We start from the raw sequence: 115,343 nt of genomic DNA on the forward strand, positions 1-115,343 counted from the left end.
GGGTTACGGCGATCCCATTCCGGTCTTTGGCCCCCCGGATGATGCGGGCTGCGACGATCTCTTTAAGCACCCAGGGATTCTGCATTTTCAACCGCCTCTGACACCTTTCCAGCCCTTCGAGCTGGACGGCATAATCATCACGCCAGTGCCCTTAATCCATTCCAAATTAACCTACGGTTACCTCATCCAGGCGCCGACGCATGCGCTGGCCTACCTGACCGACACCATGGGCCTGCCGCATGAAACCTCTCAATTTCTCTCATCCCACACGCTGGACTATGCGATTGTCGATTGCAGCCACCCTCCCCAAACGACGCCACCACGCAACCACAATGACGTCACCCGCGCGCTGGAAATCTTCACTCAGCTACACCCCAAACAACTGTACCTGACCCACATCGGCCACGAACTGGATCGCTGGCTCCAAACGCAGACGCTGCTGCCTGAGAACGTCCATGCGGCGTATGACGGGCTGGTGTTGGGGCTGTAGGGATGGGGATCGTCGACGAGCGGTTTTAGGCGAACAGATAACATAGAGGTGCCATCAATAATGATGGCAGTGTTTTGTGTTAGAGCATGACTTAGCCTGATAGTCGGTGAGGCGCTGTGAGCGGAATCGCAAGCCTTACTGTGAGAGAACGAAATGGCGTATTGAATGGCTCAGTGACCATGAACAGTCAATCCTACCAGCCGGGTCACAATAGGGCGGACAATCAGTATGCAAACAAAAGCGGCTGGCATGGCAACCTGATAGGCATTCATCACATTTTCCATGTAATGTGGCCCCATGCCAAATTCGGCCAGAATGATGACCAGACACATCAGAAATGCCATGATGGTCGCCATATAAAGAGCAAATACGTAGGGTAAAGATCGCTTAGGGAAGCGGAATCGCGGGGTATTTTTGGCAATAGCATTAGTCATCAAGTTATCCTGGTTAACAACGGTGAGTGAAACGGTTGCTAACCTACCAAGCTAACCAGGATGGTAGTAGAGCAGCTATGCTTTAATCATTATTAAATAAAAGTAACGAATCAAGCATTGGGGATAATATGGATGTGTTAGGGCTGATTAGCAATTTTATCCGCGTGGTGGAGAACGGCAGTATCGCGGCGGCGGCACGAGCTAAAGGTATGAGTCCGGCGGCGGTAAGCCAGAGTCTTTCTCGGCTTGAGACACATTTGGGCGTGCGCCTGATATCGCGTACCACTCGTAGCATGACATTAACCGAAAACGGTAAACGCTATTTCGAGAAAGTACGTCATATTCCACATGATATCGAGCTCGCCTCGCAGGCTGCTGCGAGTGAGACCAAACTGCAAGGTCCGCTTTGCATCGCGACGACTGCCGCGTTTGGTCGGTACGTTATCGCTCCACTGATGCCGGCTTTCAAAGCGTCTTTCCCCGATATTGATATCGAACTGATTAGTACCGATCGCAACGTCAACCATCGGTTGGAAGGCGTTGACGTCAGCATCCGCATCGAGGCACAGCTGAACGATCAACTGATTGCCAGAAAAATCGCATCGCTGCCATTTGTCTTCTGCGCGGCCCAGGCTTATCTGGATCGCGCGGGCACCCCTCAGACTCCCGAAGAACTTAGCCAGCACGCCTGCCTGGTTTTCCGCTATCCCACCGATGGACGTTTTCTTCCCTGGACATTTATGGTCAACGGGCAACCTGTTAACGTGAAGCTTAACCCTAAATTCATCAGTGATGATATTGATATCATTGCAAAAATAGCCGCAAACGGAGGCGGCGTGACCCGTCTGGCAAGCTTTGTTGCCCAGCCGTTGATAGACAGTGGCAAACTCACGCCTTTGTTCTGCTCAGACCGCAGTAACGGTAACCACGTAGAGTCTCTACCGATGAATATTTACGCCTGTGTCAATGAACGTTCTGCACTGAATTCAAAGGTAAGAGCATTTATCGCGTTTTTAGAAGCTGAGATTTAAGACGAGGACGTGGTGATTTTCTGGGTGAATACAGTTAAATGCAGGCTCAGTGCTGGGCTGGTTTCTTTGAGTTAGTGGCCTGTAGTGTCGTTATGTGTGGAGTAGTTCCACACATAACAGGGCTAAAAATCCACATTTTGGAATAGGTTTTTCGAGATAATGCATCGAAATGATTGTGATAAATTTATTGATTCAACTGATGTTTTTTATTGTTTTTAGAGATGTTTCCAGACGTCAGTTGAGATGATTAAACATGACGGCTAAATCTAGTTCCTCTGAGTCCGAACTAAAATCGCTGTTCCAGAACCTTCTCAAGCTTGCTTACCGCCGCACTAAATTTGGCCGGATTTTTAGCATGTAAGGCCGCTAAATTATGCTGTTTCCAACGAATAGCGGGAAGATGTTGAATATCAGGATAGCGATATAGCGACCAGTCAGGGGTGTTTTGCTTATAGCTCAGTAAAAACTGTTTATCCTGAGCAGTAAAGTGAGATCTCAATGCTTGCGGCAGTAAAATCGTCACTGACAAAAGCGATTCCAGCGACGTTGCCTGTTGCGTCATACCCGAAAATTCTTGTTGGTACAGTGTGGTGATACGTGCAATGTCCCAGTTTGGTGCCAGTAGTTCGGTGATGGGACGGGGATGACCAGCCAGATAGCAAAGAAAGCCATCAAAGAGTTCACGTGTGAGGCCCGGTTTCTCCAGCATATTTAGCACGTCAAACAGATCGCGTGGATGCTGGCGATCGAGCGCAGCGCAGATTTTACCGCCGTAAAGATCTGCCAGTGAAACGACATTCATAGTGGTAAAGCCGAATTCCATTTCCACCTGCTCGCATACTGGCATTTCTGCTGGAGGCAACAGCAATCCACGCCAAACCGGGCTGACTTCAATCTTTATCTGCGCATCAGCGGTGTTAACGATGATGCGCTTTTCATCTGCTTTATTATCCTGTCGAATTGCGGTGATCCCCGGCCTGCCGTTCAGCGATTCGGTAATGTGCATCAAGGCATCGTCAATAGCGACTAGATCGGTATCACGATCTATGAAGGTTTGATAAACCAGATCGATATCTACTGATAGGCGAGGGAAATCCTGCACAAACAGATTGATAGCTGTGCCGCCTTTCAGCGCGAAGCAGGGCTCTTTCGCTACATGCGGCAGGGCAGTCATTAATAGCCTGACCTGTTGGGCATAAATATCACGCTGATCCATCTTCGATTCCTTTCGATTTAAATTCCCTGGGAACGGTGATTTGGTAATCCGGTTCCAGCCAGCCGCCGGGGACAATTTGCCTCTTTCCAGCGCCTATTTCTATACCACTTTTATCGAGATACTGAAAATAAGGATGCCCATTACGCTGGGCAAGGTAGAGCATCACCCGGTTGGTTTTTACCGAACGACTGGTGGAAAGCAGCGCCTGTAATCTACGCGGGCTTAGAAGGTGTAGACCCTGAAATAATGCATCGGCATGCTCAAATGATATTTGTGTGGGAACGCCACTGGCGATTTCATACGCGGCAAGCTCTGGAACGCTGCCAGTCAATCGCCGGTCGCCGATTTTTAGCTCTGTCGTGAATGGCATCACATCAACCGACAGGCCTGATGTGTAGATAACGACAAAGGTGGCGGATTTTTCAAAGGCGGCGAACCACACCGGTAGCGTAATGTACGCCGGGAGCGTGAGCCAGATTTGAGGTTTACCCAGTTCGGTATAGTGGGAATAACCTTGTAGCGCAATGCTCGTCAGTCCTGCTACCCGTATTGGTTTTTCCCATTGGGTTTGCAGGCAGTAAACCGCATCTACCCAATCCGGTTCTCGGCCCGTCCGGCAGTAAACGCCGTGCGCGATCCGCCTGAGCCAGCCGTTTTGGACATAGACGTAAGAGAGCTTACGATCTATGCCGTTGCGGGTAAGCCATGATTGGAGCAACACCTGACCGGGCAGCGTGTTTTGCATTAGCCAGTTTAGATAATTAGTCAAATGTCGCCTTTTAATAGACAATTGTGAAAATTATTAAACCATCTTAGGTTTGTCCGTTCTGCATAACAAGACTGAGTTTGATTATTTTGATATATGTCGCTTTTAAATCGACATCTTGTTGAAAATATAAACCATGGGTTGAGCCGAGAAAGTAAGGCCAAAGGTATTCGGTCGGTTTAAACCCCTTGCGGCGCATCGCCGATGGCGCTATCGTTTACCCGCACCTGCAAAATCAGGTGCCGGGATTGGTCTCCTGAAATATACCTTACTGGCGGCATAGGACGCGCTCGCGTCTTTTTTTATGTCGTACGCACGGCTACATCTCAATGGTGGGCCGGGCGGAGGCACCGCAAGGTGCGCCGGTGTCCAGTAAGGCCGGTAAGACCAACTCCGTCCGGTTCCACCACCAGAAGATTGGTCTCTTCGGTGGTGGTTCAAATAATCACTTACTGGAGGCTGCCTTATGGCTACGATCACTACCCACACTCACCCATTACTGACCGTTTCTTTTAGCGCCAAAACGGATTTCATCACGCTGGCCGATCACTGCGAACGCCTCGCCGAAACCTTGACGGAAACCCACGACCCAGCGTTAAAGCTGGCGCTATGTGACAGGCTGGCGGCTTGTCTTGCACTGCTGAGGCCGACGCTGAATGAACCCATTCCACCACATCTGACCGAACGCCTCACCGTGAATACGTTGCCTGCGGATTCTCCTTGTGCTGAACACGATTCCGAACTGCTCTGTGATTACAGCTTTGCACTGGCTCAACTGATGGTGGGTTACGTGCTGCCGCAGGGGATTTCACACCCGTTAACGGTGTTGCTGGGGGAACTGGTTCGCTCTTTTGCTGCTGGGCTGAAAGCACCGCGCTGGGTGCGCACCGCAGACGGCGTGACGTTTATTGATGAGGTGGCCGAATGAATGAGCAAGACTGGCATCCCGCCGATATTATTGCGGCTCTGAAAAAGCGGGGAACATCACTGTCGGCGGTTTCACGTAACGCCGGGCTGGCTTCTTCCACGTTGGCAAATGCGCTGAAAAGGCACTGGCCTAAAGGCGAACGGCTGATTGCGGAAGCGTTGGGTTCATCACCTGAACACGTCTGGCCGTCACGTTATCGTGAATAACCGAATACCGTTCACTGGGGAATTTGATTCCCCAAAAGCAAAAACCCGCCTTTTGGGCGGGTTCTCTGAATTAGTGGTGCCCGGACTCGGACAAACGCCGGAGGCGTTGAACAGCGCGCTTGTCGCGCTGGCCCTGAAAGGGTGAGTCGCTTACGGCGAATAATCGAACGGTGTTCGATGGAGAGTCCATACGCCAGAAACGAAAAACCCCCGCCAAAGGCGAGGGTTAAGAATAAGTGGTGCCCGGACTCGGACAAACGCCGGAGGCGTTGAACAGCGTGCTTGTCGCGCTGGCCCTGAAAGGGTGAGCCGCTTGCGGCGAATAATCGAACGACGTTCGATGGAGAGTCCGAATCTCCCAAAAGCAAAAACCCGCCTTTTGGGCGGGTTCTCTGAATAGTGGTGCCCGGACTCGGAATCGAACCAAGGACACGAGGATTTTCAATCCTCTGCTCTACCGACTGAGCTATCCGGGCAACGGGGCGCATTAAACCGTATTGGCCGCACGGCGTCAACGGGTTTATCAACGAAAGCGCGCAAAACCCTGCTGACTGCCGACTTTTCAGCCAAAATGCGGGCTTTACCGCATTTTGTGCCTGAAATCAGGTGAGTGCGCCGTTTTTGCGGCACAGCGCAAAGCGTAACACATCTTCTGCCAGCCGCTGGGCAGTGGCGATGCTGGCGGCCTGATGCTTGACCAGCAGGTTGCTCAGGCAGCCTTCCAGAATCAATTCCATCTGCTGCGCGACCATTTCGGGATCGTCGGTTTCCAGCTCTTCCAGCAAGTCGCGGGTGTACTGATAAGACGCCAGCTTCTGCTGTTCCGCAATCTGGTGGATAGGGTGATTGATATCAGGGAAGAAGCTGCACGCCGCAATAAACAAGCAGCCCGGATAACGCTGTTTGTTCACCGACTCATGCAGCACCTGATAGCGTGCCAGCAGCTTCTGCTCGATGCTTTTCTCGTCGTCCAAGAGAAGCTGACGCCGCCAGGTATCAACCTGTTGGCTATGGTGGCGCAGGCCGTCGTACAGCAGCGCCTCCCGATCCGGCCAGAATGGCGTCAGTTCCTCTACCGGAATCCCCAGTTTTTCCGCCAGCATATCCAGCGTCGTCATGGCAAATCCGTGCTGCTCCAGCAGAGTAAGCGCATGTTCAAGAACGTCTTCCCGTTGCATTAGGTCTCCTCCAGAAGCACATATAGGTATACCCGTCATACTTCAAGTTGCATGTGCGTTGGCTTCGCTCAGTCACCCGAATCACTTACCGATGTAAGCTCATCGGGATGCCTTCTATTGCCGCCTGCCTGAAACTCGAATTATTTAGGGTATATATCGTCGTTTATGGGCTGAACTTCTGCAAATGTGCCTGAAATTGTTCAGCGTTCATAAAACCGGTGACGCGCGAGCCGGGGATTTCTTTCCCCTGAGCGTCAAAAAAGACGATGGTCGGCAGCCCTAAAACCTGTAGCTTTTTCAGCAGCGCGTTTTGTTCTTCGCGGTTAGCGGTGACGTCCGCCTGTAGCAGCGTGATGCGCGACAGATGGTTTTGCACCGCCGGGTCGCTGAACGTGTATTTCTCGAACTCTTTGCAGGCTACGCACCAGTCAGCGTAAAGATCGAGCATAACAGGCTGAGCGCTCTTTGCCAGCGCGCTGTTGAGATCGGCAATATTGGCGACAGGGGCGAAGTTCAATGCTGAGGTATGAGCTTGCGCCACGCCAGCCGGAGGAAATACCCAGTCCTGCAGCGGTTTGGCGCTGATCACCACACCTGCCAGCAGCAGCAGCTGTACGCCTCGCATCCAGCCTTTGCTGCTGCGCAGCGTCAGCATAAGCGCCCAGCCGAAGAAGGCGATACCCAGTGCGCTCCACAGCCGCATTCCCCACGTTTCGCCCAGAATGCGTTCCAGCAGGAAGACGGGCAGTGCCAGAATAATGAAGCCAAATGCTTCCTTAACATACTGCATCCACGGGCCGCTGCGGGGCAGTAGTTTGTTGCCGAACAGTGTGACCAGAATGAGCGGTAAGCCCATCCCGAGCGCGTAGAGATAAAGCGTGCCGCCGCCTGCCAGCATGTTGCCGCTCTGGGCAATGTAAAGCAGGATAGCGCTGAGCGGGGCGGTGGTGCAGGGGGAACAAATTAGCCCCGCCAGCGCGCCCATGCAGAATACGCCGGTGACGGAGCCGCCTTGCTGACGGTTGCTCCACTCTGTCAGTCGGGTTTGCACCGATGACGGGAGCTGGAGCGTATACAGGCCAAACATGGACAGCGCCAGAACGGCAAACATCACCGACAGGCTAATCAGAATGTACGGATGTTGGAGCGCCGCCTGAAAGCGTAATCCGGCGGCGGCAACAACCAGCCCGAGCAGCGTGTAGGTCAGCGCCATGCCCTGAACGTAGGTCATCGATAGCAGCAGCGTGCGGCGCGGCGTCAGCTGTTCTTTTCTGCCCAGCACCAGGCTGGCAATTAGCGGGTACATCGGCAGGACGCAAGGGGTAAATGCAACGCCGATACCAATCAACAGCGCCCACCACGGCGAGAACGGCATCGGCGTGGCCTGGGGCGGTGCCGTCTGGGCTGATGTGGTATTCGAGGTATCCGTGCCTGCGTTAGCCAGCACTTGGCTGAGAGGAACGACGCGCGTTTCCGGCGGATAGCAGAAACCGGCATCGGCGCAGCCCTGATAGGTGACTTTAACCGTCGCGCCGTTGTCGGCCTGTTGAATCGGAACCGTTAGCGCCAGCCGATCCCGCAGGATAAATACCTGACCGAAGAACTCGTCGTTATGGCTTTCGCCCTGCGGCAGCTCCACATTGCCAAGCGTGGCACCGTTTCCTTCGATCTTGATTTGTGCGCGGTACAGGTAGTAATCGGGATGGATATCCCAGCGCAGGTTGAGCTGGTTATCCTGCTGCTGAAACTCAAAGGCGAAAGCGCCATCGACCGGCAGAAAGCGTGATGTCGTGCTGTTGCCAAACAGTTTCTGACCGAAAGAAGAAGCGGCCACACTGGAGGTGCCGAAAGCCGTCCATAACAGGAAAATCAGCGTAAAGATGCGTTGAGCCATGTCAGATAATCGCTATCGCCCCCGGATACCGGCAGGACTAACAGCTCCGGCGTATCGTAAGGGTGTTGTTGTTTCAGGTGAGTCAGCAGCGCTTGCTGATGTGAGATATCGCTTTTTATCAGCATTTGTACTTCTGATTGCTGTTCGAGCTTGCCTTCCCAGTAGTAGAGCGAACGTGCGCCGGGCAGCAGGGTGACGCAGGCGGCAAGCCGCGCTTCCAGCAGCGAGTCGGCAAGCCGTTGCGCGCAGGCGTCGTCAGGTGCGGTACACAATATGACGACAGCATCGCAAAGCGGGCGGTCAGACATCACATCCTCCGTGTCAGATGAACAAATTCCAGACAACCAGAGCCACACTATACCTTGCTTTATTGTTTGAAGGGAATGAACTGCGCGGGGGGAATGAGGCGGATCGACGAGTTAAGCCGATCCGCAGGGGACTGCCTAAAAGGCAATCGTTAGATCAGGATGCTGCCGAGGATGAAGCCAAATATCACCGACAGCGTAATCGCCAGCACGCCGGGAATCAGGAAGGAGTGGTTAAACACAAACTTGCCGATGCGCGTTGAGCCGGTGTCGTCCATCTCTACGGCGGCCAACAGAGTCGGGTAGGTCGGCAGAACGAACAGGGCGGAAACGGCCGCGAAAGACGCCACTGCCGTGACCGGAGACACGCCCAGCAGCAGTGCCGCAGGCATCAGTGCTTTCGCCGTTGCCGCCTGAGAGTAAAGCAGCGTGGCGGCGAAGAACAGCACAACGGCCAGCATCCACGGGTAGCTTTGCAGCAGCGCGCCTGCGGTATCCTGAATATCGGAAATGTGCGCTTTAACAAAGGTATCGCCCAGCCAGGCCACGCCCATCACGCAGATACAGGCGCTCATGCCGGACTTAAACGTGCTGGCAGAGAGGATGCGCGCGGTGTCGATTTTGCAGGTGATGCAAATCAGCGTGGCGATGGTCAGCATAAAGACCACAATCGCTTCGTTACGCGGCAGAACCGGATTCTGAATCAGCCCAACCGTACCGCTGATCGCCGTGGCATACAGTACGACAGCGACGATGCCGATCAGAAATAGCATCACGGAAAGTTTGGCGCCCGGTTTGATCTCATGCTGGCTATTACCGCGCAGCGTGGTTTCGCCTTTTCTCAGACGTTCCTGATAAATCGGATCGTCTTTCAGCTCTTTGCCTAAGAAGTTGGTCACAATTGCCGTCAGCAGGATTGCCGCCAGCGTGGTAGGAATGCAGATGCCTAACAGCAGCAGATAGCTGACGCCGTGCGGCTCAAGAATACCCGCGACAAACACCACCGCTGCCGAGATTGGCGACGCGGTAATGGCGATTTGCGAGGCGACAACGGCGATAGAGAGCGGACGAGAAGGGCGAATACCCTGCTCTTTGGCGACTTCGGCGATAACCGGCAGAGTGGAAAACGCGGTGTGTCCAGTCCCGGCCAGAATCGTCATGAAGTAGGTGACCAGCGGGGCGAGAAAGGTGACGTATTTCGGGTGTTTACGCAGCAGTTTCTCCGCCAGACTGACCAGATAATCCATTCCGCCCGCCACCTGCATCGCAGCGATGGCGGCGATAACGGCCATGATAATTTCAATGACATCAAAAGGGATGACGCCGGGCTTTATCTGAAACCCCAGCGTAAGAACAAGCACTCCCAGGCCACCGGCGAAACCAATGCCGATGCCTCCCAGTCGTGCCCCCAAATAGATGGCGAGCAGAACGATAAACAACTCAAGACCAAGCATGACTATGCTCCTTAATTACATAATAAAAAATTCATAACTTATTCTTATGGCCGTAGACGGCAAAAAATAAAGGCACGCTGTTCTTCGTGAACGGACGTGCCTGTTGGAATTAGATGTCGGTGTTAGGGAAGCTCGTTTTCATCGGTGTAGCGTTTGGCTTTGTACGCCGGATGCATCAGGTTCTGGATGGAGAAAATGTCATCCAGCTCGGCTTCGGTCAGCAGGCCGCGCTCCAGTACGACTTCACGCACGCTTTTTCCCGTTTCCGCGCAGATTCTGCCGACGATATCGCCGTTGTGGTGGCCGATGAACGGGTTCAGGTACGTCACAATTCCGATGGAGTTGAAGACGTAGGCTTCGCAGACGCTCTTGTTGGCGGAGATGCCGTTGACGCATTTCTCCAGCAGGTTGTAGCAGGCGTTGGTCAGAATGTGGGTCGATTCAAACATCGCCTGACCGATAACTGGCTCCATCACGTTTAACTGTAATTGCCCGGCTTCTGACGCCATCGTGACGCAGGTGTCGTTACCGATGACCTTGAAGCACACCTGATTGACGACTTCCGGCACGACCGGGTTAACCTTGGCGGGCATGATTGAGGAACCTGCCTGTAGCTCTGGCAGGTTGATTTCATTCAGACCAGCACGGGGGCCGGAAGAGAGCAAACGCAGGTCATTACAGATTTTCGACAGCTTCACGGCCAGCCGCTTCAGCGAGCTGTGCACCATGACATAGGCGCCACAGTCTGACGTGGCTTCGATCAAATCTTCCGCTGGCACACACGGCAGGCCGCTGACTTCTGCCAGACGCTGCACTGCCAGTTGCTGATAGCCGTCCGGCGTGTTCAGACGCGTACCGATGGCGGTCGCGCCCAGATTGACTTCAAGCAGCAGTTCCGACGTGCGCAGCAGGTTTTTGATTTCTTCCTGCAACAGCACGTTAAACGCATGAAATTCCTGGCCGAGCGTCATCGGCACTGCGTCCTGCAACTGGGTACGACCCATCTTCAGCACGTCTTCAAATTCTTTGGCTTTACGCTCGAAGCCATCGCTCAACTTCGCTATCGCCTCGGTTAGCTTCAGGACGGACGCATAGACCGCGATACGAAATCCGGTGGGGTAGGCATCATTAGTAGACTGACATTTGTTCAGATGATCGTTGGGATTCAGGTACTGGTATTCGCCTTTCTGGTGGCCCATCAGTTCCAGACCAATATTGGCTAATACTTCGTTGGTATTCATATTGACCGACGTGCCAGCGCCCCCCTGATAGACATCTACCGGAAACTGATCCATGCATTTTCCGTTATTCAGCACTTCGTCACAGGCGCGGATGATGATGTCGGCGATTTTTTTCGGGATAGTTTGCAGTTCTCTGTTCGCCAACGCCGCCGCTTTCTTCACCATGACCATGCCGCGTACGAACTCGGGAATGTCACTGATTTTATTGTTGCTGATATAGAAATTTTCGACGGCGCGCAGCGTATGAACGCCATAATACGCGTCTGCGGGAACTTCTCGGGTGCCTAACAGGTCTTCTTCAATACGGATGTTTTCTGACATGAGAGTGCCTATCCTGTTGTGCGGCTAGTGATGCAACTAGACGCTGTGGGCTGGTGTGTCGGGCGGCGTTATCGTGGGAAACTGTTATCTCAGAAAACGTGCTCTCTCAGGCAAACAGTGTGACCCTGGATAAACCGTCTTATCTCGGCAATAGTCTCGGGATGTTTGACCAACCAAGTATCCATTGCCGTGAGGATATGTCGTTATGAAAGCGAAAAACAGGTGTTTAGATCACTATACTGGCGTTCTCTACCACTACAGTAAATGAACTGTGACTGTAGTCACGAGTCACTATTTTAGAACAATATTCGTGGGGCGGCGGCATTGAAAATGTGCAAGGCCGTCCCCATTTAAGTCACTCATGATGTGCCAGATCGCAGAGCAGGGCGCGCATTTTACCTAATCCATTGGTAGTAAAGTCGATGGGCAGTAACGCGTACTGGGTTTTCAATCGCGATGGGCTTAACACGTTCTTATTCACACACGTTTTTATTAAAACAGTACGCGTAAAACACACAGGAGAACCGGGTGCGCTGGTTACCGTTATTACTTATTTTTCTTTTGGCTTACATCGAGATATCGCTGTTTATTCAGGTGGCTGAGGTGCTGGGCGTCGCTATGACCCTGCTGCTGGTGGTCTTCACGTCCTGCGTGGGGGTCTCACTGGTGCGAAATCAGGGGATGAAGACGCTGGTGCAGATGCAGCAGAAAATGGCAGCAGGTGAAAGCCCGGCGGCTGAAATGGTAAAAAGCGTGTCACTGGTGCTGGCAGGCTTTCTGCTCCTGATTCCGGGTTTCCTGACTGACTTTCTGGGGCTACTGCTTCTGTTGCCACCGGTGCAAAAAAGCCTGACGCTCAAACTGATGCCTCACCTACATATCTGGCGTTCCGGCTCCGGCGCGTCGTCGTCCTCTGGTGGTAACACCTTTGAGGGTGAATACCAGCGCAAGGATGGCGGGAGCGCAAATATTGAACATCGGGACGATCGTGACGACCGTTAACGTCACGATGAACTGAAAAACAGATAAGGATTATCATATTGATAATCCTTATTTTTTATCTGCTGTTTGCGACAAGTGGCCGCCTAACGCAAAAAAAATGAATTTTCTCCCTTGAAGGGCGGTGAAACGTCCCCACTTAGAACACCACAAGGCCAATGATGAAAAGCATAAGCAAAACATCGTCGGCGTTTATCCTAAACCGATATGGACTTTCTCAAAGGAGAGCTATCAATGAATATTCGTCCATTGCATGACCGCGTGATCGTCAAGCGCAAAGAAGTCGAGTCAAAATCTGCTGGCGGTATCGTACTGACTGGTTCCGCTGCTGGTAAATCTACCCGCGGTGAAGTTCTGGCCGTAGGTCACGGACGTATCCTAGAAAATGGCGAAGTGAAGCCGCTGGATGTGAAAGTTGGCGACATCGTTATTTTCAATGATGGCTATGGCGTGAAGGCAGAGAAGATCGATAACGAAGAAGTGTTGATCATGTCTGAAAGCGACATTCTGGCAATTGTTGAAGCGTAATTGCGCGTAATCATCTGAACTGAACGAATTTAAGGGAAATACACCATGGCAGCTAAAGACGTAAAATTCGGTAATGACGCTCGCGTAAAAATGCTGCGCGGCGTAAATGTACTGGCTGATGCAGTGAAGGTTACCCTGGGCCCGAAAGGCCGTAACGTAGTTTTGGATAAATCCTTCGGTGCACCGACCATTACTAAAGACGGCGTATCTGTTGCGCGTGAAATCGAGCTGGAAGACAAGTTCGAGAACATGGGCGCGCAGATGGTGAAAGAAGTTGCCTCTAAAGCGAATGACGCAGCAGGCGACGGCACCACGACCGCAACCGTATTGGCGCAGGCTATCATCACTGAAGGCCTGAAAGCTGTTGCAGCGGGCATGAACCCGATGGATCTGAAGCGCGGTATCGATAAAGCCGTTATCGCCGCTGTTGAAGAGCTGAAAGCACTGTCTGTACCGTGCTCTGACTCTAAAGCTATTGCTCAGGTTGGTACCATCTCTGCTAACTCCGACGAAACCGTAGGCAAAATGATTGCCGAAGCCATGGACAAAGTCGGTAAAGAAGGTGTTATCACCGTTGAAGAAGGTACCGGTCTGCAAGATGAGCTGGACGTGGTTGAAGGTATGCAGTTCGACCGTGGCTACCTGTCTCCTTACTTCATCAACAAGCCGGAAACGGGTGCTGTAGAACTGGAAAGCCCATTCATCCTGCTGGCTGATAAAAAAATCTCCAACATCCGCGAAATGCTGCCAGTACTGGAAGCTGTAGCGAAAGCCGGCAAACCGCTGGTTATCGTTGCTGAAGATGTTGAAGGCGAAGCACTGGCAACGCTGGTGGTTAACACCATGCGTGGTATCGTGAAAGTCGCTGCGGTGAAAGCACCGGGCTTCGGCGACCGTCGTAAAGCGATGCTGCAAGATATCGCGACGCTGACTGGCGGTACCGTTATCTCTGAAGAGATCGGTCTGGAGCTGGAAAAAGCGACGCTGGAAGATCTGGGTCAGGCAAAACGCGTTGTGATCAACAAAGACACCACCACCATCATCGATGGTACGGGTGAAGAAGCTGCGATTCAGGGCCGTGTTGCTCAGATCCGTCAACAGGTTGAAGAAGCAACGTCTGATTACGATCGTGAAAAACTGCAAGAGCGTGTGGCTAAACTGGCTGGCGGCGTAGCCGTTATCAAAGTTGGCGCAGCAACTGAAGTTGAAATGAAAGAGAAGAAAGCACGCGTTGAAGATGCCCTGGCTGCGACTCGCGCTGCGGTAGAAGAAGGCGTGGTTGCTGGTGGTGGTGTGGCGCTGGTTCGCGTTGCAGCGAAACTGGCTTCTCTGACTGCTCAGAACGAAGATCAGAACGTGGGTATCAAAGTGGCGCTGCGCGCGATGGAAGCGCCACTGCGTCAGATCGTTTCCAACGCTGGTGAAGAGCCATCTGTGGTTGCCAACACCGTTAAAGCGGGCGAAGGTAACTACGGTTACAACGCGGCAACGGAAGAATACGGCAACATGATCGACTTCGGTATCCTGGATCCAACCAAGGTAACCCGTTCTGCGCTGCAATACGCGGCTTCTGTTGCAGGTCTGATGATCACCACCGAATGTATGGTAACCGACCTGCCGAAAAGCGATGCGCCTGATTTAGGTGCTGCTGGCGGTATGGGCGGCATGGGTGGTATGGGCGGCATGATGTAATGTGACGCCATTGTCACCGGAAGCCATTTTCTGGTGACAGGAGTCAGGTTACAGAAGTTCGTCTTTCTGTCCTTCCAAGAGCACTATCCGGTCACGATACCGGGTGGTGCTTTTTTTATGCGCCTCATTTCTGTTTAATCAATTCAATGAATTATTGAGGTAAGCGTTGTGCGTTTGCTGATTTCCCGCTGGATCGCCTGATGAGTGAGTAAAGCGGCATCGTTATGGATGTTACGCATCCGCCGCATTGCTGAAATGTTGCCGTATCGTTGATGAATGCGTTTATAGCGTGTTATCGGGGAAGCATTCTGCGCTACAATAGGGGCGTTACTTTATTTACGAATGCGTTATTTGCGAATACTTTTATCTACGAAGTAACCCTGTTTGGAGTAGGGATAATGTCTGACGATGCGTCTACGCTTCTGCGCTCTATTTCCTGGTTTACTGAGCCCCCTTCGGTATTACCTGAGCACATTGGTGACTGGCTGATGGAAACCGGCTCCATGACGCGGCGACTTGAAAAATATTGTGCCCAATTGAAGACCACGCTGTGCAGTGAGAGGTTCATTACGCCACAGGCGCTGGGCGAAGAACGCGAACAGCTGCCGTATAGTGAGCGCTACTGGCTGCGTGAAGTGGTGCTGTATGGTGACGAACGTCCTTGGCTGTTTGGCCGCACCATTGTTCCACAACAGACGCTCGACGGAACGGATTCAGCCCTGACGAAAATCGGTAATCAGCCGTTGGGGCGTTATCTATTTGAGCAAAAATCGCTGACGCGTGACTATATCCATACCGGATGCTGTGAAGGCTTATGGGCGCGGCGTTCCCGCCTGTGTGTCTCCGGTTTTCCGTTACTGTTGACTGAGCTTTTCTTACCGGAATCACCGATTTATTTCAGCCGGTGATGAAGGTTGGCAGGTAATTTGAGGAGATAAATCCTTGGAAAGAAGTGTTACAGCAGGGAAATGGCTGGCTTATTGTCGCTTGATGCGAATTGATAAACCGATAGGTTCTCTGCTGCTGCTGTGGCCAACGCTATGGGCGCTGTGGCTGGCGGGAGGGGGAGTGCCTGCGCCGTGGACGCTCTTTGTGTTTGTCGCTGGCGTTTTCTTGATGCGTGCGGCGGGCTGCGTCATCAATGACTATGCCGATCGACATTTTGACGGCCATGTAAAACGTACCGCTTCTCGCCCGTTGCCCAGCGGTGAGGTGAGCGAGCAAGCTGCCAAAGTGCTGTTTGTCGTGCTGGTCTTGCTGGCGTTCGGCCTGGTGCTGACGCTGAATAAGATGACGATCTGGCTGTCCGTTGCGGGGCTGGGGCTGGCATGGGTCTATCCGTTTATGAAACGGGTCAGCCATCTTCCTCAGTTTGTGCTGGGTGCGGCATTTGGCTGGTCAATCCCGATGGCGTATGCCGCGGTGAGTGAAAGCCTGCCGGTGACCTGCTGGATGATGTTTTTGGCGTATATCTGCTGGACGGTCGCCTACGATACCCAATATGCGATGGTAGACCGCGATGATGACCTGAAGATCGGTGTGAAATCCACCGCGATATTATTTGGCCGCTTTGACAATATTATCATCGGGTTATTGCAGTTTAGCATGCTGGCGCTGCTGCTGATTTTAGGAAAGATCAGCGGATTGGGAACCTCCTATTACATTTCGCTGCTGGTGGCGGCTGGGATGTTTGTCTATCAGCAAATACTCACTGCCGGTCGCGAGCGCGATGCCTGTTTTAAGGCGTTCCACAATAATAAATACGCAGGAATGGCGATATTTATCGGTGTGCTGTTTGGCCTGTAAGCTTGAGCATCAGAGATAAAAAAAGCAGCGATTTCTCGCTGCTTTTTTTATGGCGGAACATTCAGATGTGTTTGTCATGCTAAACGCGCCTGCGGTTTGATGGCGGCGTGTCGTCCGCCATTTCCCGCTGGCTACTCCTGCATCGTCTCTTCCACTGCCTGACTATCGGCTTCCATTTCAGTAGATGAGCTGGCGCTTTCAATGGTCAACCGAACTTCCGGGGTGATCAGATCGCCGAGAATGTTGTAGATCGCCACGATATCGCCTTGCGCAGCTTCCGCGCTGTCGGTGATATACCCTTCTGTCCGTAAGGTAGCGACCAGCGTTGAGAACACAGCTTTATCAAAGAACTCTGGAGCGTTGATACCGTGCAGGACGGACAGGCGTTGTGCCATGTTCCGGCTTTCCTTCTCCAGCGTTCCGCGGTTGATTTCCGGATTCGCACACAGCAACGACAGCGTAATCGCATAGCGTTGCAGCGTTTCACGCACGCCAGCTGACAGCAATTGCAGCGTACGGATACGTGGCGGGTTGATAGCCAGTTCACCGTCACGGCTGCACAGCAGTTGCTGTTGAATCAGTTCGTTAGCCAACGTTTCCAGCACGCCCGGTAACTGCTCTTTGGAATAATGCAGGAACAGCTCGGATTGCAGCAGCGGATAAATCAGCGCGATCTGTCGCACGACTTCGGCAAGCGTAATCCGGCGGTGGTGGATGACGATGCTGGCGATCAGCGACGGTAAGACCAACAGATGCTGGATGTTATTGCGATAGTACGTCATCAGAACGGCCTGCTCGCGCGGCAGAATGATGATATCGCCAATGCTGTCCTTCTCGACTTCGAACTTGTTCATGCTCAGCGCATGTTCCAACAGTTCATCCGCTGTCTTTTTCGGAACCGTAATATCTTTGTGGTAAGGAACCTGGCGCAGCAGTTGCAGATAGCAATCCAGCTGTTCTTGCATTTGCTCGCGTGTCAGTGAGCGCTGGCGCGATGCCAGCAAGGCTGTAGAACACAGGTTCATTGCGTTTGCTGCCGCAGAATTATTGATGCGCACCATGATATCCATAGAGATATCCTGCACCGTCGGCGTTAGCCAGCTTGGGCGCTGTGCTTCAATAGGATCAATCGCGTCACGCCATTGCGGAACATGCTGGTTCAGGTAGGTTGTCAGCGGGAGCGGTTCGCCAAAGTTCACATACCCCTGGCCGAGATTACGCAGTTTGCGCAAACCGCGCACCATCTGCATAAAGCCTTCTTTTTCCTTCACCGCACCGCGCAGCTCTTTCGCATAGGTGCCGACTTCCATCACATGCTCGTAGCCGACATAAATCGGCACCAGCGTGATAGGACGCGTACCGCCTCTGAGCATGGCCTGAATGGTCATGGCCAGTGTACCGGTTTTGGGTTCCAACAGACGACCCGTGCGCGAACGCCCGCCTTCCATGAAGTATTCCACCGAATAGCCGCGGGCAAACAGTTCACCCAGATATTCACGGAAAATCGTGGAATACAGCTTGTTGCCTTTGAAGGTACGGCGAATAAAGAAAGCGCCAAGACGGCGGAAGATCGGGCCTGCCGGCCAGAAATTCAGGTTGATACCGGCGGCGATGTGCGGCGGCACTAAGCCCTGATGGTACAGGACATAGGACAGCAGCAAATAGTCCATATGGCTGCGGTGGCAGGGCACATAGACAATGCCGTGACCATCCTGCGCCAACTGACGAACGCGTTCGGCGTTATGGACGTTGATCCCTTGATAAAGGCGGTTCCACGTCCAGCTTAAGACGCGATCCGACAGACGCACGGCTTCGTAGGAGAAGTCGGCGGCGATTTCTTCCATCAGCGCAATCGCGTTCTGCTGCGCTTTCTCAGTAGAAATCTTCTTACTGCGCGCCTCATCGTCTACGGCTTTCTTGATTGCTTTGGAATCCAGCAGCTTATTAAACAGCTCCTGACGTACCGGCAAACGCGGGCCAACCGCCGCCAAACGCTGGCGGGAGAAGTGCATACGCGCGACGCGCGCCAGTTTGTGGGCTATGGTTTTGTCAGTACCATGTTCGGTCGCCATATAGCGCAGCGACACCGGGCTGGAGAAGCGGACAAAGCTGTCTCGGCCTAGCCACAGGACGGCGAAGAATTTCTCAATGCCGTTGAGCAAGCGCAGGTGTGGTGCGGCCTGAGCGTGGCTTTCCCGACCCGGAGAACGCCCAAACATTACAGAAACCGGCACCATCTGTACGTCTAAATCTGGATTAGCGCGATGCAAATCCAGATAGTCGTGGAACAGCTTGACGGATTTCTGCTTGGGAACGTAATAGCGAAAGACGCGCGGCCCGTCATTAATAAAGACGTGGCTGGGGAGTTCGACGCCGTTGAATTCGAACGACTGCGAGGGATCGGGTAACCCCAATGCCAGGCACTTCGCACGTAGCGTCAAGAGATCTGCCTGAGAGTTATAAGGCAGAACATAGAGTATAGGACGTGAGGGATCTAACCCTAGCTCGACCACGGGATCTGCGGGAATAACTTTGCTTTTAACCAGCAGTTTTAGTGGGAGATTCAATAGTTTATAGTAAATTTTACGCCAACCTGACATAACAACTTGGAGCCTCTTGTTAGCAATGCGCCGCAAGGATACCAGAAACTGCGCCGGAGATCTGTGGTGATGAGACAACGTAGGTGCGTTAAAATGCGAACTATTTTGCGTAAATAATGGAGGATAAATGAATAAAGCAACGGGGATGACCCGGATTATTAAGGCGACCGGTTATTCCCTTAAGGGGCTAAAGCAGGCGTGGCAGCATGAGGCGGCGTTTCGTCAGGAAACAATACTGACGATTGTCGGCGTGATTATTGCGTGTTTGCTGCCAGTTACGCTGGTCGAAAAACTGCTGCTGATCGGGTCTGTCGTATTGATTATGCTTTTTGAGTTGGCTAATAGCGCGATTGAAGCAGTTGTCGATCGTATTGGCCCTGAGCATCACGAATTATCCGGAAGGGCGAAAGATATCGGCTCGGCGGCTGTTTTTGTTGCCATCGTGTTAGCCGCTGTCGTGTGGGGCAGCATCCTCTGGCAACATTTTGCCTGACGGTACGCATAAATGAATAAAAGTCAGAGGCTTTGCCGATATCTCCATTCCCAATTGTGGCTTACCTGTATATACTCACAGCAAGACTGTATAAACAACCAGGGGGCGGAATGAAAGTATTAACAGCAAGGCAGCAGCAGGTTTATGACCTGATCCGCGATCATATTGCGCAGACCGGAATGCCGCCAACGCGCGCGGAAATTGCTCAACAGCTGGGGTTTCGCTCTCCCAATGCGGCTGAAGAACATCTGAAAGCGCTGGCGCGTAAAGGTGTGATTGAAATTGTATCGGGTGCTTCTCGCGGTATTCGTCTGCTGATGGAAGAAGAGACGGGTATTCCTCTGGTTGGTCGCGTGGCTGCAGGTGAGCCTCTGCTGGCGCAGGAACATATCGAATGTCACTATCAGGTTGACCCAGCCATGTTCAAACCCAGCGCTGACTTTTTGCTGCGGGTGAGCGGTATGTCGATGAAAGATATTGGTATTATGGATGGCGATTTACTGGCCGTGCATAAAACAGAAGATGTACGCAACGGTCAGATTGTCGTCGCACGTATTGATGATGAAGTGACGGTGAAGCGCCTGAAAAAGCAGGGCAATACAGTGCATCTTCTCGCGGAAAACGAAGAGTTTGCCCCCATTGTTGTCGACCTGCGTCAACAAAGCTTTTCGATAGAAGGCTTAGCGGTTGGCGTCATTCGTAACAGTGACTGGAGCTAACGATTCACCGAGATGCACTGCTCGTCTGTTTGAGTCAGTGCATCATCCTCTTTGTGTTAATTGCTTCATGTGCTAGTCACTTTATGTGTGGGTTGCCCCCGTGTGTTAATCTGCTGGCTGTATATATTTCGTTACATTTAGCGTGCGTTTTCTGCGATTCCTCTTACCACCTGTTTTTCCTCTGCTTTTGCGGTGATTTTCTCTTTCTTAACGTCTTGCCCAGTTACTGATTCCTGGTTTTTCATTTTAAGTGAAATATTCGGCTATAATTTTTATCAAGGTAAGCATTTTAATCTTGATTTGGTCGTTTGGTGATTGATTACCAGCCATCACATTTAGGTTAGCCCGGCAGTCAAGGGAGACAGTGGCGAAGAACACCGTGATGGTTCACACCATGATGACGCTGCTTACTGAATAGACCGATTTATCTGACACTGACGCCTACGTCGGTAGTCATGATTCATTTATGCGCAATACACCTAAGGTATGGAGATTCTTATGAATAAAGACCAAGCCAGCGGTAACTGGAAACAGTTTAAAGGTAAAGCGAAAGAGCAATGGGGTAAATTAACGGATGACGATCTGACGGTCATCGAAGGTAAGCGTGACCAACTGGTAGGGAGAATCCAGGAGCGTTACGGGTACGCAAAAGAAGCGGCAGAGAAAGAAGTGAAGCACTGGGAAGAGCACCACAAATATCACTGGTAGTGAACGCGATAGCTCTTCGCTGAAAGGACGATAGCCCTCGGGGCTATCGTTTTTTAATAGAGATTAACGCTTTTTAATCGGAACCGTATGGTCGTGATCGCAATGATCCGGCTGATTGCACGATGCCACTTCCTGACAGCCACCACACAGCCCGTGAGCTTCCACAACGCTGTGGCGTAGCGTAAATCCTGACTGCTGTGCCAGACTACGCAGCGTTTCTTCTACACCTTCGGTTTGACGTTCTGTAACCTGTCCGCAGCGATCGCAGATGAACAGAGCTGACGTATGGCTGTGGTCTTCGATATGGTGACACAGCACGTAGCTGTTGTTTGACTCGACGCGATGAATGAAGCCTTGTTCCAGCAGAAAATCCAGTGCGCGATAGACGGTCGGCGGTTTCGCCTGAGGTTCGGAAACGCGCAGCAGATCCAGCAGGTCATAAGCGCTGATAGCACCGGACTGCTGTGCCATTAGGCGTAAAACCTCTAACCGCTGCGGCGTGAGACGCACAGCGCGCTGCTGACAAATCTGTTCAGCCTGGGCAAGAAGTTTGTCCTGTTTGGTTGAATCCATTGTCATATCACCCTGACGCATTGAGGAACAAGACGGATATCTTACCACGACTGAATAAAAACGCCGAACTGGCGGCGTTTTCCTGCAAAAACCACTTCCTGTAAAAACAACGGACAGAACGCTACACGACCAGGTCGATGAGCAGCGCTCGCAAAGGTGCTTCTGCCTGTAGCGTCAACGCTGCTTCTTCTTTAATAAAGGCACCGTCGCCGCAGTGTAGGGCTTCACTGTGCTGACCGCCTTTTACCACCATTGAACCGTGGATCAACTGGAGGTATGCCTGATTGCCCTGTAGTGCGATCGTGCTTTGCTCATTCTGCTGGAGATCGACATGATGGATCCAAACCTGCTGGCGTAGTTGCAGGCTGGTCTGTTCACCTTCCGGCGAGGCAAGCAGAGTATGGCTTGATGGATCTAATTCCATGCGCTGTAACGGGCTGTTCTCTCGGGTCTGGCAGGCGTTCAGCCATAGTTGCAGCCTCGTCAGTGGCTTACTGGCGTTGGTATTATGTTCGCTATAGCTGACGTTTGGCTGAGTGGCGAGCAACAGCACATCTCCGGCTTTGGCCTGAATGTGGCAACCGTTGCTGTCGCGGTATTCTGCCTCACCCTGAAGAATAATATTCAGGATATCAACCCGTGGGTAGGTTCGCGGCTGGAATGATGCCCCCGGCGCCAATACTTCCTGATTGAGCACGCGCAGAGAGGCGTAGCCCAGCAGCTGTGGGTCAAAATAGTGACCAAAAGAGAATGTATAGCGTGCCTGCAACCAGCCATAGTCGGCCTGGCCGCATTGCCCCGCTGCTCTTCGTGTGATCATAATCTTTATCCCCCCAGATAATTATTTCTTAAACCGATAGTAATTGTGTGGACGTTGGATTGTTAGCTAGTTAATCTGGTGGGTATATTCAAAATTCCTGAATGAGTACGAAGATGGCGAAAGAACGAGCATTGACGCTGGAAGCCTTGAGGGTTATGGATGCGATCGATCGTCGTGGCAGCTTTGCCGCTGCGGCAGACGAACTGGGTAGAGTGCCTTCGGCGCTGAGCTATACCATGCAGAAACTGGAAGAAGAGTTGGATGTGGTGTTGTTCGATCGTTCCGGACATCGTACTAAATTCACGAATGTCGGGCGCATGCTACTGGAACGTGGGCGTATCCTGCTGGAAGCCGCGGATAAGCTCACTACGGATGCGGAAGCACTGGCACGCGGCTGGGAAACGCACCTGACGATTGTGACGGAAGCGCTTATTCCGACTCAGCGACTTTTTCCCTTAATCGATAAGCTGGCGCTCAAAGCGAATACGCAGGTGTCGATTCTGACGGAAGTGCTGGCGGGTGCGTGGGAGCGTCTTGAGCAAGGGCGTGCCGATATCGTGATTGCGCCGGACATGCATTTTCGCGCCTCTTCAGAAATGAATACCCGCAAGCTGTACACGATGAATAACGTCTATGTCGCCAGCCCAGAGCACCCGATTCATCAGGAACCTGAACCGCTGTCGGATGCGACCCGGGTGAAATACCGTGGAATTGCGGTGGCGGACACGGCGCGTGAGCGCCCGGTTCTGACCGTGCAACTGTTGGATAAACAGCAGCGTCTGACGGTGAGCTCGCTGGATGATAAGCGGCGTGCGCTGCTGGCGGGATTAGGTGTTGCGACCATGCCTTATCCAATGGTTGCACAAGATATTGCCGAAGGGCGTTTACTGGTGATTGGTCCGGAGCATCAGATGGAAAGCCAGATTATTATGGCATGGCGGCGAGACAGCATGGGCGAGGCGAAATCCTGGTTCCTGCGTGAAATTCCGAAGTTGCTGAACCAGCCCTAAATCCCGCGCTTTTTGCGGCAAGGTGTGGGCCACACCTTGCCGTGCACTTCATTACTAATCGACAAACGCCTCAGTATAAACTGACAAACGTCTTATCACGCTGATGAGGCTGGTTCAGATCCTGCTCTGGACCCAGCGAAATCACGCCATGCGGATTAATGGTGCCGTGGCTACGATAGTAGTGGTGACGAATGTGTGCCATATCGACGGTATCGGCGATGCCGGGCATCTGATAAATATCACGCAGAAAACCGAACAGGTTTGGATAATCACTCAGACGATATTTATCGCATTTAAAATGCGTGTGATAGACCGGATCGAAACGGATCAGCGTCGTCCACAGCCGCAGATCGGCTTCGGTTAACTGCTCACCGGTGAGATAGCGCTGTTTTGCCAGTATGGCTTCCAGATCGGATAACGCGGCGAAAACGGTCGTCGCGGATTCATCATAGGCTGACTGACTCGTTGCAAAACCGGCTTTGTAAACGCCGTTGTTGACCTTGTCGTAAATCCAGCCGTTCAATTCATCAATCTGAGTGCGTAGCGCTTCTGGATAGTAATCTCCCGCCGTGGCTCCTACGCCGTCAAAAGCGCTGTTCAGCATACGGATGATATCGGCGGATTCGTTACTGACGATGGTGTGCTGCTCGGTGTCCCACAGGACGGGCACGGTCACCCGACCGCTGTAGTCCGGTTTGGCGTGCAGGTAGAGTTGGTAGAGGAATTCGTGCTGATAGAGCGAATCACCCGTCGCGCCCTCAAAATCGGTACCGAACGTCCAGCCGTGATCGAGCATGAGCGGATGAACCACCGAAACCGCGATATGATCTTCTAATCCCTTCAACTGCCGCATGAGCAGCGTGCGGTGTGCCCACGGACAGGCGAGCGAAACATAGAGATGATAACGACCGGATTGGGCGGGAAAGCCGCCTTTGCCGGTGAGGCCGGGTGCGCCATCGGGCGTTACCCAGTTGCGGAATGCGGATTCTGAACGCTTAAAGTGACCGCCGGTAGATTTGGTTTCATACCAGGTATCGTGCCATACGCCGTCAACCAGTTGTCCCATAAATCCTCCCGTTAGTGAGTGATGATAAGACGACGGCAAGCCTGGTATGCTTGCCGTCTAATTCGTTATTCGACTATTAAGTGTAGTACAGGCCGGACAAGGCTTGTCTTACCACTTTTTGCCCAGCAGGCGGTCGATGCTGAATGCGCCAGGACCTGTTACAGCCAGCAGGAGGTAGCCACCAGCGATGGTCAGGTTTTTCATGAACATCAGTTGGTTCATGCCTTCCGCAAAGTTAGAGTGGAAAATCAGTGCGGTCAGCAGCGTAAAGCCCGCGGTGAACAGTGCAACGGTACGCGTCAGCAGACCGAACAGCACCGCCAGACCACCACCCAGTTCCAGCAGAATCGTCAGCGGCAGCAGGAAGGTCGGTACGCCCATCGCCTGCATATATTGTTGTGTGCCTGCGTAGGCATCACCCAGCTTACCGTAACCTGCAACGATAAACAGAATCGGCATTAAGATACGTGCAACCAGCAGTGCAGTGCTTTCTAAATTTTTCATCATCTCTCCAATTGATTTTGTTGTGGGCTATATCGCCCTGTTGTGTTTGTTGTAGCAGGTGTTGTCTGAAAACTTGGCCCGCCATCAGGTTATGGGCAGATAGTATAGAGAGATGATTTACGCTGCCAGCGAGTATAATTGTTGTTTTATTTCAGAAAAATTGATGTTTGGTTAAGTTACAAGAACGCGCCGCCATGACGTGAGCGCGTTGGGCAAAAGTGAGATGAAAAATGCCGTACAGGAAAGGCAGAGCGCCGATGCGATAGGAAGGATTACGGACGTGGATCAAACGTTTTGCGAACGAGCCTGAATGTTCCCCACAGCCCAACGAGGCGGCGTCCCCAGCGAATCATACGACTGGGGTGGCGCACGCCATAGAGCGCCACGAGGCTGGAGCCAACGATCCAGTATTTACGCCACTGCATAAGACTTTGCCAGCCGCGATCGTAACGGGCGGTGGTGTCCAGCCAGTGTTTCTTACCTGCCGATAAATCCAGCCGCTGCTGCTGTATCTGGCGCAGTAGCTGGGCTTTTTCTCTGTCTCGCTGTTGACGCTGGCTCATTTGGGATCTTCCTCCAACAGCGATCTGTCAGTCGCCAGCTCCTTACGTGTGGCTTTGAGCAGGGTGGAACGACGTACCTTCAGCAGCGTCCAGACGCCGCCTATCAGCGCTAGCCCAAGCAATGTGGCGGTGATACACCCCAGCGCAAAGAGACGATATTGCGGGTCGATGCCCCAGATGATGAGCGCAATCAGGCTCATAATGCCAAAAGTGGCGAAAATCAGCGTCAGACCGACCATCATCAGCAACTGAATCAGATTGGTTTTTTCTTCCTCTAATTCAATTACGGCGAGTCGGACACGGCTTTCCACCATGCTGACAATAATGGAGATGATGCGCTGAGCAGAAGCCATGACCCCGCTTGCGGGGCCTTGTTGTGATTTATCCGTCATAACGATCCGCTAATTAGCGACGAGACAACAGGACGCCAAGCACGACGCCGACAGCAGCACCAATACCGACACCGGTCCACGGGTTCTGACGTACATAGTCGTCCGCAGATTCAACCGCTTCTTTGGTTTGGGAGGCGATGCGCTCACCGGTATCGCTCAGACGGCTACGGGTTTCTTTCAGCGCGCTCTCTGCTTTATTGCGCAGTTTGTCGAGTTCCGCTTTAGATTTATCGCTGGAGGTGCTTAATACTTCTTCCAGCGTATCCGCCAGTGATTTCAATTCGGCGCGTAGGTATTCAGAATTTTGATCTTTAGCCATATTAATAACCCTTCGTGTTATAAACCTGAACGTTAACTATAGCTGAAGCTGAAATTTATGCCGCCCCAAACGGGTACGGACAATTCTGATAACTCGCTGTAAATTTTAGTGATTTGGTTTTTGAATATAAAATGAACAATTGCTGTGTGTTTTATAGGGACAATATATTGATGGGTTATTGCGATGCGGCACGTTCCGCTGCGCGTAATTCCTGCTCGGCTTCAGCCAGCTTTCTTTCGCGCTTGAGGATCTTTTCGGCGTCATCCCCTTTCTGCCGGCTTTCGTTCAGTTCCTGCTGGCGTTCAGCGACGTCTTTACGCTTTTCCGCAATCGCTTCCTGACGCTTCTCAGCCAGACCAGCATCCGTACAGTGGGTTTTCACGCCGTCCAGCGCCTTCTCCAGCCCATTGATGCGGTTCTGATTGCCGTGCTTACGCGCTTCATCGATTTGGCGCTGAATATCCTGCGCTTTCTGCTGACAGGTTTCCACTTGATTGGCGGTATTCGCCAGCGCGTGGCCGGAAAGCAGGACAGATAATGCAATGATGGATGGAAATTGTTTCATCTTCGTCACCCCAGTTTGGATTGTTTCTGTGTCAGTTTCTGCTGCCAGAACGGTGTCGGGGTTGTCGCCTGCTGCGCGGTAATGGTGACTTTGGGCAGAGACAATCGCAGGACATCTCTGGCAGCGATACTCTGTTCTGGCGAGGCAAGACGGACGATCAGGCTATCTTGCTCTGGTGTAATGCTTTTGATCGCAATGCCTTTTTCATTAAGACGCTGATACACGTAAAAGCCATCTGGCAGCGCGGCGCCATCGTCAGGCTTGATGTGCAGCATCGCATCATCCTGGGAATGGCGAGGCGACTGGGACTGCGTCAAGGCGATAATGGGCAGGGCAAGCAATATCAGTATGCGGCCTACTTTTCTGGGGGTAAGTTTAGGGAATAACCAGCGGATTGACACGGTTAGCTTCCTTTTTCTGCGTTATCTGCTTTCGCATCACGCTTTTTACGCCACAGGACAAAGAGCGATCCAAACAGACCGATAAACAGCAGCGCCAGCGGCAGCATCATCAGGCAGAGCATCAGCTCGTCTTCATATTTCAGGAAGATCGTTGTTTTCCCTAAGGCGAAGCCCAGCGTAACCAAAATAAACACCCACAGGAACCCGCTCATCCAGTTGAAGAACTGAAAGCGCGCGTTATTCAGGCCTGACAAGCCTGCGATGGTCGGTAATAACGTTCTTACAAAAGCCAGAAAGCGGCCAACTAATAGTGCGGACAAGCCATGACGGTGGAAGAGTTGGTGGGCGCGCTGATGATAGTGCGCGGGCAAATGTGAGAGCCAGCCCTGCACCACTCCCGTATTGCCAAGCCATCTTCCCTGGATGTAGCTGGCCCAGCAGCCGAGGCTGGCGGCCGTCGTCAGGAGAAATATGGTAAAAGGGTAATTCATTGTGCCTTTGGCAACGAGGACGCCGACCAAAATGAGCAGGCTATCGCCGGGCAGGAAAGCGGCGGGGAGCAGGCCATTTTCCAGAAAGATAATCAGAAACAGCAAGATGTAGATGGTCCATACCAGCTTGGGGTCGGCTAAAATATCGAAATCCTGATGCCAGAGTGCGTTTAACAGTTCTTTGATTAATTCCATCCGGTATTCCTAATACTGCTGTTGCATTTAGCCTTGGCGACAATCACGCTTCTGGACATGATAAGAGCGAATACAGTGTTATGCCCGTGATACTTCAAGTTGCATGTGCGTTGGCAGCGGTACTCGGCACTCTGGTGTGTGCCTCGCTTTGGCGGGCCAACGCTTTGCGTTGTTCAAACGTTAACGTCTGTCCTGAAACTCGAATTATTTAGGGTATATCAGGGCGCAGGATTATGATTTTTTTTATGATCTCTGTGTTGTTTCGCCCAATAGTGACGCAGGTGTCTGACTTGATGCTCGCTTTTCGCTGCGAACCCGATAAACAGGCGGGTAGGGATTGTTTGGTCTTGGCTGACTTTACATCCAAAGCGACGGATTAAGCGTAAGAAAGACGCGTTAACTGTAACAAAATAGGTGTTGCTGAGACAGAAAAATATTACGACAACTGAGGCGGTTTAGGGGGATTTTTCGAGGAAGAGTTGGGATTTCTGCGATATTTTACACTCGCTGACAGAAATCAACGTTTTCTGACCTTTTCCAGTGTGTCCAAAATGTTACCCCTCGTTTAAAACAAGGGGCAAAACCGCTTTAAGACTTACCGGCGTGTATCTGATCGAGATGAACGACCGGGTTCTCGGCGAACATATAGCGATCGACGTTAAACTCGAAATCGTCCGTCGTGGCGCGAAACAGCATCTGTTTTGTGTTTTCCAGATGTTGCCACATGGCCAGCTTGGCGGCGTAAGGATCTTTGCGAATCAGCGCTTTAAGAATGCGGTCGTGCTCTTCGCACCAGCTTTCTATCGACTTGTCGTCAATGTGCTCATGCAGTTTGCGCCAGTAAGGATTATGGATCCGTTGGCTCCACATTTTTTCGACGATAGTCGCCATCGCAGAGTTTTGTGTTGCCAGCGCGACCTGAACGTGGAATTTGAGATCCCACTGAGAATCACGGAAGCGATCTTCCTGACGTGCATACTCCTGAATTTCCATCAGTTGAATGATGTCCTGACGGGTTACCTGCGTGGCCGCAAATTCAGCAATATTGCTTTCAATGAGTTGACGTGCCTGAAGCAGCTCAAACGGACCGGCCGCGACGAATTCAATATCGCCGCTATTAATGAACGGGGTCTTCTGCTGGTTGGAAATAACGTGAATGCCTGAACCTTTGCGTACTTCAACGTACCCTTCGACTTCCAGCATTATGATGGCTTCGCGCACCACGGTGCGGCTGACGTTCATTTCTTCAGAAATATAGCGTTCTGCCGGTAATTTTTCGCCGACCTGGTACATACCACTTTCGATGCGCTGTTTTAATTCTGCGGCTAACTGCTGGTATAGCCGTCGGGGTTCAGTGAGTGCCATGATGATGTCTACTCTCGATAGATGACGGTCCGTGTGCCACGTCAGGGCCTGAGTGTCTATCTCGTTAATCTTTGAGGAATGATTTGTTATACCACTTAATCATAGCAGCAACCAATGTTGCGGTCACAGTTATCACAGTGTGTTATTGCGGGAGAGGTGACTCACCCGGTATCCGATCATACCGGATGAGTCAGGATAATGCAGGGATTATCAGTGCTGGTTGGCTTCTTTCAAGGTTTCAGCCGCGGCAGCGACTTCTGAAGCGGGTTGGTTTTTCAACACCGTCCAGATGACGACGGCGCCTAACAGGTCAAACACCGCCAGTGCAGCAAACAGCGGGCTAAAGCCCAGCGTATCGGCCAGTGCGCCTACAACCAGTGCGAACATGGTGCTTGCCATCCAGGCCGCCATACCGGTTAAACCGTTTGCCGTGGCGACTTCATTACGGCCAAATACGTCAGATGACAGAGTAATCAGCGCGCCGGACAGCGACTGGTGCGCGAAACCGCCGACGCACAGCAGCGCGATGGCGACGTAAGGGCTAGAAAACAGCCCGATCATCCCCGGTGCAATCATCAATATCGCTCCCATCGTCACCACCAGCTTGCGGGAAACGATCAGGTTCACTTTGAAATATTTCTGGAACAGCATCGGCAGGTAGCCGCCCAGAATACAGCCGATATCGGCGAACAGCATCGGCATCCACGCGAACATGGCGATTTCTTTTAGGTTAAAGCCGTAGGCTTTAAACATGAATAGCGGGATCCACGCGTTGAACGTTCCCCAGGCCGGTTCAGCCAGAAAACGCGGCAGCGCGATACCCCAGAATTGACGGTTACGCAGGATCTGCCAGGCAGACATTTTCTTCGCGTTATTGGTTTGGTGCTGCGCTTCCTGCCCGCTAAGAATATAGTCGCGCTCTTCGTCACTGAGTTTTTTCTGATCTTTAGGGTGTTTATAAAAAACGAGCCAGCAGATGGCCCAGACCAGGCTCAGCGCACCGGTAATGATAAAGGCCATTTCCCAGCTGTGTGCCACAATCGCCCACACCACCAGCGGCGGCGCGATCATCGCACCGATGGATGACCCCACGTTGAAGTAACCCACCGCGACAGAGCGCTCTTTTGCCGGAAACCATTCGCTGCTGGCTTTCAGGCCCGCAGGGATCATCGCGGCTTCCGCCATACCGACCGCGCCGCGGGCGATCGCTAACCCCCCCCAGCTGTTTGCCAGCGCGGTTCCCATACAGAAAATAGCCCACAGAATGGCAAACATGGCATAGCCGATTTTGGTGCCCAGCAGATCCAGCACATAACCAGCGATGGGTTGCATAATGGTATAACAGGCTGAGTAGGCAGCAACGATGTAAGAATATTGCTGTGTGGTGATATGCAATTGATCCTGTAACGTCGGTGCGGCGACAGAAATTGCATTACGCGTCAGGTATCCCAGCACGGTGCCAATGGTCACCAGGCCGATCATATACCAGCGTAATCCTTTGATTTTACGCATTTAACTTTCTCTCCGAGTCAATAAAAAACACAGTGGTGGCTCTTGAGTAGCGTCACGGTGTGAGGTGTCTTGTAATGTGGTACGACACGTTTTGTTGTTGTGCTGAACAGGAAACCCCTTCTCTTTGTGAGATAGCGATTGAATCCCTGCTTAAGGCAGCGCTACAATAATTTGTCATACAACTTTAAAAGTTGAGTGATATCATAAAACCATTATTTTTATGCGGAATAACGAATTGCTCGCTGAAATCGAGAGAGACAAGCGGTTTAAGGCGATAAATGCTGAGTTATTGTACTGCTTGTTACATTTTTGCGATCATGACCTCACAAATACTGTGAGATATCGCGCATAATTGGTGTGATATCTTTTAACGGTCAACTAATTTGGTGCACAAGAAGCACGGTAAGGAAGAAAACATGCCCCAGTTTCTGAGTGAAGATTTTCTGTTAGACAGTGAATTTGCCCGTCGTCTTTATCATGAGTATGCCGTCGACCAGCCGATATTTGACTACCACTGCCATCTGCCGCCTGAGCAGATCGCGGAAAACTATCGCTTCAAAAATTTGTATGACATCTGGTTGAAAGGCGATCACTACAAGTGGCGTGCGATGCGCACCAACGGTGTGCCTGAGCGTTTGTGTACGGGCGATGCCAGCGACTGGGAAAAATTTGAAGCCTGGGCTGCTACCGTGCCGCACACCATCGGCAACCCGCTTTATCACTGGACACACCTGGAGCTGCGCCGTCCGTTTGGCGTAACTGGCACGCTGCTGTCACCAAGCACGGCAAAAGACATTTGGGATCGCTGTAATGCCATGCTGGAACGCGATGATTTTACCGCGCGCGGCATCATGCAGCAGATGAACGTGAAAATGGTCGGTACGACGGACGATCCGATTGACGATCTGCGCCACCATAAAACCGTAGCTCAGGATTCAAGCTTCTCTATCAAAGTGCTGCCGAGCTGGCGTCCGGATAAAGCGTTCAACATTGAACTGGCAACCTTCAACGACTATATGGCAAAACTGGGTGAAGTGTCCGACACCGACATTCGTCGTTTTAGCGATCTGCAAGCCGCACTGACCAAACGTCTGGATCACTTCGCGGCGCACGGCTGTAAAGTGTCTGACCACGCGCTGGATGTCGTGATGTTTGCTGAAGCCGATGAGGCAACGCTGGACAGTATTCTGGCGCGTCGTCTTTCTGGCGAAGCGCTGAGCGAACATGAAGTGGCGCAGTTCAAGACTGGCGTTCTGGTCTGGCTGGGGGCGGAATATGCGCGTCGCGGCTGGGTTCAGCAGTATCACATTGGCGCACTGCGCAACAATAACCTGCGTCAGTTCAAGCTTCTGGGGCCGGACGTGGGTTTCGACTCCATCAACGACCGTCCGCTGGCTCAGGAACTGTCTCGCCTGCTCAGCAAGCAGAATGAAGAAAACCTGTTGCCTAAAACCATCCTTTACTGCCTGAACCCGCGCGATAACGAAGTGCTCGGCACCATGATCGGCAACTTCCAGGGTGAAGGGATGCCGGGCAAGATGCAGTTCGGTTCCGGCTGGTGGTTCAACGATCAGAAAGACGGCATGCAGCGCCAGATGACCCAGCTCGCACAGCTTGGCTTACTGAGCCGCTTCGTCGGCATGCTGACCGATAGCCGTAGCTTCCTGTCTTACACCCGCCATGAATATTTCCGCCGCATTCTGTGCCAGATGATTGGCCGCTGGGTGGAAGATGGCGAAGCGCCAGCCGATCTGCCGTTGCTGGGCGAAATGGTGAAAAACATCAGTTTCGATAACGCTAAAAACTATTTTGCCATCGAGCTGTAATTCCGCCGCGTCGTAAGGTGTGAATTGCGCGAGAGGCGCGGCAGTAAGATTCCCAAAGGGGCTTACGCCGCGGCTCTCGGCGTCTCGGTCTTTTGTCATCGGCACTGGTAGTGATTCGGTGCGGGTGAATGTATACCCCAAATAATTCGAGTTGCAGGAAGGCGGCAAGAGAGAGAATCCCGATGAGCTTACTTGAGTAAGTGATTCGGGTGAGTGAACGCAGCCAACGCACATGCAGCTTGAAGTATGACGGGAATGAATATAGCAGGGCAAGGATGACGGTGGTTCGGTCGTGCCCTGAATGTGAGATTCGTCCTGAGGTAGCCTGTTAATGCAAACGTTAAATCGTCGTAACTTCCCCGGTCGTCAACACCCGGATCGTGTTATCCAGTTTGGTGAAGGTAACTTCCTGCGCGCCTTCGTCGACTGGCAGTTGGATTTGCTGAATGAACATACCGATCTGGATGCGGGCATTGTCGTTGTTCGTCCGATCGATTCCGATTTCCCGCCCGCGCTGGACACTCAGGATGGGTTGTACACCACCATTATCCGCGGTCTGAACGAGCAGGGTGAAGCCGTGCGCGAACCCCGTCTGATCCGTTCGGTAAACCGTGAAATCAACGTGTACCGTCAGTTCGATGAGTATCTGGCACTGGCGCACGATCCAAACATTCGTTTTGTTTTCTCCAATACCACCGAAGCGGGTATCAGCTATCACGCGGAAGACCGCCTGAACGACGCGCCGCCAGTCAGCTTCCCGGCGAAATTAACCCGTCTGCTGTATGAGCGTTTCTGCCATTTTGACGGCGCAGCGGATAAAGGCTGGGTGCTGTTACCGTGCGAACTGATTGATTATAACGGCGTGGCGCTGAAAGAGCTGGTGCTGCGCTATGCCGCACAGTGGAAGCTGACGCCAACGTTTACCGCCTGGCTGAACGATCACAACACCTTCTGCTCGACGCTGGTAGACCGCATTGTGACGGGTTACCCACGTGCCGAAGTTGAAGCGCTAGAGCAGGAAATGGGCTACAAGGATACCTTCTGGGACACGGCGGAACATTTCTATCTGTTTGTGATTCAGGGGCCACAGTGGCTGGCGGAAGAGCTGCGTCTGAACAAGTTGGATCTGAACGTTCGTATCGTTGATGACATCAAGCCGTATAAAGAACGTAAAGTGGCGATTCTCAACGGTGCCCATACCGCGCTGGTGCCGGTGGCATTCCTGGCGGGTCTGGATACCGTTGGCGAGTCGATGGATGATGCCCTGATTGGCAAATTCGTGGAAAAAACCATTGCCGAAGAGATTGTGCCGGTACTGGATTTGCCGCATGACGAACTGACCTCGTTTGCTCAGGCTGTGCTAAGCCGCTTCCGTAACCCTTTCATTCAGCATCAGCTGTTATCTATCTCGCTGAATGGTATGACCAAATTCCGCACCCGTATCCTGCCGCAACTGCTGACTTACCGCGAGCGCCACGGTGAACTGCCTGCACGCTTGACGTTTGCGCTGGCGGCCTTGATTGCGTTCTATCGCGGCGAGCGCAGCGGTGAAGGCGATGCGTTGCAAACCTACCCGTTGCAGGACGATGCACACTGGCTGGAGCGTTATTCCACGCTGTGGGCGGGCGTAAAAGAAAACACCGTCAGCCTGGCTGAGCTGGTGAATGTAGTACTGCGCGATGCCGATCACTGGGAACAGGATTTAACACAGGTTCCTGGCCTGGCTGCGCAGGTGACTGAACAGTTGCAAACCATCGTTGAGCGCGGCATGCGCGCAGCCGTGGAAGGTTATTGCTAATCAGCAAGAAGGGTTATCCATGCAAAGTATTATAAAAATTCATTCTCTGGACAATGTGGCTGTCGCCCTGCGTGATGTTGAGCAAGGCGAAACGGTGTCGGTGGATAGCCATACGGTGACACTTCAGCAACCTGTCGTGCGCGGACATAAGTTCGCGCTGGAAACCATCGCACCGGGAGAAATGATTACCAAGTATGGCCTGCCGATCGGCCATGCGTTGGTGTCTATTGCTCCCGGAGAACACATCCATTCCCAGAATGCGAAAACCAATCTGAGCGATCTGGATGAATATCAGTATCAGCCTGAGTTCCTCGAACTGCCGCCACAGATGGGCGATCGGGACGTACAGCTCTATCGTCGCAAAAATGGCGATGTGGGTATCCGCAATGAGCTGTGGATCCTGCCAACCGTCGGTTGCGTGAACGGGATTGCTCGCCAGATCCAGCAGCGTTTCCTGAAAGAAACCAATGACGCGGAAGGGATCGACGGCGTTTATCTGTTTAGTCATACCTTCGGTTGTTCACAGCTCGGTCAGGATCACGAAAACACCCGTACGATGCTGCAAAACATGGTGCGTCACCCGAATGCGGGGGCGGTGCTGGTGATCGGTCTGGGGTGTGAGAACAATCAGGTTGATGCATTCCGCACGACGCTGGGCGATTTTGATTCCGATCGTGTAACGTTCATGGTGTGTCAGCAGCAGGACGATGAAGTGGAAGCCGGCCTGGAACGTCTGCATACGCTGTATGAGGCGATGCGTCATGACAAACGCGAGCCGGGTAAGCTGAGCGAACTGAAGTTTGGTCTGGAATGCGGTGGCTCTGATGGGCTATCCGGTATTACGGCCAACCCGCTGTTAGGCCGTTTCTCCGACTACCTGATCGCCAACGGCGGCACCACCGTGCTGACCGAAGTACCGGAAATGTTCGGTGCGGAACGTATCCTGATGAGCCGCTGCCGTGATGAAGCCACGTTTGAGAAAACCGTGCACATGGTGAACGATTTCAAACAGTACTTCATCGCGCACGACCAGCCGATTTACGAAAACCCATCGCCGGGTAATAAGGCGGGGGGAATCACCACGCTGGAAGAGAAATCACTGGGCTGTACGCAAAAAGCCGGACAGAGCAAAGTGGTGGATGTACTGAAATATGGTGAGCGCTTACATACTCCGGGGCTCAACCTGCTCAGTGCGCCGGGGAATGATGCCGTCGCAACCAGCGCGCTGGCGGGGGCTGGCTGCCATATGGTGCTGTTCAGTACCGGACGCGGCACGCCTTACGGCGGATTCGTACCTACCGTAAAACTGGCGACCAACAGTGAACTGGCGAAGAAGAAACCGCACTGGATTGATTTCGATGCGGGGCGTCTGATCCATGACATGCCGATGGATGAGCTGCTGAGCCAGTTCGTAGAGCTGATTGTCGAGATTGCTGACGGCAAGCGGACGAAGAATGAAGTGAACGACTTCCGCGAATTAGCCATATTTAAGAGCGGCGTGACGTTGTAAATTCTATCCATTCCAATTAAAATAAAACGGCGTTTCATTTTTATAATGGCGCCGTTTTTTTTCGCCACAACTTTTTAGAGGCAGGGATCATGACACATTATTGGATTGCCCAGTCTGTTGGTGTACTGGCGTTTCTGGTCGGTATCACCATGTTTTTCAACCGTAACGATAAAAAATTCAAAATACAGCTCTCAGCATACAGCGCCGTCATTGGTCTGCATTTCTTCCTGATGGGGGCAAATGCGGCAGGTGCCAGCGCATTGTTGAACTCGGCACGTACGCTAATCTCACTGAAAACACACAACATCCTCGTGATGTTTGTCTTTATCTCACTGACGCTGCTCTTTGGTTTGTCAGGTATGCACCATGCGATGGAGCTGTTGCCGATAGCGGGCACGGTTGCCAGTACCTGGGCGCTGTTTCGTACGTCTGGGCTGACGACGCGCTGCGTGATGTGGTGCTCAACCGCCTGCTGGGTGGTACATAATATCTGGCTGGGATCGATTGGTGGATCGCTGATCGAAGGCAGTTTCCTGCTGATGAACGGCTTTAACATCATCCGCTTCTGGCGTATGCAGCAGCGCGGCATCGATCCTTTCAGCGTAGAGAATAAAGCGTAATTTCAAGTATCGCGCTTGCTGTATGTGGGAATGTGGACGTTATCCGGCGTAAGAAATTATGCTGAGGAGATAGCAGGCTTAGGATGAGTCGCATGGATGCGGCGAAAGCTTGCGCCACGTCTGACAAAAACGTCGAGACGTTTTTGAACAGTACTTGTGCTGGCCCGAAGGGAGAGTCCCATTTATGGGGCGAGTAAACGTGTCGCAAGCGGTCCGTTAAGCCTGATACCGACGAAGGCATCGCGCAGCGACATAATTTAGCCAAAAGCCAGGGTTCACAGGGCGACGGCGCTGAGCCGCCCTGTGTCGGGCGCGTGCTACGAGGTAGCATGAAAATGACGGTATTGTGGCACACGAAACTGTCTCCGCATCAGAATAAAACATGACTAAGAGACAGCTCTGGAAGGGTTAGCCCCTAATCAATTACAGCAAATTCAAACGCTCTTTTTCCGCTAGCTTGGCATCTTCCGCGTGACACACGGCGGCGATGAACATTACGTCCGTTGAGGAGTTCACCGCGGTTTCTGCGGAGTCCTGCAAGACGCCGATGATGAAGCCAACCGCGACCACCTGCATAGCGATATCGTTGGAGATACCGAACATGCTGCATGCCAGCGGGATCAGCAGCAGTGAACCACCCGCCACGCCCGATGCGCCACAGGCACACAGCGACGCCACGACGCTGAGCAGCAGCGCGGTCGGCACGTCAATCTGAATACCCAGCGTATGCGCAGCGGCCAGCGTCAGCACCGTAATGGTAATCGCAGCGCCTGCCATATTGATGGTTGCACCTAGCGGGATGGCGACAGAGTAGGTGTCTTCATCCAGATTCAGCTTGCGGCACAGTTCCATATTCACCGGAATGTTGGCAGCGGAACTGCGGGTAAAGAAGGCCGTCACGCCGCTCTCGCGCAGGCAGCGCAGCACCAGCGGATAAGGGTTGCTGCGAATCTTCCAGTAGACGATCAGCGGGTTGATCACCAGCGCCACCAGCAGCATACCACCAATCAACACCATCAGCAGGTGGGCGTAGCCCCACAGCGCGCCGAAGCCGGTTTCCGCCAGCGTTGATGCGACCAGACCGAAAATCCCCAGCGGTGCGAAACGAATCACGACGCGCACAATCATGGTGACCGCGTTGGAAGCATCGTTAATCATGCTCTTGGTGCTGTCCGAACCGTGGCGGAACGCAATACCCAGACCAACGGCCCAAACCAGAATACCGATGTAATTGGCATTCAGCAGGGCGTGAATCGGGTTGGCGATGACGCTCATCAACAGCCCTTCCAGTACTTCGACAATACCTGATGGCGGTGTGATGTCGGTAGCCTGCGCGTTGAGCGCCAGCGTAGAAGGGAAGAGAACGCTGAGCACAACGGCAATCAGCGCCGCAGAGAAGGTTCCGATGAGGTAAAGAAACAGGATCGGGCGGATATTGGTTTTCTGCCCTTGCTGGTGGTTAGCGATAGACGCCATGACCAGCACCAATACCAGAACGGGGGCGACGGCTTTCAATGCGCCGACGAACAGCGTTCCCAATAAACCGGCAGCCAGCGCGGCCTGCGTAGACAGCGAGGCCAGAATAATCCCGGCTGCGAGCCCCAGAAGAATCTGTTTAACCAGGCTGCCGCGAGTAATGTACTGCAAAAAACGAGACTGTTGAGTTTCCATAATTTTGACGGGATAACCGTTCCGCTAAGTGGTTGTCTGTACGGATTTGGCACCTCTGACATGCGTCGGGTGATTTTTTCTTTCCGTAACGAAATGTGTTTGCACGTGTCAGTATATGAAAATTTATTTTTGAGAAAAGCAATGATGTGGTTTTTTATGACGGACATCCTTGTCCGTCACCCTACGGGCCGTTGCTGCGCAACGTTGAAAAACGTTCCTGACGTTTTTTTATCACGGACATCCTTGTCCGTCGCCCTAAGATGGAGTGAGGAAAGGGTCTCCGCACAGTGAAATCCGTGCGGAGAAGAGGGGGAGAGGATTAACGCTCGGCGCGCTTGTTCACCCAGACGTTGATCAGCATGGTGATGATCAAAATGCTGGCAACGACACCCAGAGAAATCGCCACCGGAATATGGAAAATGTCGATGAGCATCATCTTGGTACCAATGAAGATCAGGATGACGGCCAGGCCATATTTCAACAGCGAGAAGCGCTCAGCCACACCAGCCAGCAGGAAGTACATCGCACGCAGGCCCAGAATAGCGAACAGGTTCGACGTCAGCACGATAAAGGGATCGGTCGTGACGGCGAAAATAGCCGGGATACTGTCGACGGCGAAAATGACGTCGCTGATTTCAACCATGATCAGCACCAGAAACAGCGGGGTGGCATACAGGATGCCGTTACGGCGGACGAAGAACTTTTCGTTCTCGATGGTATCCGTCATGCGCAAACGGCTACGCAGCCAGCGTACCAGCGGCTTGTCGCCGATCGCCCCGTCATCTTCTTTCGCCAGCGCCATTTTGAGGCCGGTGAACAGCAGGAACGCACCGAACACGTAGAGCAGCCACTGGAACTGTGTGACCAGCCAACTGCCGCCAAACACCATCAGCGTTCTGAGAACGATGGCGCCTAACACGCCGTAAATCAGCACGCGGCGTTGGTATTGTGGGGGAACGGCGAAGTAACCGAACAGCATCAGCCAGACGAAGACGTTATCAACGGCAAGCGCTTTCTCGATCAAATAACCGGTCAGGAAGGCCAGCGACTGGGCATTGGCAACCTCGCGACCCATTGTGCCGTCCAGATACCACCAGAAACCGGCGTTGAACAGCAGCGAGAGCGTAACCCAGATGATAGACCAGACGGCAGCCTGCTTGAACGTCATTACCGTCGACCCTTTGCGCCCTTGATAGAGCAGGTCGATGGCCAGCATCACTATAACAATGGCAGCGAAGCTGCCCCATAACCATGGCGTGCCGATGGTGTGCATAGCAAGATCCTTAAATAGAAACAAAAACGGCCAACGTCGGAAGGACGCTGGCCGCTTGTTATTAAAGCTGCAAATGCACCTCGCCTTCCGGCAAGGTCTCACTTACAACATTAATGAAGCTGTCTCATCAAGAATTGAGCTTTTCATCAAAGTTGCCCAGTAACCGGATGCGGAACGCATCGTAATGACGATTAGCTGGCGGAAAAGTTACTCCCCTTTGCCTGACAGAAGATAGGTGAAAAGATGATCTTGGTCAAATAATTATCGCTGCTTTACTCCGCGTTTCCCGGTGCGGCGGCGTCGGCAGGAAACACGACGCCGGTTTGGCGGCGAATTTCCGTCAGCAGCCTGGAGACGGTGCGCGATCGCGCCAGTTCCGCATGGTTGATGTCGTTATCGCTTACCAGCGTGGCAAAGACTTCCGCTTCGTACAGCATGCTGTTGATATGCTGCGGCTGGCTGAGATCCAACTGTTTCCCTTCACGCGGAATGAATTTCACGTTATGGCATTCGGAGACTTTTTCAATCACCAGCGAACCGTCTTCCCCCTGAATTTCACTGGGTATCGCGGAGTGGCTGACTTTGGAATGGATGATGGTGACATCGAAATCGCCGTAATTCAGGATGACGCTGCCATGTGCGTCGACCCCGCTTTCCAATAGCGTCGCGCTGGCCTGCGTGGTGCACGGTTCGCCCCACAGCGCCACGGCGAAGGCTAAGCAGTAGTAGCCGATATCCATGATGGAACCGTTGGAGAATGCAGGATTAAACGTATTCGGGTTCTCGCCCGCCAGATAGCGTGGGTAGCGTGAAGAATACTGGCAGTAATTCAGCACCACTTTACGCAATCTGCCAACTTTCGGCAGCGCCTGCTGTATCACGCTAAAATTGGGCAGGCTGGCAGTTTTGAACGCTTCAAAGAGCACGACCTGATTTTCTCTGGCGCAAGCGATCATCTGTTCAACTTCATAGCGGTTGGAAGCCAGCGGCTTTTCACAAATGACGTGCTTACCGTGGCTCAGGAAGAGCAGTGCCTGTTCGCAGTGCAGCGCGTTAGGGCTGGCCAGATACACGGCGTCGATAAGGTCGGATTTCGCCATGGCTTCCAGTGAATCAAAGAGCGTATCCACCATGTAGTCGGCCTGAAACGGCTGCGCTTTTTCTGCCGTGCGCGAATAGATGGCGGTGAGCTTCAGCTTGCCGGTTTCGTGGGCGGCATCAACAAACTGACGGGTGATCCAACTGGTTCCTACAATAGCGAAGCGAATCATAAGCGTTTGGTATCCTGAAGGCATGGGTAATGACTATGGAGATTATCACGGTGAAATGACAAGGCAACGTCAATCATTTCCCGTTCCGGCAGAGAAAAGCATTTACTGACGGGCTATTTTAAGGGATAAACAGCGCAAATTTTATGATGCAGGAGAGGCCAATGAGCCAACTCGAATTGGAAACGTGCAACCTGACGTTGGTGCGTTACCCTCAGGTCGCTGAAAATTCGGCGCTACAGGCGTGGGATGCCGCAGATGAATACCTGCTGCGTGAGCTGGCCACGATGGAAATCGCGCCGGGCCCGCGTCTGATTTTCAATGATACGTTTGGTGCGCTGGCCTGCGGCTTGCAGGCGCAGTCGCCGGTCAGTATCAGCGACTCTTACCTGAGCCAACTGGCAACGCGGCACAATCTGGAACTGAACGGTTATGATGCCGATGCGGTAACGCTGTTGGATAGCATGGCGGATCTACCCGATGCGCCCGCGCTGGTGGTGATAAGGATCCCCAAAACGATCGCGCTGCTGGAGCACCAGTTGAGAATGTTGCGTAAGGTCGTCACGCCGCAAACACGCATCATTGCCGGAGCGAAGGCTCGGGATATTCACACCTCTACATTGCAACTGTTTGAACGCGTGATGGGGCCGACGAAAACCTCGCTGGCCTGGAAAAAGGCGCGTCTGGTTCACTGTGAGTGGGCGGAGTTAAAAGTCAGTGAGCAGTCACTCACTACCGAATGGGAACTGGATGGTTACGGCTATCGTATTCAAAACCAGGCTAACGTGTATTCGCGTAATGGGCTGGATATCGGCGCACGTTTCTTTATGCAGCATTTGCCGGAACAGATCGACGGTAAGATCATCGATCTCGGTTGTGGCAACGGCGTCATTGGGCTGGCAGCGCTGAAAGCTAACCCGGAGGCCACCGTCGGCTTCTTTGATGAATCCTACATGGCGGTAGCCTCAAGCCAGATGAACGTTGAGGTTAACTGCCCGCAGGATGTTGAGCGCTGTAGCTTTGTGGTGAACCACGGATTGGCTCGCGTTAAGCGTGATACGTTGCAGGCGGTCTTGTGTAATCCGCCATTCCACCAGCAACAGGCCGTGACGGATGAAATCGCCTGGCAGATGTTTATGGATGCCCGTCGCTGCCTTCAGGTTGGCGGAGAACTGCGCATTGTGGGGAATCGCCATCTGGATTATTTCCACAAGCTGAAGCGTCTGTTCGGCAACTGTGAAACCGTCGCCAGCAACACGAAGTTCGTCATACTGCGTGCGGTGAAAACGGGGTCGTCCCGCTAACCCCCTCGCCTAAATTATAGCGTTAACGCCAGCCGGGTAGCCTGATCAATCGCCCGGCGTGCGTCTAATTCTTGTGCCACATCGGCACCGCCAATCAGGTGAACGTGACATCCGGCCGCCAATAAGGGGTCGTACAGTTTGCGGTTGGGTTCCTGACCGGCGCAGATAATGATGTTATCCACTGGCAGACAGCGCATTTGCTGGTCGTGGATAATGTGCAGCCCCTCATCATCAATATGGTGATATTCCACGCCGCCCAGCAGCGTGACGCCGTGGCGCAGCAGTGTGGTGCGGTGTATCCAACCCGTCGTTTTCCCTAAATTTTCACCGGGCTTGCCGGTCTTCCGCTGTAATAACGTAATGTCTCGCTGGTGGGGAAGCCCACCCGGCTGATGAGGCAGCAGGCCACCTCGGTGCTGCAACTGCGTATCAATGCCCCATTCCGCATAAAAGTTAGCGTTTCCCGCTTGAGAAGGCTGGGGATTAAGACGATGGTTCTTGCTAAGAAGACTATTATCGTTAAGAAGATAGTGCGCGGTATCAAAACCGATGCCGCCAGCGCCGATAATGGCGACCCGCTTGCCGACGGGTTTTTTGTCGCGTAGCACGTCCAGATAGCTCAGCACGCTAGGGTGATCGATACCTGCAATCGCGGGAATACGCGGCACGATGCCACAGGCCAGAATCACGTCATCAAAACTGAGTAAATCGGTGGGGGTCGCCTGCGTGCTCAGGCGAAGCGTGACGCCGAGCAGTTCGAGCTGTCGACGGTAGTAGCGTAACGTTTCATAAAATTCGGCTTTGCCGGGGATCTGTTTGGCAATATTGAACTGTCCGCCTATATAGGAAGAAGATTCAAACAGCGTAACCTGATGGCCACGTGCGGCAGCGTTGACGGCAAAGGCCATGCCAGCAGGCCCAGCGCCGACCACCGCAAAGCGTTTACCGACCCTGGCGGGCTGGATAGGCAGCTCGGTTTCGTGACAGGCACGTGGGTTGACCAGACAGGATGTGACCTTTCCGGCAAAAATCTGATCGAGGCAGGCCTGATTGCAGCCGATGCAGGTATTGATTTCATCGCTGCGCCCCGACTGCGCTTTTGCCACCAGATCGGCATCGGCGAGAAAAGGGCGGGCCATCGACACCATGTCGGCACAGCCTTCGGCCAGCAGTTGTTCTGCCACGCCGGGATCGTTGATGCGGTTGGTGGTAATCAGTGGGATGCGGACTTTCCCCATCAGCTTCTGCGTGACCCAGCCGAATGCGCCGCGCGGCACCAGCGTGGCGATAGTTGGAATACGTGCTTCATGCCAGCCGATGCCGGTATTTATGAGGGTAGCGCCAGCCTGCTCAACTGCCTGCGCCAACTGCACAATTTCTTGCCAGCTTGAGCCTTCTTCTATCAGGTCAAGCATGGATAAACGGTAAATCAGGATGAAGTCCGGCCCCGTTCGTTCCCGCACGGCGCGAACAATCTCAAGCGCAAAGCGGCTGCGGCGTTGAAAATCACCGCCCCATTCGTCATCGCGATGGTTGGTGTGTGTGACCAGGAACTGATTAATCAGGTAGCCTTCCGACCCCATAATTTCCACACCATCGTAGCCCGCCTGCTTCGCCAGCGCCGCGCAACGGGCAAAATCATCGATGGTTTGCACAATATCCTGCGTACTCATTTCCCGTGGTGCAAAGCGGTTAATCGGTGCCTGAATCGCCGATGGCGCGACCAGATCGGGCTGATAGCTGTAGCGTCCGGCGTGGAGAATTTGCAGCGCAATTTTCCCGCCCGCTTCATGTACGGCCTGCGTCAACACCTGATGATGTGCGAGCTGCGCCTCGTCATGCAGGGTCGCACCGCCTTTGGCAACAGCACCTTTGGCGTTTGGCGCGATACCGCCTGTAACAATCAGGCCAACGCCGCCCTGCGCCCGTTCGCGGTAAAATGCCGCCAGCCTTTCGGTGCCGTCCGGGTGTTCTTCCAGACCGGTATGCATGGATCCCATCACCACGCGGTTCTTTAACGTCGTGAAACCAAGATCGAGCGGGGAAAGCAGCGTGGGGTAGGCAGTCATTGCACTCTCCGGTGAAGTTAACTGGTCTGATGAGTCATGGTGTTCAATCTAGCTGTAATTGAGAGAGTTGTGAAATTTATGTTTATTTATTGTGATTGATGTCATTGCGAATCGTAGGGGGAAGCGCGTGCAGGCAAGGGATCGTGTGCCGGAGTGTTTGTTGTCGGGGGCGTGTGACATTATAATCCGCGGGTTTATCGGGCAAAGGTACTGTTATGCGGGTGGAAGAGTTGGAATATCGTCTGGATAGCGCACTCCGTGCGTTAGAGCAAAGCGTTCAGCGTCAGCAGCAGACGTGGCGGCAGGAACATCAGTCCCTCCAGCAGCAGTTGCTTCAGGCGAAAGAGCGTGATGCTTACCTTTGTACGCAGATTGAACGGCTCTCTGCGCAGTTGAGTGCGATGGACAGTTCGCCGGAGCGAAATCCGCTGCTTCAGAAAATGAAGGTCATTCATGCCCACCTTGATGCACTGGCACAAGAAGCCAGCGCGTTTAGACGTTCACTGCGGTAACCGCTCCGCTGGTATTTTTTAGCCATATCGTGCCGCCGTGTTAATACGATATGTCGTACACCCTATTTCGTTAACGTAATACTTCCGCTTCCTTACACAATTCCTCCTCATTCTCCATAATTGCCGCAAATGTGGAGCCGACGCTTGCAGATATTTACCCTTGCTCTAATTAACTGAAGGTGTCGAGCCTATACTTTCTCTCGTAGCGCGGCAGCCGCCGTCGATAAGTCAATTCAGAGAGAGGAATGAAATATGCGTAAACTCACTGCAATGCTGGTTGCTTCTTCTTTGGCATTGGGCGCGGCAGGTATCGCGCATGCTAATGAAGCGCCGAAAGGTCCTGGCCCGGAACACAAGATGATGATGAAAGAGGGTCGGGAGCATCGTGGCATGATGGGGCCGGATGCGATGTTTAAGGAGCTGAATTTGACGGAAGCGCAGAAGCAGCAAATTAAAGACATCATGAAAGAGTCCCGCGAGAAAATGCACAAAGCGATGCAAGACGATCGTCGTGACATGCATAACCTGGTTGCATCAGATACCTTTGATGCTGCAAAAGCACAGGCACAGCTGGATAAAGCCGACGCGGCACACAAGGCCAGAATGCTTAACGGACTGGAAACCAAGAACAAGATTTACAACGTTCTGACGCCAGAACAGAAGAAACAGTACAACGACAGCTTTGAAAAACGCCTGACTCAACCGCCAAAAGCTGACGGCAAGCCTGTTCCTGCGGAATAACGTGTTATTTCATGAATCCGTGCGATATCTGAAATAGCTAAGCAGTAAGACCATCGGATTGACGTATTACCTCATCGGTAATGCTTCGATCCGGTGGTTTTTTTATTTATTTTTCCCTTTACCATCGTGCCGTGAGTCGGGAAATGATTAATGCTATCCTCTCGCGGAGAAAACAGGCGGGGCCATCGGACATTGGACAGCGGGCGGTAAAGGACAGATGAATAACGATTTGACGTTAAAAACCATAAAATTCATGCCGTTTCTGTTCTTGACCACCCTCATCGTGAGCTGTCTGGGATTTCGGTTCCGGGTGTTGGATGAGCTGTCGCTGTTTTGGCCCGCCAATATTCTGGTTTTTTGCCTCATGATTAGTTTCAGAGCCAGAAAAGGGACGATCAACGGTAAAACTCTGTCTATCTGTACCGGTTTTTTGGTGAGTTATGCGGCGATGCTGTCGGCAGCGCTACTGATGGACAATAACTCTCCGTTAAAAACCAAGGTGTTGCTATGTTTGTGCAATATGGTCTTTGTGGTGACGGCCTGGTGCGCCTTTTGCCTGATGTGTCGGCTTAGCGGGAAATGGTCGACATTTGAAAAATTCAGCAAATATTACGTTTATATTATTTTCGCAGCGACGTTTGTCGGCGCGTTCTCATCCGGCGTGGCGTATGGGTTTTATGCGTATGTTTACGATACAGGGAACCGCTATGACGAGTTTATGGACTGGTTCAGTGAGCAATTGGGAACCGGTATTATCCTCGCGTTTTTTTTCCTGAAAAGTAAGGATATCCTGCGAGCGCTGCGGAATATTCCGCTCTGCCCGAAGCGCATCGGAGAGAATATCTTCCCCTTTCTGGTCTTTATTATTTTCTTATTGGTGAGCTTATTTTTTCTGGATGCCAGCCTGATTACGCTGTCTGTTATTCCGCTCACGCTGTGTGCATTCAATTACTCTTTCCCGATCATGTCGCTGCTCTGTGCGATTACGGGCGTAATACTGAATTATCTCTATATTAATCAGGTCGGTATACTCATCAATTCAAATTCTGAAGCGTACATTAACTCGTTTCTGACCACGGCGCGGCTGAATATTGCGATGCTCATTATGGCGATGTTAAGCGTCTCTCATTTTGTCTCGATGAACCGACGGCTGATTAAAATTATCGAAAGTAACAGCCTGAAAGATGCGCTCACGAATACTTTCAACCGTCGGGCGTTTCTCAGTATGTTGAACGGGAGGCAGAGCGCGCTGGCGTATAAGAAAAAGCGCCCGTTAACGCTGCTATTTCTGGATATCGATTATTTTAAACAGGTTAACGATACCTACGGCCATGCCTGCGGCGATGAATTAATTGCCAGCTTTGCCCGTATGCTGAGCACCGCCATTCGGCCGAGCGACATTCTTTGCCGCTGGGGTGGGGAAGAGTTCGTTATTGTGGCGTATGACCTGACGGCTGAGCAATCCGAAGCGATGGCCGAAGCGCTGCGGCATCTTACGGAATCCACGGCGTTGATGTTGTCCGATGGGCGGGAAATCCATTTTACGACCAGCATTGGTGTTGCCATGTTTGCCCAGTATGGGGGGGGCAATATTTACGATGCTATCGGGCTGGCGGACGAGCAGTTGTACAAAGCGAAAGCGCAGGGGCGTAATCGTGTTTGTCTGCGTCTGGTCGAGGAAGCCTGAATCTTCCCTTGACCTTCCCCTTACTGGAACGTCTACCCTCAAAAAGTCCTGTGACTGATTGAGAGGTTGTGATGAAGAAAGTCCATTTGTTATTAGCGGCGACCTTGCTGGTTCCGGTTCTCTCGTTTGCCGCCGACAGCGCGCATAGCGGCCATGGTTCAGCGAAAGAGGCGTCGTCCTCCCAACAGGCGTATATGCAAGGGATGGATGCGATGCATACCGAGATGATGGAAGGGTTGCAATCCAGCGACCCTGATATTGCCTTTGCCAAAGGGATGATTGCGCATCACCGCGGTGCGATTGATATGGCGAAGACGGAATTGCAATACGGTAAAGACCCGGAATTGCGGAAGCTGGCGGAAGAGATTATTAAAGCTCAGCAGCCGGAGATCGACCAGATGGAAGCCTGGCTGAAGAAGCAGGGCAAGCAGTAAATGTGCCGATGGCGCCTCTCTTGAGAAGCGCCATCCCGTTTTTACGCTGCCGTAGGTAGGGCGACTTCGCCAGATTGGTAAAAATTTAGTGACTGTTTTCACAGAATAAAACGTAGAGATAGCTTTCTCCGCGTGAACTTGTTAGAAAACAGGAAAGGACGTCACCAGAAGTTTCTGGGCGAGACCTGGATAAAGCAGCGTATACAGCACGCTGTTTTATCCAGGTTTTTTTTTGCTTATTTTCCAGCTGGCCAGCGGACAACAAGCGGGATGACGTGTATTAGGCAGTTGCAGCCATTGACGAAACGGGAAGTCATTATGAATAGCAAAGTGCTCGCTGAAAATATTCTGAGGTTGGTCGGAGGGGAGACAAACGTTTCTACTCTGGTGCATTGTGCAACACGCTTGCGCTTTAAGATTGTTGATCACGGTAAGGTGGATGTGGCTGCGCTTGAGGCGCTGGAAGGCGTCATTACGGTTATCAACGCATCAGGGCAATTGCAGGTGGTGATCGGGAACCGGGTGCCGGAGGTTTATCGCGCTTTTGGTTCGATCTCCAAACTGCTGGAAGACGGCGACGGAAAACGCCAGACGACTGAAAGCGAGCAATCGACCTCTGCCATGGGACGATTGATCGATCTGGTCGCCGGGATCTTTACCCCATTGCTGGGGGCGATGGCGGCGGCGGGGGTGCTGAAAGGGGCGCTGGCTATCGTCCTGGCGCTCGGGTGGCTGAATACCAAAGAAAGTACTTATGTCATCTTGCATGCGGCATCCGACAGCCTGTTCTATTTTTTGCCGATGCTGTTGGCGATTACCGCTGCGCGTAAATTCGAAACCAATATTTTTGTGGCGGTGTCGATTGCCGGTGCGCTGGTTTACCCGACGATTCAGGGGTTATTTGATGCCGGTCAGCCCGTGACGTTCTTCGGCCTGCCTGTGGTGATGATGAAATACACCGCCTCGGTGATTCCGATTATCTTCAGCGTGTGGCTGATGTCGTATATCGAGCGTTTCCTGAATCGCCATATTCACGAAAGTGTGCGCAATATCCTGACGCCGTTCTTCCTGCTGGTGCTGATGGTGCCGCTAACGCTGATGACCATCGGGCCGATTGGTATCTCAGCCAGTAAGCTCATTGCGTCGGTATTCGTCAGTATCTATGAATTCAACCCGATTATTGCGGGCGCGCTGATGGCGGCGTCATGGCAGGTCTTAGTGATATTTGGCGTCCACTGGGGCTTTGTGACCGTGTTCATCAACGATCTCTCCGTCATGGGGCACAGCTACCTTAAAGCTGCCTCCAGCCCGTCGGTCTTTGCCCAGTCTGGCGCGCTGCTAGGCGTGATGGTGCGCACCAAAGATAAAAAGCTCAAAGCGTTGGCAGGCAGTACCTTTATCGCGTCGCTGTTTGGTATCACGGAACCCGGTGTTTATGGGGTTACGCTGAAGCTGAAGAAACCGTTTATTTGCGCGGTGATCGCTGCTGCCATCGGGGGCGCTATCGTCGGCTATGCGAAAAGCTCGGCGGTTTCTATGGGGATGCCTGGGTTACTGACGTTGCCGATTTTCTACGGCGAAGGCTTTGTCGGGTTCCTCATCGGCTGTGCGATTGCTTTCGTGGCAAGTTTTGTTCTGACGGTTATCGTTGGCTTTGATGAGCCGACGCAGCCTGTTGAGAACGCGCCAGCGCCCACGCGCTCACCTTCTACCTCGACACCTGCTGCACCAGTATCACACCAGAACGCTAATGCTGTGCCACCTGCCCAGCCGCTAAAAGACGCGCCGGCGACGGCTGAACAGCTGGGAGCGCCGGTAAAAGGCGAACTGATCTTGCTGGAAGACGTGGACGATAAGGTGTTCTCATCCGGCGTTGTGGGGCAAGGCGTTGCCATTCTGCCGGAGGAAGGTCGCATCTATTCACCGGTGGACGGCGTTATTGCCAGCACGTTCACCAGCGGCCATGCCGTCGGTATTCTTTCGCAGAACGGTGCGGAGATTCTGATTCATGTCGGTATCAATACGGTGCAGCTGGAAGGTCAGCACTATCAGATGCACGTTGCAGAAGGTGACAAGGTGAAAAAAGGCCAACTGCTGTTGGAGTTCGATCTGGAAGCGATCAAGAGTGCCGGCTACGACACGGTGACGCCGGTGGTGGTAACGAATGCGGATGAATACCACATCTTTAGTCCGGGCACCACACGTCAGTTGATGGTAGGGGATACGATTATCGCGCTGGCGTAATACACGTAATCAGACGGCGCTGTGTGAACACGCCGTCTGATTTTCTCTATCATCTTATGTTCTATAGCGTTACAGCGATTTTCCGTTGCTGTTAATCACATCCTGATACCAGTAGAAGCTGTCTTTGCGCCGACGCTCCAGTGTGCCTTTACCGTCATCATCGCGATCCACATGAATAAAGCCGTAGCGTTTTGACATCTGTGCCGTTCCCGCGCTGACCAGATCGATCGGCCCCCAACTGGTGTAGCCCAGCAGCTCGACGCCATCGTCGATAGCTTCACGCACCTGAATGAGATGGCGACGCAGGTAATCAATACGGTAGCTGTCGTGAATGCTGCCATCTTCTTCCACCACATCGCGTGCGCCTAACCCGTTTTCCACGATGAACAGCGGTTTCTGATAGCGGTCATACAGTTCGTTCAGCAGGAAGCGCAGGCCTTCGGGGTCAATCTGCCAGCCCCATTCGGAGGCCTCAAGGTGCGGGTTAGGAATCAGGCGGATGATATTGCCGCGTGAGGACTGATATTTCTCTGGCTCGAAGGTCGCGCAGCCGCTCATGTAATAGCTGAAGGAGACAAAGTCTACGGTGTGGCTCAGATCGTCTTTGTCCTGCGCGGTAATGGTGAGTTCGACGCCATTTTCCCGGAAATAGCGCTGGATCCAGGCCGGATAGGTGCCGCGTACCTGCACATCACCGAAGAACAGCCATTCACGGTTCTTGTTCTGTGCTTCCAGCACATCTTTCGGATGGCAGGTCATGGGGTAGCGTACCGCGCCCAATAGCATGTTGCCGATTTTTGCATCCGGGATAAGGTCATGACAGGCTTTCACCGCGCGTGCGCTGGCAACCAGCTGGTGGTGAATAGCCTGATAAATTTCCTGCTTCGAGGGTTCTCCGTCCAGCCCGATGCCCGTAAAGGGCGAATGCAGCGCCATGTTGATTTCATTGAAGGTCAGCCAGTATTTCACCTTGTCTTTGTAGCGGCTGAAAACGGTACGGGCATACTTCTCAAAATGGTCGATGACGGCACGGTTGCCCCAGCCCCCCAGTTTTTTCACCATACCGTAAGGCATTTCATAATGCGACAGCGTAATTAGCGGCTGAATCTGGTGCTTTGCCATTTCATCGAACAGACGATCGTAGAAGGCCAAACCGGCTTCGCAGGGCTCTGCTTCATCCCCTTCGGGGTAAATGCGCGTCCAGGCGATTGAAGTGCGCAACACCTTGAACCCCATTTCGGCAAACAGCTGAATATCCTGCGGGTATTGATGATAAAAATCGATGGCCCGATCTTTGATGCAGCTAATGCTCTCATCGCGTTCCGTCACTGGACCATGTACGCCCTTTAGCTGAAGATCGGAGGTGGATACGCCTTTACCGTCTTCATTCCATGCGCCTTCAACCTGGTTTGCTGCAACTGAACCGCCCCATAAAAATCCGTCGGGGAATGCTTTCATGGTATTTCTCCTCATCGTTTTCTACATCATTACGCTGCGCCGACCTGTGGCTCCGCGCTGGGAACCGCCGAATGACAGGCAAAAAAAAACTTGGGCAGAAGAGAGTATTACTACTCACCTCTGCCCAAGTCTCGCCCGCCATTGGCGGTAACGTCTTATCAGGACACTATACAATCCTGAATTTCTGCGGCAATGCCCCCGTCTGGTTATGTGACTCCGGTCACGACATCTCTGCTGGCATCACGGTGGCACAGAGAGGAATACCTTGCTGGAGAAGAGTGGGTATGCTCTGGTGCTATCGTTATGTATAAAAAAACATAACGAATGTGAGACAATGCGGCCGATGCCTGACGTCATATAAGGAGAAAAATACCGTGCATCTGTATATGTTTTACCTGGGAGGGAACGCGGGAAAGTCCAATATCGAAGTTCACGATATCCAGTTTGTGGCGGCTGAGAAGCCAGAGGATGCGTGGCCCGCGCTTCGGGAAGCGTGGTTTGGCGACCCTGATAAAGTGCATATTGATGGATATGCGCGCGTGACATGGGCTGATGGTTATACCGTTACCCTTTCGGATACGCGACCCGCGGATGACAATCGGCTCTTTTTTGTCAATGCCGGCGCTTACCATCCGTCAACGCTGGCGGAGCTGCATGCGTTCGATTTATTTGTAGCGAAGAGCGCGCAAGAAGCAAAATCGAAAGGATTGGCATCACTCCTCAATGGTGCGCTGCATCAGCATAAAGACAACCTTAAAGATGTTGACGACTGCCTGTTGCTTGAAAAAATCGGCGGTCTGTATATCCATCTGACACCTTGTGCATCCGGCACCCCCTTCACACCGGAATGGCAGGGCTACCAGCCGATCGGTCGCTGATTTATCCTGCTCCCCCGCAGTAAGCCGGTAAACCATGTTCATGGCGTACCGGTTCTTCTTCACCGCCGAGCCATCGCCTGACGGCGGATGAACCAGAAATGCACGGCTGCCCTCTTAACCTGCACCACCGTGATGCAGGCGGCCGCATGGATCTCGATCATTTTCCGCTCCCCCTCGCTATATCTGGTGATACACAGCGGTGGCATGCAATTTGCTTCTTAAGCTCATAGCAATTCCGCAGGCTTACCTCAACGGTGAGTGAAGTCTCGGTCAGGACAACGGCGTCCACATCATCATGCTTTTCGCATTACGGCGAGAGCAGGGGGATGTGGACGTTTTTTTATGTCTGGATTCGCCCGTTGCAGCACTGCTTTCGCGGGGCTGTGACACGGCGATCCGATGGGAGCCCATCATGAATGCCAAATCCTCAACGTGTGTGAAGAGCGTCTGTCCCTACTGTGGGGTCGGTTGCGGTGTGGTGATGGAGGTAAAAGACAATCGCGTGATCAAGGTATCAGGCGATAAGACGCACCCCACCAACTTCGGGCGACTGTGCACAAAGGGAAATACGAGTGGTCAGGCGCTTGCCGAATCAGGGCGGCTGGAACATGCCTACCTGCGGATGGATCGTCAGCACGAATCCGTCAGGGTTGATGTGAATAAGGCGATCAAGGAAACCGCACGACGGTTACGGACGATCATTGATACCCACGGCCCTGACGCCGTGTCGCTTTATGTCTCCGGTCAGATGTCGCTGGAGTCTCAATATCTGGCCAATAAGCTTGCCAAGGGCTTTATCGGTACCAATAACATTGAGTCAAACTCACGCCTTTGTATGGCGAGTGCGGGGAGCGGCTACAAGCTCTCTCTGGGAGCGGATGGGCCGCCGGGTTCCTATCAGGACTTTGAACATGCCGATGTCTTTTTTGTCATCGGCGCGAACATGGCCGACTGCCACCCGATCCTTTTCCTGCGGATGATGGATCGCGTTAAAGCAGGGGCTAAGCTCATCGTGGTTGACCCACGCCGCAATGCCACGGCAGACAAAGCGAACCTGTTCCTGCACATCAAGCCCGGCACGGATTTAGCCTTGCTCAATGGCCTGCTCTATCTGCTTGTTCAGAACGGGCACACCGATCCTGCGTTTATCGCCGAGTTCACCGAAGGGTGGGAAGCGATGCCCGCGTTCCTGGACGACTATCGCCCGGATACGGTGGCGGAGATAACCGGGTTGCCAGAAGCCGACATCCGCAAGGCGGCGGAATGGATTGGCAGCGCGTCGGCGTGGATGAGTTGCTGGACGATGGGGCTTAACCAAAGCACGCATGGCACCTGGAATACCAATGCGATCTGCAACCTGCATTTAGCCACGGGGGCAATTTGCCGCCTCGGCAGCGGCCCGTTTTCTCTGACGGGACAGCCCAATGCGATGGGCGGACGCGAAATGGGCTACATGGGGATGGGGTTACCGGGGCAGCGCTCGGTATTGGTAGAAAAGGATCGCGCTGCTATTGAAACCCTCTGGAACGTCCCTGCTGGTACCTTACGCACGGATCTCGGCGGCGGCACCGTCGCCATGTTTGAAGACATGATGGCGGGCAAGATCAAAGCGTGCTGGATCATCTGTACGAATCCGGTGGCTACGGTTCCCAACCGCAAGAATGTGATCGCGGGGCTGCAAGCGGCTGAGCTAGTCATCACACAAGATGCGTTTCTCGATACCGAGACCAACCGCTATGCCGATATCCTGCTGCCCGGCGCACTGTGGGCTGAGGCTGAAGGCGTGATGATTAACTCCGAGCGAAATTTGACGCTGATGCAAAAGGCCGTTGAACCGCCCGGTGAGGCGATGGCAGATTGGCAAATCATCGCCAGCGTCGCCTGCGAGATGGGCTATGAGCAAGGGTTTAGCTACGGTTCGGCATCCGAGGTGTTTCAAGAAATCAAACAGTTCTGGAACCCGAAGACGGGATACGACATTCGTGGCGCCAGCTATGAACGCTTACGGAAGTCTCCTTTGCAGTGGCCTTGTCCCCCTGATGATAACCAAGACCGTCACCCCATTCGCTACCTCAATGACGGCGTGAGCCAGACGCGTAAAGACCTGCCGGACGGCACGCGGCCGCGGCTTGTTTTTGCGACTGAAAGCGGTAAAGGAATATTCCTCCCCCGACCGCATATGTCGCCCGCCGAAATGCCGGATGATGACTTTCAGTTTGTGCTGAATACCGGCCGCTTGCAGCACCAGTGGCACACGATGACGAAAACCGGAAAAATTCCGACGCTCAACAAGCTCAATCCAGGGCCTTTTATCGAAGTGCATCCCGAAGATGCCAGTGCACTTGGCATTCAGGATAAGGATCGGGTGGAAGTCCGCTCACGCCGGGGGCGTGCGGTGCTCCCTGCCGTTGTCACCGATCGCGTGCGTCCCGGAAACTGTTTTGCGCCTTTCCACTGGAATGATGTCTTTGGTGACGATTTGGCGATTAACGCGGTCACCAGCGATGCCATTGATCCTATTTCCCAGCAGCCTGAATTCAAGTTTTGCGCCGTAGCACTGGCTCGGATCGCTGAACCATCAGCGCGTATTTCCCCGACGCGGGAGAGCGATGCGGCCCCTGTGTTGGTATCAGACCCGGCCGAGGCGGGTACGCCGAACAACGACATCAAGGAGCTCGACATGAAACACATTGATGCGCTGGCCACGCTACTTGGCCTGGATGCTCCTCCGGCGCTGACGCTGAGCGCGCACGAACAGCATTATCTGCAAGGGTATATCGCCGCGTTGCGTACCGATGCATCACGGCTGGCTGGTGGCGTACCTGTGTTGCCTGCCACGGCGCCATTGGAACCCTCCAGACGTCTGATGCTCGACGGCATGCTGGCAGGGCTTTTTGCTCGTACCTGGGTGCCTGATGGCGGTGGAGCTTCTCTGCCTGCGATGTCTCCTGCCGCGTCTGCGGCTACTGCATCATCACCATCGCCCATTTGGGTTTTATGGGCATCGTCGACCGGCAATGCTGAGAGTTTTGCGGCACTGTGCGCTGAACGCCTGAAAGCCGAGGGGCATACTGTGACGCTGTCTGAGATGGACAGTGTCAAGATTGCCGATTTGCCTGCAACGTCGCGAGTACTCTTTATCGCCAGCACCTTTGGCGACGGCGACCCTCCCGACAATGGCATGAATTTCTGGGCGGCATTGCAGGCGGAGGCGGCGCCCAGTCTGACGGAAATGGCGTTTGCTGTGCTGGCATTGGGTGATTCAAACTACGATCAGTTTTGCGGTTTTGGCCGTCGGCTTGATGCACGGCTGGAGGCACTGGGCGCGAAGCGTCTGTCTGCGCGAATCGACTGCGAACCTGACTATCAGGAGGCAGCGAAAATTTGGCTGGACAGCATGGTCAACGCGCTTGCAGGAGCACATGCGCCAGCGGCGAATCGGGCGGTTACCGCTGTAGCGGCAACAGTCGCTGACGAGGATGACGCGGACGCGCCAGCGCTTACGGCGGCACCCGCTCCCATTTTCAGCAGGAATGCGCCTTTGCCGGCTCGTCTTGTCCTCAACCAGCGGCTTAATGCGCCGGGAGCGGAAAAAGAAACCCGGCAATTCGCCTTTGATATTTCAGACAGCAATGTGAGCTACGAAGCGGGTGATGCGCTCGGCATCTGGCCGACGAACAGCCCTGAGCTGGTGAGCGAGATGCTCTCAGCACTCAAGCTTTCGCCTGCTACCGTGGTGACCGTCAAGGATAAAGGCGACATGACGCTGTCTGAGGCGTTATCCCAGCATGTCGAGATTGCCCGTATCACGCCGGAGTTTTTGCAGTTTGTGAGTCAACGCTCGGGTCATGAGGCACTGGCCGACCTGCTGAAAGAGGAACGTAAGGAAGAACTCAAACAGTGGCTGTGGGGACGGCAGATTATCGATGTGCTGCAGGCGTTTCCGATTCAGGTTCAGGCTGACGAATTGCTAACCGTGCTCAAGCGCATTCAGCCGCGCTTATACTCGATTTCGTCCAGCCCAAAAGTCACCCCGCATCAGATCCACCTGACCGTCTCGACGGTGCGCTATGAGCTTGAGGGTAAGCCGCGTGGCGGCGTGTGTTCAACCTTTCTGGCTGACCGCGCGGCAGAGTCGGTTGCGGTGCCTATCTTCATTCAAAAGTCAGCCCATTTTCGTACCCCGAAACACCCTGATACGCCAATCATCATGGTGGGGGCTGGCACGGGTATCGCACCTTTCCGGGCTTTTTTGCAAGAGCGCCGTGCGACAGGGGCACAAGGTAAAAACTGGCTGTTCTTCGGCGAACAGCGTGCCGAGACGGATTTCTACTATCGTGAGGAGTTGGAAATGTTACGGCGTGATGGTTATCTGCATCGGTTGGATACGGCTTTTTCGCGTGACCAACGTGAGAAAATTTATGTTCAGCACCGCATGTGTGAGCAGGGGGCTGAGCTATGGCGCTGGCTGGAGGAGGGGGCGCATTTCTACGTGTGTGGCGACGCCAGCCGCATGGCGAAAGATGTGGACTCGGCGCTCCGGCAGGTTGCGCAGCTGCATGGGGGCATGACCAGTGAGGACGCGGCAGCCTATATTGCCAAAATGGCGCAGGACAAACGCTATGTCCGCGATGTGTACTGATATAGACCTGGCTGCGTTAATGCGTGAACTGTGGATGTTCTAGTGATGCGGCGTTAGGGGTGCCCTAACGCCGTGGCTTCATGATGTTATTTGGCTTTCGCTTGCAGCGCGCTGACGACAGCTTCGCCCAGCGTTTTGGCGGATGCCGGGTTCTGACCGGTGATCAGTCGCCCGTCAACGACGACTCTATTTTCAAAGATTGGGGCCTCTTCGAATGTTGCGCCATCCTTTTTCAGCGCGGCTTCAAGTTCAAACGGGACAATCTTGTCGTAATGACGGAACGCTTCTTCTTCGGCGGTAAAGCCGGTGAGGTGACGGCCCTTAATCAACAGTTCACCATTGCTGAGTTTCACATTCAGCAAGCCTGCCGGACCGTGGCAAACGGCACTGATGATGTCGTTTTTCTCGTACATGGTACGCACGATGTTGATCAATTCAGGATTGTTGACGAAATCCCACATTGGCCCATGTCCGCCAACCAGCAGGATCGCGCTATATTTCGCAGGATCAACCTTTGCCAGTGGGATGGAATTAGCCAGTTTGTTGCGGTGTTCCGGGTTAGTCCAGAAATCCAGACTCGCCCGATCTTTGAGATCGAATCCGTCAAACGGAGGCATCCCACCTTTGGGACTGGCGATATCGTAAGACAGGCCGACTTTGTCGAACACGTCGACCGGATGGGTCAATTCAGGAAGCCAGAAGCCGCCAACGAGATCGGGGGTTTTTTTATCGAGACTGGAGACGACGATTAAGACCTTCTCTTCTTTCAGATTAGCCTGGGCGAAAACGGGGGAAGCTGCGGCAAACACAGCCATCGCGGCGATAAGACCAGCACAGCGCTTGATGATTGACATAAAAAACTCCTTTCAGCAGGTGGTTATGGTCGCCACTATATCCATGATAACGGGTTGAAAATAGACGGTAAAAAGGGAATGTATTGTTTAATAAATCGCTGTAATGCTTTTGTATTGATATGAGAAACTGTCGTAAAGTGCGTTTGACGCTCCCTGTATTGCATGACGATGAGGAACCCTGATGGGGCAATCCGATAGCTTTGATGGACTCTCCGAATTTCTGGCGATAGCGAAACGATTGAGCATTCGCAAAGCGGCGCTCGATCTCGGTAAGACGCCGGGATCGGTGAGTTTGTCGCTCCAGAGACTGGAACATCGTCTCGGTGTGCCCCTTTTCCACCGCACGACGCGCAAGATGGCATTGACGGAAGCGGGAGAAAATCTGCTGCTGAGAATCGGGCCTGCGGCACAGGCTATCGCGACAGGTTTTGAAGATGTGGCTCAATCGGCAAAAAAACCGTCGGGAACGTTGAAGCTGCTCGTAGAACGCCTGGCATTGCCCCATGTTATCGAGCCGCTCATCCCTGCATTTCGTCAGGCGTGGCCGAATTTGCATGTCGATATCACGGTGAGTAATCGTCACGATAACTTCGTCTCTGAAGGCTATGACGCCGGTATCATGATCGGTTCATACATCGAGCAGGATATGATCGCGATACGACTTTCCCCGCCCTTTAAGTGGGCGGTATTTGGATCGCCGGACTATTTTAAAACGCACGGCAAACCTAAAGTCACCCGCGACTTAATGCATCACGAATGCATTCGCTTTCGCCGTCCTGAGAAGGGCGATATTTACCGGTGGGAATTTATCGAAAATAAGGAAAGCGTCAGAATTGAGCCAACGGGTACGGTGACGGTGAACGATGGGGAACTGATGCGCAGCCTCGCGGTTCGGGGCGTCGGGTTAATTTACTCCTCCACCTTCCATACCTCACGTGAACTGGCAAACGGCACGCTGGAAGCGGCGTTACTTGATCTCTCGCCGGGCAACGACGGCCTCTTTCTGTATTTCTCCAGAGCTGCAAGGAACCAACCCAAACTGCGTGCGTTTATCGACGTGTGTTCGCAGGTCATTAAGACGTGAATGCGTTCTCTGAATCCTTGCGCTGTGCAAATAACTGGTAAAGCCCCCTTTATCAGAGGGCGAGCGTGCAATCACTTAATTTCAACGTTGACCTTATGCTCTTCCCACGTCGACTTATCGAAAGGCTGACCATAAATCAGTTTCAGCGTACCTTTGCCGGATGCTTTACCAATGAAATAAAAGGTCTGTTCACCGCCGCAGCCGACCATTCCCTCTTTGCACTCCTTCGACTGCTGGTAGCGACTGGAAACGAAAATCAGCTCACTGGGAAGGCTTTCCAGCATCCAACTGTATCCTGTTGTCGGATTGGCTTCGAGCGATAACCTGACCTCTTTGCCCGCTGTGCCGTCCAGATTTTTCGCGTTTTCCGCGGCATGGACGCCAGCAGAGACAAGCATCACCACGCCACTCAAAGCGCAGGTTAATATTTTATTCATGAGTCCCTCTCAGGTCGTTATGGTAAGTCACACCATTTTTTATAGTGTATAACCCTAAAAAAGAAAGTGATAACGGCATATTAGAAAAACAGCAGGCATGGCGAGCATCGCGTTTGTCGGGGAATGTTCAGTTGTGGCTAAAATATATAATTCATTGATTAATTTAATGGTTAGATAGAGTAAAAGTTGTTGCTGATGGTCATCTGGAGGTATAATTTTTATAATTTTTTTACACCTTATCCGGCTAAAATGCTTTGACAAGTTTTGCCGAACGTGAATTCATGTCTAATGACAACATCTAATCCGCATCTTTCACACCCAAAATATCGCCCTGACATTGACGGGTTAAGGGCTGTAGCCGTTCTATCCGTCGTTGCTTTTCACGCCTTTCCTGCCTGGATGAAAGGTGGTTTTATTGGTGTCGATATCTTTTTTGTTATCTCCGGTTTTTTGATTTCCACGATTATTTTTGAGAATTTAGACAAGGGAACCTTCAGCTTTTCCGAGTTCTATGCACGTCGTATCAAGCGGATATTTCCTGCTTTGCTACTCGTGCTATCGGCCTCTCTTATCTTTGGCTGGTTTGCTTTACTTGCGGATGAGTATAAGCAATTAGGCAAACATACCATGGCAGGGGTTGGCTTTGTTTCCAACCTCGTGCTCTGGGGCGAATCTGGCTATTTTGATAATGCCGCAGAAACTAAGCCGCTTTTGCACTTGTGGAGCTTAGGTATAGAGGAACAATTCTATTTTCTCTGGCCTTTGCTGTGTTGGGTGTTTTGGCGAATGAATTTTCGCCGAATTGCCTTGTTGCTTAGCTTTATTTTGGCCTCCTTTGTTCTGAATATTTACATGATAAGGAGTGATGGCGTCGCGACGTTTTACTCTCCATTAACGCGTTTCTGGGAGTTGTTGTTCGGTAGCTTGTTGGCGTTTATCGTTCTTTATCACAAGGGTTTTGTCGATAGATTTCAAAAAAATCAGTCTTTGATAAACGGTTTGTCACTCTTTGGTTTTTTGATCTTGGGTTTTGGCTTTTTATCCATCAATAAAAATGCATACTTTCCTGGTTTTTGGGCTCTGATTCCCGTTATTGGTGCGGTTCTAATCATTTTTGCCGGCCCTAATGCGATGCTCAATCGTTTGTTTTTGAGCAATAAGATAGTAGTTTGGTTTGGTTTAATCAGTTTCCCTTTGTACCTATGGCATTGGCCGTTATTGACCTTTTTGAGAATTGTAGAAAGAGGCACGCCAGATCGTTTTTTGCGATTAGCCGCTGTCTTTTTATCGATCTTATTGGCCTGGCTTACGTATAAATTTGTTGAGGGAAAAATAAGAAAATCAAAGGGATATAAATTTGTTGGTGCGTTGATTTGTCTCAGCATCGTGCTATTTTTATCCGGCTCTGCTGTTTTTTATAAAGATGGATTTGCAGAACGCAAGGCTGTGACAACGAGTGATTTTACCAAAGAGGTTCAGTATCAGTTTATGGGACCAATATGGGCCTATACAAAGAATGATACTTGCCTGTCTGAATACCCTTATAAAGATCAGAATAATCTAGCTTGGTGGTTCTGCATGAAGAGTGGAACTAAGCCGCCAACAATTCTTCTTTTGGGTAATAGCTACGCAAACCAGCTCTATCCTGGGTTCGCTAAAAATGAAAAATTGAAGCACCAGACTATCCTTTCGATAGGAACGTGTGGGGTTGGTTTTGATAACTCTGGTGACGATCCGAGAAGCCCTTGCTATGGCTCTAGGATAACCGATCAAGAAAAATTTATTGATGACATTATCAAGAGAACGCCATCCATAAAATTTGTTATTTTAGACGGTTTGTCACGACAGCCCTCTAGCGATGAGATTGCCAGAGTGATTCAACGCATCGACTTCCTTGAAAAACAGGGTGTTAAGGTCATTATTTTTACGCCACACATAAGACCGGGCTTCCATCCAAAGGCCTGCTTTAAATCGCCCCTTAAACAGCATCCAAAGGATTGCTTGGTTTCCTCTGATGTTCGGAGTTCTATTCTGAAAGATTTCAGCCCACTGCTCGTGGCGGTTAATAAAACCCACCCCGGCGTGCTTGTTTTTGAACAGAACGATGTATTCTGCGATAGAAAGGACGGTAAATGTTCTTATGTTAAGAATGGCCTTCCATTATATCGTGACGAGGGCCATACCTCAGAATATGCTTCACTGCTGCTTCAGGATTACTTTACTAAGTGGGCATCGAGTCATGTTCCAGAGATTCTCGACTCAGCGCCTGCTGATAATTAAGCGTGTGAGTGCAGCTGTTTAGCTTCGCACTTGTGTTGAGGTAGTCGACTTTTCAGCTGGTATTTTTCTAATACCAGCCCATTCAGAGATTCACGGAACGCTTGCTGGTATATTCATGCAGCAAGCGTTCCGTGGTTCATGTAGTTTTATTCGGTGTTCTGAGCGAGTAAAAATCCAGCCTTTCTGTCCGTTATTTCCGGTTAAATCCTTCAATAAAAGCATTCTGGCTTACCCGATTTGATAAACATCAAGCCACGCCATTGGCATGATAATGGCCGATATGGCTAATATCATGATGCGTTTCTCTCAATCGAGAGGCTGGTCAGTTGATGCGAGTGAGCAGGGGGGAAAGGGCTGTGATGGCATTTGCTAACCACTCGTCCCGCTTGAAATATCCCCGAAAAAACAAAGGAGCTGCGCTATTAACGCAACTCCTTGAATTTGGTGGCCCCTGCTGGACTTGAACCAGCGACCAAGCGATTATGAGTCGCCTGCTCTAACCACTGAGCTAAGGGGCCGAATGGGCGATGATTATACGGTAATGTGCGGGGGGAGGTCTATAGCCTATCTGCCGGGTGGTGGTTTTATACTCAAGATAGCTTGTTGTTATTCTTATCAGAATTTACGATGTCTGTAGTCAATGAAAGTAGGGAAAGACATGATTACCGATATTCTGGCCATGAATCTTCAGGTGGTTTTCTGCGGCATTAACCCCGGGCTGTCGACGGCCCATCACGGTTACCACTTCGCGAACCCCAGCAATCGCTTCTGGAAAGTGATTCATCAGGCGGGTTTTACCGAGCGGTTGCTGACGCCCGCCGAAGAACAGCATCTGCTGGACACCGGATGCGGCATCACCATGCTGGTGGAGCGCCCAACGGTTGAAGCTACTGAGCTGGGGCGAGACGAGCTGCTGCAAGGCGGCAATGCGATTCTCGAGAAGATGGAACGCTATCAACCGCGTGCGCTGGCCGTGCTGGGGAAGCAGGCGTTCAGTCAGGCGTTTGGTATCAAAAAGGTCTCATGGGGGCGTCAGGCGCTACGTATTGGCGAAACCCAGGTTTGGGTGCTGCCGAACCCAAGTGGGCTAAATCGTGCGACGCTGGAGTCGCTGGTGGCGTCATATCAGGAATTGCATCAGGCGTTGCAGGATAACGTATAAATTCAATCTGAGCGTTCTGACAGGCAAAAAATAACCCCGGCGGGCCGGGGTTATTTATCATGTAGTTATCTGAAGTGCGGATTAGCTGAGGAGTGAATTAATCATCCAGGAAGCTACGCAGCACTTCGGAACGGCTTGGGTGGCGCAGTTTACGCAGCGCTTTCGCTTCGATCTGACGGATACGTTCACGCGTAACGTCAAACTGTTTGCCCACTTCTTCCAGCGTATGGTCGGTGTTCATATCGATACCGAAACGCATGCGCAGGACTTTCGCTTCACGCGCGGTCAGGCCAGCCAGTACGTCGTGTGTCGCAGAACGCAGGCTTTCCGACGTCGCGGAATCCAGCGGCAGCTCCAGCGTCGTATCTTCAATGAAATCGCCCAAATGTGAATCTTCATCATCACCAATCGGGGTTTCCATTGAAATCGGCTCTTTCGCGATTTTCAGCACTTTACGGATCTTGTCTTCCGGCATCAGCATACGTTCAGCCAGCTCTTCCGGCGTTGGCTCACGACCCATTTCCTGCAACATCTGACGAGAGATACGGTTCAGTTTGTTGATCGTCTCAATCATGTGTACCGGAATACGGATGGTACGCGCCTGATCGGCGATAGAACGGGTGATCGCCTGACGGATCCACCAGGTTGCATAGGTCGAGAATTTGTAACCACGGCGATATTCAAACTTATCTACCGCTTTCATCAGACCGATGTTACCTTCCTGAATCAGGTCGAGGAACTGCAAACCACGGTTGGTGTATTTCTTCGCGATAGAAATAACCAGACGCAGGTTGGCTTCCACCATTTCTTTCTTGGCGCGACGCGCTTTCGCTTCACCAATCGACATACGGCGGTTGATGTCTTTAACCTGCTCGATCGTCAGGCCGGTTTCTTCTTCGATCTGTTGCAGTTTTTGCAGGCTGCGGGTGACGTCTTCTTCTACATCATTCAGCTTTTCAGACCACGGTTTGCCCATGGCGACGGCTGCTGCGAACCAGGTGCTGTTGGTTTCATTGCCGGTGAACATGGTGACGAAGTTTTTCTTCGGCATTTTGCACTGTTCAACACACAGTTTGATGATCAAACGTTCCTGAGTACGGACGCGATCCATCATGGAACGCATGCTGTTAACCAGGAAATCGAACTGTTTCGGCACCAGACGGAACTGTTTGAAGACTTCAGACAGGTTCAGGATTTCCTGTACTGCCAGCGCATGGCTGCGGCCGTGCTCTTTGATCACCTTGCGGGTGGTTTCATATTGCTCACGCAGCTCGGTGAACTTCTCACGCGCCAGTTCAGGATCGATGCTGTTGTCGTCTTCAGAATCTTCGTCGTCTTCAGACTCTTCGTCGTCATCGTCCATTTCTTCGCTCGAAAGCTCGGAGCCCACGTGCGTCGCGGTAGGGGCGATGTCTTCTTCCGCATTAGGATCGACGAAGCCGGTGATCAGGTCGGACAGGCGGCTTTCGCCCGCTTCAACGCGATCGTATTGTTCCAGCAGGTAAGTAATGGCTTCAGGATACTCGGCAACAGAGCACTGAACCTGGTTGATACCGTCTTCGATACGTTTGGCAATATCGATCTCGCCTTCACGCGTCAACAGCTCAACGGTACCCATTTCACGCATGTACATGCGAACCGGATCGGTAGTGCGACCAATTTCCGATTCAACGCTGGATAGAACCTGCGCAGCAGCCTCTGCCGCATCTTCATCGGCATCATTGGTGTTTTCGGCCAGCAACAGATCGTCTGCATCCGGTGCTTCTTCCATCACCTGGATGCCCATGTCGTTAATCATCTGGATGATATCTTCGATCTGATCCGAGTCGATGATATCTTCCGGCAGATGGTCATTGACCTCAGCATAGGTCAGGTAGCCTTGCTCCTTACCACGGGTGACAAGCAGCTTCAGCTGTGACTGCGGGTTTTGCTCCATAAGACGGTATCCACACTTCAGAGTATTTGGGTTGGTGTCGGTCAGCGTAGTTCGCTAACAATAGCATTAGGGGTATTTTTCTTATCGCCGCGGCCCCTGTAGCGGCTCTTTGCAGGGCTCAACCCTGCTATTTATCGGCAATTAAGCCTCTGTATCAGTGTTTTCTGGTCAACGCCAGTTGCAACGACCAAAGCTCTTTTTTTTCTTTGGCGTTGAGCCCGTGCGTTCTGTCACGGGCAATCAATGTTTCTTGTCGCTGTTTCAACAGCTGATCGTAGAGCTCTGCCAGACTGATTCTGAACTTCTCGTCGAGCTCTTCCTCTACGATCATATGGTTCCATGAAGCCATGGTTTCAAGCTGCTTGCGGTACTTGCTGTCACGATATTTTTCCAACAGCAGACCCATGTTCATTCCCGGGCTGGCGTTGCAGGTTTTCACCAAATCCTGAAACAGCGATAAACCAGCCACTTTGTCTTCTTCAATCCCTTCCAGCGCAAGGTCAGGAACCTCTGCCGCCAGCCTTGGGTTTTGTACTAAAAGTCCTATAAGTATACGCATAGTTGTGACTTTTAGTTGCGGCGGCTGGTAAGGCTGCGCCTGCTCTGCCACTTTAGGCAGTAGCCTGTCCAATTGGCTGTCGTCCAAAATACCCAGCTTGTTGCCGAGCTGCTGGCGCAAATACAGCCGCAGCGTTTCTCCCGGTACCTGACCTATCAGCGGCAGCGCCAGCGTGCTGAGCTTGGTACGGCCATCGGGTGAACTCATATCCACCTGCTGTTGCAGCGTCTCAAACAGAAACTGCGACAGCGGCAGGGCTTGTTCCATGCGCTGTTCAAAGGCGGCTTTGCCTTCTTTACGTACCAGCGTGTCGGGATCTTCACCGTCTGGCAGGAACATAAAGCGTAGCTGACGACCATCGTTCAAATAGGGTAGCGCAGTTTCCAGCGCGCGCCATGCCGCTTCGCGTCCGGCACGGTCTCCGTCGTAACAACACACCACTAGATCGGTGGCGCGAAATAGTAACTGAATGTGATCGGCTGTGGTGGAAGTACCCAGCGACGCCACTGCATAATCAATACCAAACTGCGCCAGCGCCACCACATCCATATAGCCTTCGACAACCAAGAGTCGCTTTAGCTCAGCGTGGCTTTGCTGCGCTTCATACAGGCCGTACAGTTGGCGACCTTTATGAAAAATCTCTGTTTCCGGCGAGTTAAGGTACTTTGGCGTACCGTCGCCTAATACTCGTCCGCCGAAGGCAATCACTCGCCCCCGTTTGTCGCGGATGGGGAACATCACTCGCTCGCGGAAGCGGTCATACGTTCGGCCCTGATCGTTAGTCACCAGCATGCCGGCATCGTTCAATGTGCTGCGGTCATCATTATTGCGGCCAAAGCGCTTTAAAACGTTATCCCAGCCGGGCGGGGCGAAGCCGATAGCAAAATGGCTGATAACCTCTGCGCTTAAACCGCGCTGTTGCAGATACTGCAACGCTGGCGTACCGGCTGACTGGCTTAGTGCTTGTTGATAGAATCCGCTGAGCTGTCCCATCAATTCGTACAGGCTTTGCCGTTGGTGACGCTCTAACTGGGTTGGGCCAGTGCCGCTTTCATAAGGCACTTCGAGGCCGTATTGGGTGGCCAGTTCTTCAATGGTTTCAACGAATTCGAGACGATCGTAATTCATTAAAAAATCAATGGCGTTGCCGTGTGCGCCACAACCAAAACAGTGGTAGAACTGCTTATCACCGTTTACGGTGAATGAGGGGGTTTTTTCGTGATGGAATGGACAGCACGCATGGTAGTTTTTGCCCTGCTTTTTCAGTTTGACGCGCGCGTCAATGAGATCGACGATGTCGGTGCGAGCCAGCAGGTCATTAATAAATACGCGTGGGATTCGTCCAGCCATAAGCCCCTGATATATATCTTTCTGTAAGGTGGTTACATTGGATATAGCTTATAAACGACAACAAGCCGCGCTTCCTTTCGGAAAGCACGGCCTTCGTATGCAACTGCTAAGTCTGCGGATTAATCACGCGTTGGAGGGAAACCCTCCTGAAAATTAATACAGACGAGTGCGGCGTGCGTTTTCTCGAGCCAATTTCTTCGCGTGACGTTTCACTGCAGAAGCTTTAGCGCGCTTACGTTCGGTCGTTGGTTTTTCATAAAACTCACGACGACGAACTTCAGCCAAAACACCTGCTTTTTCACAGGAACGCTTGAAGCGACGCAGAGCTACGTCGAACGGCTCGTTTTCACGTACTTTAATTACCGGCATGTGCCTCTCACCTCAATAAATTCGGTTTGCCGCTGGCCTTGTGCCAGCCTTTTCAAAATGGTGCGGAATTCTACTGCAAACGTGGCGTCTTTGTAAAGCATTGTGGTGATCATAAAACACCCAACCGCGGCCAGCGCAGAAATCAGGGCGCTTATGGTAGACTATCCACAGTTTGAAGCAAGCGGCATTCAACGAGCGCTTGTATCGTCATCAAAGTAGGAACAGCAATGCGCGTATTGGGTATCGAAACATCCTGTGATGAAACTGGCGTGGCCATTTATGACACCGAAACCGGTTTGCTCGCCAATCAGTTATACAGCCAGGTCAAATTACATGCTGATTACGGCGGCGTAGTGCCTGAGCTTGCCTCACGCGATCACGTGCGTAAAACGGTCCCGTTAATTCAGGCGGCGCTGCGTGAAGCCGGGTTGCAGGCAAGCGATATCGATGGCGTGGCTTATACCGCCGGTCCTGGTTTGGTTGGCGCGTTATTGGTGGGGGCGACAGTCGGCCGCTCTCTGGCGTTTGCCTGGAATGTGCCGGCGATTCCTGTTCACCACATGGAAGGGCATTTGCTGGCGCCGATGCTGGAAGACAATCCACCGGCGTTTCCCTTCGTGGCGCTGCTGGTTTCTGGTGGACATACGCAGCTCATCAGCGTGACGGGCATTGGTGAATACCGTTTGTTGGGCGAATCGATTGATGACGCGGCGGGCGAAGCGTTTGATAAGACGGCTAAACTTCTGGGGCTGGATTACCCCGGTGGCCCGATGCTGTCGAAAATGGCGCAGGCGGGTGATTCCCAGCGCTTTACGTTTCCTCGCCCAATGACCGATCGTCCCGGTCTGGATTTCAGCTTCTCTGGGCTAAAAACGTTTGCTGCTAATACGATTCGTAGCAACGGTGATGACGATCAAACGCGTGCCGACATTGCTCGCGCATTTGAAGATGCCGTTGTAGATACGCTGGCGATAAAATGTCGGCGTGCGCTGGATGAAACGGGCTTTAAGCGATTGGTCATGGCTGGGGGCGTGAGTGCAAACCGGACGCTGCGCCAGCGCTTAGGCGAAGTGATGGCGAAACGGGGCGGCGAAGTGTTTTATGCGCGTCCTGAATTCTGCACGGATAATGGTGCGATGATTGCCTATGCGGGCAGCGTCCGTCTGGTGCATGGTGCCAGTCAGACGCTGGGAGTATCTGTTCGACCACGTTGGCCGTTGGCTGAATTGCCTGCGGTGTGAGCGTTTTGGTAATAATCGCTACGTGTAGCGTGCCTACACGTAGCAAAGAAAACGTAGCGAAAAATACTCAGTAAAAAACGAGTAATAAAAACGGTAGGCGAGAGGGGAGTTACAGCTCTTGTTCGAATAGCACCAAAATAGCTTCGTAAAGCTGTTTGACGCTGAAGCCTCTTGCCGGGGTGGTGAAGATCGTGTCATCCCCCGCGATGGTGCCGAGAATTCCTTCGGACTTCCCGAGTGAATCCAGCAGGCGGGCAATGAGCTGCGCGGCTCCAGGGCTGGTATGGATGACGATGACCGCATCGTTATAGTCCACGTCCAGTACAAGATTCTTCAACGGGCTGGAGGTCGTAGGAACGCCGAGTTCGGCTGGGAGACAATACACCATCTCCATTTTGGCATTACGTGTGCGCACGGCGCCAAATTTCGTTAGCATGCGTGACACCTTGGATTGGTTGATATTTTCAAATCCTTCGTCTTGCAATGCCTGAACAATTTCACTTTGAGAACTGAACTTCTCTTCCTTTAACAGCGCTTTGAACGCTTTAACGAGGTCTTCTTGTTTTGTCGAATTTCGCATTCTGCACCGGATTAATTGTTATGGTTAATCCACCTATTATGCAGTTGTGTGAATTTTTATGCAATTAAATCGCCTATAATTCCAGTCTATTTCACCAGATATGTGCTAGTCGCTGTTTTCACAAAAATTTGGCTCCCGGTGAGTCCGGAAAATGCGTCCTGCGTCACATAAAAGTAAATCAAATGTTATCAGAATGATGTTGTTTGGACGCCATCGATCGGTGTAATGTAGCGCACAGGTTAATTGCACGTGAATGAACACCGCGTTATAGCTCAATAGCTTATTAACTTTACTTACCTTTCAAACGAATGGTTGTTTTTGATTTATTATTAGAGACATAGCGTATTTTTTGTCTCTCATGTCATTTGCAGAAAGATGAGTAGACTGATCTTATCCCCATTTTTTATATTCTGTTTATAACCAAATGAATTCACGGCACTTTTTTATTTTACGATAATAAGGAGTTTAGGATGAAAGTTGCAGTTCTCGGAGCAGCAGGTGGTATCGGTCAGGCACTCGCACTCCTCCTCAAAACCCAGCTTCCTTCAGGTTCAGAACTATCCCTTTACGATATCGCTCCGGTCACGCCGGGTGTTGCAGTCGATCTGAGCCATATTCCTACAGCAGTGAAGATCAAAGGCTATAGCGGTGAAGATGCTAAACCTGCGCTTGCTGGCGCGGATATCGTGCTGATCTCTGCCGGTGTGGCGCGTAAACCTGGTATGGATCGTTCCGATCTGTTCAACGTCAATGCGGGTATTGTGCGTAATCTGGTTGAGCAAATCGCGGTTACCTGCCCGAAAGCCTGTATCGGTATTATCACTAACCCGGTGAATACGACCGTTGCCATTGCAGCAGAAGTGCTGAAAAAAGCCGGCGTGTATGACAAAAACAAACTGTTCGGTGTTACCACGCTGGATATCATCCGTTCCAACACGTTCGTTGCTGAGCTGAAAGGCAAACAGCCGCAGGATATTAATGTACCGGTTATCGGCGGACACTCTGGTGTGACGATTCTTCCACTGCTGTCTCAAGTTCCTGGTATCAGCTTCAGCGAGCAGGAAGTGGCCGATCTGACCAAGCGTATTCAGAATGCGGGCACCGAAGTTGTTGAAGCCAAAGCGGGTGGCGGATCGGCAACGCTGTCTATGGGTCAGGCTGCTGCACGCTTTGGTCTGTCTCTGGTTCGTGCGCTGCAAGGTGAAAGCGGTGTGGTGGAATGTGCATACGTTGAAAGCGATGGCAAATATGCCCGCTTCTTCGCTCAGCCGGTGCTGTTGGGCAAAGGCGGCGTTGTAGAGCGTAAAGACATCGGCACATTAAGTGCTTTTGAGCAAAACGCGCTTAACAGCATGCTGGATACGTTGAAGCAGGATATTGAGCTAGGCGAGACGTTCATCAAGAATTAATCATTGAGATTCTTGTAATACGTGACGTTGAATAAAAAGCCGGAGATCGATATCTCCGGCTTTTCTTTTTAATCGGGGCGGATGAGTTTTTTTCTGTCGATAAGCTCATTGGTTTCCGGATCGTAGTACCGGCTGGGCCAAATCTCTGATGGGTGAATACTCAGCGCATCGGCAATAAGCCATTCCCCTTTGGGCCAGGGGCGTGATAGCGCGTTAGCTAACGTAGATGAGCTTAATCCGGCCGCTCGCGATACCGCCGCCAGCGTCGTGTTTTTCTTGCGCAGTGCAGCAATGATATCAGCGGGATGCCAGTCTTGTTTCCTTAAAATCATATTCCTTCCCTTATTTGCTATAAGACGACTGTAGATTAGTGGTATAAATAACGGATGTTAGTTATATGCCGAGCTAACATGACATTATTATTTGGAAATAATATAGCATTAATTTTCCTTAAAATTCTCAATTAATTTCCAAATAAGCGCGTTTTTGTTAGGGATGGCACTATCAGGATGAAAGGCAATGAAAAAAGAGTGGTTTGCTACCAGCGAATTGGTTGGAGTCGGCGGCCTTCCGAAATCAAGACAAGGATTGAATAAGCGCGCCCGCGAGGATGGATGGGAGAAGCGTCGCCGTAAAGGCGTCCAGGGAAGAGGAGTGGAGTACTCAATTCACAGCTTACCGGATACGGTAAAAAAATCCCTATTACTCGAAACCGAGCCTTCCGCCTACTCGGCGAAGCAGCCTGCTGCCTTGGCAGTATGGATGCAGATTTATCAGCAACTATCTGAAAAAGAAAGAGATGAGCTAATCGCTTATATTCTTCGCGTCGGCGTATCGACGACGCTGAGCCAGTTAGGTATTACACCGTCGGACGAGGAACCCATCTCATCAATGGAGATTGACTGAGCCATCGAAAGCGGGTTCTCCAATTGCCAATCTATGGTGAAGAAGGAACCTGCATTTTCTTTCGGTTGACCGTATTACTCTGGTCGCGATGTTTTAGCATCGTACTGGATTTAATCATTTCTTTATTACTTAGGTGTGCCGGTAACGTGTAAAAGTTAGCGGTTTAGGTAATTATAGTCTATTATATGGAAACTTTTGGGCGAGTTGACGTAATGCCTGTTCAAAACAAACAAGGGAGTGACGAGTATGGACAAAGAATGGTTTGCAACAAGTGAGCTGGTTGGCGTAGGTGGATTGCCGAAGTCACCGCAGGGGCTGAACAAACGAGCGCGAGACGACGGTTGGGAAAAGCGCAGGCGGAAAGGGGTTCAAGGGCGCGGTGTCGAATACTCTATTCGCAGTTTGCCGAATGAGGTCAGGAACTCTCTGCTCATAAAAGAGAACCCACCAACAGAATATTATCGTATAGATAATGAGCCGACCCTGCTGTCATCGTGGGTGCATATTTTCCATCAACTTTCCGTTGATGAACGAACCCGGCTGATCAATTTCATCTTGCGTGAAGGGACGATAGCGATGTTGTCTCGGCTGGATGATGTCCCCATCGACCAGACTGCCTAGTCTGCGAACGAGTAGCGCTGCAAGGCAGCGCTACTTAGATTGAATCAGACAAGTAGTACCTCACACCACGATTAGAAATCGCGCTGTACGGCTAAGTGGGCGAGGCCTTCGAGCGCCATACGGTATGGCGTTTCCGGTAGCTGCTGTAGTGCGCTAATCGCTTTATCTGCCTCTTCTTCGGCACGCTGGCGCGTATAGTCAAGCGAACCACATTGCTGCATGGTGGCAAGCACTGGTTCCAGCAGATGACGCCCGTTTCCTTCTTCAATTGCCTGACGAATCAGCGAACTCTGTTCTGCATTGCCATTACGCATGGCGTGCAGCAGTGGCAGTGTTGGCTTGCCTTCATTGAGGTCGTCGCCCGTGTTTTTGCCCAGCGTTTTGCCGTCTGCGCTGTAATCAAGCAGATCGTCAATTAACTGGAACGCGGTGCCCAGGTAGCGGCCATAGTCCTGAAGCGCTTTTTCTTGCTCTGGCGTCGCGCCTGCAAGGATGGATGAAGATTGCGCGGCGGCTTCAAATAAACGTGCCGTTTTGCTGTAAATGACGCGCATATAGCTTTCTTCAGTAATATCCGGGTCGTTGCAGTTCATTAACTGCAAGACTTCGCCTTCGGCAATAACGTTTACTGCTTCTGACATCAGCGCCAGCACGCGTAACGATTCGAGGCTGGTCATCATCTGGAAGGCGCGGGTATAAATGAAATCCCCAACCAGCACACTCGCGGCGTTGCCAAAGGCAGCGTTGGCCGTTGCTTTACCCCGACGCATGTCAGATTCGTCGACCACGTCATCATGCAGCAGCGTTGCGGTATGAATAAATTCGATCAGTGCGGCGACGGTGACATGTTTATCACCGTTATAGTCGAGGGCTCTGGCGGCTAGTACAGCAATCATCGGGCGTATACGTTTTCCACCGCCGCTGATGATGTAATGCCCAAGCTGGTTGATCAAAACGACGTCGGAATTCAGTTGTTCAAGAATGACGTTATTAACAGCTGCCATATCCTGCGCGGTTAATGTTGTAATTTGTTCTAGATTCATGGTTTGTGCCAACGTATGTCTTCAACACTGCCGTAAGATTGCTGCTGCATATCGGCAAGACGGAACTTATTGCGCCGATTGTACTTGAAAAATGAGAGAGATAAACGGCAGTTCATACGTTGTATTCTTTTTCTTCACATCCTTTGATTATGCACTTGTCATCCGCAGTATTTTTGCGTAGAATTCGCGCCCTATTATGAATATTTATAGCGCGCTCTGAAACCTATGGTGAGTGCGCGGAAAGCGGAGTTTTATATGTACGCAGTTTTCCAAAGTGGTGGTAAACAACACCGAGTAAGCGAAGGACAAACCGTTCGCTTGGAAAAGCTGGACATCGCAACTGGTGAAGCCGTTGAGTTTGACCAAGTTCTGATGGTTGCTAATGGTGAAGAAATCAAAATCGGCGTTCCTTTCGTCGATGGCGGTAAAATCAAAGCTGAAGTTGTTGCTCATGGTCGTGGCGAAAAGGTGAAGATCGTTAAGTTCCGTCGCCGTAAACACTACCGTAAGCAAGCAGGCCACCGTCAGTGGTTCACTGACGTGAAAATTACCGGCATCAGCGCTTAAGATTAGGAGAGCGGATTAAATGGCACACAAGAAAGCTGGCGGTTCAACCCGTAACGGTCGTGACTCTAACGCACAACGTCTGGGCGTAAAACGTTTTGGCGGCGAAAGTGTACTGGCTGGTAACATCATCGTTCGTCAACGTGGTACTAAATTCCACGCAGGAACTAACGTTGGCTGCGGGAAAGACCACACTCTGTTCGCTTTGACTGATGGTAAAGTTCAGTTTGAAGTTAAAGGCCCAAAAAACCGTAAATATATCAGCATCGTTGCTGAATAATATTTCGCGTTAGGTCTTACGGATTCAAGCCCCGCAATTCTTTGCGGGGCTTTTTACATTCTGATTCTGAGTAAACCATCTGGATAAGTATGAATACTAAACAGCAGACGGGTATCGGTCTTTGTCTGGCGCTGACCACGGCAGTTTGCTGGGGGGCGTTACCGATAGCCATGAAACAGGTTCTGGTGGTGATGGAACCTTATACGATTGTTTGGTATCGTTTTTTTATCGCGTCGATTGGACTCGGCATTATTCTGTCATACCGTAAGAATTTACCGCCAATGCGGGTTTTCCGGCATCGGCGTTGGTGGGTTCTGCTACTAATTGCAACCGCTGGATTATTAGGCAATTTTGTTTTCTTTAGCTCGTCTCTTCAATATCTGAGTCCGACGGCGTCTCAGGTTATCGGGCAGCTTTCTCCTGTTGGTATGATGTTTGCCAGCGTACTGATCCTAAAAGAAAAGATGCGTGGCACGCAGGTCATTGGCGCGATCATGCTGATCTGTGGCCTGATCCTGTTCTTTAATACCAGCCTGATTGAGATTTTTACCCGGTTGACGGACTACACGCTGGGCGTGCTGCTTGGCGTCTGCGCCTCGGCGGTATGGGTATCCTATGGCGTAGCGCAGAAGGTGCTGCTGCGGCGTTTGACATCACAGCAAATTCTGTTTCTGCTGTACGTACTGTGTGTCGTCTTCATTACGCCTTTTGCCAAGCTTGAGACTATCTTCCAACTGAGCAACTGGCAGCTTATCTGCCTGCTATTCTGCGGCGCGAATACATTGATTGGATATGGCGCGTTGGCGGAGGCCATGGCTCGTTGGCAGGCCTCGCAGGTTAGTGCCGTCATTACGCTGACGCCGCTGTTTACGCTGTTGTTTTCCGATCTCCTGGCGTTAGGGTGGCCGACTTTCTTTGCTGCGCCAGTGCTGAACTGGGTTGGCTACTTGGGGGCCTTTGTCGTTGTTTCCGGTGCTATGTTTTCTGCTATCGGACATCGTTTCTTCCCAGGCAAGAAAGAACCTGTGCCGCCATTGATGGTGCGGAAGTAGCCTGAAAGAACACGTATTGCAGCAGGTCATGGTCGCCTTTTGACATTCTGCATGTGTTGCTTATTTTTAATACAGATGAAATTATTGGAGCAGGCAGGTACAATCCGCTCCTTTGCTGGAATGCGTTCTGGTGCGTCAGTTTTTTTAATGGTGGGTAGCATTACGCTACATGCCGTAAAATCAAAAAGTTACGCCAAGAAGAACCAATAACAAGCCTAAAACACGTAGATATTCTCTATTGGTTTTTTGCGGAGAGAATCAATGAAGTTTGTAGATGAAGCCACAATTCTCGTTGTGGCAGGCGATGGCGGTAACGGTTGTGTTAGCTTTCGCCGTGAAAAATATATTCCTAACGGCGGCCCGGATGGCGGTGACGGTGGTGACGGCGGCGACGTTTATCTGTTGGCTGACGAAAACCTGAACACGCTGATCGATTACCGTTTTGAAAAATCTTTCCGCGCTGAGCGTGGACAAAACGGGCAAAGCCGTGACTGTACGGGTAAGCGCGGCAAAGATATTACGATTAAAGTTCCTGTTGGTACCCGTGTTTTGGATCAGGGTACCGGCGAGGTGCTGGGTGATATGACGCGTCATCAGCAGAGCCTGATGGTAGCGAAAGGCGGCTGGCACGGTTTAGGTAACACGCGTTTTAAATCATCCGTCAACCGTGCTCCTCGCCAGAAGACCAGCGGTACGAAAGGTGAAGAACGTGAGCTGGCGCTGGAACTGCTGTTGCTGGCTGACGTGGGAATGTTGGGACTGCCGAACGCAGGTAAATCGACTTTCATCCGTGCGGTATCAGCAGCGAAGCCAAAAGTCGCTGATTATCCGTTTACCACTCTGGTGCCGAGCCTTGGTGTGGTCCGTATGGATAGCGAACAGAGCTTTGTTGTGGCGGATATCCCTGGTTTGATTGAAGGGGCATCTGAAGGCGCTGGGTTAGGGATTCGTTTCCTGAAACACCTTGAACGCTGCCGTGTTCTGTTGCATTTGGTTGATCTGGCACCGATTGATGAGTCCGATCCGGTTGAAAATGCCAAAATCATTATCAACGAGTTAGAGCAGTATGGCGCAGGTTTGGCAGAAAAACCGCGTTGGCTGGTTTTCAACAAAGTTGATTTGATCGACAAGGCTGAAGCGGAAAAACGTGCCAAAGAGATTGCGACTGCGCTTGGCTGGGAAGGTAAATACTACCTGATTTCTGCGGCGAACCGCGAAGGCATCACTCCACTTTGCTGGGACGTGATGAGCTTCCTGAAAGCCAATCCGAAAGTGACAGCGATTGCCGAAAGCGCGCCGGAAAAAGTTGAGTTCATGTGGGATGATTATCATCGCCAACAGCTGGCTGAAATAGAGAAAGAAGCCGAAGAAGAGTGGGATGATGATTGGGACGATGAAGATGACGAAGGCGTTGAGATTATCTATCAAAAATAATTCGTTCTTCCGCTAGTTAATTCTCGCTTATTGCGGCCTTATCCCATCAGGGTAAGGCCGCATTCTTATTTTAATTGCTCTGATAAATGTCTTTGTAGAGGCGACTTTCAAATCTCACCAGAGGGACACGGCGCGCGCGCTGGTCTTCTGGCGGCACGGCATAACCGGACAGGAACTGAACGAATGCCATACGCTGGCCGCTCGCGGTGGTAATGAACCCTGCCAAATTGTATACACCCTGCAGTGCCCCTGTTTTCGCCGAAACTTTGCCATCAACGCCAGCCTCATGCAGACCGCCACGATAACGCAGCGTGCCGTCATAGCCGGAAAGTGGAAGCATGGTGATGTAATTCAACTCATTATCGTGCTGTGCGATGTACTGCAATACCTGCATCATCGTTTCTGGCGAGATCAGGTTGTGTCGTGACAGGCCTGAACCATCAACAACAATGCTGTTTCCTAAATCTACACCAGCTTTCTGACGCAGGATCTGACGTACTGCATCCGCACCTGCGCGCCATGTACCCGGCACGCTAAAACGCTCATGTCCAATGGTACGAAAAACCGTATCGGCAATCATGTTGTCCGATTTTTTCAGCATGATAGTGAGCAGGTCGTGCAGTGGCGCTGATTGTGTCTGAGCCAGCACGCTCCCCGCGGCTCCTGGCTGCGTCTGACGACGAAGACTGCCCTTTATACGAATATCTGCCTGCTGTAGTTCATCTTTAACAATAGCGCCGGCATAACTGGCCCCATCCTGAATCGCGAACGCCAGCGGAAGCGGCTCTGTGCGCTGAGTCAAACAGCCTGTAAGCGTAAAACGATTCAGTTCCCCAGGGACCACATCCAGTTCGCAGTATTGCGCATCAGATGAGCCCTTAGCCAGCGTTCGGACCTCGCTGAACATTTGCACCGGATAATAGGATGCAACGCGGATAAACGCATTGTCACCCGCTTTAGGCGCGCTGTAGAGTGAGACAGAGAAACAGTTACGATCGACAATCGCGGCACCCGGCGGGGCACTGAAGCATTGCGTCATGTCGTTCCAGGGCCAGCCCGGCGCTTTATCGTGGCTGGCGAATACCGAGGTGTCGATCAGCACATCCCCTGCGATTTCCTGTATCCCGCGCTTTCTTAATTCTTGCACCATGTTCCGTATTTGCTGGCGCTTAAGCGTTGGATCGCCGCTAAACCGTACGATGAGGTTACCGTTCAGAATACCGCTAGTGATAGGGCCATGGCTTTCCATCGTAGTGATGAATCGATAGTCTGGGCCCAATTGCAGTAATGCAGCTAATGCGGTTATCACCTTTTGTGTACTGGCGGGAAGCGCCATTTGCTGGCTATTGAAGGCCATGCTGGGTGTTGTTGAGCCAACTTTTTGTACCAATAGCGCCAGATTGGCACCGTCTGGTAAATATTGGCGATGATCCTCAACAGAAGCTGCATTGGCATGCAGAACAAAAGCGCAGGCAAGTCCGGTAACAATCGATGAAAAACGCATAATCTCAGCTAAGAACGGGGTAACGTGTGGTCATACTACGGCGCAACAAGGTCTAAAGTAAACGATGACCCTCATTGAACTCTGGGGTAAAATACGTATCAAAATGCAAAACCGCTGCCAGCCTGGAAATTTTGTTCCGGGGCTGGTTGCTTTTGCTTTATGTCCAGTGAGGACTGGCACGTTGCAGAGACTCCGTCGCCTTTGATTTTTAGCGCGTCAGGATGACGATTATTTGAGTCTTACGGACTTTTTTAGAGGTATAGACAATATGAAACAATTTCCGATGACCCTGCGTGGTGCTGAAAAATTGCGCGAAGAGCTTGACCACCTGAAATCTGTGCGTCGACCTGAAATTATTGCGGCCATTGCCGAAGCGCGTGAGCACGGCGACCTGAAAGAAAATGCGGAATACCACGCCGCACGTGAGCAGCAGGGCTTTTGTGAAGGACGCATTCAAGACATTGAAGCTAAGCTGTCTAACGCACAGGTTATCGATGTCACGAAGATGACGGCGAACGGGCGTGTTATTTTTGGCGCAACTGTGACCGTGATGAATCTGGATAACGAGGAAGAACAAACCTACCGGATCGTTGGCGATGACGAGGCTGATTTTAAGCAAAATCTGATCTCTGTAAATTCCCCGATTGCGCGTGGTCTGATCGGCAAAGAGCAAGATGACGTTGTGGTCATCCGTACGCCGGGCGGCGACGTGGAATATGAGATCCTGAAGGTCGAATATCTATAAATTTTGCTGGGTTGTTGATTAAAACAGCAAAAATTGTAAAGAAAAGAAAAAGGCCGCTTGCGGCCTTTTCTCTAACCGAGAGGCATGGCACCTTTCCGTTAAAACTGAGTATCCTGAAATAAAAAGTGTTATCGTGGTAACACAATTTTACGTTCTTTCGCAGGACGGTAGAGCACCAGCGTGTGGCCGATGACCTGAACGTTAGCGGCACCCGTTTCACGAACAATTGCCTCGACAATCAAGGCTTTGGTTTCGCGATCTTCTGTCGCTACTTTTATCTTGATCAGTTCGTGATGCGCCAATGCTTGTTCGATCTCAGCCAAAACACCTTCGGTGAGACCGTTATTGCCCAGCATGACAACCGGTTTTAGCGGGTGTGCCAAGCCTTTCAGGTGTTGTTTTTGTTTATTACTTAGGTTCATTGTCTTTTTTACTTAGGTTGGGATTGAAAACGGGTCATTCTACCGCCATCTCATGATTATAACCAATTTGACTGTTCTGATTGGTAATATGTGAGAAGTTTCTCCCCACCACGAGCGTGTTACTGAGAATAGTTGGAAAATCGATGGCGAATAAAAAGCGTTCTGCAAGTTCCAGTCGCTGGTTGCAGGAACACTTTAGCGATAAATATGTGCAGCAGGCCCAGAAAAAAGGGCTGCGCTCGCGTGCTTGGTTTAAACTTGACGAAATACAGCAGAGCGACAAACTGTTTAAACCCGGTATGACGGTTGTGGATTTAGGCGCTGCACCTGGCGGTTGGTCACAGTATGTGGTCACGCAAATTGGTGGAAATGGTCGAATTATCGCGTGCGATATTTTACCGATGGATCCGATTGTCGGCGTCGATTTCCTGCAAGGGGACTTTCGTGATGAACTGGTCCTCAAAGCCTTGCTCGAAAGGGTTGGCGATAGCAAAGTTCAGGTGGTGATGTCTGACATGGCCCCTAACATGAGTGGTACACCAGCCGTTGATATTCCGAAGTCGATGTATCTGGTTGAATTAGCACTTGGTATGTGTCGGGATGTATTAGCGCCAGGCGGAAGTTTCCTGGTGAAAGTGTTTCAGGGAGAAGGCTTTGATGAATACCTGCGGGAAATTCGCTCCCTGTTTACGAAAGTGAAAATTCGTAAACCAGACGCCTCACGTGCCCGGTCTCGTGAAGTGTATATTGTAGCGACAGGGCGCAAACTGTAGTACCCTAACGCTGTTTTTTAACACAGTTGTAATATGAGGTTAATCCCTTGAGTGACATGGCGAAAAACCTAATTCTCTGGTTAGTCATCGCAGTTGTGCTGATGTCTGTTTTCCAGAGCTTTGGGCCCAGCGAGTCGAATGGCCGTAGGGTGGATTATTCAACCTTCTTGACTGAAGTGAATCAGGATCAGGTCCGTGAAGCACGTATTAACGGGCGTGAGATCAGTGTTATCAAAAAAGACAGCAATAGATACACGACTTACATTCCTGTCAATGACCCCAAGCTACTGGATAACCTGCTAACGAAGAATGTGAAAGTCGTTGGTGAGCCACCGGAAGAGCCGAGCTTACTGGCTTCTATCTTTATTTCCTGGTTCCCGATGCTGTTACTGATTGGTGTCTGGATCTTCTTCATGCGCCAAATGCAAGGTGGCGGCGGTAAAGGTGCCATGTCCTTCGGCAAGAGCAAAGCGCGTATGTTGACTGAAGATCAGATCAAGACGACGTTTGCAGATGTAGCCGGTTGCGACGAAGCGAAGGAAGAGGTTAGCGAACTGGTCGAGTACCTGCGTGAACCTAGCCGTTTCCAGAAACTGGGCGGTAAAATTCCGAAAGGCATTCTGATGGTCGGCCCGCCGGGGACAGGTAAAACGTTGCTGGCGAAAGCGATTGCCGGTGAAGCGAAAGTGCCTTTCTTTACGATTTCCGGTTCTGACTTCGTTGAAATGTTTGTGGGTGTTGGTGCTTCTCGCGTTCGTGACATGTTCGAACAGGCGAAGAAAGCGGCACCTTGTATCATCTTTATCGATGAAATCGACGCCGTTGGCCGTCAGCGTGGCGCAGGTTTAGGCGGTGGTCACGATGAACGTGAACAAACGCTGAACCAGATGCTGGTTGAGATGGACGGCTTTGAAGGCAACGAAGGCATTATTGTTATCGCGGCGACGAACCGTCCCGATGTGCTTGACCCAGCTTTACTGCGTCCGGGTCGTTTTGACCGTCAGGTTGTGGTTGGTTTGCCGGATGTTCGCGGTCGTGAACAGATTCTGAAAGTGCATATGCGTCGCGTACCGCTGTCTCCAGATATTGATGCGTCAGTGATTGCACGTGGTACACCAGGTTTCTCTGGTGCGGACTTGGCTAACCTGGTTAACGAAGCCGCATTGTTCTCTGCTCGTGGCAACAAACGCGTTGTTTCGATGGTTGAATTCGAGAAAGCGAAAGACAAAATCATGATGGGTGCCGAGCGCCGCTCCATGGTTATGACTGAAAAGCAGAAAGAATCGACGGCCTATCATGAAGCGGGACACGCTATCATCGGTCGTCTGGTGCCAGAGCACGATCCGGTCCATAAAGTGACGATCATTCCACGTGGTCGTGCGCTGGGCGTGACGTTCTTCCTGCCTGAAGGTGATGCGATCAGCGCCAGCCGTCAGAAACTGGAAAGCCAGATCTCTACGCTGTACGGTGGTCGACTGGCCGAAGAAATCATTTACGGCGTGGAGCATGTTTCGACTGGTGCGTCCAATGACATCAAAGTCGCAACGTCGATTGCTCGTAACATGGTGACGCAGTGGGGCTTCTCTGAAAAATTGGGTCCATTGCTTTATGCAGAAGAAGAGGGCGAAGTATTCCTCGGCCGTTCTGTAGCAAAAGCCAAGCACATGTCAGATGAAACGGCGCGTATCATCGATCAGGAAGTGAAATCGCTGATTGAACGCAACTACGTGCGTGCTCGTGAGCTGTTGATGGCAAATATGGACATCCTTCACTCAATGAAAGATGCGTTGATGAAGTATGAAACCATTGATGCGCCGCAGATTGACGATTTGATGGGGCGTAAGAAAGAGGTGCGCCCGCCAGCAGGTTGGGAAGAGTCTCGTTCTGACAACGATTCCGGCAACGGCGGTGGGACGCCTAAAGCGCCTACGCCAGTGGATGAGCCGCAAACGCCTAATCCTGGTAACACTAATCCTGGTAACACTAATCCTGGTAACACTAATCCAGGTAACACCTTGTCTGAGCAAGCGGACGACAAATAATTCGCCTGTAATTGATATCGGTAACTCACGAAACCCCAGCTCAGGCTGGGGTTTTTTACTGGAATGTTCTTCGAATCATATTTCATGCTAACCACACCAGAATGCGGAGGTAAATCATGCAACTGGTTGCCAGAGACTCAACGCTGGATCTTTCCTGCCCACACGTCATGGGCATTCTTAACGTCACGCCGGACTCTTTTTCCGATGGCGGCAAACACAACAAGCTCGATGCTGCACTACTGCACGTTCAGGGGATGGTTACCGCTGGTGCGACCCTGATCGATATTGGCGGTGAATCAACGCGCCCTGGGGCGGCTGAGGTGAGTACGGAAGAAGAGCTGGAACGTGTGGTGCCTGTTGTTGAAGCCATCGCTAAGCGGTTTGACGTCTGGATCTCGGTTGATACCTCGAAGCCGGAAGTGATGACGGCGTCAGCGCAGGCAGGCGCGCATCTGATTAATGATATTCGCGCTTTGCAAGAGCCCGGCGCTCTGGAAGCGGCGGCGGCAACAGGTTTGCCGGTATGCCTGATGCACATGCAGGGAATGCCGAGAACCATGCAGCACAAACCGCATTATGATGACCTGATGCAGGACATCGAAAATTTCTTGCAACAGCAAATTGATCGCTGTGTGAACGCCAATATTCCGAAAAGTAAGCTATTGCTGGATCCTGGGTTCGGATTCGGTAAGAATCTTGCCCATAATTATGCGCTTCTGGCTCGTCTGAGCGAGTTACATCGTTTTGAACTACCTCTTCTGGTGGGGATGTCGAGGAAATCCATGATTGGACAACTCCTCAATGTGCCGCCTGCGCAGCGTGTTCATGGCAGTGTCGCCTGCGCAGTGATCGCGGCGATGCAGGGAGCACAGATTATTCGCGTGCACGATGTTAAAGAAACGGCTGATGCCATGCGCATTGTTGAGGCCACCCTTTCTGCGAAGGAATAAAAACGAGATGAGTAACCGCAAATATTTTGGTACCGATGGCGTACGTGGCAAGGTTGGCGATACGCCGATTACACCTGACTTTGTGCTTAAACTGGGTTGGGCCGCTGGGAAAGTGCTCGCACGGCATGGTTCTCGTAAGATTATTATCGGCAAAGATACCCGTATTTCTGGTTACATGCTGGAGTCTGCGCTGGAAGCTGGGCTGGCAGCTGCGGGTTTGTCGGCTTCTTTTACTGGCCCGATGCCGACGCCTGCGGTTGCTTATCTTACTCGTACGTTCCGTGCTGAAGCGGGTATCGTGATTTCTGCTTCTCACAACCCGTATTACGACAACGGTATTAAATTCTTCTCAATTGACGGCACGAAGCTGCCGGATGATGTAGAAGAAGCGATTGAGGCTGAACTGGAAAAACCGCTGACGTGCGTTGAGTCTGCTGAATTAGGCAAAGCCAGCCGCATTGTTGACGCAGCCGGACGCTACATTGAGTTTTGTAAGGGGACGTTCCCGAGTGAACTGAGCCTCAATGGTTTAAAGATTGTCGTCGATTGCGCCAATGGCGCTACCTATCATATCGCCCCCAGCGTATTGCGCGAGCTTGGCGCTAAAGTCATCGCGATTGGCTGTGAACCTGATGGCATGAATATCAATGAAGAGTGCGGGGCGACCGACGTCAGACAGCTACAGGCGCGCGTACTGGCTGAAAAAGCGGACGTTGGGCTGGCCTTTGACGGCGATGGCGATCGGCTCATCATGGTCGACCATTTGGGCAACAAAGTGGATGGCGACCAGATTCTGTATATCATCGCCCGTGAAGGCTTACGTCAAGGGCAGCTGCGCGGCGGTGCGGTGGGCACGCTGATGAGTAACATGGGGCTTGAGGTGGCGTTAAAGCAACTGGGCATCCCGTTTGCTCGTGCCAAGGTGGGCGATCGCTATGTATTAGAAATGATGCAGACAAAAGGGTGGCGCATTGGTGCAGAAAACTCCGGCCATGTGATCCTACTGGACAAAACGACGACGGGAGACGGTGTGATTGCCGGTTTGCAAGTACTTACCGCGATAGTGAGAAACCATATGAGCCTGCATGATTTATGCAGCGGTATGAAGCTGTTTCCACAGATCCTGGTCAACGTACGGTTTACGGGTGAAAACGATCCGTTGGAAGACAAGAATGTGCAGCAGATTACGCAGGATGTGGAAAAAGAATTGGCCGGACGTGGGCGTGTCCTGCTGCGTAAATCCGGTACTGAGCCGCTTATCCGCGTCATGGTTGAGGGTGAACACGAAGAGACCGTAATCGCGCTGGCAAACCGTATTGCCGATGCGGTGAAAGCTGTCAGCTGAGGGCTTTTTTGATTCACCAATCAGGTAGATAAGGCTTTCGATAGGCATCTTGTGTCGAAAGCCGCTGTTTTTTTCTGCAATCAACCCGCGGTGACCAAATTACCCTTGCTTACGTTACATCCTTTAGTTAGTATTCAGACCCGCTTGATAAGGGATGTTCAAGACATCTGACTTGCGGAATGACGCGCGGTTTACCGCCAGAATATAGCATTCTCCATAAGACATGGGGAAAACGGTTAACAGGTACGACTATGTACGAAGCTCTATTAGTGATTTTCCTGTTAGTATCGATCGGGCTGGTTGCCTTGATCATGCTTCAGCAGGGTAAAGGTGCTGATATGGGAGCCTCGTTCGGAGCAGGTGCTTCTGCCACTTTGTTCGGTTCGAGCGGCTCTGGTAATTTCATGACCCGCATGACGGCGATACTGGCGACTCTGTTCTTCATTATCAGCCTCGTACTGGGCAACCTGAGCTCGCTGCAGAAAAAAGGCGGCGCTTGGGACAACCTGAGCCAGCCTGAAAAAGCCGAGCAGACGACAACGCCTGCTGCGCCTTCAACGCCGGCGAGTGACATTCCGAAGTAAGCGTTTTAAAGTAGTAATTGTGATGCCGTGGTGGTGGAATTGGTAGACACGCTACCTTGAGGTGGTAGTGCCCGATTGGGCTTACGGGTTCAAGTCCCGTCCTCGGTACCAACATAAAAAATAGACGTCAATGGACGTCTATTTTTTTTATCTTAAGGCCACTAATTTACTGGTTTTTCCTTCCGTTCGGCCTATTCCTGCTCTCCTTGTATTAGTTTGAGTCGACTCACACCAACATACCTGTGCGTATACACCTTGGCGTATATACTCAATTTTCGTCGTCAGCAGATGTCAGGACATTGATCGGCGTCCTGACAGACACAAAGCGGATATTAGCCAGATTGAAAACGATATCCTACAGTGGACGGTTGTGCATGAATAGGCTCCTGCCAAGATGCCATTTCTGACATAAATAAGTCTAAACGCGCAGAGGGTGTTATGGCAAAAAGCTGACCATTAACAAGATAACGTACAAACTGATGTTTATCGGTGGGAGGGGGAAAACATATAGATGCGACACCATTTTTCTCTACCCTATATTTAATTATTTTTGAGATAATTATATTAATAAATTATTATTTCTCCCTTAAGTAACCATTGAAAGGTGTTCACGGTTATCCATAAAAGAGTGCTTGTTGTCACTTCATCATTATTCACAATGTACTGCTTATTGTTCAGATCATGTCGTTGCAGGCTTTGCTCTCGCTAAAATTGACAGGTTTTTAAAGTGCTAATTTCCTCAGAAATATTCCTATCTTAAAAATAATTAATATGACAAATTTCTATTTTATTCATTTTTTAAATGTTTAGTTTAAATGTTTGCCGTGAGGCTATGAACGGATTAGGCCAATCGGCCAATGCCATAAGTCGGCCCATTACAGGCCAAGAAAACTATCTGTTTTGAAAAGTTCTGAACTATGCTTTTTTTTAGGTCGCTAAGGCCTATTTCTCCCACTGCTATTATCTGAGTTTCTCTCTCATGTAATATCGTGGGTTTATTGATGATATATATCTATTACATGCTTCTGATGGAGAGATTTTATATGGTTTCTATTAAAGATTATCCGGATTTTAATAATCCAATTACTTCTTTGCTCGAAGGCAATGGTGCATCAATCCTGACTGAAAATGCTCGTCAACTGCTGGAAGGCGATTTGATTGCATTGTCATGGAAGAACCACACTGTGCGCACGGAGAAACTGACCGTTCGGGATATTAATTCAATCGAAGAAGCATTCAGTAAACATAGCCTTTATGGCTCATCTTCTGCCCCTGTTGTTGGCGGAAGCTGCTGTTGTTGTACCGCTCCATGCTGTTGTACTGCCGTAGCGGTTGTGCAAGCAGCTTAATCTGAATGACTGCACTTCCATCGCTACTTCCTGATGGTAGTGCAGTTCTTATTAGTAAAGCAGTCGCGTGTAGAGTAGAAGGGAAATCCATGAGTGATAAATTAATTCTGTTACCAATACAGATCATTGAGATGGAAGATGCAATCATCCTTAAAAGAGGTCTGTCACAGCTATTAATTCCAAACCCCAATGTGTTACTAATTATCCGTGTTGTTCAAAAAGCACTATTACTACAGCCCTACTCAGTTACTGAATTGAAATCGCTTTTTGCTGCTCCAGTACAACCGTTGGTTGAAGAATTACTGAACAAGCTTTTAGAAAAGCGTTTTTTACAATTACAAACCGAAACATCACAAGACGATAAACATCTTAATAATGAACAGTTATCTGTTGAGTCAACCCAGGAAGTCTTTTACTGGCATTTTAATCAACATCAGGAACAGGTGGCTAGCACTCTCAATCAGAAATATTGGTTATTTGTGGGTGTTAATAAACTTAATATGCTTTTACTTCAGTCTATGCAACGGGAAGGATTGAAAAATTACCTGATCATTGACGACCCGATGCTAAGAAATATTGACTTCTTTGATGATAATCACCAATTGTCATCTTCCTTCTGGAAGCAAGAAGTGGATTACATTATCAGTGAAGACCGGCTATTTTCTGATGAGCACAGGGATAAAATAGGTTTTGTGGTTGCAGCTTCAGAGTTTGGTAGTTTCTTTTTGCTTGAGCGTTGGAATGAATATGCGGTCAGACAACAACTCGCTTTTTATCCTGTATTGCTGCAAAACATGATTGGCTACGCAGGGCCTTTAGTGATCCCAGAAGAGGGGGCTTGTTTGGCTTGCTTGAAATCAAGACAAAACTCACACAGTGATGGATTTGCAGAGCGCCGAATCACCGAACAGTACGCTTTTGCTGGACAGAAGGTTGCCGCTTACCACGAGTCGATGTTGCAAACTCTCGCGGCCGTTGCACAGTTCGATCTGGTGAAGTTTATTAGCAACATTCAGTGGGAAGTCGGTACGCTGTGTGAAATTGATCTGCTCGCTGGCAGTATGACCAGGCGTAAATTGTTGAAAGTCCCACGTTGCCCTATTTGTAGCGGTTTGCACGGTATCCCTCCGACTAACCTTCATAAACAGCTGACTTCTGATGAAGAATGGCAAGAAATTAGGCAAACGGTAGGTGACTATGAAAATTGAGTTACAAAGCCCATTGTCTCGCATGGTGGATGCGCTGCCCTACCTTTTAGACCGACGTATTGGCATTATTGGGCAGGTACAGGAACATCCTGTCGAAGCCGATTCACCGAGATTTTTTCGTTATATCTGCATTGCGGCAGATACTACGGCTTTTGGTGAATATCGTAATTTCGCAGTCGGTAGCGGTGCTGCGATTAGTCGTGAAATGGCATTGGCTAAAACTATTGGTGAAGCCATTGAGCGTTATTGTGCGGCTATTTATGATAAATCCGAAATGCCACTGAGCAGCTATGAGCAAGCGGCGTTTTCCTGCATACATCCTGAGCAGTTTGTGCTGTATTCATCCGAACAACACAGCCACAGCGACTTCATGTTTGATCCGTTTCTTCCCTCATCGCCTGTCCGATGGGTACCAGTCATTGATTTAAAAAGTAATAGGCCAGTTCATGTGCCAGCTTCCATGGTTTACGTGCCTTACTTTTTTTACAAGAGTGGTGAGGAAACGCCAATTGTTCAGCCCATTTCTACCGGACTGTCCTGCCATTGTAGTTATGAAGAAGCGGCGATAGGAGGGTTGTGCGAGGTTATTGAGCGGGATTGCTTCATGATCACATGGCAAGCAAGATTGAGTCGCGAACAAATCAGGCAAGATAATCTTTCTGATACCAATCGCGATTTAATACAACGCTTTACTGCTGTCGGATATCAGGTGTATCTGATGGATATTAGTAATGAAAGCCAGATTCCAGCAGTTATGGCTATTGCTCGCCACAATACAGACTATGTGCCGCTGGTCGTGGCTGCATCTGTTGCATTGAGTGCCGAAGAGGCTATCCGTAAGGCTCTGGAAGAATTAGCACATACGGAACGATACGCTTTCCAGATTAAAGGCGAGCTTCCTCGCTTAGAAAGCGATCCTGAATATGACAACATTAAGGGCCAGGTAGATCATGTCAATTTCTGGTTAGATCCTGCCAATGCTCGGTATGCCGACTTTTTACATGCATCAACCCATTTCCGTGATTATCAAGACATGCCTGATTTTACTGGTCGGACTCACGCTATCAGCTTACAGAACTTGGTTGATAGGTTGGATAAGACGGGTTATCAGGCGTTGATCTGCGACATTACAACATCAGACGTCCGCGAACTTGGTTTTTGGGTCATTAGAGCGATGATCCCCGGCTATCAACCACTGTTCATGGGGCATCACAATAGGCCCCTAGGCGGTAAACGCTTGTGGAAAGTACCACAATTGCTTGGTTTTCCGGGGGTAGCCCCAGACTCTACCGGAAATCCATTCCCCCACCCATTCCCATGATCGCTGCTGCAAAGGGACATCTATGCTGAATTCTTTATGGAAAAAAACTGAGCTGGAATCTGACTCCGCTGATATGGCCTGGGAGCAATTCCATGAAAGTTCCAAAACCAGTCGTTATGATGCAGCACTGCCAAATGAGCAGATTGTTGCTGAAATGAATAACCTGTATACCAGCCTGCCGTATAAAAATTTTGAACCTATTCCGTTACCTGCAACGCTGTCACCCATCAACACTGATTTCGCCACCGTTATTCAGGCAAGACAAACGCCAGCTAAAGTTACCGCTGCGCCACTGACATTGACACAGCTACGTACTATTCTGCATTTTGCCTATGGTGAGACCAGAGACAACAAAAGTAACCCTACCATCCATCGTCCCTTTCGGACGGCCCCATCCGGTGGTGCGTTGTACCCACTGGAACTCTATTTTTACCATTCTGGACAAATTGAAGGTTTGGCTGCCGGGATCTATCACTACTCACCGGTGCTTAATGCGCTGCATTTTATCAAACCTGGCAATTTTCATTCAGAGCTGGCACAAGCTTTAGTTGAGTTCCAGAGCCATCTGGCAGAACAGCTATCTGTGGTCATTTTTATCACCGGGATGTTTCAACGTTCCATTTTTAAATACCGTAATAAAGGGTATCGCTTCTGCCTTTTGGAGGCCGGGCATGTCGCGCAGAATATTAATCTTGTTGCTACCGCATTACAGCTTGGTGTGATCAATCTTGGTGGTTTTTATGACCGTAAAATAGATGACTTATTGGAAATAGACGGTCTGAATCACTCTATCCTCTATATGAACGGCTTATGTGCGGGAGGAAACGATGAACCTGATGCCTACTGAACTACCGGTTATCACCCGTCAAATAGCGTCCCCCCTACTTGAAGTATGGTACTGGCACCGTCTTTGTGATTTACAAACCCAAATCGGCTGGCAGGATGCCAGCACTGATTGCCTGTTTGCCGATCTGAGCTTAGGCAGCTGGCGTGGACATTGGTTGGCACATCAGTTGGCGGCTCAGTTGGATATATCCTCACCAGACAAGGTACAGCCTGAGCTGTACAGCAGTGCATCTTTGCAAGGTGGTGATGCTGAAACTATTCGACTGCTTATTGATAACGAAAGCGAAGGCGATCAAAATTTTATAACGGCGTATCAATTCGCGCGCCGCTTGATTGCCGCATTCACACAACAGCAGCGGAGGTTCATCCTCGTTGTTGCTCCTGTCGCTCAGCAGCTATGGGGACGTGAGAATCTACAATTACTCAGGTTACTGGCAAATGCGGCGCCATCCTATGGTTTCCGATTGGGTTTGTTATTACGCTCGGATGCAGGTCTACCGGAATTAGATGATTTTCAATTCAAAATCAATAATAAACCGGCATCACCACTCAATCAGGAGGATGGCGCTGCGTTAAAACGTCCGGAATTTTCCATCCCTGGCATATTGTCTGCAAATTGGCTGCGACCCGATCTTGAACTGCCGGCAGAAATTGTACAGCTTGCTTATGGCAATCTGTTGCTATCGCCTAATTTACGCCCATCGACGTCGATAGAACCTGGTTGTTTACCATCGCTGCCTGATGAACTCAAAGTTGTGTTTGCGTTGCAGCAACAGCCACAGGATGTTGAATTTTTACAACAGCAAGCTGGGATGCGATTTGCAGAAGGTGGGTACGAGCTGGCTTATTTTATTCTCGAACAGATTGAAAAATCACCGTTATCTGTTTTGCAGAAGGCGTTAATTGAAGCACAGAAACAGAAGATTGCCATCGCTTTAATGGATTTTTCACGCGCAGCGGCTGGGGCCTTGCCTGATACCAGCTTGCCTGATGACGTGCAGGCTTCACTGTATCAGAGCAAGGCCTGGGGACTGGTTATGATCGGTCAGCCCGCTCAAGCCGAACCGTATTTTGCCAAAGCCCGTCAGTTGTTAGATCCACAGCATGACCCCCGTTTGTATCTTTATTTACTGAATATTTCGGCGCTGAATCAGTTGCGACTTGGGGACTCGGAGGCGGCGTTGGCGATCGAAAAATCCATTGAGCAGCAATTGGCCTTATTACAAACTCCCGATTGGCATCTGACTTATATTAATTGTCTTAATCTTGCTCGCATTTATAAAAAACAGCGGAGTTTCTCAAAAGCCGAACACTATTATCGTCAAGGCTTTTCAGTGAACGAGCAACTGCGTAATGAAAGTGATTTGCTCTATATGAATTTTTGTCTGGCCCAGTTGGAGGCCTTACAAGAACGACATCAGCAAGCCTTGTTTTACTGGCTTCGGACCGCTCTGCATTGGTTGTCTAATCCTCTGCCAGAAGCATTGGCTCCTCGGGTGGTCCAGGCAATTTTGAACCGACCGCTGTCGAACAAAGAGTCCTCTCCTGAACAGATCTCTGCCAGCCTTTTGCAAAGCCTGCGGCAATCCTGCCAGCAATTAGGTTTAGAGGTACAGAGTGCCGATCGCTGTATTGCTTTTGGCCGCATTAATGACACGGAGCAGGCACAACAATGTATTGGGCTACCGGGACTCAGCTTATTAATCAGCAGAGAATATACGGTACCACTTCCGTTTGATGGAGATGCCTGCCGGCAGCTTAATCAGTGGGTGCTAGGGCTATTACAGTTGCTGCTGCCGCAACTTGAGCTTGAAGGAATTCGCAGCGTGTTAACCGATCAGCAATATGGTATTGAATTGCCTGCGACAGCCAGAGAAACGCTATGGTCATGTCTGAAATGGCAGGTGCCTGAGCTGATTTTTGCTGGCCAGCATTATGATGTTCCTTTGGAAGACAACAATGTTGCAGCAATAACGTCGAGCCAACGTCATCTCAGCCACAGTGCATTGTTCAATAGTTTTCGTGTGGTACACAGCAAAGCCATCAGCTATGTAAAAAATGGACCACAGGGGTGGCAAGTCGTGTTTAAACGCTATCGTCCAGCCTTAAAGCTGTCTTCACGACAGCAAGCTTTATTGCAGTATGTGCAGGAAGAACGAAGTTTGGAGCAACTGTGTCAATTTCTGCAAATAGCCCCGGAAGAATGTTTGCGTCGGTTGCATCAATTGACCGAACAACGATTGATACAGGTACACTGATGAGTACTGTGTTGCCTTTCACGCTTGAAGCCCAGCAGGGACACTTGCAGTGCTGGGCTGCAATTGCTATCTCACTGGGCCGTTTTTATCAGCGGCAGTTTGTCCCAACGCAGCAGGCGTTTGCTCGCCTGGTCTTAGGTGCTAATTGTGATCAGGTATGTCCACCGTTGCAGGCGATGCGATATATGCACTTAGAATACCAAGAGCAGGAAGGTATGCTCCCCTTGGGGCAGCTCAAGTCACATTTACAGTCAGGCCATCCGTTATTAGTGGCGATGAGATATTTCATTGGTTGGCATCTGGTCGTTATTTATGGTGTTGATGAAGAGGATAAAGTCTGGATTGCCGATCCACTATACGGCTTGGCTTGTTCACCGTATGAACAGCTACAGCAAAGCTATCTGCAACATTACCATTGGAGTCACAGCTACCTATTTGTACGTCATATTGAATCTCTGGCGGAGGAAGCGATGTCCGAGCAAGAAAGGACGCTTCGTTCATGATGCATAAATTATACGAGGCTTGAACACCCTGATATATAAGTTTAAGGGTGTGAGCGTTGCCAGTTTTAATTTTTATATCAAGTGATTACATGGTGTGCAAAAGGACTCATGTCGTGTCTGAAGGACTCTTATCGCTGCCATTGCCTATCAATTCAGCTTATCTTGGCTTCATGCTAAGATGACAAATTGACTATAGTCCCAGTCTGATACTATGAATTGATCTTTGTGGATGCCTGGGATACGCCAGGCATCCTCTTATACGCTGTGTAGATACGGTGTACGTTGATTACGATGATTCTTCTCGCTGTTCCACTGGCGCTGTTGGGGCTGCGTTTTCCTTCGTCTGTAATGCGCTTTCCCTGCTGGGGATACTGGGTCTGGTTGCGGCATCGGTCAGAAAATCAATGACGCGCATGAGCGCTTCAGGTGCGGGCTGACGTTTTATCTGTGTGTGAATGCTGTATTTGGCACGCGTATCCGTAGCCCGGGTTTGCGCCGATTTGTGTGATACCCGCCCGGCCATTTTGACCTTGAAGGGCCCCCATCCCAGTGAAGCCGCCAGATTGCCGTCTTCGCCTGTGTCATCAGATGAGGATTCACTTTGCGTTACCTCAAGCTCGAAATCTATTGTCCCTTCTTCAATAGAAATAATTGGATGGGTAATGGCGGCAATGAGCGGTATGCGCATCGTTTTTGTCACCGCGCCTTTTGCTGCTCCGCTTTCATCAATAAGCATTTCGTCATAATCGAATTGGATAGCGACGGCTTTATTATTCTGAATGCATACGGATAATAAAAAATCAGTATAGGCTTTGCTGGCTTGAATCTGTGCGTTAATCATTGCCTGTAACGGCCCGCTAATCATATTTTCTAGCGGTAATGCATTAATAACCGAACCGATAAATTGTGAATCCATCGGAACCTCCAATTATCTGTGAGTAGGGTGTAGTATACTATTATTAAAAATAGCAAAGAGAAGGGGGAGTCATATCCGTCAATATACGGAAAAGGTTCCGTATTCTGACATAGTCCTTTTTTAACGGAAATAATGAATTTTTTTGTTGATTCTATACTTAGATGCTTTTACTTATTTTTATGTGATTTTTTATAGTAATGGTTGTTGATAAGGCCCCTCTTAGGGGCTTGCCAAAGGAAATCTACTATTTTTTATAGATTACTGAAAAGTTTTACGTGGTAAAGTCACGATAGGAAGGCAATGAAGAGCCTCCCTGCCATGTATACGGTTTTCGGTTGGTAATCGGGGATTAATGGTCAACTGAATTTTTGTCATCAGATTTTTTTTCTTGAGCATCATTGAGCAAGTAAGTGCCTTTTGTCGCCTGCTTGATTTCCGATGCGACATCCAGGATATCGTTATTCTCTCGATAGCTGAAGAAATTTGCCAGCAGCGTAATCAAGCCTACGCTAATAGCGCCAACCAGATAGCCTAATCCAATCGCATTCTCCATTTTACTGATATTAATGTGAAGGATTTCGGCGATAATTCCCACTAGTGAGAATGCAGATGAAACGCTGATGATAATAATGATTAATGCAGATGTGTACTTGCTATAATCATTTAATTTTTGTGGTCGCCAAAAGAAAGAAATACTCAGGCCTCCGAATAGTCCTGAAATAGATGCAATAATATCACTTATCAGAATGTCATAAATGATAGGGAGTACTGTAGTATCCATAATATATCCATCCTGATATTTTCTATAAAATAGAGTTTTTAAAATATTATTCTAGTGTAACGGGTTGTAGGAAAAGTGTTTTTTCTGCTTCTCTACGACGTAGAAGCCCTTCTACAACCTGTTCACCATCTTTGTCCCAGCGTGGAAACTGAGCAGCAGCGGCGGAATAGTTACCCTGGTTAAGCAGGCGTAATAATGTCGATTCCTCCAGGTTTTCTACACCCAGGTTATAGGTGAATGACGTTAGTGCCCCAAATTGATTTTCATTAAGATCGACTTTCACATAATGTTGTACACCGGTTTCCGCTGTCTTTAAGTCCTGACGTAACAGTAAGTCGGCTTCTTGAAGGGTAATGCCGTTATCAAAATTTTCATGTGGCAGTATTAAATGCCCATACCCAATGGTCCATCTGCCTGCGGTATCGAGATATTTTGTTAATTTTAATCCTTCAAAGCTCTTAATGAGATCGAGACCAGCTTCATTGATCGTTTCAGGAATGTTAGCCATTATTTTTTTCCTCTTGTGTTATTTGGGGAAGAACGAGATTGGTATATTCATCAATTAACCGCATGATGCTTTCCGGAGGTTCGAGCGCAGTGAACTGCATTTCTATATCGACGTGCTGACTATTCCTTCCTTTTGTATTTTTGCCTGAAGGTGAGATACTGACGTGAAAATTGCTGATGTTGTAATCGTCTAAAGATGGGGCTATTTCGTCCTTGCTGACCGCATCGGCTCTCACTGTCATCTGCACTTTCATTTTTTCCAGCATCAATCCTCTTGGAGTCGATAGGGCAACCAGTGGCAGTGCGACGTGGTGTTGGGAATCGAGTTGAATTGCAACCGTCTTTGGGATTAACGTTCCATCGGAGTCACGTTCAAAAAAAGGATCAAGCGTTTTTTGATATTGATGAGCAATAAACTGATTGGCTGCGGTGGCAGCATGCTGCATACCTTGGGCAATATCTGCTAATGTTACCGTCCTTGATGATGTAACTTGATCGTTTAGTGTGGAATGAGGATTTTTCTCCTGAGAGTCATTAATACGCTCTGATTTTTTATTTCCCCATGTAATCCAATTTTTTAATGACATACTTTCTCCTTACCTTATTCGACAATCGACGAAAATAAAAACTGGGAGGGAGTAAATGATAACTGACTAAAACGTTAACGGGTAATGAGATAACATTCTATCAGCCATTGTGTTGGAATTTTCATGCAATATGTCATAGGCCGATTTTTGCTAACTTAAAGGGATGTTGTATTAAATAATCTTATACATAATTATGAAATTATTTCGCTATGATGGTTTTTTCTGAGATAATTATTTATTGCTACTCATATTCCTCTTGCGGCACTTACCTGAAAGTATCATGTCAGTATGTGTGAATAAGTCTTACTGTGTCTATAAGGTAAACGGCATATGCCAAATGGCGTGACATGAATCTTTCAATATAGGCTAAAAATTCTTAGAGGATATTTTCGAATATGACATTTTGAAATAAAGGTAAATGGAGATTGCACAGTGAATGTTGTTGTTATTGATAAGTCCCCTGTTTTCATTCAAGGGTTATCCATTGGACTGAATGACTTTATGCACGATGTCAATGTTATTGGCGTGAATGACATTGATGAAGTGTGGTCTTGCCTTGACGGAATGAGTCAGGTTTTTATTTTGCTAAATTGTAATAAAGAAAGTGGGGAGTATAGTTTTTTCCTTGAAACGCTGCATGAGAAATACATTGGCGTCAGTGTAATTATTATGGTGGATGTTATTGAAAGACATATTTTGAATAACTATCTGAAACACCATGTTATGGGTGTCGTTCTTAAAACATCGCCCGTTGATTCTATTGCTCAGGCATTAAAAACCGTATCGATGGGTATGGTCTGTTTACCGGATGATGGCGTGATCTATGAAGGGTGGAGTGTCGACAACAGTGTAAAAGGCAAACTGAGTGAAAGGCAGCATGAGGTCCTGCAACTGATTGCATCAGGCGCCTCTAATAAACAAATTAGTCGGACATTAAACATCAGTGCAGGAACCGTGAAGTCGCATTTGGAGTCGATTTTCAGGCGACTTAATGTGCGTAACAGAACACAGGCTGCGATTGTACTATTAGAAGAAGAACGAAGATAAGTTTCGTCCCATTACATTATTTAGCTGTTGTTTTATTAAAGCATCAGGGAATCCCCACTGTGTCATCTTTTTTAGCCACTTCAAGTACCCGTGCCTTTCTTCGACGGTTGGTTTGCTTTGCGGCTGGTATGACGACACAAGATCTGTTGATAAAAGTAAAAGACCTATCACCGTGAGCTGCCTCCCGGTGGTCGATGGTTCTTGACAAAGGCACGTATTACGCGTATAAGAATCGCCTTCGAACCAATCCTATCGATGACTTGCATTTCTGGAGTTGTCAGCGTAGTATTTGCCACGTTTTCGGACGCGGGGTGGAGCAGCTTGGTAGCTCGTCGGGCTCATAACCCGAAGGTCGTCGGTTCAAATCCGGCCCCCGCAACCACTTAACTTCCAGTAAAGTGTTTTTTCAAATACGTTCTTCACTCAATTTCTATCTCTTTTTGCAGTGATTTTTGAAAAAATCCTTCACCGAAAGTTATGCCGCGCTGGTTTGCGGTATTAGGGTCCAGTTGCATAAAGCCCCGATTTTTCGGGGTTTTTTGTTATTTGGCAACAAACAACTGGGCTATTAGGCCCTTTTTTTATGTCTTGGGGGTGGGCTTGTCCACATTAGAGCAAAAATTAACAGAGATGATTTCAGCACCCGTGGCCGCATTAGGCTACGAATTAGTTGGGATTGAGTTCATCCGCAGTCGCCAATCGACACTGCGTATCTATATTGATAGTGAAGATGGCATCACTGTTGATGATTGTGCTGATGTCAGCCACCAGGTCAGTGCGGTATTGGACGTCGAAGATCCAATCACTGTCGCCTATAACCTGGAAGTTTCGTCTCCAGGGCTTGAGCGTCCCTTATTCACGGCAGAACACTATCTGCGTTTCATCGGTGAAGAGGTGGCAGTGGTGCTGCGTATGGCAGTCCAGAATCGCCGTAAATGGTTGGGTGTAATCAAAGCTGTTGACGGCGAAATGATCACCATAACAGTGGAAGGCAAAGATGAAGTATTCGCGCTGAGCAACATCCAGAAAGCGAATCTTGTACCCCACTTTTAAAGTTTGGATGAGGCAACTAGGATGAACAAAGAGATTCTGGCTGTTGTTGAAGCAGTTTCCAATGAGAAAGCCGTCCCGCGCGAGAAGATTTTTGAAGCGCTGGAAACCGCACTGGCGACAGCGACCAAGAAAAAATACGAGCAGGAAATTGATGTTCGCGTCAGTATCGATCGCAAAACGGGCGATTTTGATACCTTCCGTCGTTGGTTAGTGGTGAATGAAGTCACTCAGCCAACGCGCGAAATCACGCTTGAAGCCGCGCAGTTCGAAGATCCTGCCCTTGATGTTGGCGGTTACGTTGAAGATCAGATCGAATCTGTAACCTTTGACCGTATTACGACGCAAACGGCAAAACAGGTTATCGTGCAGAAAGTTCGTGAAGCTGAACGTGCGATGGTTGTTGATCAGTTCCGTGAGCAAGAAGGCGAGATTATCACCGGTGTCGTGAAGAAGGTGAACCGTGATAATATTTCGCTTGAAGTCAGACCAATCGATGGCTCTAACACCAGCGCAGAAGCGGTAATCGGCCGCGAAGATATGCTGCCTCGTGAGAATTTCCGCCCTGGCGACCGTATTCGTGGCGTACTGTATTCTGTTCGTCCTGAAGCTCGCGGTGCTCAACTGTTTGTCAGCCGTTCCCGTCCGGAAATGCTGGTTGAACTCTTCCGCATTGAAGTGCCAGAAATCGGTGAAGAAGTTATCGAGATTAAGGCTGCGGCCCGCGATCCGGGTTCACGTGCGAAAATTGCAGTGAAGACGAATGACAAGCGTATCGATCCTGTCGGTGCTTGTGTTGGTATGCGTGGCGCACGCGTGCAGGCTGTTTCCAGTGAACTGGGCGGCGAGCGTATTGACATCATTCTGTGGGATGACAACCCTGCACAGTTTGTGATCAATGCCATGGCGCCTGCCGATGTCGTATCGATCGTGGTTGATGAAGATACCTGCACGATGGATATCGCCGTTGAGTCGAGCAACCTGGCTCAGGCGATTGGTCGTAACGGGCAAAACGTACGTTTGGCTTCTCAACTGCTGAAACAGCATCGTTCAGACGACCGTTGGGAACTGAACGTGATGACAGTGGAAGATCTTCAGGCCAAGCATCAGGCTGAAGCACATGCTGCAATCGACGTCTTTACCAAGCACCTTGATATTGATGACGAGTTTGCCACCGTGCTGGTTGAAGAAGGTTTCTCCTCACTTGAAGAACTGGCCTACGTGCCAATCAAGGAATTGCTGGCTATCGAAGGCCTTGATGAAGAAACCGTTGAAGCATTGCGTGAGCGTGCTAAAGCCGCATTAACAACGCTGGCACTGGCGCATGAAGAAAGCCTTGGTGACGGTCAACCTGCTGAAGACTTGCTTAGCTTGCCTGGGCTGTCGCGTGAGTTGGCGTTCAAGCTTGCTGCGATCGGTGTTTGTACGCTGGAAGATCTTGCTGAACAGGGCGTTGACGACCTGACAGATATTGAAGAGCTCAATGATGAGCAAGCGGGCGAATTGATTATGGCCGCACGTAATATCTGTTGGTTTGGCGACGACAACGAATAACGAACTGTAGCAGGAAAGGAACAGCATGACAGATGTAACCGTAAAATCGCTGGCCGCAGAGATTCAAACTCCGGTTGACCGCCTGATACAGCAGTTTGCTGATGCGGGAATGACCAAGTCTGCATCGGACTCTGTGACCCAGCATGAAAAAGAAACATTATTGGCGCACCTAAACCGCGATCGCGGTAATGCGCAGGGTAAACTGACGCTGCAACGTAAAACGCGCAGCACGTTAAATGTCCCTAGCACTGGCGGTAAAAGTAAGTCGGTGCAGATCGAAGTCCGCAAGACACGCACTTATGTAAAACGCGATCCGATTGATGCCCAACAGGCGGAAGAGGAAGAGCAGGCACGGCGTGAAGCGGAAGAACAGGCACAACGTGCCGCTGAAGAGCAGGCTAAACGCGAGGCCGAACTGCGCGAAGCTGCTGAGAAAGCGAAACGTGCTGCCGACGAGCAAGCCAAACGTGAAGCCGCTGAAAAAGCTAAGCGTGATGTAGCGGAAAAAGAAAAAGTGACGAACCAACAAAACGAAAATATGACCAAGCCGGCTCAGGCCGAGAAAGCGAAGCGCGAAGCTGAAGCTGCCGAACTTAAGCGTAAAGCGGAAGAAGCGGCACGTCTGAAAGTTGAAGAAGAAGCCCGTCGCATTGCTGAAGAAGCCCGTCGTATGGCCGAAGAGAATGCCGGACGTTGGGAAGCGGAAAGCGCTAAACCTGAAGAGTCTGCCGATTATCATGTGACGACGTCTCATCATGCCCGTGAAGCGGAAGATGAAAATGACCGTCAGGTTGAAGGCGAACGCCGCAGCCGCAGCCGTGCTGGCAAAGTGACCAAGCAGAAGAAAGGCAATCGCCAGTCTGAGTCTAAGGCTGACCGCGAAGAAGCGCGTGCGGTTACCCGTGGTGGTAAAGGTAAACGTAAGCCAAGCTCCCTGCAGCAGAGCTTCAATAAGCCTGCTCAGGCCGTTAACCGTGATGTTGTAATCGGTGAAACCGTTACCGTTGCTGAACTGGCTAACAAAATGGCAGTGAAAGGCTCTCAGGTCATCAAAGTGATGATGAAACTGGGCGCGATGGCAACGATCAACCAGGTTATCGACCAGGAAACGGCGCAACTTGTTGCCGAAGAGATGGGCCATAAAGTTATCCTGCGTCGTGAGAACGAGCTGGAAGAAGCGGTAATGAGCGACCGTGATACGGGTGTTGCAGCGGAATCCCGTGCGCCAGTCGTGACCATCATGGGCCACGTTGACCACGGTAAAACCTCACTGCTTGACTATATTCGTTCAACCAAGGTCGCAGCGGGTGAAGCGGGTGGCATTACCCAGCACATTGGTGCTTACCACGTTGAAACTGACAACGGTATGATTACGTTCCTGGATACACCGGGACACGCCGCGTTTACCGCAATGCGTGCTCGTGGTGCTCAGGCAACAGATATCGTGGTACTGGTTGTCGCAGCAGATGATGGCGTGATGCCTCAGACCATCGAAGCTATCCAGCATGCGAAAGCGGCTCAGGTTCCGGTTGTTGTTGCAGTCAACAAAATCGATAAGCCTGACTCTGATCCGGATCGTGTGAAAACTGAACTGTCTCAGTACGGCATCATGCCGGAAGAGTGGGGCGGCGAATCTCAGTTTGTCCACGTATCCGCTAAAGCTGGTACCGGCATCGACGAACTGCTGGATGCGATTCTGTTGCAGGCCGAAGTTCTGGAACTGAAAGCGGTCCGTAGCGGCATGGCGAACGGCGTTGTGATCGAATCCTTCCTGGATAAAGGTCGTGGCCCGGTTGCAACCGTACTGGTACGTGAAGGTACGCTGAATAAAGGCGATATCGTTCTGTGCGGCTTCGAATATGGCCGTGTCCGTGCGATGCGTGATGAATTAGGTCGTGAAATTACGTCCGCGGGTCCTTCTATTCCTGTAGAGATTCTCGGTCTGTCCGGTGTACCTGCCGCAGGTGACGAAGCGACAGTGGTTCGTGATGAGAAGAAAGCGCGCGAAGTGGCCTTGTATCGTCAGGGTAAATTCCGTGAAGTTAAACTGGCTCGTCAGCAGAAGTCTAAACTGGAAAACATGTTTGCCAACATGACGGAAGGTGAAGTTTCTGAACTGAACATCGTGCTGAAATCTGACGTTCAGGGTTCTTGCGAAGCGATTTCCGATTCACTGCAGAAACTGTCTACTGATGAAGTGAAAGTGAAGATTGTCGGTTCCGGTGTGGGCGGTATCACAGAAACGGACGCCACGCTGGCAGCGGCATCGAATGCGATTATCCTTGGCTTTAACGTGCGTGCAGACGCATCAGCTCGCCGCGTAGTTGAAGCGGAAAGCCTGGATCTGCGTTATTACTCCGTCATCTATGATCTGATCGACGAAGTGAAACAGGCGATGAGCGGTATGTTGGCGCCTGAATACAAGCAAGAGATCATCGGTCTGGCCGAAGTACGTGATGTCTTTAAATCACCGAAATTTGGCGCTATCGCCGGTTGTATGGTGACTGAAGGTATCGTTAAGCGTCACAACAAGATCCGTGTACTGCGTGACAACGTGGTGATCTATGAAGGTGAGCTGGAATCTCTGCGCCGCTTCAAAGATGACGTTAACGAAGTCCGTAACGGCATGGAATGTGGTATCGGCGTGAAGAACTACAACGACGTTCGCCCTGGCGATATGATCGAAGTCTTTGAAACGATTGAGATCAAACGTACGATCGCGTAATCCGTTTTCAGCGACGACGTAAGTGATTCATAAGGGGGGCCTAGTGCCCCCCGATTTTTACTGGAGAATTTATCATGGCAAAAGAATTCAGCCGCACCCAGCGCGTTGCGCAGGAAATGCAAAAAGAAATCGCCATTATCATTCAGCGTGAAGTGAAAGATCCGCGTATCGGCATGGCGACCGTATCCGGTGTAGAAGTGTCTCGCGATCTGGCGTATGCCAAGGTTTTTGTGACCTTCCTGAATGATAACGAACCAGAGCAAGTCCAAACGGCAATTAAAGCACTGCAGGATGCGTCTGGTTTTATTCGTACTCTGGTTGGTAAAGCCATGCGCCTGCGTGTTGTCCCGGCACTCACATTTTCCTACGACAACTCGTTGGTTGAAGGGATGAGAATGTCCAATTTAGTGACCAATGTGGTCAGAAACGATACGGAACGTCGTTCTGTTACGGGCGAAGATCAGGAGGATTAATGAGTCGTCCTCGTCGCCGCGGCCGTGATATACACGGCGTATTGCTATTAGATAAGCCGCAGGGCGTGTCGTCTAATGATGTTTTGCAGAAGGTAAAACGGATTTTTAACGCCAATAGAGCGGGCCATACGGGGGCGTTGGATCCATTAGCCACCGGTATGTTGCCGATTTGCCTTGGGGAAGCGACGAAATTTTCCCAATACCTGTTGGATTCTGATAAACGCTACCGTGTTATTGCCCGCCTTGGGCAACGAACCGACACCTCTGATGCCGACGGTAACGTGATTGAAGAACGTGCGATTGGTTTTTCTGCTACGGAACTGGAGCAGGCGCTGGAAGGCTTTCGTGGTACCACGCAGCAAGTGCCATCGATGTACTCTGCGCTGAAATACCAAGGGCGTAAGCTGTATGAATATGCCCGCCAGGGGCTGACGGTTCCGCGTGAAGCGCGTGAAATTACCGTGTACGAACTGCAGTTCATTCGCTGGGAAGGCGATGAGCTGGAGCTGGAGATCCACTGTTCGAAAGGGACATACATCCGAACCATTATTGACGATTTGGGCGAAAAGCTGGGCTGTGGCGCGCATGTGATTTACCTGCGGCGTTTGCAGGTGGCCACGTATCCTATCGAAAGAATGGTGACGCTGGAGCAGTTAGCTGCGTTGGTCGAGCAGGCTCAGGCGCAAGAACTCTCGCCTTCACTGAGTCTCGATCCGCTTCTCATGCCGATGGAAAGCCCAGTCATTGATTTTCCTGAAGTGAATTTGACACCCGTTGTTGCTGGTTATTTGAAACTGGGACAGCCTGTTCAGGCCGCGAATGCGCCGCTGAACGGCATGGTGAGAATTACCGAAGGCGACGCGCACAAGTTCATCGGTATGGGTGAGATCGACAGCGATGGCCGCGTTGCGCCGCGGCGTCTGGTTGTTGAGTTTCCGGAGTAAACCCGCCTGTTGCTGCCTTGCTATCGCAGAACGCTGAGGGTAGAATAGCGCGGCTTGACTATTGGGTGGCTGAATTAGAGATCGGCGCCTGTTTTTTTATCTATAATGTTTGGAGTATTACAATGTCTCTAAGTGTTGAAGCTAAAGCTAAAATCGTAGCAGACTTCGGTCGTGGCACTAACGATAGTGGTTCTACTGAAGTTCAGGTTGCTTTGCTGACTGCGCAGATCAACCATCTGCAAGGCCACTTTTCTGAGCACAAAAAAGATCACCACAGCCGTCGTGGTCTGCTGCGTATGGTTTCTCAGCGTCGTAAGCTGCTGGACTACCTGAAGCGTAAAGATGTAGCACGTTACACCAGTCTGATCGAGCGTCTGGGTCTGCGTCGCTAAGTCTTCTGAGTTTCAGTGGGAAGGGGCCTCTTTTGGCCCCTTTCTTCTAGGAAGCGTTAGCAAAACAGAGTAGTGTATTGTTGTTAATATGATCTTTCATTACAGAGGTTCGCGCGGCTAATGAGAGGCTTTATCTGCATGAGCAAGATAAGGGTTGTCATTAGTCGTGAGGATGTAGTGTAAAGATCGGGAGTTCACCGGCGCGTTTATCTTGAATACGTGTAGCGCGCCCCAGCTAAGGATATTATTTTGCTGAATCCGATCGTTCGTAAGTTTCAATATGGTCAGCATACCGTTACGTTAGAGACCGGTATGATGGCACGCCAGGCTACCGCCGCTGTGATGGTAAGCATGGATGACACCGCGGTATTCGTTACCGTTGTCGGCGCGAAAAACGCCAAACCCGGCCAGAGTTTCTTCCCATTAACGGTTAACTATCAGGAGCGTACCTACGCTGCTGGACGTTTCCCGGGTGGTTTTTTCCGCCGTGAAGGTCGTCCAAGCGAAGGCGAAACGCTGATTTCTCGTCTGATCGACCGCCCGATTCGTCCTCTGTTCCCAGAAGGTTTCCTGAATGAAGTTCAGGTAATTGCGACCGTGGTTTCTGTTAACCCACAGGTTAACCCTGACATCGTTGCCATGATTGGTGCCTCTGCGGCGCTGAGCCTGTCCGGTATCCCGTTCAGCGGCCCTATCGGTGCTGCGCGCGTTGGTTACCTGAATGACCAGTATGTCCTGAACCCAACGACGGATGAGCTGAAAGAAAGCCGCCTGGATCTGGTGGTTGCAGGTACAGAAGGCGCGGTTCTGATGGTGGAGTCCGAAGCCGATCTGCTGAGCGAAGATCAGATGCTGGGCGCAGTGGTATTTGGTCACGATCAACAACAGGTTGTGATCGAAAACATCAACGCACTGGTTGCTGAAGCAGGCAAACCGAAGTGGGAATGGCACGCGCCAGAAGTCAATGTTTCTTTAGAACAGCGTGTACAGGCTCTGTCTGAAGCTCGTTTGGGTGACGCTTACCGCATCACTGAAAAACAAGAGCGTTATGCACAAGTTGACGTCATCAAAGCTGACGTTGAAGCCGCTCTGCTGGCAGAAGATGACACGCTGAACGCGGGTGAGATCCAGGAAATCCTGGGCAACGTCGAGAAAAACGTAGTGCGTAGCCGCGTACTGGCTGGCGAACCGCGTATCGATGGCCGTGAAAAAGACATGATTCGTGGTCTGGATGTGCGTACTGGCGTACTGCCGCGTACCCACGGTTCTGCGCTGTTCACCCGTGGTGAAACACAGGCGTTGGTTACTGCTACGCTGGGTACCGAGCGTGATGCGCAGACTATCGACGAGCTGACCGGTGAACGTACCGATCGCTTCCTGCTGCACTATAACTTCCCTCCGTACTCTGTTGGTGAAACCGGTATGGTTGGTTCACCTAAGCGTCGTGAAATCGGTCACGGTCGTCTGGCTAAGCGTGGCGTATTGGCCGTTATGCCGAAGGCGAGCGAGTTCCCGTACACCGTACGTGTGGTGTCTGAAATCACGGAATCCAACGGTTCTTCCTCCATGGCGTCTGTCTGCGGTGCTTCTCTGGCACTGATGGATGCGGGCGTGCCGATCAAATCAGCCGTTGCGGGTATCGCGATGGGTCTGGTGAAAGAAGGCGACAACTTTGTTGTTCTGTCTGACATTCTGGGTGACGAAGACCACCTGGGCGATATGGACTTCAAAGTGGCCGGTAGCCGTGAAGGTATCACCGCACTGCAGATGGATATCAAGATCGAAGGGATTACCCGTGAGATCATGCAGGTTGCTTTGAATCAGGCCAAAGGTGCACGTTTGCACATTCTGGGCGTGATGGAACAGGCAATCAGCACGCCGCGTGGCGATATCTCTGAATTCGCACCACGTATTCACACCATCAAAATCAGCACCGATAAGATCAAAGATGTCATCGGTAAAGGTGGTTCTGTGATTCGTGCGCTGACGGAAGAAACCGGCACCACGATTGAAATCGAAGACGATGGTACTGTGAAGATCGCTTCAACCGACGGCGAAAAAGCGAAACACGCGATTCGTCGTATTGAAGAGATCACTGCCGAAATCGAAGTTGGCCGCGTGTATCAGGGTAAAGTTACCCGCATCGTTGACTTTGGTGCTTTCGTCGCCATCGGCGGCGGCAAAGAAGGTCTGGTGCATATTTCTCAGATCGCCGACAAGCGCGTAGAGAAAGTGACTGACTACCTGCAAATGGGTCAGGAAGTACCGGTCAAGGTTCTGGAAGTTGATCGTCAGGGCCGCGTGCGCTTAAGCATCAAAGAAGCAACTGCGCAAACTCAGGAAGCGGCAACCCCGTCTTCTGAGGAATAACGACTGTTAGAAAACGGTCTTATGGCACCTTGTCTGATTATCATGGCAAGGTGCCACGTGTATCGTAAGGGTATGGATGTCCTTGCGTTGAGCGGTCCGGGACAGGATGTTCATCCAATGTTTGTCTTCGGGAGTGGGAAATGAAGCCTTTCTTGCGCTGGTGTTATGTTGCAACAGCACTCATGCTGGCAGGATGCAGCAACACGGATTGGCGTAAAGACGCAGTATTGGCGATTCCGTTACAGCCTACTTTACAGCAGGAAGTGATCCTGGCACGCATGGAACAAATCCTTGCAAGCCGGGCATTAACCGATGATGAGCGAGCACAGCTATTATATGAGCGCGGAGTGCTGTATGATAGTCTCGGGTTACGGGCATTGGCGCGGAATGATTTTTCACAAGCGCTGACGATCCGCCCTGATATTCCAGAAGTTTTTAACTATTTGGGTATCTATTTAACGCAGGCAGGCAATTTTGATGCTGCCTATGAAGCGTTTGATTCTGTACTAGAGCTTGATCCAACTTACAATTACGCGCGTTTAAACCGGGGCATCGCTTTGTATTACGGCGGCCGCTACCTGTTAGCGCAGGATGATCTGCTGGCGTTTTATCGAGACGATCCGAATGATCCTTTCCGTTCGTTGTGGCTGTATCTTGTGGAGCGAGAAATCAATCCAGAGACGGCCAAAATTGCGTTGAAAAAACGCTATGACGACGCCAAGAAAGGGCCTTGGGGATGGAATATTGTCGAATTCTACCTGGGCGGTATCAGTGAAAAAACACTGATGCAGCGTTTACAGGAAGAAGCTACGGATAACACTTCGCTCGCTGAGCATCTCAGTGAAACTGACTTCTATTTAGGTAAGCACTACCTAAGTCTGGGGGACAAGAACACCGCCTTGGCGCTGTTCAAGCTGACGGTTGCCAACAACGTCCATAACTTTGTTGAGCACCGCTATGCATTGTTGGAATTGGCGCTATTAGGCCAAGAGCAAGACGACCTATCAGGATCGGACCAGCAATAGCTGACGAACACGTAATCAGCCTGAAAAACTTCGGTTATCACCTTCACGGGTGAGGGCTTTTTTGTTCGCTTTTTAATCCAATTTGAGCCGGTTCACACTTTTCAATGAAAATGACTGAAAATTTTCACGACGAGTTATGTAGACTGGCCGCCATGTGTAATGAGGCACGTGTACATGACTGATTTAGTAACTTCTTTTGCCGATTTGGGGTTGAACACCTCTATCCTTAATGCCCTGACTGATTTGGGCTATGAAAAACCGTCTCCGATTCAGGCGGAATGTATTCCTCACCTGCTGAACGGTCGCGATGTGCTGGGTATGGCACAGACCGGTAGCGGTAAAACAGCAGCGTTCTCTCTGCCATTACTGAACAACCTGAAACCTGAACTTAAAGCACCACAAATTTTGGTGCTGGCACCGACCCGTGAGCTGGCGGTGCAGGTAGCAGAGGCCTGCAATGATTTCTCCAAACATATGCACGGCGTGAACGTCGTCGCACTGTACGGCGGCCAACGCTATGACGTGCAACTGCGCGCGCTGCGTCAGGGTGCGCAGATTGTCGTGGGTACGCCGGGTCGTCTGCTGGATCACCTGAAACGCGGTACGCTGGATCTGTCCAACCTGAGTGGTCTGGTACTGGACGAAGCTGATGAAATGCTGCGTATGGGCTTCATCGAAGATGTTGAAAACATCATGGCGCAGATCCCTGCTGAACATCAGACTGCGCTGTTCTCTGCGACCATGCCAGAAGCGATTCGCCGCATTACGCGCCGCTTCATGAAAGATCCGCAGGAAGTTCGCATTCAATCCAGCATTACCACGCGTCCAGACATCAGCCAGAGCTACTGGACGGTGCAGGGTATGCGTAAAAATGAAGCGCTGGTACGCTTCCTGGAGGCGGAGGATTTTGATGCGGCGATTATTTTCGTTCGTACCAAGAATGCGACGCTGGAAGTGGCTGAAGCCCTGGAACGTAGCGGTTACAACAGTGCTGCGCTGAACGGTGACATGAACCAGGCGCTGCGTGAGCAAACGCTGGAGCGTCTGAAAGATGGCCGTCTTGATATCCTGATCGCGACCGACGTTGCGGCGCGTGGTCTGGACGTTGAGCGTATCAGCCTGGTAGTCAACTACGATATCCCGATGGATGCCGAGTCTTACGTTCACCGTATTGGCCGTACTGGTCGTGCGGGTCGTGCGGGCCGTGCTCTGCTGTTTGTTGAAAACCGTGAGCGTCGCCTGCTGCGCAACGTTGAGCGCACAATGAAGCTGACTATTCCTGAAGTGGAATTGCCAAATGCTGAATTGCTGGGTCAACGCCGTCTGGCCAAGTTTGCCGCTAAAGTACAGCAGCAGCTGGAAAGCAGCGATCTGGATATGTACCGCGCGCTGCTGACGAAGCTGCAACCGCAGGAAGAGCTGGATATCGAAACGCTGGCTGCTGCGCTGCTGAAAATGGCACAGGGCGAACGTCCTCTGATTCTGCCACCGGATCCTGTGTTCCGTCCTCGTCGCGAATTCCGCGATCGTGATGATTCCCGTAGTGATTCACGTGGCGATCGTCGCCGCGATCCGCGCGATTCTCGTGACAGCCGTGACGGTGATCGTCCGCAACGTCGTGAGCGTCGTGATGCAGGTGAGATGGAGCTGTATCGCATCGAAGTGGGTCGTGATGATGGTGTTGAAGTTCGTCACATCGTTGGCGCGATTGCTAACGAAGGTGATATCAGCAGCCGCTATATCGGTAACATCAAGCTGTTCGCGTCTCACTCGACGATTGAACTGCCGAAAGGTATGCCGGGCGACCTGTTATCACACTTTACCCGCACGCGTATTCTGAACAAGCCGATGAACATGCAATTGCTGGGTGATGCTCAGCCGCATGAACGTCGTGGCGGTGGCCGTCCTGGTGGCGAACGCCGTGATGGCGCAGCGCCGCGTCGCTCTTTCGGCGGTGGTGAACGTCGTGAAGGTAACGGTGGTGAGCGTCGCGAGCGTTCTTTCAACCGTGATAACCGTGATGGTGCTTCACGCGCTCCACGTCGTCGTCCTGCTGACGCGTAAGCTTCACTTCAGCTTGTTTCAATACAGGCTGTTGTAACAACATCGGCTTCAATGCAAAACGACCCGTTCAGGGTCGTTTTTTTTGGCTAAAACAAATCTATCAACGTGTGCTACAGCGTTTGCCGTACATCCATCGCGATCTCAAACGATTGCAGACGCGCCTGATGGTCAAATATTTGGCCATTGATCATCACTTCATCCGCCTGTGTTTCTCGCAAAAGGCTCTGTAATCCATGCCGTACCTTGGTGCGATCGCCAACAATCGACAGTCGTAATGCTTGATCCGCGCCAAACTGCTCAGCAGGTGATCCGACCGTGTCGATGTTTTCTACCGGAGCGGGCAGCGGGCCCGGTGCGCCACGGCGCAGGTTGATAAACTGTTGCTGCATCGAGGTAAAGAGGAAACGTGCATCCCGATCGCTCTCTGCCGCGACGACATTCACGCAGACCATCGCGTAAGGTTTGGCGTGCGTGGCTGAAGGGATAAAGTGTTCGCGATAGAGGCGGAACGCTTCCAGCAACATATCGGGGGCGAAATGGGCGGCGAAGGCAAAAGGCAATCCCAATCTTGCGGCCAGCTGAGCGCTGTACAGGCTTGAGCCCAATAGCCAGATAGGAACGTGTAAACCTTGCCCCGGAACGGCTTGTACCGGCTGGCCCGGCTGCGCATCGGCGAAATAGCGTTGCAGTTCCTGCACATCGCGTGGGAAATCTTCAATATCGGCATTGAGGTGACGGCGCAGCGCCATCATGGTGCGCTGGTCGGTGCCGGGGGCGCGGCCTAATCCCAAATCGATACGGCCGGGATACAGCGACTCCAGCGTACCGAACTGCTCGGCGATGACGAGCGGTGAGTGGTTTGGCAGCATCACGCCGCCAGAGCCGAGACGGATGCGTTCCGTTCCCGAGGCAAGGTAGCCGAGCAGCACGGATGTTGCTGCGCTGGCGATACCGGTCATGCTGTGGTGTTCAGCCAGCCAATAGCGGTGATAGCCCCATTTTTCTGTATGTTGCGCCAGATCCAGCGAGCGATGGAAGGCGTCACGCGCTGTCGCACCTTGCGGAATAGGCGCAAGATCGAGGACGGAAAACACAGTGGATTGAGAAGGTGTGGACATAATATGGCTCACTTTGTTGTTCACTGACTCCACCCATTCGGTGGATGCTAATGCCGTCAGTCAATGGTGAAAGTCAGAGCAGTATGCGGGAATGTCACGGTTATACGTAGTTCAAAGGTGCGCTTAGGAAGGAAAGGGCGGCTGGCCGCCCTGATAGGAAGTGAGTTACTGAACGAGTTCAAGGCCGGCTACGCGGCGCCAGTAGCCGTTACAATCGGCCTGATTTTCCAGGGCTAGCGGTGCCGAGCCTTGTTCGTTGGCGCGGAATTTATCCAGCATCGCTAGCGTGCCGATATCGTTTGGCGACAGCCGGACAATATCGACCAGATCTCGCATAGATGTCAGCTCGTTGCCGAGGTTGTAGCAATAGCCGCTTTGCGTCTGGATGCCATTCAGGACAAAGACTTGCTGGTTCTCCTGCGACAGCATTTTTCTGCCCTGTGGGTAGCTAAGGCAGCAGGTTTCACATTCGTCTTTTGGCCGATCTTCTGAACGCGCGGTGAAGCAGCGGGCGGAATAGGCTAGCGGCAAATGGCCGTAGCTGAGTACTTCCACTTCAAACTGATGGCGAAAGCCAAGCTCGTCACACTGATTCAGCAGGTTTTGCAGCCAGTCACGGGAAAGCTCGACCGGCATGCACCAGCGCACCATGCCTTGTTTGTGCAGGACTCGCAGGGTGTAAGCGTTGTAGCAATTGAGCGCGTGTCCGGCGACAAACGGCAAATGGCGTTCAGCGGCGATGTTAACTGCACCCAGATCGTTTGCTTCCAGCAAGAACTCACCGTTTTCCACATAGCGCTTCAGTTCCGTGAGTTCAGACGGAGCCTGCAAGAGCGCGAGCGTCGAGATCACCACCTGCTTGCCGCTGCTGGCGATTTCACGGGCCACGTTGAACCAGTCCGCCACCTTCATCAGACGGCGCTTGCTGCACACCGTTTCGCCGAGATAAATGATATCGGCGCTGCTGTTCACCGCGGCCTGATAAAACGCCTCGACATCCTCTTTCGGCCAATAGTAGAGGATATTCCCTAATGCGTATTTCATGTGTTCTCCCGCTACTGCCATTTACGGTGATAAGCGCCGAGCGTGGTCTGCGTGCCTTCAGCCACAGCACCCAACGCGTCCATCCAAGCCTGAGTGGGAACGAATGTCTCAGGATTGGCACGGCAACGATCGATAGCCTGTCGCCACACCTGTGTGATCTGGCTGACGTAGGCTGGGCTGCGCTGGCGACCTTCTATCTTCACGGAGGCAATATTGGCGGCCATCAACTCAGGCAGCAGCTCCAGCGTGTTCAGGCTGGTTGGCTCTTCCAGCGCATGGTAGCGCTGCCCATCGACTAAATAGCGGCCTTTACACAGTGTGGGATAACCGGCGTTTTCATCGTCCTGATAGCGGTCGATCAGAATATTGTTCAGGCGCGATTCCATACCGTTTTCCGTCTGCTGCCAGCGTACAAATCGCGCTGGCGAGCAAGCACCCACGGTATTCGGTGATTCACCGGTCAGATAAGAAGAGAGATAGCAGCGGCCTTCTGCCATGATGCACAGGCTACCGAAGGCGAACACTTCGAGCGGTACCGGGCTGGTGCGGGCGATTTGCTTCACCTGATGGATGGATAGCACGCGTGGCAGCACAATACGTGAGACATCAAAATGACGATGATAAAAACGGATTGCTTCGGTGTTTGTCGCGGAAGCCTGAACCGACACATGACGCTCGATGTGGGGATAGCGCTCGGCGGCATACTCCAGCATGGCGAGATCGGCGAGGATCAGTACGTCGGCTCCGATTTGTGCTGCCATATCCACGGCTCGCTGCCAGCGCTGATAGCCGTCCGGATGAGCAAACGTATTGATGGCGATATGCAGCTTACGCCGGTGGCGGTGCACGTATTCGCGCGCTTCCTGTAGTTTCTTATCGGTGAAATTCAGCCCGGCAAAATGACGTGCGTTGGTGTCGTCCTTCAGGCCGATATAGACCGCATCTGCGCCATTATCGATGGCAGCTTTCAGTGCCGGCAGGTTACCGGCGGGGCAAAGCAGTTCCATACACAATCCTTCATTAATCCCTTCGGGGCCGTAGCTGCTCGGTACGATCAATGATGTTCAGACTGACGATCGCTGTTGATGACGGCGTTCTGCCGCCACCCCTGCGGGCTGTCGCGAGCGATGCTGAAAATCGTTTACGACGATTTTTTATCAGTCGATGAATGTTGTTAACGATTGGGAATCTTAATTAACCCATCAGATAAGGACTTTGATTTAAGGCAGTTTATGGTGCTAATCGTCGCGCCAGAACAAAATCTGTTGGGCATAATCGGATAACCGACTAAATTATTGACATAGACCTCTGCCGCGTGCGGTGGATGTGGCAAAATGCTTGCAGATTATCTGAACAGTCAGATTGCTTTAAGAGGAGTACGCCAGTGTTGGAAAAACTACGAGCGCAGATTGTGCGTCAGGGGCCGAGCTTATTAGGTAAGCCACTCAAGTTCACCCCCTTTGCGCTACAGCGTCAGGTTTTGGAACAGATGTTGGGCTGGCAGTTCCGTCAGGCGCTGGAAGAGGGCGATCTGGCATTTCTCGAAAGCCGCTGGCTGAAAATTGAGGTGCGTGATGTTGGCCTGCAATGGTTTATGACGCTGCGCGATGGCCGTCTGGTGGTGAGCCATGACGAGACGCCGGATGTCAGCTTCAGCGCGGATGCGAACGATCTGATTTTGATCGCCGCGCGTAAAGAAGATCCCGATACGCTCTTTTTCCAGCGTCGTCTGCGTATTGAGGGCGATACCGAGTTAGGTTTGTATGTGAAGAACCTGATGGATGCCATTGAGCTTGAAGCCATGCCTGCGCCGCTGCGCATTGGCCTGCTGCAACTGGCAAACTTTGTGGAAGCCGGCTTACAGGAGGGCGCAGTGCAACCAGCGAATCACGCGCCAGTATCATGCTAGTTCGGGTGGAAATTCCCGTTGATGCCGCCGGGATCGACAGCTTATTGCGCCGCGCTTTTCCTACGGGTGCAGAAGCCGATCTGGTGCATCAACTGCGTGAAGACGGCTTATTGACGCTCGGCGTCGTAGCGACCGACGATGAAGGCGGCGTGGTGGGCTACGCGGCATTCAGCCCGGTGCTGATCGAAGGTGAGGATCGGCAGTGGGTGGCGCTGGCGCCGTTGGCGGTAGAGGAAAATCTGCGCCGGCAGGGCGTGGGGGAAAAACTGGTCTACGAAGGCCTGGATGCGCTGAATGAATTTAGCTATACCGCCGTCGTTGTGCTGGGTGAGCCTGCTTACTATTCCCGCTTTGGTTTCGTTCCGGCTACCGAGCACCAGTTGCATTGCCGCTGGCCGGACAGTGAATCGACGTTTCAGGTCTACCCGCTGGCGGACAATCAGGTTGCTGGTGAAAATTCATCTGAAGGCGAAAGCGGATTTGAACAGGCGACCGGTCTGGTGGAATACGCCGAACCGTTTAACCGTTTTCTCTAACGTGATTCGCTAACCGATAGCGAATCAATACATCGTGTCTGAAATACATAGTGCCTGAGGCTGGTCTTGTACCAGCCTTTCTTTTTGGCTTTTACTCAACTGCTTAATGCGATATTCCAGTTTGAGTGCGTTTGAGCGATCGCCCGCCAGACAGTGAAACACTAGCGTCAGTTCCCCTTTCCCCCGCAGCGCTTTCGCCCCTTTTCCCGTTTGATGTTGATTCAGGCGGCGGCTGACATCCGTCGTAATACCCGTGTACAGCGCTCCGGTGACTGTGCGCAGTATGTACAGATACCACTGGGGATGTTCGATGTGTTCAGTCATGGTCTTGTCTATGGATTATTGTTTGAAAAAGTGATTTGTCCCAGCTAAACATAAATAGCACGTCCTACTCATCGTATTTCACACCAATCGTATTTCAAACCATTAGTACTTCAAACAGTCAGCATTTCAAATAACTAGCACTGCATCGCATTAATAGCCGTTCTTCACCACGATGCACTTCTTTTACGGATAGGGAAAAACGTATGACACTGAAACGATATATACCCCCCGCTCTGGCCGTGGCGTTCTCTTCTTGCTTCCTTTCACTGGGTTATGCCGCTGAACTGGCTGAGAAAGATCGGGAAACGATTGTGAACGCCGTCGCGAATTATTCGGGCCAGATGACGACTGTTGCTCAGCAGATATGGTCAAAGCCCGAACTGGGTTATTTGGAAACCAACACGTCCCAACTACTACAGGATGAGCTAAAAGCTTCCGGGTTCAGCGTTGAAGCGGGCGTCGCAGGCATCCCAACCGCGTTTGTGGCGACGGCGGGGAAATCCGGCGGGCCGGTTATTGGTATTCTGGCCGAGATGGATGCGCTGCCGGGTTTCTCTCAGGCCGCGACGCCGGAACGCTCTCCGGTTGCGGGTATTGAGGCTGGACATGCCTGCGGGCATCACCTGTTTGGCGCGGGATCGGTGGGTGCGGCAATTGCGCTGAAACAGTGGCTGGAGGCGACGGGAAAACCGGGGCAAATCCGAGTTTACGGCACGCCGGCTGAAGAAGGTGGTTCCGGTAAAGTGTATATGACGCGAGCGGGGCTGTTTAAGGATGTGGATGTGATGCTGCATTGGCATCCCGGTGATGAGAATTCTGCCTCGCAAGATTATTCGCTGGCGAACGTGAACGGTAAGTTCCGTTTCTATGGTCGCTCCGCGCATGCCGCGATGGCGCCAGAGAAAGGGCGCTCGGCGCTGGACGGCGTGGAGGCGCTGAATTTTATGGTGAATGCGATGCGGGAACATGTGCCGCAGGAAACGCGTATTCACTATGTGATTACCGATGGCGGCAAAGCGCCGAACGTGGTGCCGGATTTCGCCGAAGTCTATTACTACGTGCGTCATCCCGATCCGGCCGTGGTCGCCAGCGTGACCGATCGCATTCGCAAAGCGGCGGAAGGTGCCGCGTTGGGAACCGAAACGCGTTATGAGTTTGAAATTCTCGGCGGCGTGTACAGCCTGTTGCCGAACAACGTGTTGGGAAAAGTGATGGATGACAGCCTTAGAAGCGTTGGGGGGCCACAATGGGATAAGGCGGATACGGATTTTGCTACCGCGTTGCAGAAAACGTTAGATCAAGCCAAATTGCCGCCGCTTTCCAGTGCCGGTCAGATCGCGCCGTATCATTTTGGTGAAACGGGCTATGCGTCGACCGATGTGGGTGATGTCAGTTGGGTGGTGCCGACGGTCGGGTTGGGAACGGCGACCTGGGTCCCCGGCGTACCTGCACACAGCTGGCAGGCGGTGGCATCCGGCGGCATGGCGATTGGCTATAAAGGCATGGACGTAGCGGCTAAAACGCTGGCTGTTACAGGGGCCAAGCTGCTGAGCGATCCCGCATTAATTCAACAGGCGAAAGACGAGTTTGATAAGAGCCGTGGCGAGAACTTCCACTATAAGCCGCTACTAGGCGATCGAGCGCCTGCGTTGGATTACCGCAAACCTTCCACAGGGAAATAATTTTCCCCCTTTGCTCGCGGTTTCTCTCTGTGTTTAGGGAGAAGCCGCTATGCTTACTCCATACCCGTCATACTTCAAGTTGCATGTGCGTTGGCTGCGTTCAGTCACCCGAATCACTTACTCAAGTAAGCTCATCGGGACTCCTTCGCTTGCCGCGTTACGAGGCGCATAAATGGGCCTCGCCCTAAAGGGCCAACGCTTTGCATTGTTCAAAACGTTAACGTTTTGTCCTGAAACTTGAATTATTTAGGGTATATATATGGCTTCAACCAGAAGCATCGGGCGATCTGTGACCGCGTGCAGCCGCCTCTTTATTCATTCCTTATGAAGGGCGGAGCTGGTCGACAAGACTGTCAGTGCTATTCCCCGTCTTGGCCTTATTCAGGGAAGTATGTGTGATAAAAATCACATATAATCACTATCTATTGCATTTCTCTTACATCAAGTGTGAATGAATGCACAAAATAGTCCGGCATGGCGTGTTCAAATGTCTGATGAGTCGTCTTTATTTAATGAATAAATAGTTTCTTTCGGTATCGTTCTTTCGGTGTTGGAATCATCACA

107 protein-coding genes and 4 tRNA genes (1 of these 111 only partly in view) are annotated in these 115,343 nt (G+C 51.2%); 65 read left to right on the top strand and 46 right to left on the bottom strand.

What is annotated here, in order from left to right; all coding sequences use genetic code 11:
• Nucleotides 1-490, top strand: the 3' portion of a protein-coding gene (gene phnP, locus R9X49_RS13295; RefSeq protein ID WP_413775892.1) for a phosphonate metabolism protein PhnP. The gene continues 263 nt to the left of window position 1, outside the view; 490 of the gene's 753 nt are visible here — the last part of the coding sequence; its start codon lies off the left edge, out of view; the stop codon is at nt 488-490.
• A gap of 170 nt (nt 491-660) precedes the next feature.
• Here phnP and R9X49_RS13300 read toward each other — a convergent pair whose 3' ends face one another.
• Entirely contained in the window at nt 661-924 is a 264-nt protein-coding gene (locus tag R9X49_RS13300; RefSeq protein ID WP_319848863.1) for a DUF2798 domain-containing protein, read from the bottom strand.
• A 128-nt stretch (nt 925-1,052) separates the two neighbouring features.
• Here R9X49_RS13300 and R9X49_RS13305 point away from each other — a divergent pair, with 128 nt between their 5' ends.
• Complete coding sequence (locus tag R9X49_RS13305; RefSeq protein ID WP_319848864.1) at nt 1,053-1,955, top strand: LysR family transcriptional regulator; 903 nt, start codon at nt 1,053-1,055, stop codon at nt 1,953-1,955.
• A 286-nt stretch (nt 1,956-2,241) separates the two neighbouring features.
• Here the strand turns inward: R9X49_RS13305 and R9X49_RS13310 are convergent, their stop codons facing one another.
• Nucleotides 2,242-3,171, bottom strand: coding sequence for a nucleotidyl transferase AbiEii/AbiGii toxin family protein (locus R9X49_RS13310; RefSeq protein ID WP_319848865.1), 930 nt, complete (start codon nt 3,169-3,171; stop codon nt 2,242-2,244).
• Nucleotides 3,158-3,940: a type IV toxin-antitoxin system AbiEi family antitoxin domain-containing protein gene (locus R9X49_RS13315; RefSeq protein ID WP_319848866.1), complete on the bottom strand. Its 783-nt coding sequence runs from the start codon at nt 3,938-3,940 to the stop codon at nt 3,158-3,160. The genes R9X49_RS13310 and R9X49_RS13315 overlap by 14 nt, the downstream gene beginning before the upstream one ends.
• 326 nt (nt 3,941-4,266) lie before the next feature.
• On the opposite strand from R9X49_RS13315, the gene R9X49_RS13320 reads away from it, so the two are divergent.
• The 3 genes from R9X49_RS13320 to R9X49_RS13330 are packed head-to-tail and all read left to right on the top strand — an operon-like array spanning nt 4,267 to nt 5,071.
• Nucleotides 4,267-4,440, top strand: a complete 174-nt coding sequence (locus R9X49_RS13320; protein WP_072012970.1) for an ash family protein — start codon at nt 4,267-4,269, stop codon at nt 4,438-4,440.
• Nucleotides 4,404-4,865: a hypothetical protein gene (locus R9X49_RS13325; protein ID WP_319848867.1), complete on the top strand. Its 462-nt coding sequence runs from the start codon at nt 4,404-4,406 to the stop codon at nt 4,863-4,865. The genes R9X49_RS13320 and R9X49_RS13325 overlap by 37 nt, the downstream gene beginning before the upstream one ends.
• The gene (locus R9X49_RS13330; RefSeq protein ID WP_319848868.1) at nt 4,862-5,071 is read left to right on the top strand and encodes a helix-turn-helix transcriptional regulator; all 210 of its coding nucleotides are present in this window, start codon (nt 4,862-4,864) and stop codon (nt 5,069-5,071) included. The genes R9X49_RS13325 and R9X49_RS13330 overlap by 4 nt, the downstream gene beginning before the upstream one ends.
• 400 nt (nt 5,072-5,471) lie before the next feature.
• Here R9X49_RS13330 and R9X49_RS13335 read toward each other — a convergent pair.
• The 6 genes from R9X49_RS13335 to aspA all read right to left on the bottom strand — a co-directional run bounded on the left by R9X49_RS13335 (nt 5,472) and on the right by aspA (nt 11,464).
• Nucleotides 5,472-5,547 (bottom strand) — tRNA-Phe (locus tag R9X49_RS13335).
• A gap of 126 nt (nt 5,548-5,673) precedes the next feature.
• Nucleotides 5,674-6,249, bottom strand: coding sequence for a transcriptional regulator (locus R9X49_RS13340; RefSeq protein ID WP_319848869.1), 576 nt, complete (start codon nt 6,247-6,249; stop codon nt 5,674-5,676).
• A 163-nt stretch (nt 6,250-6,412) separates the two neighbouring features.
• On the bottom strand, nt 6,413-8,143 hold the full coding sequence (locus tag R9X49_RS13345) for a protein-disulfide reductase DsbD (RefSeq protein ID WP_319848870.1): 1,731 nt from the start codon (nt 8,141-8,143) through the stop codon (nt 6,413-6,415).
• Nucleotides 8,119-8,451, bottom strand: a complete 333-nt coding sequence (gene cutA / locus R9X49_RS13350) for a divalent cation tolerance protein CutA (protein WP_319848871.1) — start codon at nt 8,449-8,451, stop codon at nt 8,119-8,121. The genes R9X49_RS13345 and cutA overlap by 25 nt, the downstream gene beginning before the upstream one ends.
• 149 nt (nt 8,452-8,600) lie before the next feature.
• Nucleotides 8,601-9,902 carry an anaerobic C4-dicarboxylate transporter gene (locus tag R9X49_RS13355; RefSeq protein WP_319848872.1) on the bottom strand — a complete coding sequence of 434 codons (1,302 nt, stop codon included), beginning with the start codon at nt 9,900-9,902 and terminating at the stop codon, nt 8,601-8,603.
• Between the two features lie 122 nt (nt 9,903-10,024).
• On the bottom strand, nt 10,025-11,464 hold the full coding sequence (gene aspA, locus R9X49_RS13360) for an aspartate ammonia-lyase (protein ID WP_319848873.1): 1,440 nt from the start codon (nt 11,462-11,464) through the stop codon (nt 10,025-10,027).
• Nucleotides 11,465-11,992: 528 nt separating this feature from the next.
• Between aspA and R9X49_RS13365 the strand changes: the two genes are divergently transcribed.
• The 5 genes from R9X49_RS13365 to ubiA all read left to right on the top strand — a co-directional run bounded on the left by R9X49_RS13365 (nt 11,993) and on the right by ubiA (nt 16,489).
• Nucleotides 11,993-12,466, top strand: coding sequence for an FxsA family protein (locus R9X49_RS13365; RefSeq protein ID WP_012773216.1), 474 nt, complete (start codon nt 11,993-11,995; stop codon nt 12,464-12,466).
• A gap of 231 nt (nt 12,467-12,697) precedes the next feature.
• Nucleotides 12,698-12,991, top strand: a complete 294-nt coding sequence (locus R9X49_RS13370; RefSeq protein ID WP_005971295.1) for a co-chaperone GroES — start codon at nt 12,698-12,700, stop codon at nt 12,989-12,991.
• Nucleotides 12,992-13,036: 45 nt separating this feature from the next.
• A complete protein-coding gene (gene groL, locus R9X49_RS13375) occupies nt 13,037-14,683 on the top strand; it encodes a chaperonin GroEL (RefSeq protein ID WP_012773217.1) in 1,647 nt (548 codons plus the stop codon).
• A 398-nt stretch (nt 14,684-15,081) separates the two neighbouring features.
• The gene (ubiC, locus tag R9X49_RS13380) at nt 15,082-15,591 is read left to right on the top strand and encodes a chorismate lyase (protein ID WP_319848874.1); all 510 of its coding nucleotides are present in this window, start codon (nt 15,082-15,084) and stop codon (nt 15,589-15,591) included.
• A gap of 34 nt (nt 15,592-15,625) precedes the next feature.
• Entirely contained in the window at nt 15,626-16,489 is an 864-nt protein-coding gene (gene ubiA, locus R9X49_RS13385) for a 4-hydroxybenzoate octaprenyltransferase (protein ID WP_319848876.1), read from the top strand.
• 131 nt (nt 16,490-16,620) lie between these two features.
• Here ubiA and plsB read toward each other — a convergent pair whose 3' ends face one another.
• Nucleotides 16,621-19,089, bottom strand: a complete 2,469-nt coding sequence (gene plsB / locus R9X49_RS13390; RefSeq protein WP_319848879.1) for a glycerol-3-phosphate 1-O-acyltransferase PlsB — start codon at nt 19,087-19,089, stop codon at nt 16,621-16,623.
• Between the two features lie 127 nt (nt 19,090-19,216).
• Between plsB and R9X49_RS13395 the strand changes: the two genes are divergently transcribed.
• The 3 genes from R9X49_RS13395 to R9X49_RS13405 all read left to right on the top strand — a co-directional run bounded on the left by R9X49_RS13395 (nt 19,217) and on the right by R9X49_RS13405 (nt 21,009).
• Complete coding sequence (locus R9X49_RS13395; protein ID WP_319848880.1) at nt 19,217-19,582, top strand: diacylglycerol kinase; 366 nt, start codon at nt 19,217-19,219, stop codon at nt 19,580-19,582.
• 110 nt (nt 19,583-19,692) lie between these two features.
• Nucleotides 19,693-20,301 (top strand): transcriptional repressor LexA, encoded by a 609-nt coding sequence (gene lexA, locus R9X49_RS13400; protein WP_010282910.1) that lies wholly within the window; start codon nt 19,693-19,695, stop codon nt 20,299-20,301.
• A 498-nt stretch (nt 20,302-20,799) separates the two neighbouring features.
• Nucleotides 20,800-21,009, top strand: a complete 210-nt coding sequence (locus tag R9X49_RS13405) for a CsbD family protein (protein WP_010298839.1) — start codon at nt 20,800-20,802, stop codon at nt 21,007-21,009.
• Between the two features lie 63 nt (nt 21,010-21,072).
• Here the strand turns inward: R9X49_RS13405 and zur are convergent, their stop codons facing one another.
• Together zur and R9X49_RS13415 are read right to left on the bottom strand one after the other, a co-directional pair.
• On the bottom strand, nt 21,073-21,582 hold the full coding sequence (gene zur / locus R9X49_RS13410; protein ID WP_319848881.1) for a zinc uptake transcriptional repressor Zur: 510 nt from the start codon (nt 21,580-21,582) through the stop codon (nt 21,073-21,075).
• A gap of 121 nt (nt 21,583-21,703) precedes the next feature.
• The gene (locus R9X49_RS13415; RefSeq protein WP_319848882.1) at nt 21,704-22,402 is read right to left on the bottom strand and encodes a pirin family protein; all 699 of its coding nucleotides are present in this window, start codon (nt 22,400-22,402) and stop codon (nt 21,704-21,706) included.
• A gap of 113 nt (nt 22,403-22,515) precedes the next feature.
• Between R9X49_RS13415 and R9X49_RS13420 the strand changes: the two genes are divergently transcribed.
• Nucleotides 22,516-23,412 carry a LysR family transcriptional regulator gene (locus tag R9X49_RS13420; RefSeq protein WP_039352134.1) on the top strand — a complete coding sequence of 299 codons (897 nt, stop codon included), beginning with the start codon at nt 22,516-22,518 and terminating at the stop codon, nt 23,410-23,412.
• 70 nt (nt 23,413-23,482) lie between these two features.
• Here R9X49_RS13420 and R9X49_RS13425 read toward each other — a convergent pair whose 3' ends face one another.
• The 10 genes from R9X49_RS13425 to R9X49_RS13470 form a co-directional block, all read right to left on the bottom strand.
• The gene (locus R9X49_RS13425; RefSeq protein ID WP_319848883.1) at nt 23,483-24,478 is read right to left on the bottom strand and encodes a glutathione S-transferase family protein; all 996 of its coding nucleotides are present in this window, start codon (nt 24,476-24,478) and stop codon (nt 23,483-23,485) included.
• A 108-nt stretch (nt 24,479-24,586) separates the two neighbouring features.
• Entirely contained in the window at nt 24,587-24,982 is a 396-nt protein-coding gene (locus tag R9X49_RS13430) for a DoxX family protein (protein ID WP_010298854.1), read from the bottom strand.
• A 272-nt stretch (nt 24,983-25,254) separates the two neighbouring features.
• Nucleotides 25,255-25,545, bottom strand: coding sequence for a YqjK-like family protein (locus R9X49_RS13435; RefSeq protein ID WP_319848885.1), 291 nt, complete (start codon nt 25,543-25,545; stop codon nt 25,255-25,257).
• Nucleotides 25,542-25,937: a phage holin family protein gene (locus R9X49_RS13440; RefSeq protein ID WP_012773229.1), complete on the bottom strand. Its 396-nt coding sequence runs from the start codon at nt 25,935-25,937 to the stop codon at nt 25,542-25,544. The genes R9X49_RS13435 and R9X49_RS13440 overlap by 4 nt, the downstream gene beginning before the upstream one ends.
• A 13-nt stretch (nt 25,938-25,950) precedes the next feature.
• Nucleotides 25,951-26,256, bottom strand: a complete 306-nt coding sequence (locus R9X49_RS13445) for a DUF883 family protein (protein WP_005971326.1) — start codon at nt 26,254-26,256, stop codon at nt 25,951-25,953.
• A 175-nt stretch (nt 26,257-26,431) separates the two neighbouring features.
• Entirely contained in the window at nt 26,432-26,821 is a 390-nt protein-coding gene (locus R9X49_RS13450) for a DUF1090 domain-containing protein (protein ID WP_319848886.1), read from the bottom strand.
• Between the two features lie 5 nt (nt 26,822-26,826).
• Complete coding sequence (gene mzrA / locus R9X49_RS13455; protein ID WP_271875963.1) at nt 26,827-27,222, bottom strand: EnvZ/OmpR regulon moderator MzrA; 396 nt, start codon at nt 27,220-27,222, stop codon at nt 26,827-26,829.
• 2 nt (nt 27,223-27,224) lie between these two features.
• Nucleotides 27,225-27,908, bottom strand: a complete 684-nt coding sequence (locus tag R9X49_RS13460) for a DedA family protein (RefSeq protein WP_319848887.1) — start codon at nt 27,906-27,908, stop codon at nt 27,225-27,227.
• 588 nt (nt 27,909-28,496) lie between these two features.
• Nucleotides 28,497-29,273 carry a transcriptional regulator ExuR gene (exuR, locus tag R9X49_RS13465; RefSeq protein WP_319848888.1) on the bottom strand — a complete coding sequence of 259 codons (777 nt, stop codon included), beginning with the start codon at nt 29,271-29,273 and terminating at the stop codon, nt 28,497-28,499.
• A 210-nt stretch (nt 29,274-29,483) separates the two neighbouring features.
• Nucleotides 29,484-30,785 carry an MFS transporter gene (locus tag R9X49_RS13470; RefSeq protein WP_225086824.1) on the bottom strand — a complete coding sequence of 434 codons (1,302 nt, stop codon included), beginning with the start codon at nt 30,783-30,785 and terminating at the stop codon, nt 29,484-29,486.
• Nucleotides 30,786-31,201: 416 nt separating this feature from the next.
• On the opposite strand from R9X49_RS13470, the gene uxaC reads away from it, so the two are divergent.
• From uxaC to R9X49_RS13490, 4 genes are all read left to right on the top strand, one after another.
• Nucleotides 31,202-32,611 (top strand): glucuronate isomerase, encoded by a 1,410-nt coding sequence (gene uxaC / locus R9X49_RS13475; RefSeq protein WP_319848889.1) that lies wholly within the window; start codon nt 31,202-31,204, stop codon nt 32,609-32,611.
• Between the two features lie 331 nt (nt 32,612-32,942).
• Nucleotides 32,943-34,409, top strand: a complete 1,467-nt coding sequence (locus R9X49_RS13480) for a tagaturonate reductase (protein ID WP_319848890.1) — start codon at nt 32,943-32,945, stop codon at nt 34,407-34,409.
• 19 nt (nt 34,410-34,428) lie between these two features.
• On the top strand, nt 34,429-35,919 hold the full coding sequence (locus tag R9X49_RS13485; RefSeq protein ID WP_014914080.1) for a UxaA family hydrolase: 1,491 nt from the start codon (nt 34,429-34,431) through the stop codon (nt 35,917-35,919).
• Between the two features lie 89 nt (nt 35,920-36,008).
• Entirely contained in the window at nt 36,009-36,539 is a 531-nt protein-coding gene (locus R9X49_RS13490) for a YgjV family protein (protein ID WP_319848891.1), read from the top strand.
• A gap of 423 nt (nt 36,540-36,962) precedes the next feature.
• On the opposite strand, the gene sstT is transcribed toward R9X49_RS13490, so the two are convergent.
• From sstT to R9X49_RS13505, 3 genes are all read right to left on the bottom strand, one after another.
• A complete protein-coding gene (sstT, locus tag R9X49_RS13495) occupies nt 36,963-38,210 on the bottom strand; it encodes a serine/threonine transporter SstT (protein WP_319848893.1) in 1,248 nt (415 codons plus the stop codon).
• A gap of 319 nt (nt 38,211-38,529) precedes the next feature.
• Entirely contained in the window at nt 38,530-39,483 is a 954-nt protein-coding gene (locus tag R9X49_RS13500) for a TerC family protein (RefSeq protein WP_319848894.1), read from the bottom strand.
• Between the two features lie 272 nt (nt 39,484-39,755).
• Complete coding sequence (locus R9X49_RS13505) at nt 39,756-40,754, bottom strand: Gfo/Idh/MocA family oxidoreductase (RefSeq protein WP_319848895.1); 999 nt, start codon at nt 40,752-40,754, stop codon at nt 39,756-39,758.
• 161 nt (nt 40,755-40,915) lie between these two features.
• On the opposite strand from R9X49_RS13505, the gene rlmG reads away from it, so the two are divergent.
• Nucleotides 40,916-42,055 carry a 23S rRNA (guanine(1835)-N(2))-methyltransferase RlmG gene (gene rlmG / locus R9X49_RS13510; protein WP_319848896.1) on the top strand — a complete coding sequence of 380 codons (1,140 nt, stop codon included), beginning with the start codon at nt 40,916-40,918 and terminating at the stop codon, nt 42,053-42,055.
• A gap of 14 nt (nt 42,056-42,069) precedes the next feature.
• Here rlmG and R9X49_RS13515 read toward each other — a convergent pair whose 3' ends face one another.
• A complete protein-coding gene (locus tag R9X49_RS13515) occupies nt 42,070-44,124 on the bottom strand; it encodes an NADPH-dependent 2,4-dienoyl-CoA reductase (RefSeq protein WP_319848897.1) in 2,055 nt (684 codons plus the stop codon).
• A gap of 215 nt (nt 44,125-44,339) precedes the next feature.
• Between R9X49_RS13515 and R9X49_RS13520 the strand changes: the two genes are divergently transcribed.
• The 5 genes from R9X49_RS13520 to R9X49_RS13540 all read left to right on the top strand — a co-directional run bounded on the left by R9X49_RS13520 (nt 44,340) and on the right by R9X49_RS13540 (nt 49,742).
• Nucleotides 44,340-44,636 (top strand): hypothetical protein, encoded by a 297-nt coding sequence (locus tag R9X49_RS13520; RefSeq protein WP_319848899.1) that lies wholly within the window; start codon nt 44,340-44,342, stop codon nt 44,634-44,636.
• 252 nt (nt 44,637-44,888) lie between these two features.
• Nucleotides 44,889-45,377, top strand: coding sequence for an ATP-independent periplasmic protein-refolding chaperone Spy (gene spy, locus R9X49_RS13525; RefSeq protein ID WP_319848900.1), 489 nt, complete (start codon nt 44,889-44,891; stop codon nt 45,375-45,377).
• A 217-nt stretch (nt 45,378-45,594) separates the two neighbouring features.
• A complete protein-coding gene (locus R9X49_RS13530; protein WP_319848901.1) occupies nt 45,595-47,064 on the top strand; it encodes a GGDEF domain-containing protein in 1,470 nt (489 codons plus the stop codon).
• Nucleotides 47,065-47,135: 71 nt separating this feature from the next.
• Nucleotides 47,136-47,498, top strand: a complete 363-nt coding sequence (locus R9X49_RS13535; RefSeq protein ID WP_319848902.1) for a DUF305 domain-containing protein — start codon at nt 47,136-47,138, stop codon at nt 47,496-47,498.
• Between the two features lie 318 nt (nt 47,499-47,816).
• Complete coding sequence (locus R9X49_RS13540) at nt 47,817-49,742, top strand: beta-glucoside-specific PTS transporter subunit IIABC (RefSeq protein WP_319848904.1); 1,926 nt, start codon at nt 47,817-47,819, stop codon at nt 49,740-49,742.
• 69 nt (nt 49,743-49,811) lie between these two features.
• Here the strand turns inward: R9X49_RS13540 and R9X49_RS13545 are convergent, their stop codons facing one another.
• A complete protein-coding gene (locus R9X49_RS13545) occupies nt 49,812-51,200 on the bottom strand; it encodes a 6-phospho-beta-glucosidase (RefSeq protein WP_319848905.1) in 1,389 nt (462 codons plus the stop codon).
• A gap of 374 nt (nt 51,201-51,574) precedes the next feature.
• On the opposite strand from R9X49_RS13545, the gene R9X49_RS13550 reads away from it, so the two are divergent.
• Both R9X49_RS13550 and R9X49_RS13555 read left to right on the top strand, forming a co-directional pair.
• Nucleotides 51,575-52,078 carry a DUF1543 domain-containing protein gene (locus tag R9X49_RS13550; protein WP_319848906.1) on the top strand — a complete coding sequence of 168 codons (504 nt, stop codon included), beginning with the start codon at nt 51,575-51,577 and terminating at the stop codon, nt 52,076-52,078.
• Between the two features lie 412 nt (nt 52,079-52,490).
• On the top strand, nt 52,491-56,720 hold the full coding sequence (locus tag R9X49_RS13555; protein ID WP_319848907.1) for a sulfite reductase subunit alpha: 4,230 nt from the start codon (nt 52,491-52,493) through the stop codon (nt 56,718-56,720).
• A gap of 86 nt (nt 56,721-56,806) precedes the next feature.
• Here the strand turns inward: R9X49_RS13555 and R9X49_RS13560 are convergent, their stop codons facing one another.
• Nucleotides 56,807-57,574, bottom strand: coding sequence for a type 1 glutamine amidotransferase domain-containing protein (locus R9X49_RS13560; RefSeq protein WP_319848908.1), 768 nt, complete (start codon nt 57,572-57,574; stop codon nt 56,807-56,809).
• A 181-nt stretch (nt 57,575-57,755) separates the two neighbouring features.
• Between R9X49_RS13560 and R9X49_RS13565 the strand changes: the two genes are divergently transcribed.
• On the top strand, nt 57,756-58,658 hold the full coding sequence (locus R9X49_RS13565) for a LysR family transcriptional regulator (RefSeq protein ID WP_319848909.1): 903 nt from the start codon (nt 57,756-57,758) through the stop codon (nt 58,656-58,658).
• A gap of 71 nt (nt 58,659-58,729) precedes the next feature.
• Here the strand turns inward: R9X49_RS13565 and R9X49_RS13570 are convergent, their stop codons facing one another.
• Nucleotides 58,730-59,095 (bottom strand): protease inhibitor I42 family protein, encoded by a 366-nt coding sequence (locus R9X49_RS13570; protein ID WP_319848911.1) that lies wholly within the window; start codon nt 59,093-59,095, stop codon nt 58,730-58,732.
• A gap of 288 nt (nt 59,096-59,383) precedes the next feature.
• Between R9X49_RS13570 and R9X49_RS13575 the strand changes: the two genes are divergently transcribed.
• The gene (locus tag R9X49_RS13575; RefSeq protein WP_319848912.1) at nt 59,384-61,375 is read left to right on the top strand and encodes an acyltransferase family protein; all 1,992 of its coding nucleotides are present in this window, start codon (nt 59,384-59,386) and stop codon (nt 61,373-61,375) included.
• Nucleotides 61,376-61,817: 442 nt separating this feature from the next.
• Here the strand turns inward: R9X49_RS13575 and R9X49_RS13580 are convergent.
• Nucleotides 61,818-61,893 (bottom strand) — tRNA-Ile (locus R9X49_RS13580).
• Between the two features lie 140 nt (nt 61,894-62,033).
• Here R9X49_RS13580 and mug point away from each other — a divergent pair.
• Nucleotides 62,034-62,537, top strand: a complete 504-nt coding sequence (gene mug / locus R9X49_RS13585) for a G/U mismatch-specific DNA glycosylase (protein WP_319848913.1) — start codon at nt 62,034-62,036, stop codon at nt 62,535-62,537.
• A gap of 97 nt (nt 62,538-62,634) precedes the next feature.
• On the opposite strand, the gene rpoD is transcribed toward mug, so the two are convergent.
• The 3 genes from rpoD to rpsU all read right to left on the bottom strand — a co-directional run bounded on the left by rpoD (nt 62,635) and on the right by rpsU (nt 66,751).
• Nucleotides 62,635-64,473 carry an RNA polymerase sigma factor RpoD gene (gene rpoD, locus R9X49_RS13590; protein WP_319848914.1) on the bottom strand — a complete coding sequence of 613 codons (1,839 nt, stop codon included), beginning with the start codon at nt 64,471-64,473 and terminating at the stop codon, nt 62,635-62,637.
• 154 nt (nt 64,474-64,627) lie between these two features.
• Nucleotides 64,628-66,382: a DNA primase gene (gene dnaG, locus R9X49_RS13595; RefSeq protein ID WP_319848915.1), complete on the bottom strand. Its 1,755-nt coding sequence runs from the start codon at nt 66,380-66,382 to the stop codon at nt 64,628-64,630.
• Between the two features lie 153 nt (nt 66,383-66,535).
• Nucleotides 66,536-66,751: a 30S ribosomal protein S21 gene (gene rpsU, locus R9X49_RS13600; RefSeq protein ID WP_001144069.1), complete on the bottom strand. Its 216-nt coding sequence runs from the start codon at nt 66,749-66,751 to the stop codon at nt 66,536-66,538.
• Between the two features lie 227 nt (nt 66,752-66,978).
• Here rpsU and tsaD point away from each other — a divergent pair, with 227 nt between their 5' ends.
• The gene (tsaD, locus tag R9X49_RS13605) at nt 66,979-67,992 is read left to right on the top strand and encodes a tRNA (adenosine(37)-N6)-threonylcarbamoyltransferase complex transferase subunit TsaD (RefSeq protein ID WP_319848917.1); all 1,014 of its coding nucleotides are present in this window, start codon (nt 66,979-66,981) and stop codon (nt 67,990-67,992) included.
• Nucleotides 67,993-68,101: 109 nt separating this feature from the next.
• Here the strand turns inward: tsaD and argR are convergent, their stop codons facing one another.
• The gene (gene argR, locus R9X49_RS13610) at nt 68,102-68,572 is read right to left on the bottom strand and encodes a transcriptional regulator ArgR (RefSeq protein WP_012773258.1); all 471 of its coding nucleotides are present in this window, start codon (nt 68,570-68,572) and stop codon (nt 68,102-68,104) included.
• A gap of 470 nt (nt 68,573-69,042) precedes the next feature.
• Here argR and mdh point away from each other — a divergent pair, with 470 nt between their 5' ends.
• Nucleotides 69,043-69,981 carry a malate dehydrogenase gene (gene mdh, locus R9X49_RS13615; RefSeq protein ID WP_319848918.1) on the top strand — a complete coding sequence of 313 codons (939 nt, stop codon included), beginning with the start codon at nt 69,043-69,045 and terminating at the stop codon, nt 69,979-69,981.
• Nucleotides 69,982-70,049: 68 nt separating this feature from the next.
• Here mdh and R9X49_RS13620 read toward each other — a convergent pair whose 3' ends face one another.
• The gene (locus R9X49_RS13620; protein WP_180742891.1) at nt 70,050-70,313 is read right to left on the bottom strand and encodes a helix-turn-helix domain-containing protein; all 264 of its coding nucleotides are present in this window, start codon (nt 70,311-70,313) and stop codon (nt 70,050-70,052) included.
• A 187-nt stretch (nt 70,314-70,500) separates the two neighbouring features.
• Between R9X49_RS13620 and R9X49_RS13625 the strand changes: the two genes are divergently transcribed.
• Together R9X49_RS13625 and R9X49_RS13630 are read left to right on the top strand one after the other, a co-directional pair.
• Nucleotides 70,501-70,887 (top strand): DNA-binding protein, encoded by a 387-nt coding sequence (locus R9X49_RS13625; RefSeq protein WP_319848919.1) that lies wholly within the window; start codon nt 70,501-70,503, stop codon nt 70,885-70,887.
• A 246-nt stretch (nt 70,888-71,133) separates the two neighbouring features.
• On the top strand, nt 71,134-71,508 hold the full coding sequence (locus R9X49_RS13630; RefSeq protein WP_319848920.1) for a DNA-binding protein: 375 nt from the start codon (nt 71,134-71,136) through the stop codon (nt 71,506-71,508).
• Between the two features lie 71 nt (nt 71,509-71,579).
• On the opposite strand, the gene ispB is transcribed toward R9X49_RS13630, so the two are convergent.
• Complete coding sequence (gene ispB, locus R9X49_RS13635; RefSeq protein ID WP_319848921.1) at nt 71,580-72,551, bottom strand: octaprenyl diphosphate synthase; 972 nt, start codon at nt 72,549-72,551, stop codon at nt 71,580-71,582.
• Nucleotides 72,552-72,806: 255 nt separating this feature from the next.
• On the opposite strand from ispB, the gene rplU reads away from it, so the two are divergent.
• The 4 genes from rplU to cgtA all read left to right on the top strand — a co-directional run bounded on the left by rplU (nt 72,807) and on the right by cgtA (nt 75,881).
• The gene (gene rplU, locus R9X49_RS13640; protein WP_010283026.1) at nt 72,807-73,118 is read left to right on the top strand and encodes a 50S ribosomal protein L21; all 312 of its coding nucleotides are present in this window, start codon (nt 72,807-72,809) and stop codon (nt 73,116-73,118) included.
• Nucleotides 73,119-73,137: 19 nt separating this feature from the next.
• A complete protein-coding gene (gene rpmA, locus R9X49_RS13645; protein WP_012773263.1) occupies nt 73,138-73,395 on the top strand; it encodes a 50S ribosomal protein L27 in 258 nt (85 codons plus the stop codon).
• Between the two features lie 89 nt (nt 73,396-73,484).
• Entirely contained in the window at nt 73,485-74,447 is a 963-nt protein-coding gene (locus R9X49_RS13650; RefSeq protein WP_319848922.1) for a DMT family transporter, read from the top strand.
• A 261-nt stretch (nt 74,448-74,708) separates the two neighbouring features.
• Nucleotides 74,709-75,881: an Obg family GTPase CgtA gene (gene cgtA / locus R9X49_RS13655; RefSeq protein WP_319848923.1), complete on the top strand. Its 1,173-nt coding sequence runs from the start codon at nt 74,709-74,711 to the stop codon at nt 75,879-75,881.
• A 70-nt stretch (nt 75,882-75,951) separates the two neighbouring features.
• On the opposite strand, the gene dacB is transcribed toward cgtA, so the two are convergent.
• The gene (gene dacB / locus R9X49_RS13660; protein WP_319848924.1) at nt 75,952-77,385 is read right to left on the bottom strand and encodes a serine-type D-Ala-D-Ala carboxypeptidase; all 1,434 of its coding nucleotides are present in this window, start codon (nt 77,383-77,385) and stop codon (nt 75,952-75,954) included.
• 268 nt (nt 77,386-77,653) lie between these two features.
• Between dacB and greA the strand changes: the two genes are divergently transcribed.
• On the top strand, nt 77,654-78,130 hold the full coding sequence (gene greA, locus R9X49_RS13665) for a transcription elongation factor GreA (RefSeq protein ID WP_039352020.1): 477 nt from the start codon (nt 77,654-77,656) through the stop codon (nt 78,128-78,130).
• A 128-nt stretch (nt 78,131-78,258) separates the two neighbouring features.
• On the opposite strand, the gene yhbY is transcribed toward greA, so the two are convergent.
• Entirely contained in the window at nt 78,259-78,552 is a 294-nt protein-coding gene (yhbY, locus tag R9X49_RS13670; RefSeq protein WP_010283039.1) for a ribosome assembly RNA-binding protein YhbY, read from the bottom strand.
• A gap of 143 nt (nt 78,553-78,695) precedes the next feature.
• On the opposite strand from yhbY, the gene rlmE reads away from it, so the two are divergent.
• The 12 genes from rlmE to R9X49_RS13730 all read left to right on the top strand — a co-directional run bounded on the left by rlmE (nt 78,696) and on the right by R9X49_RS13730 (nt 91,731).
• Nucleotides 78,696-79,325: a 23S rRNA (uridine(2552)-2'-O)-methyltransferase RlmE gene (gene rlmE / locus R9X49_RS13675; RefSeq protein ID WP_012773268.1), complete on the top strand. Its 630-nt coding sequence runs from the start codon at nt 78,696-78,698 to the stop codon at nt 79,323-79,325.
• Between the two features lie 56 nt (nt 79,326-79,381).
• Nucleotides 79,382-81,367 carry an ATP-dependent zinc metalloprotease FtsH gene (ftsH, locus tag R9X49_RS13680; RefSeq protein ID WP_319848925.1) on the top strand — a complete coding sequence of 662 codons (1,986 nt, stop codon included), beginning with the start codon at nt 79,382-79,384 and terminating at the stop codon, nt 81,365-81,367.
• Nucleotides 81,368-81,483: 116 nt separating this feature from the next.
• Nucleotides 81,484-82,317 (top strand): dihydropteroate synthase, encoded by an 834-nt coding sequence (gene folP / locus R9X49_RS13685; protein ID WP_319848926.1) that lies wholly within the window; start codon nt 81,484-81,486, stop codon nt 82,315-82,317.
• Between the two features lie 7 nt (nt 82,318-82,324).
• Nucleotides 82,325-83,662 carry a phosphoglucosamine mutase gene (glmM, locus tag R9X49_RS13690; protein WP_319848927.1) on the top strand — a complete coding sequence of 446 codons (1,338 nt, stop codon included), beginning with the start codon at nt 82,325-82,327 and terminating at the stop codon, nt 83,660-83,662.
• A gap of 251 nt (nt 83,663-83,913) precedes the next feature.
• A complete protein-coding gene (gene secG, locus R9X49_RS13695; protein ID WP_180742900.1) occupies nt 83,914-84,246 on the top strand; it encodes a preprotein translocase subunit SecG in 333 nt (110 codons plus the stop codon).
• Nucleotides 84,247-84,270: 24 nt separating this feature from the next.
• Nucleotides 84,271-84,357, top strand: a tRNA-Leu gene (locus R9X49_RS13700).
• A 932-nt stretch (nt 84,358-85,289) separates the two neighbouring features.
• Nucleotides 85,290-85,595, top strand: a complete 306-nt coding sequence (locus tag R9X49_RS13705; protein WP_319848928.1) for a hypothetical protein — start codon at nt 85,290-85,292, stop codon at nt 85,593-85,595.
• An 89-nt stretch (nt 85,596-85,684) separates the two neighbouring features.
• Entirely contained in the window at nt 85,685-86,803 is a 1,119-nt protein-coding gene (locus R9X49_RS13710; protein WP_319848929.1) for a TOMM precursor leader peptide-binding protein, read from the top strand.
• Nucleotides 86,793-88,124, top strand: coding sequence for a YcaO-like family protein (locus tag R9X49_RS13715; protein WP_319848930.1), 1,332 nt, complete (start codon nt 86,793-86,795; stop codon nt 88,122-88,124). The genes R9X49_RS13710 and R9X49_RS13715 overlap by 11 nt, the downstream gene beginning before the upstream one ends.
• 22 nt (nt 88,125-88,146) lie before the next feature.
• The gene (locus tag R9X49_RS13720; protein WP_319848931.1) at nt 88,147-88,971 is read left to right on the top strand and encodes a SagB family peptide dehydrogenase; all 825 of its coding nucleotides are present in this window, start codon (nt 88,147-88,149) and stop codon (nt 88,969-88,971) included.
• On the top strand, nt 88,952-91,228 hold the full coding sequence (locus R9X49_RS13725; protein WP_319848932.1) for a hypothetical protein: 2,277 nt from the start codon (nt 88,952-88,954) through the stop codon (nt 91,226-91,228). Before R9X49_RS13720 ends, R9X49_RS13725 begins: the two co-directional genes overlap by 20 nt.
• The gene (locus tag R9X49_RS13730; protein ID WP_319848933.1) at nt 91,228-91,731 is read left to right on the top strand and encodes a papain-like cysteine protease family protein; all 504 of its coding nucleotides are present in this window, start codon (nt 91,228-91,230) and stop codon (nt 91,729-91,731) included. Before R9X49_RS13725 ends, R9X49_RS13730 begins: the two co-directional genes overlap by 1 nt.
• Before the next feature lie 286 nt (nt 91,732-92,017).
• Here R9X49_RS13730 and R9X49_RS13735 read toward each other — a convergent pair whose 3' ends face one another.
• The 4 genes from R9X49_RS13735 to R9X49_RS13750 all read right to left on the bottom strand — a co-directional run bounded on the left by R9X49_RS13735 (nt 92,018) and on the right by R9X49_RS13750 (nt 94,522).
• Nucleotides 92,018-92,647, bottom strand: coding sequence for a DUF2589 domain-containing protein (locus tag R9X49_RS13735; RefSeq protein ID WP_319848934.1), 630 nt, complete (start codon nt 92,645-92,647; stop codon nt 92,018-92,020).
• A gap of 349 nt (nt 92,648-92,996) precedes the next feature.
• Nucleotides 92,997-93,428 (bottom strand): hypothetical protein, encoded by a 432-nt coding sequence (locus tag R9X49_RS13740; RefSeq protein ID WP_319848935.1) that lies wholly within the window; start codon nt 93,426-93,428, stop codon nt 92,997-92,999.
• A 46-nt stretch (nt 93,429-93,474) separates the two neighbouring features.
• Nucleotides 93,475-93,936 carry a lysozyme gene (locus tag R9X49_RS13745; RefSeq protein ID WP_319848936.1) on the bottom strand — a complete coding sequence of 154 codons (462 nt, stop codon included), beginning with the start codon at nt 93,934-93,936 and terminating at the stop codon, nt 93,475-93,477.
• Nucleotides 93,929-94,522, bottom strand: coding sequence for a DUF2589 domain-containing protein (locus R9X49_RS13750; RefSeq protein ID WP_319848937.1), 594 nt, complete (start codon nt 94,520-94,522; stop codon nt 93,929-93,931). Before R9X49_RS13750 ends, R9X49_RS13745 begins: the two co-directional genes overlap by 8 nt.
• A 432-nt stretch (nt 94,523-94,954) precedes the next feature.
• Here R9X49_RS13750 and R9X49_RS13755 point away from each other — a divergent pair, with 432 nt between their 5' ends.
• The 12 genes from R9X49_RS13755 to R9X49_RS13805 all read left to right on the top strand — a co-directional run bounded on the left by R9X49_RS13755 (nt 94,955) and on the right by R9X49_RS13805 (nt 108,166).
• Nucleotides 94,955-95,569: a response regulator transcription factor gene (locus R9X49_RS13755; RefSeq protein WP_319848939.1), complete on the top strand. Its 615-nt coding sequence runs from the start codon at nt 94,955-94,957 to the stop codon at nt 95,567-95,569.
• Nucleotides 95,570-95,874: 305 nt separating this feature from the next.
• A tRNA-Met gene (locus R9X49_RS13760) sits at nt 95,875-95,951 on the top strand.
• Between the two features lie 218 nt (nt 95,952-96,169).
• Nucleotides 96,170-96,622 (top strand): ribosome maturation factor RimP, encoded by a 453-nt coding sequence (gene rimP, locus R9X49_RS13765; RefSeq protein WP_319848940.1) that lies wholly within the window; start codon nt 96,170-96,172, stop codon nt 96,620-96,622.
• 21 nt (nt 96,623-96,643) lie between these two features.
• Nucleotides 96,644-98,173: a transcription termination factor NusA gene (gene nusA, locus R9X49_RS13770; protein WP_319848941.1), complete on the top strand. Its 1,530-nt coding sequence runs from the start codon at nt 96,644-96,646 to the stop codon at nt 98,171-98,173.
• A 25-nt stretch (nt 98,174-98,198) separates the two neighbouring features.
• On the top strand, nt 98,199-100,898 hold the full coding sequence (infB, locus tag R9X49_RS13775) for a translation initiation factor IF-2 (protein WP_319848943.1): 2,700 nt from the start codon (nt 98,199-98,201) through the stop codon (nt 100,896-100,898).
• A 74-nt stretch (nt 100,899-100,972) separates the two neighbouring features.
• Nucleotides 100,973-101,371, top strand: a complete 399-nt coding sequence (gene rbfA, locus R9X49_RS13780; protein WP_039491232.1) for a 30S ribosome-binding factor RbfA — start codon at nt 100,973-100,975, stop codon at nt 101,369-101,371.
• Entirely contained in the window at nt 101,371-102,315 is a 945-nt protein-coding gene (truB, locus tag R9X49_RS13785) for a tRNA pseudouridine(55) synthase TruB (RefSeq protein ID WP_319848944.1), read from the top strand. The genes rbfA and truB overlap by 1 nt, the downstream gene beginning before the upstream one ends.
• Nucleotides 102,316-102,437: 122 nt before the next feature.
• On the top strand, nt 102,438-102,707 hold the full coding sequence (gene rpsO, locus R9X49_RS13790; RefSeq protein ID WP_010279698.1) for a 30S ribosomal protein S15: 270 nt from the start codon (nt 102,438-102,440) through the stop codon (nt 102,705-102,707).
• 249 nt (nt 102,708-102,956) lie between these two features.
• Nucleotides 102,957-105,077 carry a polyribonucleotide nucleotidyltransferase gene (gene pnp, locus R9X49_RS13795; RefSeq protein WP_319848945.1) on the top strand — a complete coding sequence of 707 codons (2,121 nt, stop codon included), beginning with the start codon at nt 102,957-102,959 and terminating at the stop codon, nt 105,075-105,077.
• 140 nt (nt 105,078-105,217) lie between these two features.
• On the top strand, nt 105,218-106,102 hold the full coding sequence (nlpI, locus tag R9X49_RS13800; protein WP_319848946.1) for a lipoprotein NlpI: 885 nt from the start codon (nt 105,218-105,220) through the stop codon (nt 106,100-106,102).
• A gap of 110 nt (nt 106,103-106,212) precedes the next feature.
• Entirely contained in the window at nt 106,213-106,284 is a 72-nt protein-coding gene (yrbN, locus tag R9X49_RS23175; RefSeq protein WP_225088091.1) for a protein YrbN, read from the top strand.
• Nucleotides 106,277-108,166 carry a DEAD/DEAH family ATP-dependent RNA helicase gene (locus R9X49_RS13805; RefSeq protein ID WP_271876000.1) on the top strand — a complete coding sequence of 630 codons (1,890 nt, stop codon included), beginning with the start codon at nt 106,277-106,279 and terminating at the stop codon, nt 108,164-108,166. Before yrbN ends, R9X49_RS13805 begins: the two co-directional genes overlap by 8 nt.
• Nucleotides 108,167-108,276: 110 nt before the next feature.
• Here the strand turns inward: R9X49_RS13805 and R9X49_RS13810 are convergent, their stop codons facing one another.
• From R9X49_RS13810 to ubiU, 3 genes are all read right to left on the bottom strand, one after another.
• Nucleotides 108,277-109,284, bottom strand: a complete 1,008-nt coding sequence (locus tag R9X49_RS13810; protein WP_319848947.1) for a luciferase-like monooxygenase — start codon at nt 109,282-109,284, stop codon at nt 108,277-108,279.
• Nucleotides 109,285-109,449: 165 nt separating this feature from the next.
• On the bottom strand, nt 109,450-110,328 hold the full coding sequence (locus R9X49_RS13815; protein WP_319848948.1) for a U32 family peptidase: 879 nt from the start codon (nt 110,326-110,328) through the stop codon (nt 109,450-109,452).
• 11 nt (nt 110,329-110,339) lie between these two features.
• Nucleotides 110,340-111,335, bottom strand: coding sequence for a ubiquinone anaerobic biosynthesis protein UbiU (gene ubiU, locus R9X49_RS13820; RefSeq protein WP_039502133.1), 996 nt, complete (start codon nt 111,333-111,335; stop codon nt 110,340-110,342).
• A gap of 377 nt (nt 111,336-111,712) precedes the next feature.
• Here ubiU and ubiT point away from each other — a divergent pair, with 377 nt between their 5' ends.
• A complete protein-coding gene (gene ubiT / locus R9X49_RS13825; protein ID WP_319848949.1) occupies nt 111,713-112,237 on the top strand; it encodes a ubiquinone anaerobic biosynthesis accessory factor UbiT in 525 nt (174 codons plus the stop codon).
• The gene (locus tag R9X49_RS13830; RefSeq protein WP_319848950.1) at nt 112,231-112,773 is read left to right on the top strand and encodes an N-acetyltransferase; all 543 of its coding nucleotides are present in this window, start codon (nt 112,231-112,233) and stop codon (nt 112,771-112,773) included. Before ubiT ends, R9X49_RS13830 begins: the two co-directional genes overlap by 7 nt.
• A gap of 24 nt (nt 112,774-112,797) precedes the next feature.
• On the opposite strand, the gene R9X49_RS13835 is transcribed toward R9X49_RS13830, so the two are convergent.
• Nucleotides 112,798-113,097 carry a GIY-YIG nuclease family protein gene (locus tag R9X49_RS13835; RefSeq protein ID WP_319848951.1) on the bottom strand — a complete coding sequence of 100 codons (300 nt, stop codon included), beginning with the start codon at nt 113,095-113,097 and terminating at the stop codon, nt 112,798-112,800.
• A gap of 203 nt (nt 113,098-113,300) precedes the next feature.
• Between R9X49_RS13835 and R9X49_RS13840 the strand changes: the two genes are divergently transcribed.
• A complete protein-coding gene (locus R9X49_RS13840; RefSeq protein ID WP_319848952.1) occupies nt 113,301-114,779 on the top strand; it encodes an amidohydrolase in 1,479 nt (492 codons plus the stop codon).
• The last annotated feature ends 564 nt before the right edge of the window (nt 114,780-115,343 follow it).

It is taken from the genome of Pectobacterium carotovorum, assembly GCF_033898505.1.
Lineage (GTDB): Bacteria > Pseudomonadota > Gammaproteobacteria > Enterobacterales > Enterobacteriaceae > Pectobacterium > Pectobacterium carotovorum_J.

Excerpts from the sequence above, each read along its gene's own strand:
- R9X49_RS13300 (WP_319848863.1), bottom strand. The coding sequence starts at position 924 with ATGACTAATGCTATTGCCAAAAATACCCCGCGATTCCGCTTCCCTAAG.
- R9X49_RS13305 (WP_319848864.1), top strand. The coding sequence starts at position 1,053 with ATGGATGTGTTAGGGCTGATTAGCAATTTTATCCGCGTGGTGGAGAAC.
- R9X49_RS13310 (WP_319848865.1), bottom strand. The coding sequence starts at position 3,171 with ATGGATCAGCGTGATATTTATGCCCAACAGGTCAGGCTATTAATGACT.
- R9X49_RS13320 (WP_072012970.1), top strand. The coding sequence starts at position 4,267 with ATGGTGGGCCGGGCGGAGGCACCGCAAGGTGCGCCGGTGTCCAGTAAG.
- R9X49_RS13325 (WP_319848867.1), top strand. The coding sequence starts at position 4,404 with ATGGCTACGATCACTACCCACACTCACCCATTACTGACCGTTTCTTTT.
- R9X49_RS13330 (WP_319848868.1), top strand. The coding sequence starts at position 4,862 with ATGAATGAGCAAGACTGGCATCCCGCCGATATTATTGCGGCTCTGAAA.
- R9X49_RS13340 (WP_319848869.1), bottom strand. The coding sequence starts at position 6,249 with ATGCAACGGGAAGACGTTCTTGAACATGCGCTTACTCTGCTGGAGCAG.
- R9X49_RS13345 (WP_319848870.1), bottom strand. The coding sequence starts at position 8,143 with ATGGCTCAACGCATCTTTACGCTGATTTTCCTGTTATGGACGGCTTTC.
- cutA (WP_319848871.1), bottom strand. The coding sequence starts at position 8,451 with ATGTCTGACCGCCCGCTTTGCGATGCTGTCGTCATATTGTGTACCGCA.
- R9X49_RS13355 (WP_319848872.1), bottom strand. The coding sequence starts at position 9,902 with ATGCTTGGTCTTGAGTTGTTTATCGTTCTGCTCGCCATCTATTTGGGG.
- aspA (WP_319848873.1), bottom strand. The coding sequence starts at position 11,464 with ATGTCAGAAAACATCCGTATTGAAGAAGACCTGTTAGGCACCCGAGAA.
- R9X49_RS13370 (WP_005971295.1), top strand. The coding sequence starts at position 12,698 with ATGAATATTCGTCCATTGCATGACCGCGTGATCGTCAAGCGCAAAGAA.
- groL (WP_012773217.1), top strand. The coding sequence starts at position 13,037 with ATGGCAGCTAAAGACGTAAAATTCGGTAATGACGCTCGCGTAAAAATG.
- ubiC (WP_319848874.1), top strand. The coding sequence starts at position 15,082 with ATGTCTGACGATGCGTCTACGCTTCTGCGCTCTATTTCCTGGTTTACT.
- plsB (WP_319848879.1), bottom strand. The coding sequence starts at position 19,089 with ATGTCAGGTTGGCGTAAAATTTACTATAAACTATTGAATCTCCCACTA.
- R9X49_RS13395 (WP_319848880.1), top strand. The coding sequence starts at position 19,217 with ATGAATAAAGCAACGGGGATGACCCGGATTATTAAGGCGACCGGTTAT.
- lexA (WP_010282910.1), top strand. The coding sequence starts at position 19,693 with ATGAAAGTATTAACAGCAAGGCAGCAGCAGGTTTATGACCTGATCCGC.
- R9X49_RS13405 (WP_010298839.1), top strand. The coding sequence starts at position 20,800 with ATGAATAAAGACCAAGCCAGCGGTAACTGGAAACAGTTTAAAGGTAAA.
- zur (WP_319848881.1), bottom strand. The coding sequence starts at position 21,582 with ATGGATTCAACCAAACAGGACAAACTTCTTGCCCAGGCTGAACAGATT.
- R9X49_RS13415 (WP_319848882.1), bottom strand. The coding sequence starts at position 22,402 with ATGATCACACGAAGAGCAGCGGGGCAATGCGGCCAGGCCGACTATGGC.
- R9X49_RS13420 (WP_039352134.1), top strand. The coding sequence starts at position 22,516 with ATGGCGAAAGAACGAGCATTGACGCTGGAAGCCTTGAGGGTTATGGAT.
- R9X49_RS13425 (WP_319848883.1), bottom strand. The coding sequence starts at position 24,478 with ATGGGACAACTGGTTGACGGCGTATGGCACGATACCTGGTATGAAACC.
- R9X49_RS13430 (WP_010298854.1), bottom strand. The coding sequence starts at position 24,982 with ATGAAAAATTTAGAAAGCACTGCACTGCTGGTTGCACGTATCTTAATG.
- R9X49_RS13435 (WP_319848885.1), bottom strand. The coding sequence starts at position 25,545 with ATGAGCCAGCGTCAACAGCGAGACAGAGAAAAAGCCCAGCTACTGCGC.
- R9X49_RS13440 (WP_012773229.1), bottom strand. The coding sequence starts at position 25,937 with ATGACGGATAAATCACAACAAGGCCCCGCAAGCGGGGTCATGGCTTCT.
- R9X49_RS13445 (WP_005971326.1), bottom strand. The coding sequence starts at position 26,256 with ATGGCTAAAGATCAAAATTCTGAATACCTACGCGCCGAATTGAAATCA.
- R9X49_RS13450 (WP_319848886.1), bottom strand. The coding sequence starts at position 26,821 with ATGAAACAATTTCCATCCATCATTGCATTATCTGTCCTGCTTTCCGGC.
- R9X49_RS13460 (WP_319848887.1), bottom strand. The coding sequence starts at position 27,908 with ATGGAATTAATCAAAGAACTGTTAAACGCACTCTGGCATCAGGATTTC.
- exuR (WP_319848888.1), bottom strand. The coding sequence starts at position 29,273 with ATGGCACTCACTGAACCCCGACGGCTATACCAGCAGTTAGCCGCAGAA.
- R9X49_RS13470 (WP_225086824.1), bottom strand. The coding sequence starts at position 30,785 with ATGCGTAAAATCAAAGGATTACGCTGGTATATGATCGGCCTGGTGACC.
- uxaC (WP_319848889.1), top strand. The coding sequence starts at position 31,202 with ATGCCCCAGTTTCTGAGTGAAGATTTTCTGTTAGACAGTGAATTTGCC.
- R9X49_RS13480 (WP_319848890.1), top strand. The coding sequence starts at position 32,943 with ATGCAAACGTTAAATCGTCGTAACTTCCCCGGTCGTCAACACCCGGAT.
- R9X49_RS13485 (WP_014914080.1), top strand. The coding sequence starts at position 34,429 with ATGCAAAGTATTATAAAAATTCATTCTCTGGACAATGTGGCTGTCGCC.
- R9X49_RS13490 (WP_319848891.1), top strand. The coding sequence starts at position 36,009 with ATGACACATTATTGGATTGCCCAGTCTGTTGGTGTACTGGCGTTTCTG.
- sstT (WP_319848893.1), bottom strand. The coding sequence starts at position 38,210 with ATGGAAACTCAACAGTCTCGTTTTTTGCAGTACATTACTCGCGGCAGC.
- R9X49_RS13500 (WP_319848894.1), bottom strand. The coding sequence starts at position 39,483 with ATGCACACCATCGGCACGCCATGGTTATGGGGCAGCTTCGCTGCCATT.
- R9X49_RS13505 (WP_319848895.1), bottom strand. The coding sequence starts at position 40,754 with ATGATTCGCTTCGCTATTGTAGGAACCAGTTGGATCACCCGTCAGTTT.
- rlmG (WP_319848896.1), top strand. The coding sequence starts at position 40,916 with ATGAGCCAACTCGAATTGGAAACGTGCAACCTGACGTTGGTGCGTTAC.
- R9X49_RS13515 (WP_319848897.1), bottom strand. The coding sequence starts at position 44,124 with ATGACTGCCTACCCCACGCTGCTTTCCCCGCTCGATCTTGGTTTCACG.
- R9X49_RS13520 (WP_319848899.1), top strand. The coding sequence starts at position 44,340 with ATGCGGGTGGAAGAGTTGGAATATCGTCTGGATAGCGCACTCCGTGCG.
- spy (WP_319848900.1), top strand. The coding sequence starts at position 44,889 with ATGCGTAAACTCACTGCAATGCTGGTTGCTTCTTCTTTGGCATTGGGC.
- R9X49_RS13530 (WP_319848901.1), top strand. The coding sequence starts at position 45,595 with ATGAATAACGATTTGACGTTAAAAACCATAAAATTCATGCCGTTTCTG.
- R9X49_RS13535 (WP_319848902.1), top strand. The coding sequence starts at position 47,136 with ATGAAGAAAGTCCATTTGTTATTAGCGGCGACCTTGCTGGTTCCGGTT.
- R9X49_RS13540 (WP_319848904.1), top strand. The coding sequence starts at position 47,817 with ATGAATAGCAAAGTGCTCGCTGAAAATATTCTGAGGTTGGTCGGAGGG.
- R9X49_RS13545 (WP_319848905.1), bottom strand. The coding sequence starts at position 51,200 with ATGAAAGCATTCCCCGACGGATTTTTATGGGGCGGTTCAGTTGCAGCA.
- R9X49_RS13555 (WP_319848907.1), top strand. The coding sequence starts at position 52,491 with ATGAATGCCAAATCCTCAACGTGTGTGAAGAGCGTCTGTCCCTACTGT.
- R9X49_RS13560 (WP_319848908.1), bottom strand. The coding sequence starts at position 57,574 with ATGTCAATCATCAAGCGCTGTGCTGGTCTTATCGCCGCGATGGCTGTG.
- R9X49_RS13565 (WP_319848909.1), top strand. The coding sequence starts at position 57,756 with ATGGGGCAATCCGATAGCTTTGATGGACTCTCCGAATTTCTGGCGATA.
- R9X49_RS13570 (WP_319848911.1), bottom strand. The coding sequence starts at position 59,095 with ATGAATAAAATATTAACCTGCGCTTTGAGTGGCGTGGTGATGCTTGTC.
- R9X49_RS13575 (WP_319848912.1), top strand. The coding sequence starts at position 59,384 with ATGACAACATCTAATCCGCATCTTTCACACCCAAAATATCGCCCTGAC.
- mug (WP_319848913.1), top strand. The coding sequence starts at position 62,034 with ATGATTACCGATATTCTGGCCATGAATCTTCAGGTGGTTTTCTGCGGC.
- rpoD (WP_319848914.1), bottom strand. The coding sequence starts at position 64,473 with ATGGAGCAAAACCCGCAGTCACAGCTGAAGCTGCTTGTCACCCGTGGT.
- dnaG (WP_319848915.1), bottom strand. The coding sequence starts at position 66,382 with ATGGCTGGACGAATCCCACGCGTATTTATTAATGACCTGCTGGCTCGC.
- rpsU (WP_001144069.1), bottom strand. The coding sequence starts at position 66,751 with ATGCCGGTAATTAAAGTACGTGAAAACGAGCCGTTCGACGTAGCTCTG.
- tsaD (WP_319848917.1), top strand. The coding sequence starts at position 66,979 with ATGCGCGTATTGGGTATCGAAACATCCTGTGATGAAACTGGCGTGGCC.
- argR (WP_012773258.1), bottom strand. The coding sequence starts at position 68,572 with ATGCGAAATTCGACAAAACAAGAAGACCTCGTTAAAGCGTTCAAAGCG.
- mdh (WP_319848918.1), top strand. The coding sequence starts at position 69,043 with ATGAAAGTTGCAGTTCTCGGAGCAGCAGGTGGTATCGGTCAGGCACTC.
- R9X49_RS13620 (WP_180742891.1), bottom strand. The coding sequence starts at position 70,313 with ATGATTTTAAGGAAACAAGACTGGCATCCCGCTGATATCATTGCTGCA.
- R9X49_RS13625 (WP_319848919.1), top strand. The coding sequence starts at position 70,501 with ATGAAAAAAGAGTGGTTTGCTACCAGCGAATTGGTTGGAGTCGGCGGC.
- R9X49_RS13630 (WP_319848920.1), top strand. The coding sequence starts at position 71,134 with ATGGACAAAGAATGGTTTGCAACAAGTGAGCTGGTTGGCGTAGGTGGA.
- ispB (WP_319848921.1), bottom strand. The coding sequence starts at position 72,551 with ATGAATCTAGAACAAATTACAACATTAACCGCGCAGGATATGGCAGCT.
- rplU (WP_010283026.1), top strand. The coding sequence starts at position 72,807 with ATGTACGCAGTTTTCCAAAGTGGTGGTAAACAACACCGAGTAAGCGAA.
- rpmA (WP_012773263.1), top strand. The coding sequence starts at position 73,138 with ATGGCACACAAGAAAGCTGGCGGTTCAACCCGTAACGGTCGTGACTCT.
- R9X49_RS13650 (WP_319848922.1), top strand. The coding sequence starts at position 73,485 with ATGAATACTAAACAGCAGACGGGTATCGGTCTTTGTCTGGCGCTGACC.
- cgtA (WP_319848923.1), top strand. The coding sequence starts at position 74,709 with ATGAAGTTTGTAGATGAAGCCACAATTCTCGTTGTGGCAGGCGATGGC.
- dacB (WP_319848924.1), bottom strand. The coding sequence starts at position 77,385 with ATGCGTTTTTCATCGATTGTTACCGGACTTGCCTGCGCTTTTGTTCTG.
- greA (WP_039352020.1), top strand. The coding sequence starts at position 77,654 with ATGAAACAATTTCCGATGACCCTGCGTGGTGCTGAAAAATTGCGCGAA.
- yhbY (WP_010283039.1), bottom strand. The coding sequence starts at position 78,552 with ATGAACCTAAGTAATAAACAAAAACAACACCTGAAAGGCTTGGCACAC.
- rlmE (WP_012773268.1), top strand. The coding sequence starts at position 78,696 with ATGGCGAATAAAAAGCGTTCTGCAAGTTCCAGTCGCTGGTTGCAGGAA.
- ftsH (WP_319848925.1), top strand. The coding sequence starts at position 79,382 with ATGGCGAAAAACCTAATTCTCTGGTTAGTCATCGCAGTTGTGCTGATG.
- folP (WP_319848926.1), top strand. The coding sequence starts at position 81,484 with ATGCAACTGGTTGCCAGAGACTCAACGCTGGATCTTTCCTGCCCACAC.
- glmM (WP_319848927.1), top strand. The coding sequence starts at position 82,325 with ATGAGTAACCGCAAATATTTTGGTACCGATGGCGTACGTGGCAAGGTT.
- secG (WP_180742900.1), top strand. The coding sequence starts at position 83,914 with ATGTACGAAGCTCTATTAGTGATTTTCCTGTTAGTATCGATCGGGCTG.
- R9X49_RS13705 (WP_319848928.1), top strand. The coding sequence starts at position 85,290 with ATGGTTTCTATTAAAGATTATCCGGATTTTAATAATCCAATTACTTCT.
- R9X49_RS13710 (WP_319848929.1), top strand. The coding sequence starts at position 85,685 with ATGAGTGATAAATTAATTCTGTTACCAATACAGATCATTGAGATGGAA.
- R9X49_RS13715 (WP_319848930.1), top strand. The coding sequence starts at position 86,793 with ATGAAAATTGAGTTACAAAGCCCATTGTCTCGCATGGTGGATGCGCTG.
- R9X49_RS13720 (WP_319848931.1), top strand. The coding sequence starts at position 88,147 with ATGCTGAATTCTTTATGGAAAAAAACTGAGCTGGAATCTGACTCCGCT.
- R9X49_RS13725 (WP_319848932.1), top strand. The coding sequence starts at position 88,952 with ATGAACCTGATGCCTACTGAACTACCGGTTATCACCCGTCAAATAGCG.
- R9X49_RS13730 (WP_319848933.1), top strand. The coding sequence starts at position 91,228 with ATGAGTACTGTGTTGCCTTTCACGCTTGAAGCCCAGCAGGGACACTTG.
- R9X49_RS13735 (WP_319848934.1), bottom strand. The coding sequence starts at position 92,647 with ATGGATTCACAATTTATCGGTTCGGTTATTAATGCATTACCGCTAGAA.
- R9X49_RS13740 (WP_319848935.1), bottom strand. The coding sequence starts at position 93,428 with ATGGATACTACAGTACTCCCTATCATTTATGACATTCTGATAAGTGAT.
- R9X49_RS13745 (WP_319848936.1), bottom strand. The coding sequence starts at position 93,936 with ATGGCTAACATTCCTGAAACGATCAATGAAGCTGGTCTCGATCTCATT.
- R9X49_RS13750 (WP_319848937.1), bottom strand. The coding sequence starts at position 94,522 with ATGTCATTAAAAAATTGGATTACATGGGGAAATAAAAAATCAGAGCGT.
- nusA (WP_319848941.1), top strand. The coding sequence starts at position 96,644 with ATGAACAAAGAGATTCTGGCTGTTGTTGAAGCAGTTTCCAATGAGAAA.
- infB (WP_319848943.1), top strand. The coding sequence starts at position 98,199 with ATGACAGATGTAACCGTAAAATCGCTGGCCGCAGAGATTCAAACTCCG.
- rbfA (WP_039491232.1), top strand. The coding sequence starts at position 100,973 with ATGGCAAAAGAATTCAGCCGCACCCAGCGCGTTGCGCAGGAAATGCAA.
- truB (WP_319848944.1), top strand. The coding sequence starts at position 101,371 with ATGAGTCGTCCTCGTCGCCGCGGCCGTGATATACACGGCGTATTGCTA.
- rpsO (WP_010279698.1), top strand. The coding sequence starts at position 102,438 with ATGTCTCTAAGTGTTGAAGCTAAAGCTAAAATCGTAGCAGACTTCGGT.
- nlpI (WP_319848946.1), top strand. The coding sequence starts at position 105,218 with ATGAAGCCTTTCTTGCGCTGGTGTTATGTTGCAACAGCACTCATGCTG.
- R9X49_RS13805 (WP_271876000.1), top strand. The coding sequence starts at position 106,277 with ATGACTGATTTAGTAACTTCTTTTGCCGATTTGGGGTTGAACACCTCT.
- R9X49_RS13810 (WP_319848947.1), bottom strand. The coding sequence starts at position 109,284 with ATGTCCACACCTTCTCAATCCACTGTGTTTTCCGTCCTCGATCTTGCG.
- R9X49_RS13815 (WP_319848948.1), bottom strand. The coding sequence starts at position 110,328 with ATGAAATACGCATTAGGGAATATCCTCTACTATTGGCCGAAAGAGGAT.
- ubiU (WP_039502133.1), bottom strand. The coding sequence starts at position 111,335 with ATGGAACTGCTTTGCCCCGCCGGTAACCTGCCGGCACTGAAAGCTGCC.
- R9X49_RS13830 (WP_319848950.1), top strand. The coding sequence starts at position 112,231 with ATGCTAGTTCGGGTGGAAATTCCCGTTGATGCCGCCGGGATCGACAGC.
- R9X49_RS13835 (WP_319848951.1), bottom strand. The coding sequence starts at position 113,097 with ATGACTGAACACATCGAACATCCCCAGTGGTATCTGTACATACTGCGC.
- R9X49_RS13840 (WP_319848952.1), top strand. The coding sequence starts at position 113,301 with ATGACACTGAAACGATATATACCCCCCGCTCTGGCCGTGGCGTTCTCT.